This is a genomic window from Nocardioides alcanivorans, from assembly GCF_021555175.1.
Classification (GTDB): domain Bacteria; phylum Actinomycetota; class Actinomycetes; order Propionibacteriales; family Nocardioidaceae; genus Nocardioides; species Nocardioides alcanivorans.
Genome location: NZ_JAKGRW010000029.1, coordinates 1 through 88,708, shown reverse-complemented (window position 1 = coordinate 88,708; position 88,708 = coordinate 1). Strand labels below are relative to the sequence as shown.

At 68.4% G+C, this 88,708-nt stretch carries 91 protein-coding genes and 11 pseudogenes; 66 read left to right on the top strand and 36 right to left on the bottom strand.

Annotated features, from left to right (window positions below):
- The 11 genes and pseudogenes from L1066_RS15850 to L1066_RS15805 all read left to right on the top strand — a co-directional run.
- Positions 1-643: pseudogene (locus L1066_RS15850) on the top strand (NADH-quinone oxidoreductase subunit G); the annotation flags it as partial.
- Between the two features lie 4 nt (positions 644-647).
- The gene (gene nuoH, locus L1066_RS15845; RefSeq protein ID WP_235737249.1) at positions 648-1,928 is read left to right on the top strand and encodes an NADH-quinone oxidoreductase subunit NuoH; all 1,281 of its coding nucleotides are present in this window, start codon (positions 648-650) and stop codon (positions 1,926-1,928) included.
- Positions 1,928-2,515: an NADH-quinone oxidoreductase subunit NuoI gene (nuoI, locus tag L1066_RS15840; RefSeq protein WP_235737248.1), complete on the top strand. Its 588-nt coding sequence runs from the start codon at positions 1,928-1,930 to the stop codon at positions 2,513-2,515. Before nuoH ends, nuoI begins: the two co-directional genes overlap by 1 nt.
- Positions 2,512-3,414, top strand: a complete 903-nt coding sequence (locus L1066_RS15835) for an NADH-quinone oxidoreductase subunit J (RefSeq protein WP_312007954.1) — start codon at positions 2,512-2,514, stop codon at positions 3,412-3,414. Before nuoI ends, L1066_RS15835 begins: the two co-directional genes overlap by 4 nt.
- Positions 3,414-3,713: an NADH-quinone oxidoreductase subunit NuoK gene (gene nuoK, locus L1066_RS15830; RefSeq protein ID WP_235737247.1), complete on the top strand. Its 300-nt coding sequence runs from the start codon at positions 3,414-3,416 to the stop codon at positions 3,711-3,713. The genes L1066_RS15835 and nuoK overlap by 1 nt, the downstream gene beginning before the upstream one ends.
- An 82-nt stretch (positions 3,714-3,795) precedes the next feature.
- A pseudogene (nuoL, locus tag L1066_RS15825) lies at positions 3,796-5,681 on the top strand (NADH-quinone oxidoreductase subunit L).
- A complete protein-coding gene (locus L1066_RS15820) occupies positions 5,678-7,255 on the top strand; it encodes an NADH-quinone oxidoreductase subunit M (protein WP_235737246.1) in 1,578 nt (525 codons plus the stop codon). The pseudogene nuoL and the gene L1066_RS15820 overlap by 4 nt, the downstream one beginning before the upstream one ends.
- The gene (locus L1066_RS27890; RefSeq protein WP_312007949.1) at positions 7,252-7,713 is read left to right on the top strand and encodes a hypothetical protein; all 462 of its coding nucleotides are present in this window, start codon (positions 7,252-7,254) and stop codon (positions 7,711-7,713) included. The genes L1066_RS15820 and L1066_RS27890 overlap by 4 nt, the downstream gene beginning before the upstream one ends.
- The gene (gene nuoN / locus L1066_RS15815) at positions 7,692-8,837 is read left to right on the top strand and encodes an NADH-quinone oxidoreductase subunit NuoN (protein ID WP_312007947.1); all 1,146 of its coding nucleotides are present in this window, start codon (positions 7,692-7,694) and stop codon (positions 8,835-8,837) included. The genes L1066_RS27890 and nuoN overlap by 22 nt, the downstream gene beginning before the upstream one ends.
- A complete protein-coding gene (locus L1066_RS15810) occupies positions 8,834-9,844 on the top strand; it encodes a polyprenyl synthetase family protein (RefSeq protein WP_235737245.1) in 1,011 nt (336 codons plus the stop codon). Before nuoN ends, L1066_RS15810 begins: the two co-directional genes overlap by 4 nt.
- Positions 9,845-10,053: 209 nt before the next feature.
- Entirely contained in the window at positions 10,054-11,229 is a 1,176-nt protein-coding gene (locus tag L1066_RS15805) for a thiolase family protein (protein ID WP_235737244.1), read from the top strand.
- An 81-nt stretch (positions 11,230-11,310) separates the two neighbouring features.
- Here the strand turns inward: L1066_RS15805 and mftF are convergent, their stop codons facing one another.
- The 7 genes and pseudogenes from mftF to mftA all read right to left on the bottom strand — a co-directional run bounded on the left by mftF (position 11,311) and on the right by mftA (position 16,385).
- Positions 11,311-12,729 (bottom strand): mycofactocin biosynthesis glycosyltransferase MftF, encoded by a 1,419-nt coding sequence (gene mftF / locus L1066_RS15800; RefSeq protein WP_235737243.1) that lies wholly within the window; start codon positions 12,727-12,729, stop codon positions 11,311-11,313.
- Positions 12,726-13,445 carry a mycofactocin biosynthesis peptidyl-dipeptidase MftE gene (mftE, locus tag L1066_RS15795; RefSeq protein WP_235737242.1) on the bottom strand — a complete coding sequence of 240 codons (720 nt, stop codon included), beginning with the start codon at positions 13,443-13,445 and terminating at the stop codon, positions 12,726-12,728. Before mftE ends, mftF begins: the two co-directional genes overlap by 4 nt.
- Before the next feature lies 1 nt (position 13,446).
- Entirely contained in the window at positions 13,447-14,658 is a 1,212-nt protein-coding gene (gene mftD, locus L1066_RS15790; RefSeq protein ID WP_235737241.1) for a pre-mycofactocin synthase MftD, read from the bottom strand.
- A gap of 298 nt (positions 14,659-14,956) precedes the next feature.
- Positions 14,957-15,574, bottom strand: a pseudogene (mftC, locus tag L1066_RS15785) (mycofactocin radical SAM maturase); the annotation flags it as partial.
- Between the two features lie 86 nt (positions 15,575-15,660).
- Positions 15,661-15,972, bottom strand: a pseudogene (locus L1066_RS27885) (radical SAM protein); the annotation flags it as partial.
- Entirely contained in the window at positions 15,969-16,190 is a 222-nt protein-coding gene (gene mftB, locus L1066_RS15775) for a mycofactocin biosynthesis chaperone MftB (protein WP_235737239.1), read from the bottom strand. The gene mftB and the pseudogene L1066_RS27885, both read right to left, overlap by 4 nt.
- Before the next feature lie 102 nt (positions 16,191-16,292).
- Complete coding sequence (gene mftA / locus L1066_RS15770; RefSeq protein WP_235737238.1) at positions 16,293-16,385, bottom strand: mycofactocin precursor MftA; 93 nt, start codon at positions 16,383-16,385, stop codon at positions 16,293-16,295.
- Between the two features lie 109 nt (positions 16,386-16,494).
- Here mftA and mftR point away from each other — a divergent pair, with 109 nt between their 5' ends.
- The 4 genes from mftR to L1066_RS15750 all read left to right on the top strand — a co-directional run bounded on the left by mftR (position 16,495) and on the right by L1066_RS15750 (position 18,777).
- Positions 16,495-17,088: a mycofactocin system transcriptional regulator MftR gene (gene mftR, locus L1066_RS15765; protein WP_235737237.1), complete on the top strand. Its 594-nt coding sequence runs from the start codon at positions 16,495-16,497 to the stop codon at positions 17,086-17,088.
- Between the two features lie 132 nt (positions 17,089-17,220).
- Entirely contained in the window at positions 17,221-17,892 is a 672-nt protein-coding gene (gene npdG / locus L1066_RS15760; protein ID WP_235737236.1) for an NADPH-dependent F420 reductase, read from the top strand.
- Between the two features lie 49 nt (positions 17,893-17,941).
- Complete coding sequence (locus L1066_RS15755; protein ID WP_235737235.1) at positions 17,942-18,622, top strand: GNAT family N-acetyltransferase; 681 nt, start codon at positions 17,942-17,944, stop codon at positions 18,620-18,622.
- Positions 18,517-18,777, top strand: a complete 261-nt coding sequence (locus L1066_RS15750) for a GNAT family N-acetyltransferase (RefSeq protein ID WP_235737252.1) — start codon at positions 18,517-18,519, stop codon at positions 18,775-18,777. The genes L1066_RS15755 and L1066_RS15750 overlap by 106 nt, the downstream gene beginning before the upstream one ends.
- Positions 18,778-18,859: 82 nt before the next feature.
- On the opposite strand, the gene L1066_RS15745 is transcribed toward L1066_RS15750, so the two are convergent.
- Positions 18,860-19,591, bottom strand: coding sequence for a winged helix-turn-helix domain-containing protein (locus L1066_RS15745; RefSeq protein WP_235737234.1), 732 nt, complete (start codon positions 19,589-19,591; stop codon positions 18,860-18,862).
- A 46-nt stretch (positions 19,592-19,637) separates the two neighbouring features.
- Between L1066_RS15745 and L1066_RS15740 the strand changes: the two genes are divergently transcribed.
- On the top strand, positions 19,638-19,907 hold the full coding sequence (locus L1066_RS15740; protein ID WP_235737233.1) for a MoaD/ThiS family protein: 270 nt from the start codon (positions 19,638-19,640) through the stop codon (positions 19,905-19,907).
- On the opposite strand, the gene L1066_RS15735 is transcribed toward L1066_RS15740, so the two are convergent.
- Positions 19,816-20,268: a TlpA family protein disulfide reductase gene (locus L1066_RS15735; protein WP_235737232.1), complete on the bottom strand. Its 453-nt coding sequence runs from the start codon at positions 20,266-20,268 to the stop codon at positions 19,816-19,818. The two genes, L1066_RS15740 and L1066_RS15735, sit on opposite strands and share 92 nt — an antisense overlap.
- 207 nt (positions 20,269-20,475) lie before the next feature.
- Here L1066_RS15735 and L1066_RS15730 point away from each other — a divergent pair, with 207 nt between their 5' ends.
- The 7 genes from L1066_RS15730 to L1066_RS15705 are packed head-to-tail and all read left to right on the top strand — an operon-like array spanning position 20,476 to position 25,780.
- The gene (locus tag L1066_RS15730; RefSeq protein WP_235737231.1) at positions 20,476-21,288 is read left to right on the top strand and encodes an FkbM family methyltransferase; all 813 of its coding nucleotides are present in this window, start codon (positions 20,476-20,478) and stop codon (positions 21,286-21,288) included.
- Entirely contained in the window at positions 21,281-22,222 is a 942-nt protein-coding gene (locus L1066_RS15725; protein ID WP_235737230.1) for a hypothetical protein, read from the top strand. The genes L1066_RS15730 and L1066_RS15725 overlap by 8 nt, the downstream gene beginning before the upstream one ends.
- Complete coding sequence (locus L1066_RS15720) at positions 22,219-23,418, top strand: lipopolysaccharide biosynthesis protein (RefSeq protein ID WP_235737229.1); 1,200 nt, start codon at positions 22,219-22,221, stop codon at positions 23,416-23,418. The genes L1066_RS15725 and L1066_RS15720 overlap by 4 nt, the downstream gene beginning before the upstream one ends.
- Positions 23,418-23,549 carry a hypothetical protein gene (locus L1066_RS26880; RefSeq protein ID WP_283095458.1) on the top strand — a complete coding sequence of 44 codons (132 nt, stop codon included), beginning with the start codon at positions 23,418-23,420 and terminating at the stop codon, positions 23,547-23,549. The genes L1066_RS15720 and L1066_RS26880 overlap by 1 nt, the downstream gene beginning before the upstream one ends.
- Positions 23,546-24,667: a glycosyltransferase family 4 protein gene (locus tag L1066_RS27880; RefSeq protein ID WP_235737228.1), complete on the top strand. Its 1,122-nt coding sequence runs from the start codon at positions 23,546-23,548 to the stop codon at positions 24,665-24,667. The genes L1066_RS26880 and L1066_RS27880 overlap by 4 nt, the downstream gene beginning before the upstream one ends.
- 4 nt (positions 24,668-24,671) lie before the next feature.
- Complete coding sequence (locus tag L1066_RS15710; RefSeq protein WP_235737227.1) at positions 24,672-25,175, top strand: hypothetical protein; 504 nt, start codon at positions 24,672-24,674, stop codon at positions 25,173-25,175.
- On the top strand, positions 25,079-25,780 hold the full coding sequence (locus L1066_RS15705; RefSeq protein ID WP_235737226.1) for a glycosyltransferase family protein: 702 nt from the start codon (positions 25,079-25,081) through the stop codon (positions 25,778-25,780). The genes L1066_RS15710 and L1066_RS15705 overlap by 97 nt, the downstream gene beginning before the upstream one ends.
- Positions 25,781-25,802: 22 nt before the next feature.
- Here L1066_RS15705 and L1066_RS15700 read toward each other — a convergent pair whose 3' ends face one another.
- Positions 25,803-26,510, bottom strand: a complete 708-nt coding sequence (locus L1066_RS15700) for an FkbM family methyltransferase (protein ID WP_235737225.1) — start codon at positions 26,508-26,510, stop codon at positions 25,803-25,805.
- 79 nt (positions 26,511-26,589) lie between these two features.
- Between L1066_RS15700 and L1066_RS15695 the strand changes: the two genes are divergently transcribed.
- Both L1066_RS15695 and L1066_RS15690 read left to right on the top strand, forming a co-directional pair.
- Positions 26,590-27,243 carry a class I SAM-dependent methyltransferase gene (locus L1066_RS15695; RefSeq protein ID WP_235737224.1) on the top strand — a complete coding sequence of 218 codons (654 nt, stop codon included), beginning with the start codon at positions 26,590-26,592 and terminating at the stop codon, positions 27,241-27,243.
- Between the two features lie 28 nt (positions 27,244-27,271).
- Positions 27,272-27,877, top strand: a complete 606-nt coding sequence (locus L1066_RS15690; RefSeq protein ID WP_235737223.1) for a serine O-acetyltransferase — start codon at positions 27,272-27,274, stop codon at positions 27,875-27,877.
- A 39-nt stretch (positions 27,878-27,916) separates the two neighbouring features.
- Here the strand turns inward: L1066_RS15690 and L1066_RS26875 are convergent, their stop codons facing one another.
- The gene (locus tag L1066_RS26875) at positions 27,917-28,594 is read right to left on the bottom strand and encodes an LbetaH domain-containing protein (protein WP_283095457.1); all 678 of its coding nucleotides are present in this window, start codon (positions 28,592-28,594) and stop codon (positions 27,917-27,919) included.
- Positions 28,595-28,740: 146 nt separating this feature from the next.
- Here L1066_RS26875 and L1066_RS15680 point away from each other — a divergent pair, with 146 nt between their 5' ends.
- The 6 genes and pseudogenes from L1066_RS15680 to L1066_RS15655 all read left to right on the top strand — a co-directional run bounded on the left by L1066_RS15680 (position 28,741) and on the right by L1066_RS15655 (position 32,984).
- Positions 28,741-28,980: a phosphopantetheine-binding protein gene (locus tag L1066_RS15680; protein ID WP_235737222.1), complete on the top strand. Its 240-nt coding sequence runs from the start codon at positions 28,741-28,743 to the stop codon at positions 28,978-28,980.
- Positions 28,981-29,030: 50 nt separating this feature from the next.
- Positions 29,031-30,263: pseudogene (locus L1066_RS15675) on the top strand (ANL family adenylate-forming protein); the annotation flags it as partial.
- Between the two features lie 94 nt (positions 30,264-30,357).
- The gene (gene fabG / locus L1066_RS15670; protein ID WP_235737221.1) at positions 30,358-31,089 is read left to right on the top strand and encodes a 3-oxoacyl-ACP reductase FabG; all 732 of its coding nucleotides are present in this window, start codon (positions 30,358-30,360) and stop codon (positions 31,087-31,089) included.
- Positions 31,086-31,916, top strand: a complete 831-nt coding sequence (locus L1066_RS15665) for an SGNH/GDSL hydrolase family protein (RefSeq protein ID WP_235737220.1) — start codon at positions 31,086-31,088, stop codon at positions 31,914-31,916. Before fabG ends, L1066_RS15665 begins: the two co-directional genes overlap by 4 nt.
- Complete coding sequence (locus L1066_RS15660; RefSeq protein WP_235737219.1) at positions 31,913-32,458, top strand: hypothetical protein; 546 nt, start codon at positions 31,913-31,915, stop codon at positions 32,456-32,458. Before L1066_RS15665 ends, L1066_RS15660 begins: the two co-directional genes overlap by 4 nt.
- The gene (locus tag L1066_RS15655; protein ID WP_235737251.1) at positions 32,346-32,984 is read left to right on the top strand and encodes a class I SAM-dependent methyltransferase; all 639 of its coding nucleotides are present in this window, start codon (positions 32,346-32,348) and stop codon (positions 32,982-32,984) included. The genes L1066_RS15660 and L1066_RS15655 overlap by 113 nt, the downstream gene beginning before the upstream one ends.
- Here the strand turns inward: L1066_RS15655 and gmd are convergent.
- On the bottom strand, positions 32,935-33,909 hold the full coding sequence (gene gmd, locus L1066_RS15650; protein WP_235737218.1) for a GDP-mannose 4,6-dehydratase: 975 nt from the start codon (positions 33,907-33,909) through the stop codon (positions 32,935-32,937). The genes L1066_RS15655 and gmd overlap by 50 nt on opposite strands.
- A gap of 59 nt (positions 33,910-33,968) precedes the next feature.
- On the opposite strand from gmd, the gene L1066_RS26870 reads away from it, so the two are divergent.
- The 8 genes from L1066_RS26870 to L1066_RS15615 all read left to right on the top strand — a co-directional run bounded on the left by L1066_RS26870 (position 33,969) and on the right by L1066_RS15615 (position 39,981).
- Positions 33,969-34,889, top strand: coding sequence for an NAD-dependent epimerase/dehydratase family protein (locus L1066_RS26870; protein WP_512699723.1), 921 nt, complete (start codon positions 33,969-33,971; stop codon positions 34,887-34,889).
- Positions 34,781-35,158, top strand: coding sequence for an NAD-dependent epimerase/dehydratase family protein (locus L1066_RS26865; protein ID WP_312007962.1), 378 nt, complete (start codon positions 34,781-34,783; stop codon positions 35,156-35,158). Before L1066_RS26870 ends, L1066_RS26865 begins: the two co-directional genes overlap by 109 nt.
- 27 nt (positions 35,159-35,185) lie before the next feature.
- The gene (locus L1066_RS15640; protein WP_235737217.1) at positions 35,186-36,376 is read left to right on the top strand and encodes a glycosyltransferase family 4 protein; all 1,191 of its coding nucleotides are present in this window, start codon (positions 35,186-35,188) and stop codon (positions 36,374-36,376) included.
- Positions 36,377-36,458: 82 nt separating this feature from the next.
- Positions 36,459-37,043: a hypothetical protein gene (locus L1066_RS15635; protein WP_235737216.1), complete on the top strand. Its 585-nt coding sequence runs from the start codon at positions 36,459-36,461 to the stop codon at positions 37,041-37,043.
- 16 nt (positions 37,044-37,059) lie between these two features.
- Positions 37,060-38,052, top strand: coding sequence for a sugar transferase (locus L1066_RS15630; protein WP_235737215.1), 993 nt, complete (start codon positions 37,060-37,062; stop codon positions 38,050-38,052).
- A 296-nt stretch (positions 38,053-38,348) separates the two neighbouring features.
- A complete protein-coding gene (locus tag L1066_RS15625; protein ID WP_235737213.1) occupies positions 38,349-38,795 on the top strand; it encodes a DUF4395 domain-containing protein in 447 nt (148 codons plus the stop codon).
- A 38-nt stretch (positions 38,796-38,833) separates the two neighbouring features.
- Positions 38,834-39,682: a sulfurtransferase gene (locus L1066_RS15620; protein WP_235737211.1), complete on the top strand. Its 849-nt coding sequence runs from the start codon at positions 38,834-38,836 to the stop codon at positions 39,680-39,682.
- 2 nt (positions 39,683-39,684) lie between these two features.
- Positions 39,685-39,981: a DUF1416 domain-containing protein gene (locus L1066_RS15615; RefSeq protein ID WP_235737210.1), complete on the top strand. Its 297-nt coding sequence runs from the start codon at positions 39,685-39,687 to the stop codon at positions 39,979-39,981.
- A gap of 229 nt (positions 39,982-40,210) precedes the next feature.
- On the opposite strand, the gene L1066_RS26085 is transcribed toward L1066_RS15615, so the two are convergent.
- The 9 genes from L1066_RS26085 to L1066_RS15570 form a co-directional block, all read right to left on the bottom strand.
- Positions 40,211-41,383 (bottom strand): glycosyltransferase family 61 protein, encoded by a 1,173-nt coding sequence (locus L1066_RS26085; protein WP_235737208.1) that lies wholly within the window; start codon positions 41,381-41,383, stop codon positions 40,211-40,213.
- A 1-nt stretch (position 41,384) separates the two neighbouring features.
- Positions 41,385-42,842 carry an O-antigen ligase family protein gene (locus L1066_RS15605; protein ID WP_235737207.1) on the bottom strand — a complete coding sequence of 486 codons (1,458 nt, stop codon included), beginning with the start codon at positions 42,840-42,842 and terminating at the stop codon, positions 41,385-41,387.
- 49 nt (positions 42,843-42,891) lie between these two features.
- Positions 42,892-43,746 carry a CpsD/CapB family tyrosine-protein kinase gene (locus tag L1066_RS15600; protein ID WP_235737206.1) on the bottom strand — a complete coding sequence of 285 codons (855 nt, stop codon included), beginning with the start codon at positions 43,744-43,746 and terminating at the stop codon, positions 42,892-42,894.
- Positions 43,659-44,267, bottom strand: a complete 609-nt coding sequence (locus L1066_RS15595) for a YveK family protein (protein WP_235737205.1) — start codon at positions 44,265-44,267, stop codon at positions 43,659-43,661. The genes L1066_RS15600 and L1066_RS15595 overlap by 88 nt, the downstream gene beginning before the upstream one ends.
- Before the next feature lie 84 nt (positions 44,268-44,351).
- Positions 44,352-44,795, bottom strand: coding sequence for a D-aminoacyl-tRNA deacylase (dtd, locus tag L1066_RS15590; RefSeq protein WP_235737203.1), 444 nt, complete (start codon positions 44,793-44,795; stop codon positions 44,352-44,354).
- A 54-nt stretch (positions 44,796-44,849) separates the two neighbouring features.
- A complete protein-coding gene (locus L1066_RS15585) occupies positions 44,850-46,442 on the bottom strand; it encodes a GMC family oxidoreductase (protein ID WP_235737202.1) in 1,593 nt (530 codons plus the stop codon).
- Positions 46,443-46,599: 157 nt separating this feature from the next.
- The gene (locus L1066_RS15580; RefSeq protein WP_235737200.1) at positions 46,600-46,845 is read right to left on the bottom strand and encodes a hypothetical protein; all 246 of its coding nucleotides are present in this window, start codon (positions 46,843-46,845) and stop codon (positions 46,600-46,602) included.
- Positions 46,846-46,862: 17 nt separating this feature from the next.
- Positions 46,863-47,036 (bottom strand): hypothetical protein, encoded by a 174-nt coding sequence (locus tag L1066_RS15575; protein WP_235737199.1) that lies wholly within the window; start codon positions 47,034-47,036, stop codon positions 46,863-46,865.
- A gap of 156 nt (positions 47,037-47,192) precedes the next feature.
- Positions 47,193-47,726, bottom strand: a complete 534-nt coding sequence (locus L1066_RS15570; protein WP_235737198.1) for a DUF2231 domain-containing protein — start codon at positions 47,724-47,726, stop codon at positions 47,193-47,195.
- A 93-nt stretch (positions 47,727-47,819) separates the two neighbouring features.
- Between L1066_RS15570 and L1066_RS15565 the strand changes: the two genes are divergently transcribed.
- A complete protein-coding gene (locus L1066_RS15565) occupies positions 47,820-48,257 on the top strand; it encodes a VOC family protein (RefSeq protein ID WP_235737197.1) in 438 nt (145 codons plus the stop codon).
- A gap of 100 nt (positions 48,258-48,357) precedes the next feature.
- Here L1066_RS15565 and L1066_RS15560 read toward each other — a convergent pair whose 3' ends face one another.
- Positions 48,358-49,881 carry a DUF222 domain-containing protein gene (locus L1066_RS15560; protein WP_235737195.1) on the bottom strand — a complete coding sequence of 508 codons (1,524 nt, stop codon included), beginning with the start codon at positions 49,879-49,881 and terminating at the stop codon, positions 48,358-48,360.
- Positions 49,882-50,286: 405 nt separating this feature from the next.
- Positions 50,287-50,565, bottom strand: a complete 279-nt coding sequence (locus L1066_RS15555; RefSeq protein WP_235737194.1) for an excalibur calcium-binding domain-containing protein — start codon at positions 50,563-50,565, stop codon at positions 50,287-50,289.
- 127 nt (positions 50,566-50,692) lie between these two features.
- Here L1066_RS15555 and L1066_RS15550 point away from each other — a divergent pair, with 127 nt between their 5' ends.
- A complete protein-coding gene (locus tag L1066_RS15550) occupies positions 50,693-51,541 on the top strand; it encodes a beta-keto acid cleavage family enzyme (protein ID WP_235737192.1) in 849 nt (282 codons plus the stop codon).
- Positions 51,542-51,562: 21 nt separating this feature from the next.
- On the top strand, positions 51,563-52,126 hold the full coding sequence (locus tag L1066_RS15545; RefSeq protein WP_235737191.1) for an arsenate reductase/protein-tyrosine-phosphatase family protein: 564 nt from the start codon (positions 51,563-51,565) through the stop codon (positions 52,124-52,126).
- Positions 52,127-52,238: 112 nt separating this feature from the next.
- On the opposite strand, the gene L1066_RS15540 is transcribed toward L1066_RS15545, so the two are convergent.
- The 3 genes from L1066_RS15540 to L1066_RS15530 form a co-directional block, all read right to left on the bottom strand.
- Positions 52,239-53,030 (bottom strand): ATP-binding cassette domain-containing protein, encoded by a 792-nt coding sequence (locus L1066_RS15540; protein WP_235737189.1) that lies wholly within the window; start codon positions 53,028-53,030, stop codon positions 52,239-52,241.
- 510 nt (positions 53,031-53,540) lie between these two features.
- Complete coding sequence (locus L1066_RS15535; RefSeq protein ID WP_235737188.1) at positions 53,541-53,966, bottom strand: universal stress protein; 426 nt, start codon at positions 53,964-53,966, stop codon at positions 53,541-53,543.
- A 56-nt stretch (positions 53,967-54,022) separates the two neighbouring features.
- On the bottom strand, positions 54,023-54,877 hold the full coding sequence (locus L1066_RS15530) for an enoyl-CoA hydratase (protein ID WP_235737186.1): 855 nt from the start codon (positions 54,875-54,877) through the stop codon (positions 54,023-54,025).
- An 89-nt stretch (positions 54,878-54,966) separates the two neighbouring features.
- Here L1066_RS15530 and L1066_RS15525 point away from each other — a divergent pair, with 89 nt between their 5' ends.
- Positions 54,967-56,781, top strand: coding sequence for an FAD-dependent oxidoreductase (locus L1066_RS15525; RefSeq protein WP_235737185.1), 1,815 nt, complete (start codon positions 54,967-54,969; stop codon positions 56,779-56,781).
- Positions 56,778-57,951, top strand: a pseudogene (locus tag L1066_RS28760) (alpha-hydroxy acid oxidase). The gene L1066_RS15525 and the pseudogene L1066_RS28760 overlap by 4 nt, the downstream one beginning before the upstream one ends.
- Positions 57,952-58,172: 221 nt before the next feature.
- Here L1066_RS28760 and L1066_RS15510 read toward each other — a convergent pair.
- Positions 58,173-59,150 carry an NAD(P)H-quinone oxidoreductase gene (locus tag L1066_RS15510; protein ID WP_235737182.1) on the bottom strand — a complete coding sequence of 326 codons (978 nt, stop codon included), beginning with the start codon at positions 59,148-59,150 and terminating at the stop codon, positions 58,173-58,175.
- 122 nt (positions 59,151-59,272) lie between these two features.
- On the opposite strand from L1066_RS15510, the gene L1066_RS15505 reads away from it, so the two are divergent.
- From L1066_RS15505 to L1066_RS15400, 22 genes and pseudogenes are all read left to right on the top strand, one after another.
- Positions 59,273-59,719 (top strand): TRAP transporter small permease, encoded by a 447-nt coding sequence (locus L1066_RS15505; RefSeq protein WP_235737180.1) that lies wholly within the window; start codon positions 59,273-59,275, stop codon positions 59,717-59,719.
- A complete protein-coding gene (locus tag L1066_RS26860) occupies positions 59,716-59,850 on the top strand; it encodes a hypothetical protein (RefSeq protein ID WP_283095455.1) in 135 nt (44 codons plus the stop codon). The genes L1066_RS15505 and L1066_RS26860 overlap by 4 nt, the downstream gene beginning before the upstream one ends.
- Entirely contained in the window at positions 59,847-61,346 is a 1,500-nt protein-coding gene (locus tag L1066_RS15500) for a TRAP transporter large permease (protein ID WP_235737179.1), read from the top strand. The genes L1066_RS26860 and L1066_RS15500 overlap by 4 nt, the downstream gene beginning before the upstream one ends.
- 77 nt (positions 61,347-61,423) lie before the next feature.
- Entirely contained in the window at positions 61,424-62,695 is a 1,272-nt protein-coding gene (gene dctP, locus L1066_RS15495) for a TRAP transporter substrate-binding protein DctP (RefSeq protein WP_235737178.1), read from the top strand.
- Between the two features lie 33 nt (positions 62,696-62,728).
- Positions 62,729-64,231, top strand: a complete 1,503-nt coding sequence (locus tag L1066_RS15490; RefSeq protein WP_235737177.1) for an aldehyde dehydrogenase family protein — start codon at positions 62,729-62,731, stop codon at positions 64,229-64,231.
- Between the two features lie 138 nt (positions 64,232-64,369).
- Positions 64,370-65,278, top strand: coding sequence for an alpha/beta fold hydrolase (locus L1066_RS15485; RefSeq protein WP_235737176.1), 909 nt, complete (start codon positions 64,370-64,372; stop codon positions 65,276-65,278).
- Positions 65,181-66,136: pseudogene (locus L1066_RS15480) on the top strand (TIGR03619 family F420-dependent LLM class oxidoreductase). The gene L1066_RS15485 and the pseudogene L1066_RS15480 overlap by 98 nt, the downstream one beginning before the upstream one ends.
- A 24-nt stretch (positions 66,137-66,160) precedes the next feature.
- Entirely contained in the window at positions 66,161-66,847 is a 687-nt protein-coding gene (locus L1066_RS15475; protein ID WP_235737174.1) for an enoyl-CoA hydratase/isomerase family protein, read from the top strand.
- Positions 66,847-68,442 (top strand): AMP-binding protein, encoded by a 1,596-nt coding sequence (locus L1066_RS15470; protein ID WP_235737173.1) that lies wholly within the window; start codon positions 66,847-66,849, stop codon positions 68,440-68,442. Before L1066_RS15475 ends, L1066_RS15470 begins: the two co-directional genes overlap by 1 nt.
- 111 nt (positions 68,443-68,553) lie before the next feature.
- Positions 68,554-69,783, top strand: coding sequence for a TRAP transporter substrate-binding protein DctP (gene dctP / locus L1066_RS15465; protein ID WP_235737172.1), 1,230 nt, complete (start codon positions 68,554-68,556; stop codon positions 69,781-69,783).
- A gap of 158 nt (positions 69,784-69,941) precedes the next feature.
- The gene (locus tag L1066_RS15460; protein ID WP_235737171.1) at positions 69,942-70,430 is read left to right on the top strand and encodes a nuclear transport factor 2 family protein; all 489 of its coding nucleotides are present in this window, start codon (positions 69,942-69,944) and stop codon (positions 70,428-70,430) included.
- 40 nt (positions 70,431-70,470) lie between these two features.
- Positions 70,471-71,727: a cytochrome P450 gene (locus L1066_RS15455; RefSeq protein WP_235737169.1), complete on the top strand. Its 1,257-nt coding sequence runs from the start codon at positions 70,471-70,473 to the stop codon at positions 71,725-71,727.
- A gap of 26 nt (positions 71,728-71,753) precedes the next feature.
- The gene (locus tag L1066_RS15450; RefSeq protein ID WP_235737168.1) at positions 71,754-71,951 is read left to right on the top strand and encodes a ferredoxin; all 198 of its coding nucleotides are present in this window, start codon (positions 71,754-71,756) and stop codon (positions 71,949-71,951) included.
- Positions 71,899-72,597 (top strand): annotated as a pseudogene (locus L1066_RS28755) (acyl-CoA dehydrogenase family protein); the annotation flags it as partial. The gene L1066_RS15450 and the pseudogene L1066_RS28755, both read left to right, overlap by 53 nt.
- Positions 72,501-73,184: an acyl-CoA dehydrogenase family protein gene (locus tag L1066_RS28750; RefSeq protein WP_376707688.1), complete on the top strand. Its 684-nt coding sequence runs from the start codon at positions 72,501-72,503 to the stop codon at positions 73,182-73,184. The pseudogene L1066_RS28755 and the gene L1066_RS28750, both read left to right, overlap by 97 nt.
- On the top strand, positions 73,181-73,936 hold the full coding sequence (locus L1066_RS15435; RefSeq protein ID WP_235737159.1) for an SDR family NAD(P)-dependent oxidoreductase: 756 nt from the start codon (positions 73,181-73,183) through the stop codon (positions 73,934-73,936). Before L1066_RS28750 ends, L1066_RS15435 begins: the two co-directional genes overlap by 4 nt.
- Positions 73,937-74,046: 110 nt before the next feature.
- Positions 74,047-75,300, top strand: coding sequence for a CaiB/BaiF CoA transferase family protein (locus L1066_RS15430; RefSeq protein ID WP_235737160.1), 1,254 nt, complete (start codon positions 74,047-74,049; stop codon positions 75,298-75,300).
- Position 75,301: 1 nt separating this feature from the next.
- A pseudogene (locus tag L1066_RS15420) lies at positions 75,302-76,497 on the top strand (CaiB/BaiF CoA transferase family protein).
- Positions 76,490-77,686 (top strand): thiolase C-terminal domain-containing protein, encoded by a 1,197-nt coding sequence (locus L1066_RS15415; protein ID WP_235737161.1) that lies wholly within the window; start codon positions 76,490-76,492, stop codon positions 77,684-77,686. The pseudogene L1066_RS15420 and the gene L1066_RS15415 overlap by 8 nt, the downstream one beginning before the upstream one ends.
- Positions 77,683-78,108 (top strand): Zn-ribbon domain-containing OB-fold protein, encoded by a 426-nt coding sequence (locus L1066_RS15410; RefSeq protein WP_235737162.1) that lies wholly within the window; start codon positions 77,683-77,685, stop codon positions 78,106-78,108. Before L1066_RS15415 ends, L1066_RS15410 begins: the two co-directional genes overlap by 4 nt.
- A 100-nt stretch (positions 78,109-78,208) precedes the next feature.
- On the top strand, positions 78,209-79,513 hold the full coding sequence (locus L1066_RS15405; protein ID WP_235737164.1) for an acyl-CoA dehydrogenase family protein: 1,305 nt from the start codon (positions 78,209-78,211) through the stop codon (positions 79,511-79,513).
- Positions 79,510-80,385 (top strand): acyl-CoA dehydrogenase family protein, encoded by an 876-nt coding sequence (locus L1066_RS15400; protein ID WP_235737167.1) that lies wholly within the window; start codon positions 79,510-79,512, stop codon positions 80,383-80,385. The genes L1066_RS15405 and L1066_RS15400 overlap by 4 nt, the downstream gene beginning before the upstream one ends.
- On the opposite strand, the gene L1066_RS15395 is transcribed toward L1066_RS15400, so the two are convergent.
- The 9 genes and pseudogenes from L1066_RS15395 to L1066_RS28740 form a co-directional block, all read right to left on the bottom strand.
- Positions 80,297-81,172: an acyl-CoA dehydrogenase family protein gene (locus L1066_RS15395; RefSeq protein ID WP_235737166.1), complete on the bottom strand. Its 876-nt coding sequence runs from the start codon at positions 81,170-81,172 to the stop codon at positions 80,297-80,299. The genes L1066_RS15400 and L1066_RS15395 overlap by 89 nt on opposite strands.
- Complete coding sequence (locus L1066_RS15390; RefSeq protein ID WP_235737164.1) at positions 81,169-82,473, bottom strand: acyl-CoA dehydrogenase family protein; 1,305 nt, start codon at positions 82,471-82,473, stop codon at positions 81,169-81,171. The genes L1066_RS15395 and L1066_RS15390 overlap by 4 nt, the downstream gene beginning before the upstream one ends.
- Before the next feature lie 100 nt (positions 82,474-82,573).
- Positions 82,574-82,999: a Zn-ribbon domain-containing OB-fold protein gene (locus tag L1066_RS15385; RefSeq protein WP_235737162.1), complete on the bottom strand. Its 426-nt coding sequence runs from the start codon at positions 82,997-82,999 to the stop codon at positions 82,574-82,576.
- Positions 82,996-84,192, bottom strand: coding sequence for a thiolase C-terminal domain-containing protein (locus L1066_RS15380; RefSeq protein WP_235737161.1), 1,197 nt, complete (start codon positions 84,190-84,192; stop codon positions 82,996-82,998). The genes L1066_RS15385 and L1066_RS15380 overlap by 4 nt, the downstream gene beginning before the upstream one ends.
- Positions 84,185-85,380, bottom strand: a pseudogene (locus tag L1066_RS15375) (CaiB/BaiF CoA transferase family protein). Before L1066_RS15375 ends, L1066_RS15380 begins: the two are co-directional and overlap by 8 nt.
- Position 85,381: 1 nt before the next feature.
- Positions 85,382-86,635 carry a CaiB/BaiF CoA transferase family protein gene (locus tag L1066_RS15370; protein ID WP_235737160.1) on the bottom strand — a complete coding sequence of 418 codons (1,254 nt, stop codon included), beginning with the start codon at positions 86,633-86,635 and terminating at the stop codon, positions 85,382-85,384.
- Between the two features lie 110 nt (positions 86,636-86,745).
- Positions 86,746-87,501, bottom strand: coding sequence for an SDR family NAD(P)-dependent oxidoreductase (locus L1066_RS15365; RefSeq protein WP_235737159.1), 756 nt, complete (start codon positions 87,499-87,501; stop codon positions 86,746-86,748).
- Positions 87,498-87,983, bottom strand: a complete 486-nt coding sequence (locus tag L1066_RS28745) for an acyl-CoA dehydrogenase family protein (RefSeq protein WP_376707687.1) — start codon at positions 87,981-87,983, stop codon at positions 87,498-87,500. Before L1066_RS28745 ends, L1066_RS15365 begins: the two co-directional genes overlap by 4 nt.
- 101 nt (positions 87,984-88,084) lie before the next feature.
- Positions 88,085-88,612, bottom strand: a pseudogene (locus L1066_RS28740) (acyl-CoA dehydrogenase family protein); the annotation flags it as partial.
- Between the last annotated feature and the right edge of the window lie 96 nt (positions 88,613-88,708).

The following is an 88,708-nucleotide window of genomic DNA, read 5'->3' as shown; positions in this document are numbered from 1 at the left end:
GCAAGCCGTGGAGGCTGCTGGCTTCGTGGTCGCCTGCGAACTGCGGGCCACCGAGATCACCCGTGCCGCCGACGTGGTCTTCCCGGTCTCCCCGGTCACCAGCAAGGCCGGTATGTATGTCACCTGGGAGGGACGCCCGCGTCCCTTCGAAGCCGCCTTCGAGGTGCCCGGTGCACTGCCCGACCTGCGCGTGTTGGCCGGCATCGCCGAGGAGGCTGGTCGCCCGTTCGGTTTCCGCACCGTCACCGAGGCGCGCCGCGAGATGATGGAGATCGGCCCGTGGGACGGTGCGCGTGCTGCTGCCGCCCCCGCGCCCGAGGTGAAGCCGCGGCGGCTCCCCACCAACCGTTTCTGGTTGGCGCACTGGAAGCTCATGCTCGACAACGGCGCGATGCAGGTCGGTGACAAGGCGCTCGCCGCCACTGCCCGGCTGGCCGTCGCCCGGGTCTCCGACGCGACCGCAGCCGCCCTGCGCGGTGCCACCTCGGTCACCCTCGCCGGCGACCGAGGCGAGCTGACGCTCCCGGTGGAGGTGGCCGACGTACCCGACGACACGGTGTGGGTGCCCAGCAACAGCTTCGGGCCAGGGGTGTTGGCAGGTCTCGCCTCACCGGGCTCCTCCGTCACCGTGAAGGGAGCGTGATCCGATGGCCGCGATGACCGTGATGGCTGCCAGCGACAGCAGCCTGGCCTCCTTCGGCAACGACCCGGTCTGGCTCATCATCGTCAAGGCGGCGATGATCTTCGTCGTCCTCGTGGTGCTGACCCTCTTCAACATCTGGTTCGAGCGGCGCGTCGTCGCCCGGATGCAGCACCGCGTCGGCCCCAACGTGCACGGACCCTTCGGCCTGTTGCAGTCGCTGGCCGACGGCGTGAAGCTCGCGCTCAAGCAGGACCTCATCCCCCGGAACGCCGACAAGGTCGTCTTCGTGCTGGCTCCGGTGCTGGCCACGATCCCGGCCTTCGTCACCTTCGCGGTGATCCCCTTCGGTCCCGAGGTCAACCTCTTCGGGGAACGGACGCCGTTGCAGCTGACCGACATGCCGGTGGCGGTCCTCTTCGTGCTCGCGATCGCATCGATCGGCATCTACGGCATCGTCCTCGGCGGCTGGTCCTCCGGGTCGACGTACTCCCTCCTGGGCGGTCTGCGCTCGAGTGCGCAGATGATCTCCTACGAGGTCGCGATGGGCCTGGCGCTCATCGGCGTGTTCCTCTATGCCGGGTCGATGTCGACCTCGGAGATCGTGGCCGCTCAGGACGACGTGTGGTTCGCCTTCGTGCTGGTTCCCTCCTTCGTGATCTACGTGATCGCCATGGTCGGGGAGACCAACCGGGCACCGTTCGATCTGCCCGAGGCCGAGGGAGAGCTCGTCGGTGGCTTCCACACCGAGTACTCGTCGCTCAAGTTCGCACTCTTCTTCCTCGCCGAATACATCAACATGGCGACGGTCTCCGCCCTGGCCACCACCCTCTTCCTGGGCGGCTGGCACGCGCCGTGGCCGATCTCGCAGCTGTGGGAGGGCAGCAACGCCGGCTACTGGCCGCTGCTCTGGTTCTTCGCCAAGATGTATCTCTTCATCTTCGTGTTCATCTGGCTGCGCGGGTCGTTGCCGCGACTGCGCTACGACCAGTTCATGGCCTTCGGCTGGAAGCGGCTCATCCCGATCTCGTTGGTCTGGATCGTTGCCGTCGCCACGATCCGGATGGCCACCAACGAGGGCGGATTCAACCGGGAACAGCTGCTCATCGTGGTCGGCGTGCTGGCCGTCATCTGTCTGGTGCTCTTCCTGATCCCGGAGAAGAAGCCCGTCGCGGAGGAGCCAGAGGTCGCCGAGCCGGTGGCCGGCGGCTACCCGACGCCCCCGATGCCTGCAGGTGGTGCCGTGCGCGGTGCCGCTGCCCCGCTCACCTTCCGTGAGGAGAAGTGATGGCCGACCAGCCGAGTCTCAAGGAACAGTTCTGGGACCCGATCGCCGGGTTCGGGGTGACCTTCCGGACGATGTTTCGCAAGGTCGTCACCGTGGAGTACCCGTTCGACAAGCAGCCCACGGCACCGCGCTTCCACGGACGCCACCAGCTCAACCGGTGGCCGGACGGCTTGGAGAAGTGCATCGGTTGCGAGTTGTGCGCGTGGGCCTGCCCGGCCGATGCGATCTACGTCGAGGGCGCGTCCAACAGCGACCAAGCAAGCGTGGACGCCGACGGCAACCCGGTCGACTCCGGGCGTTTCAGCCCCGGTGAGCGTTACGGCCGCGTCTACCAGATCAACTACCTGCGCTGCATCCTGTGTGGTCTCTGCATCGAGGCCTGTCCCACTCGAGCGCTCACGATGACCAACGAGTACGAGTTGGCCGACACCTCCCGCGAGTCGCTGATCTACGAGAAGTCCGACCTGCTCGCCCCGCTGTTGCCCGGGATGGAGCAGCCGCCGCACCCGATGCAGCTGGGGGACGACGAGGGTGACTACTACCGAGGCACCCAGCGTGCGCCGGAAGGTCAGGAGGAGCAGTCGTGACCGCCTTCTGGATCCTTGCGCCGCTCATGACGCTCGCCGCCCTCGGGCTGCTCTTCGTGCGCAAGGCCGTGCACGCCGCGCTGCTGCTTGCGTTCGTCATGGTGTCGCTGGCGGTGCTCTACGCCGGACTGGAGGCGCCGTTCCTCTTCGTGGTGCAGATCATCGTCTACACCGGCGCCATCTTGATGCTCTTCCTCTTCGTGCTGATGCTGGTCGGTGTCGATGCCTCCGACTCGGTCGTCGAGACCATCAAGGGGCAACGGTTCCTCGCTGGGGTCCTGGGAGCGCTCACGGTGGTGACCCTCGTCGTGGGCCTCTCCCAGGTCACCTTCGGCACCGTCGTCGGCCTCGAGGCCGCCAACGAGGGAGGCAACGTCGAGGCACTCGCCAACCTGCTCTTCCACAAGTACGTCTTCGCCTTCGAGGTGACGGCGGCGCTCCTGATCACCGCGGCCCTGGGCGCCATGCTCCTGGCGCACCCGGAACGGCTCACCCCCAGGCCCGGGCAGCGTGAGCAGGCCGACCAGCGGATGCGTGACTACGCCGAGACCGGCAAGCACCCGGGGCCGCTCCCGGCTCCGGGAGTCTTCGCCCGCCACAATGCGGTCGACACTCCTGCATTGCTCCCCGATGGGAGCCCGTCGGATGCGTCGATCAACCGGGTCCTGGCCGCCCGCGGCGCGGTGCGCACCACGAAGGCCGACGACGTCGACGACGTGGTGCGCCAGCTGGCCGCGCCGGGCTCGGAGACCGTGGTTGCCGACGTACCGGATCGAGAAGGTGACGACGTGACGAGTGCCAGTGACGTCTCGGTGGGGGAGAGCGATGCCTCGGAACCGGGAAGTGACTCCTCGACGCAGGAGGGTGACGCTTCGGCGACCGAGGAGGGGGATGCCTGATGGAGACCGAGCCCTACATCCTGCTGTCGGCGATCCTCTTCACCATCGGCGCTGTCGGCGTGCTGGTGCGGCGCAACGCGATCGTGGTCTTCATGTGCGTGGAGCTGATGCTCAACGCCTCCAACCTCGCGCTCGTCACCTTCGCCAAGGCCCACGGCAACCTCGAGGGGCAGGTGGTCGCCTTCTTCGTGATGGTGGTCGCGGCCGCCGAGGTCGTGGTTGGTCTGGCGATCATCATGACCATCTTCCGCACCCGCCGCTCGGCCTCGGTCGACGACGCCAGTCTGTTGAGGTTCTGACGTGACCGACCTGCAACCTGCTGTCAGCTCCTTGATCACCTCCGCACACGGGGAGAACGTCGTCGCCACCGCCGCTGAGGGGATCTACTCCCTCGGGTGGTTGGTGATCGCACTGCCGCTGGCCGGCGCCGCCGTCCTGCTGCTGGGCGGACGGTTCACCGACAGGTGGGGCCACCTGCTCGGCACCGCAACGGCGGTCGGCTCCTTCGGTGTCGGGGTGGCGATGTTCGTCAGCCTGCTGGGGAGGACGACCACGCGCGGGCGCACTCGCAGCACCTGTGGACGTGGTTCCAGACCGACTCGCTGACCGTCGGCTTCGACCTGCTCTACGACCCCTTGTCGTCGCTGTTCGTGCTGCTGATCACCGGCGTCGGATCGTTGATCCACATCTATTCGATCGGCTACATGGCGCACGACGAGCGGCGGCGCCGGTTCTTCGCCTACCTCAACCTCTTCATCGCCGCGATGCTGATGCTGGTGCTGGCCGGCAACTACGTGGGCATCTTCCTCGGCTGGGAGGGCGTCGGCCTGGCGTCCTACCTGTTGATCGGCTTCTGGCAGCACAAGCCCTCCGCGGCCGCCGCCGCGAAGAAGGCGTTCGTGATGAACCGTGTCGGTGACGTCGGCATGTCGCTGGCGATCATGCTGATGGTGGTGACCTTCGGCAGCACTGCCTTCACGGTCATCTCGGCCAACAACCACGGCGCCAGCGAGGCCACGATGAACGCCATCGGTCTGCTGCTCCTCCTGGGCGCGTGCGGCAAGAGCGCCCAGGTGCCGCTGCAGGGCTGGCTCCTGGACGCCATGGAGGGCCCGACTCCGGTGTCGGCGCTCATCCACGCCGCCACGATGGTGACCGCCGGTGTCTACCTGATCGTCCGCTCCAACTTCATCTTCGAGAACGCGCCGGCCGCGCAGACCGCCGTCGTTGTCGTCGCCGTGGTCACCCTCCTGTGGGGCGCGATCCTCGCGTGCGCGAAGGACGACATCAAGAAGGCGCTGGCCGGCTCGACGATGAGCCAGATCGGCTACATGATGCTCGGTGCCGGGCTCGGCGTGGCCGGCTACGCCTTCGCGATCTTCCACCTGATCACGCACGGCTTCTTCAAGGCCAACATGTTCCTCGGCGCCGGCTCCGTCATGCACGGCATGGACGACGACGTCAACATGCGGCACTACGGAGCGCTGCGCAAGATGATGCCGGTGACGTTCTTGACCTTCACGATGGGCTATCTGGCAATCATCGGGTTCCCGGGCTTCTCGGGCTTCTGGTCGAAGGACAAGCTGATCGAGACCGCGTTCGTCGAGAACGTGTGGATCGGTGGAGCGGCGCTGCTGGGCGCGGGGATCACCGCGTTCTACATGACCCGCCTGATGCTGCTGACCTTCTTCGGGGAGAAGCGCTGGCGTGACCCGGCGACCGGCGACGAGCCGCATCCGCATGAGTCGCCCTCCGTGATGACGGTGCCGCTGATCGTGCTGGCGGCGCTCTCCGTGCTCGGTGGCATCCTGCTGGCCGGCGACTGGATCACCGATTGGCTGGCACCCGTGGTCGGCCATGCCGAGCACCACGACCCGCCGATCCCCGCACTGGCACTGACCTGCGTGATCGTCGGCGTGGTCGCCGTGGGCGTGGTCATCGCCTGGCTGACCGTGGGCCGCAAGGAGGTGCCGCGTGAGGCACCGCAGGACGTCTCGCCGATCACCCGAGCAGCTCGGGCCGATCTCTACGGAGATGCCATCAACGACACCCTCGTGGTCGCTCCGACCATGGGCCTGGCCCGCAGCCTCGACACCTTCGACCGCGCCGTGATCGACGGCGCAGTCGAGGGGCAGGGCAGCGCGACGAGCGGATTGGCTGAGTTGTTGCGGAGGTTCCAGAACGGCTACGTCCGCTCCTATGCCCTCTCCGTGCTGGCAGGCGCACTGCTGCTCGCCCTGGCTCTTCTGGCGGTGAACTGGTCGTGAATGACTTCCCTGTGTTGACCGTCCTCGCACTGCTGCCGCTCGTCGGCGCGCTCGTGACGGCGTTCTTGCCCTCCACACCCGGTTCGGCGCTGCCCAAGCAGGTGGCGTTGGGATTCTCCGGCGTTGCGCTGGTGCTGGCCGTGGTGCTGGCCTTCGACTACGAGCCGCGCGGTGGAATGCAGTTCACCGAGACCCACACGTGGATCGAGGCGTTCGGAGCCCACTATGCGTTGGGTGTCGACGGCCTCGGGCTGGCGCTGGTGCTGCTGACCGCGCTGCTGGTGCCCGTGGTCGTGCTGGCCTCGTGGCATGACGCCGACGAGCGCAACACGTCTGCGTTCTTCGCCTGGATCCTCGCCCTCGAGGGACTGGCGCTCTATGTCTTCATGGCGCAGGACGTCTTCCTCTTCTACATGGCGTTCGAGGCGACGCTGATCCCGGCGTACTTCCTCATCGGGTCGTTCGGCCACGGTGCGGAGCGGGCACACGCTGCGATGAAGTTCCTGCTCTACATGCTGGCCGGTGGCCTGATCATGCTGGCCTCGGTGGTCGGGCTCTATGCGGTTTCGGCGGCCAACGGCAACCCGACGTACCTCATCTCCGAGCTCGCTGCGATGGGCTTCGACAAGGAGACGGGGCGCTGGCTGTTCCTCGGTTTCTTCATCGCCTTCGCGATCAAGGCGCCGCTCTTCCCGGTGCACACCTGGCTGCCCGACACCACGGCGAACGCCACCCCGGGCACATCGGTGCTGTTGATCTGCGTGCTCGACAAGATCGGCACCTACGGCATGATCCGCTTCTGCCTCGAGCTCTTCCCCGAGGCCTCGAAGTGGGCGACGCCGGTGGTCATCGTGCTGGCGGTCATCTCGATCATCTACGGCGCGCTGCTGGCGATCGTCCAGGACGACATGCTGAAGCTGATCGGTCTGACCTCGCTGTCGCACTTCGGCCTCATCACCTTGGGCATCTTCGTGATGAACTCCAACGGCATGTCGGGCGCGGTGTTCTACATGTTCAACCACGGGCTCGCGACCGCGGTGATGTTCCTCGTCGCCGGCTACCTGATCAAGCGGTCCGGGTCGCAGTGGATCCCCGACTTCGGAGGGGTCGAGAAGAAGGCGCCGCTGCTCGCGGGGCTCTTCCTCGTCGGTGGTCTCGGTACCTTGGGCCTGCCGGGCCTGTCGCCGTTCGTGTCGGAGTTCTTGGTGATCCTGGGCGGCTTCGACCACCACTGGGTCGTCGGTGCCTTCGCGGTGACGGCGATCGTGCTGGCCGCGGTCTACGTGCTGCGCATGTATCAGCGGGTGATGACCGGGCCGGCGTACGACGGTGAGTTGCATGACCTGAAGACGCGCGAGGTCGCGGCCGTCGCTCCGCTGGTGCTGGTGATGGTCGGGTTCGGCTTCTATCCGCAACCGATCATGGACATCGTGAATCCTGCGGTGCGGACGGTGATGGTGGGCGTCGAACAGACCGACGACCCTCCGACGGTGCCGCGCGACTGGGCGCTGCAGAACGAGCACGGTGATGCCGACGACCACAGTGACGACGAGCACGGAGGTGACCACGAATGAACGAGTTCGTGAAGCCCGTCATCGAGTATGCCGAGCTCTGGCCGCTGCTGGTGATCTTCGGGGTCGCCCTGGTCGGGGTCGCCGTGGAGGCCTTTGCGCCGCGGCGGCTGCGCTACCCGCTGCAGCTCGGCCTGGCGCTCGCTGGACCGATCGCCGCCTTCGGCGGCGTGGTGCTGATCGGGGTCGACCTCTCGTCTCGAGGCACCGTGAAGGGCGAGATCGTGATGGCGGGTGCGCTGGCCGTCGACGGTCCGACGCTCTTCGCCTGGGGCCTGCTGCTGATCGTGGCCGTCGCCGGTGCACTTCTCTTCGGTGAGCGTCGGCTCGAGGGCGGGGTCAGCGCGTTCGCCGGCCAGGCCGCGGCGTTGCCGGGTTCCGAGCCGGAGCGTGACGCCGACCAGGTGCGTCTCGACCACACGGAGGTCTTCCCCTCCTCATGTTCGCGGTCGCGGGCATGATGGTCTTCGCGGCTGCCAACGACCTGCTGACGTTGTTCGTCGGCCTCGAGGTGCTGTCGCTGCCGCTCTACCTGCTCACCGGACTGGCACGTCGCCGCCGACTGCTGAGCCAGGAAGCGGCGATGAAGTACTTCCTGCTCGGTGCCTTCTCGTCGGGTTTCGTGATCTATGGCATCGCGCTGATCTACGGATACGCGGGAACGATGTCGTTCGCCGGCATCCACGAGGCGATCGCCAACAACATCGGCAACCGGACATTGCTGCTCTTCGGCCTGGCGATGGTGCTCGTGGGCATCCTCTTCAAGGTGGGTGCCGCGCCGTTCCAGGCGTGGACGCCTGACGTCTACCAGGGTGCGCCGACGCAGGTGACCGCGTTCATGGGTGCGGCCACCAAGGTCGCCGCGTTCTTCGCGATGATGCGCTTCCTCTACGTCGCCTTCGACGGAGAGCGCTGGAGCTGGGTGCCGGTGCTGTCGGTGATCGCGGTGTTGACGATGGTCGTCGGTGCGATCCTCGCGGTGGCGCAGACCGACGTGAAGCGGATGCTGGCCTACTCGTCGATCACGCACACCGGCTTCCTGATCACCGGCCTGGTCGGCGCCCAGTCGGCGGGGGTGCTGTCCAGCGGTGCGATCAGCTCCACCCAGGCTGTCCTCTTCTACCTGGTGACCTACTCCTTCATGACACTCGGTGCCTTCGCGGTCGTCTCGCTGGTCCGGGACGCTGCTGGGGAGACCACCGAGATGGCCCGCTGGGCCGGCCTGGGCAAGGAGTCACCGCTCGTCGCGGGCGTCTTCGCGCTCTTCCTGCTCGGCTTCGCCGGCATCCCGCTGACGGCGGGGTTCGCGGGCAAGTGGGCGGTCTTCGCATCGGCGATGTCCGCAGGGTTGTGGCCGGTGGTGGTCGCCGCCGTACTCACCTCGGCCCTGGCCGTCTTCTTCTACGTCCGGCTGATCGTGGTGATGTACTTCCACGAGGCGCAGGGTGAAGGTCCGTCGGTGACACTGCCGAGTGCGATGACATCGGTGACCATCGGGGTGGCCGCTCTCGTGACCGTCGCGTTGGGCGTTCTGCCCGGCCCGGTTCTCGATCTTGCGGCCCATGCGGGAGACTTCATCAGGTGAGCACCAGCAACACCGCCCCCGCCCTCGCCCTGCCGATCCTCGACGAGGCGCTCGCCGAGCGTCTGCGCACCCGCATGGCAGCTGTCGAGGTGGCCCTGACCGGTCACGCCCGGAGCGAGGCCGACTTCGTCACCGAGGCCGCCCGACACCTGATGGAGGCCGGCGGCAAGCGGTTCCGGCCGCTGCTGGTGCTGCTGGCCGCTGAAACCGGTGACCGTGCCGACTCCGATGACGTCGTGACCGCGGCCTGTGTCGTCGAGTTGACCCACCTGGCGTCGCTCTACCACGACGACGTGATGGACGAGGCCGACCTGCGTCGTGGCGCCGACTCGGCCAACGCGCGCTGGGACAACCACGTCGCGATCCTCACCGGCGACTGGCTCTTCTCGAAGTCGTCCGAGCTGACCGCAGATCTCGGCCCCGATGCCGTGCGGATCCAGGCGCAGACCTTCTCCCGGTTGGTGGAGGGGCAGATCCTCGAGACCGTGAAGCCCGGTCCGGGCGTCGCGCCCATCGACCACTACCTGCGGGTCGTCGCCGGCAAGACGGGTTCGCTGATCGCCACGTCCGCTCGCTACGGCGCCCGCTTCGGTGGGGCGACGGACGAGGTCGAGGAGGCACTCGCCGAATACGGTGAGATGGTCGGCTCGGCCTTCCAGCTCTCCGACGACATCCTCGACATCGCCTCGGAGACCGACGAGTCGGGCAAGACTCCGGGGACTGACCTGCGCGAGGGCGTGATGACGCTGCCGGTGCTGATGGCACTGGAGTCCTCCGATGACTCCGACGCGCGTCTGCACGAGTTGCTGCGTGGCGACCTGGCCGATGACGCCCTCTTGGCCGAGACCCTCGAGCTGCTCCGGACCCATCCCGCCATGGACCGGGCTCGCCGCTACGTGATCGATCGCGCCACCGAGGCCAAGGCCCGCCTCGCCGCCCTCCCCGCCGGCCCGGTCCGCGATGCCCTCGAGGCCTTCGCTGACGCTGTCGCCGTCCGCTCTGCCTGACCGCACCCGCCCCAGCAACCTCAAAATTCCCCGCCCGGGCGGGGAATTGTGGGGCGGCAGGGGACCGCGGGACGGGAGGGAGAGGGGGCAGTGGCGGACGTCACGTGGGACCACGTCCCCGTGATGGGGTGAAACATGTTCCACTGCACCGTGGGCTGGGGCGTGTCCTGCTCCACCCGACGAACTGAACAGCTCACCAGGAGACAACGATGACCGAAGCAGTGATCGTCAGCGCCGTGCGCACCCCGATCGGCACCTCGTACAAGGGGACGCTGCGCGAGATGCTTTCCGAGGAGCTCGCCACCCTCGTCGTGGGGGAGGCAGTGAAGCGCTCGGGCCTCAACCCTGAGGACTTCGGCGACATCATCCTTGCGGAGTCGACCGCTGGCGGCGGTGACATCGCCCGCTACGCCGCGGTCGCCAACGGCATGATCCAGGTGCCCGGCCAGGCCGTGCAGCGCTGGTGCGCCGGCTCGCTGACCTCGATCGGCAACGCCGCGGCGCAGATCCGCTCCGGCATGGAGACCGCTGTCATCGCCGGTGGCACGCACTCCTACTCGACCAACCCGACCATCACCTCCCGTTTCCCGAACGGCGAGGAGAAGACGGGCATGCGTCCGTCCTTCCCCTACTACGAGACCGATGAGTTCGGGAAGGCCACCGACGACGTGATCGTCAACGTGGGCTTCAACATCGCCAAGGACCGCGGGATCACCCGCGAGGAGCAGGACGCCTGGGCGTTCCGCTCCCACCAGCGTGCGATCGCCGCGATCGACGCCGGCCAGTTCGACGACGAGATCGTCGCTGTCCAGGCCCGTCTCGAGGGTGAGATCGTCAACTTCGCCGTCGACGAGCACCCGCGCCGCGGCGGCTCGCTCGAGAAGCTGGGTACCCTCAAGCCGATCCGCGAGATCGACGGCTTCACCGTGACCGCGGGCAACTCCTCCGGCGTCAATGACGCCGCGTCGGCCCTCGCGATCGTCTCCGACGAGCTCGCTGCCCAGCGCGGCCTCACCCCGCTCGCTCGCATCCGCGCCTGGGGCGCGGTCGGCGTGCAGCCGCACCTCACCGGGGTCGGCGGCGTCGACGCCATCCCGCTCGTTCTCAAGCGCGCCGGTCTCAGCGTCTCCGACGTCGACCTGTGGGAGATCAACGAGGCCTTCGCCTCCGTGCCGATCGCTGCCGTCAAGGAGCTCGGCATCGATGAGGACAAGGTCAACCCGTGGGGCTCCGGCTGCTCCCTCGGCCACCCGATCTCCGCTTCCGGTGGCCGCATGGTCGCCACCCTCGCCCACGAGCTCAAGCGTCGTGGCGGCGGCATCGCGGTCGCGTCGATGTGCGCCGCGGGCGGCCAGGGCGGCGCCGTGGTCATCGAGGCCGTCTGATCCACCTCAGCACATCCCCGTGTCCGGTTCGCCGGACACGGGGATGTCTGCATTCACCCACGACGCAGCGTGCGTTCCACTTCAGTGTTGCGGGAAGCGCGGCACCAGGCAGCCCAGCGCGGCCCGTGACCGGGCCCGCAACACGCCCCACCAGAGACCGGAGCCGTAGGCCAGATCGGTGAGGCGTCTCCCCGCGAGGCGTTCGGGGTACGTCGTGGGCTTGCGGCCTTCGCGCAGCGCGCTGGCCGCGTCGATCACCAAGGCGGTGGCGACGGTGCGGCGGCCGGTTCGGGTGAGCAGGCCGAGTGCTGCCAGCGGCCACCAGTGCCGCAACGTCAGGGCAGTGGCCTGGGTGGTGGCCGACGTCAACCCGAGGGCGGTCAGCCGTGCTGCTTCGCGGTGTCCGACCCTGCCGGCGGGCAGGGAGGGCCGGATCCGCCGGAAGGTGACGACCGAAGCCGTTGCCAGAAGGGGGATCGCGGTCCATGAACGTGCCAGCACGGCGAACCCGGTGATGCCTTGGAGGGGCGTGAACGCGGCAGGGGCGACGGTGTCGCCGTGTCGTTCGGCGAGTACCGCGCCACTGGTGCCGTAGGTGGCGATCCGGCGCAGCCAGGCCAGCGGATCGTCGCGTACGTCGTGGGTGACCTCTGCCTCCGGCGCGTAGCGGACGCGCTTGCCGGCGTCGAGCAGGCGCCAGACGAGGTCGACGTCCTCGCCGACCCGCAGGTCGGTGTCGAAGCCGTCGACAAGTGCCTCGGTGCGCGCGAGGAGGCAGGCGCTCGGGAGCCAGGCCACGGTGGCGCCCCGGGTGACGGCGGCCGGGACCGGTCCTTGGTCGAGTGACGAGAAGGCCGTGTCGTAGCGCCGGAACCACCGAGCCCGCCCGGACCGGACGACGCCGATCACCCGGGGACCGACCAGGGCGACGGACGGGTCGGCGAAGTGCCGGCACAGGGCGAGGAGGTCGTCGGCCCGCGCCACGACGTCGGAGTCGACCAGTGCCACGAACGGGGTCCGCACCGCAGCCAGACCGGTGTTGCGGGCGGCGGCAGGTCCACCGTTGAGCGGCAGGGCGACCAGGTCTGCGCCGTGCCGAGCGACGACGCGAGCCACTGGTGCAGGGTCTCGGGAACCGTCGTCGACCACCAGGCACCTCAACGGTGCGAGCGCTGCCAGGCACCGGTCGAGTTGCTCGGGGCGGTCCCGGACGGGGATCACCACCGCCACGTCAGCCGCCGAGACGTCGGGCAGTCCGGAGAGGTCGGGATGGGCGAGGTTGCGTGCCAGCAGCCGGTCGGCGACCGCTGCGCTACCGGCGTCGTGCACGTCGAGATGGGTCCCGTGTGCCTCGGTGACCAGTGACGCGGCGGCTCTCTCCGCCAGCTTCACCAGGCCGACCGGCGATCCGCCGAGCAGGACGCGGCCACCTTCGAGGCGGCGTACGTCGGCGGCCAGGTTCACTCGGAACCCGACCGGCAACCCCAGCGCCGTCCTCATCGAGGGGCCAGTTGCCGGTCCGTGCCGTTGAGTCGCTGGAGCACGTCGACCACCATCCGTTCCAGCACCACGGAGCCGTGGCGGGCGTTGGCACGGGTCGGATCGCCGAGCACGCCGTTGGCCGAGACCGCCGCGACACCGCCGGCGATCATGGCGGGCAGGATCTCCTTGAGGGGTTGGGTGTTGCCGCTCTCGGCGAGGTCCATCCGCACCGACCACGGCGCCAGGTGCAGCATCAGCGAGGTCTCGGTGTGGCCCGCGTGGAGGTCGAACTCCTCGGTGGCGCAGGGGAACCAGGCGACGTCGTGTCCCTCGGCGCGCAGTTGGTCGACGGCTGGGTCGAGCGCGGCGAGGTTGCCGCCGTGGGCATTCACGAAGACCACTTCCGTGGCCCAGGTGCGCAGGGACCGGACCAGTTCGACCAGCACCACCTGGAGTGCCGGCGTACCGATGGAGCAGGTGCCCGGGAACGCTTGGTGCTCGCCGCTGGACCCGTAGGACAGGGGTGGGGCCACCCAGGCGCCGGGCGTGCGCGCCGCGACGGCCTCGGCGACGGCGACGGCGATGGTGGTGTCGGTGTCGAGCGGCAGGTGTGGCCCGTGCTGCTCGATGGAGCCGACCGGCACCAGCACCAGTCCGGCCGCCGCGGTCTGGGGCGAGGTCGCCTCGGCCAGGGAGGCTCGGGATCGGCGCGGCGCGCCCGGACGCACGGTCATCTCATGCGCCGAGTGAGAGGTGGAATCCGTCGGGGACGACGAAGTGCTCCGGCGTGACCTCGTGGATCGAGGAGACACCCATGCCGAGCAGGGCGGAGTCGACGCCGCCGCGCAGGATGTCGAGCACGTTCTCCACACCGGCTTGACCGTTGGCGGCGAGGCCCCACAGGTAGGCGCGGCCGATCATGACGGCCCTCGCGCCCATGGCGACGGCCTTCACGACGTCGGAGCCACGGCGTACGCCGCCGTCCATGACGACCTCGATCTGGCTGCCCACGGCGTCGGCGATCGGCTTGACGAGGCGGATCGCTGCGGGGGTGCCGTCGAGGTTGTTGCCACCGTGGTTGGAGATCGAGATGCCCGCGACGCCGGCGTCGACCGCGCGGCGGGCGTCGTCGATGCGGGAGACGCCCTTGAGGATGAACGGCTTGCCACCGGAGATCTGGTGCCACTGCTCGCGCATCCAGGCGACGTCGTCCCACGACGGCGGCGGGGTGGTCATCCACTCGTAGTAGGCACCGAAGAACGTGGGACCCTTGTCGGCGCCCGGAGCGGCGAGGTTCGGGGCGGTCAGGTCGGGGATCTGCCCGGTGCGGCCATAGGTGTAGAGCCAGCGCGGCTTCGTGGCGACCTTCGGCGCCATCCGCACCATCGTCTTGAAGTCGACCTTCTCCGGGATCTCGGGGCTGCCCCAGTCACGGCCCATCGAGAAGGACCAGTCGAGGGTGGCGATCAGGCCCTGCGAACCGGCATCGGAAGCGCGCTGCATCCGCTGCTGCATGAGGGTGCGGTCGCCGGTCCAGTACATCTGGAAGAAGGTGGTGGCGCCCGTGGCGGTGACCTCCTCGACCGACTTCGACGCGAAGTTCGACAGCCCCATGATCGTGCCCCGTGCGGCGGCCGCCCGGGCCACCGCAACCTCTCCCTCGGGGTGCACGGCTTGTACGCCGGTGGGGGAGATGAGCACGGGCAGGGAGATGTCGTGACCGAACACCGAGGTGTCCTGGTCACGCTTCTCCTGGTTGCCGGCAACGTGCGGGGCGAAGCCGAGTTGGGCGAAGCCGTGCTGGTTGTCCGCGATGCTCTGGCCGCGCTCGGAGCCGGCGACGAGGGCGCCGTACACGGGCGCGGGAAGACGCTTCTTCGCGCGCTGCTGGGCGACCGCGACGGACTCGAACCATGGGTTCTGCTTCCAAGGGTTCTCGAACTTCATCAGCAGGTTGCCTTTCCGGAGCCGTCGGCACTGCAACCGCAGCCGCCTGAGGGGTGTCGATGCCTTCGAAGCCCGCCAGCGGGCTCTCCGCGCAGGCGGAGACGGGGCGTGAGGTCGGTGGGGTCATGTCGTCGGTGGGGCGCCGACCGAGGGTGAGCATCACCGGCTGGTTGCGGGTGGGGTTGGCCTTGGAGTGGTCCTGGCTGGCGGCGGGGACGGTGCGGTCCCCGGCCAGGGCGGTCTCGCCGTAGCCCTGCACGCACTCGGGATCCGGCCCGTCCAGCGGCAGGCCGGTGAAGAACTTCGCCGCCATGCAGCCGCCGCGACACGAGTCGAAGAACGAGCACTTCGAGCAGGCGCCACCGGTCTGCGGCCGACGCAGGTCGGTGAAGAGCTCGGAGGTCTGCCACACCTTCTGGAAGCCGCCGTCGGCGAGCAGGTTGCCGGCCAGGAAGTTGTCGTGGATGGCGAACGGGCAGGCATAGACGTCGCCGATCGGGTCGATCAGGCAGACCACGCGGCCCGCGCCGCACAGGTTGAGGCCGGGCAGTGCCTCGCCGAAGGCGGAGAGGTGGAAGAAGGAGTCGCCGGTGAGCACGTTGTCGCCGTTGGCCATCAACCAGTCGTAGAGCTCACGCTGCTGCTCGGGCAGCGGGTGCAGCTCGTCCCACACGTCGGCACCACGGCCGGACGGGCGCAGCCGGGTGAGTCGCAACGTGGCGCCGTACTTGTCGGCCAGGGCCTTGAACTCGTCGAGCTGGCCGATGTTCTGCCGGGTGCAGACCACCGAGATCTTGGCGTCGGAGAAGCCGGCATCCTGGAGGTTCTGCAGGGCGAGGATCGCGGTGTCGAAGGAACCGGGCCCCCGCACGTAGTCGTTGACCTCGGCGGTCGCACCGTCGAGGGAGATCTGCACGTCGACGTAGCCGTTGCAGGCGGGGAGGCCAGGAACGCGGCGCGCTCGGGGTTGAGTCGGACGCCGTTGGTGGAGAACTTCACGCCGACCTGGTGGTCGACGGCGTACTGCAGCAGGTGCCAGAAGTCCGGGCGGATCGTGGGTTCGCCACCACCGATGTTGACGTAGAAGACCTGCATCCGCTGCAGCTCGTCGATGACGGCTTCGCACTGCTCGGTGGTCAGCTCGCGCGGGTCACGGCGGCCTGACGACGAGAGGCAGTGGGCGCACTCGAGGTTGCAGGCATAGGTCAGCTCCCAGGTGAGGCAGATCGGTGCGTCGAGACCGAACTCGAACTGCTGCACCAGCGATCCGCCGACGGGGCGGGCGGCCTTCGGGCGTTGGGGGGCGATGGTCATCGGACGGCTCCAGCGATCTCGGGTGCGCGCAGCTGGAGCATGTCGGCAGCGACCAGCCCCTCGAGTGCCCGCAGGTAGGTCGGGTAGTCGGTCTCGGGCACACCGGCCTCAATCAGCGCGGCGCGGGCAGAGGGGTGCTCGCCGAGTCGGGTCACGACCTCCACCAGCAACGGGTGCTTGAGGAAGGTCAGTCGGCGATTGCCGAAGTGATAGGCCAACGCCCCGAACGGCTCCGGGCGCAGGGCGACGGAGGGGACAGGGTCCAGGCCTGGTCCAACGTGGACGTCATCTCGTGGTCCGACACGGCGAGCACCTCGGCGTCAGTAGACGCCGCACATCCCGTCGATGGAGACCTCTTCGATGAGTTCTTCGGTGACGGGTGCGGTGTCGTCGAGCTCCGGGTTGTGGGTCATGTCAACTCCTCTGATCGGTTGGGTGGTGGTCTACGACACAATAAGTGCACTGAGGGCAGAAATGGAAGTGGTGGGGTCGCAACGGCGACTCCTGCGTAGGCTGCGACCCGTGGAGCGCGCCCAGAGATCCTTCGCCGGACGTCCCGAGGCGACCTCCCACGCCGAGATCGAGCAGGTCGCCTTCCGACTCTTCGCCGAGCGCGGTTTCGAGAGGACCACTCTCGACGCGATCGCCGAGGCGGTGGGCGTGAGTCGGCGTACTCTCTTCCGCTACTTCGCCTCCAAGAACGACATCCCGTGGGGACAGTTCGACCGCACCCTGGAGCACTTCCGCGAGCTGCTGGATGCGATGCCGCAGGAACTGCCGATCGGCGAGGCGGTGCATCGCGGGGTGATGGCCTTCAACGAGTTCCCCGCCGATGCCGACCCGAGTCACCGCGAACGGATGCGGCTGATCCTCGGCACTCCCACCCTGCAAGCGCACTCGGTGTTGCGCTACCGCGAGTGGCGTCAGGTGATCGAGGAGTACGTCGCCGCCCGTCGCGGGGAGCCCGTAGACGCCCTGGTGCCGCGGATGGTCGGTCAGGTCTCGCTCGCACTCGCCGTGACGGCGTACGACATCTGGTTGGAGTCGGACCAAGCCGACCTCCAGGGGTTGTTGGCCCGATTGGGCGAGGAGCTGCGCGACCTCCTCGCGGATTGAGCCCGGTCGGGAGGCCGTCCGGTGGGTGTGACCCCGATCTCGCCGGTCCAATGACTGGAAAGTAGCCGGGTCACGGGGTGGGGTGCTGGGATGCTGGCCTGAAGACGCATTCCGAGAGAAGAGGCAGCACCCGTGAGCGAGATCGACCTGTCGACCAAGACCATCGCCGTGCTCGGCGGTACCGGACCCCAGGGCCGCGGCCTCGCCCGCCGCTTCGCGCAGGCCGGGCTCCGCGTGGTCATCGGCTCGCGTGGTGCCGAGAAGGCCCAGGCTGCCGCTGCCGACCTGGTCGAGGCGACCGGCGGCAAGGTGAGTGGGGCGGACAACGCCGGTGCTGCGGCGCAGGGTGACATCGTGCTCGTCGTGGTGCCGTGGGACGGCCACGGTGAGCTCGTGAAGAGCCTTGCCACCGAACTCGCCGGCAAGATCGTCGTCGACTGCGTCAACCCGCTGGGCTTCGACAAGCAGGGCGCCTACGCGTTGCAGGTCGAGGAGGGTTCGGCCACGCAGCAGGCCGCCGGGTTGCTCCCGGAGAGCCGCGTCGTGGGCGCTTTCCACAACGTCAGTGCGGTGCTCCTGGAAGACCCCGAGGTCACCGATCTGGGCACCGACGTGCTCGTTCTGGGCGACGACCGTGAGGCAACCGACACCGTTCAGGCACTGGCCGATGTCATTCCGGGCGCCCGCGGCATCTACGCTGGGCGCATCCGCAATGCGCATCAGGTGGAGGCTCTGACCGCCAACCTGATCAGCATGAACCGGCGTTACAAGGCACACGCCGGCGTGCGAGTCACCGACGTCTGAGTTCCTTGAGCCGGCCGACCGCAGCCGGCCGGATCCAGGAGGCAGTCGCATGGTCGAGGAAGTCAAGGCGTGGGACATCGATGTCCGCGACACGATGATCCGCATCGCACGGGAGTGCGCAGAAGCCGATGGCCAGGCACCTCTTGACGAAGCTGCGCGGATGCGGATGCGCAACAACGGCCTCACCGGCTCGCAACTGTGGCTCGACGACAACGCGGGCTTCGCGCTGCGGCACGAGGCGGCGCTGGACCTGGCGGTCGTGCCGGAGAAGCGGGGCCAGGGCATCGGTTCGGCCCTGGCCGAGGCGGCGCTCGACGGCGTGACCTCGGCGTGGTCGCACGGCGACCACCCGGCGGCCAGGGCGCTCGCCGCGAAGCACGGCTTCACTCGGGCCCGTGAGATGTGGGTGATGCGCCGCCCGCTGGCCGACCTGCCCGAGCTCGTCGCGGAGGTGGCGATCCGCAGCTGGACCGATGCCGACCGCGACGAGGTGCTGCGGGTCAACGCCGAGGCGTTCCGCACCCACCCCGAGCAGGGCGACATGGATGCGCAGAACCTTGCCGATCGCATGGCGGAGCCGTGGTTCGATCCCACCGGTCTGCTGATCGTCCCCGAGGAGACCGGATCCTCGGCTTCCACTGGACCAAGAAGCACACGCCGGAGCTGGGTGAGGTCTACGTCGTCGCGACCGACCCCAGCGCCCAGGGCCGCGGTCTGGGGCGCGCCCTGACGATCGCTGGGCTCCATCACCTGGCGCGAGTGCTGGACTCGGACGGGGAGATCATCCTCTACGTCGAGTCCGACAACATTCCCGCCGTCGCGCTCTACGAGGGTCTCGGCTTCACCCACGCCCCGGCGGACACCCACGTCCAGTACCGACGCTGACTGGTCGAGGTCGCCCGGATCGCAGCCGAGATGGCACTTCACGTGGCTACGTACTGCCACGCAGGAGGTGTGACCTCGTGGGTCAGGCGTTGGCGTCGGATCCGTTGCTGGCGTCGCTGTCGGACTCGTCGTCCTCGGCGGTGGTGCTGGGGATGACGAAGCGGTAGCCGACGTTGCGGACGGTGCCGATCAGCGTCTCGTGCTCGGGGCCGAGCTTGGCGCGCAACCGTCGCACGTGGACGTCGACGGTGCGGGTGCCCCCGAAGTAGTCATAGCCCCAGACCTCCTGCAGCAGTTGCTGGCGGGAGAAGACACGACCGGGATGTTGGGCGAGATACTTGAGGAGCTCGAACTCCTTGAAGGTGAGGTCGAGCGGGCGGCCGCCGAGACGCGCGGAGTAGGTCGCCTCGTCGACCGTGACGTCGCCGCTGCGGATGACCGCTGACTCAGCATCGTCGTGCTGGGAGAGTCTGGCGACGGCGATCCGGATGCGGGCGTCGAGCTCGGCAGGACCACAGGTGTGCAGCACGACGTCGTCCATGCCCCAGTCGAGGGCGACGACCGGGAGCCCACCCTCGCCGAGCACGAGGATGACCGGCACGTCGGACCCGGTGGTACGGATCAACTTGCACAGGTCCCGGGCCGGCGCGAGGTCACGACGGCCGTCGACGAGCACGAGGTCACAGTCGGGCGCGTTGACCAATGCAGCGCCCTCAGCGGGGAGGATCTTCACCTGGTGACCGAGCAGTCCGAGGGCTGGCAGCACTTCTGCGGAAGGCTGCAGGGCGCTGGTGAGCAACAAGAGTGTCGCCACGGGCCCCTCCTTCCAGCTGGGAGCTTTGTGGGCAAGGATATCGCCCATGGGTGGTCGCAAGTTCGTCACGGTTCGTTTTTGGGCAGCAGCGAAAGCGGCCGCGGGTGTCGGGGAGGAAGTCGTGGAGCTCTCGGCAGAGGCCACGCTCGGCGACCTGAGTGACGACGTACGCCGCCGTCACGGTCCTGATCTCGACCGCGTCATCGGTGTCTGCTCGGTGCTCGTCAACGGCTCCCAGGCCGGCCCCGACCCCGCCTCGGTCCTGCTGCCCGCGGACGCCACCGTCGAGTACCTCCCTCCCTTCGCCGGCGGCTGACCCGGCGTGACCAGCGGCCTCGCTGGTCAGGGAGGGCGTGACCGAGAGCCTGGAGCACCTGGGGCTTGGTGGGGGCGCCGGAGGCGCGGGAGACCTCGGCGCCGGCGGCGTCGATGACGATGGTGGTGGGTGTGCGCAGGATGTTGAGGCGGCGGACCAGCTCGAGCTGGGACTCGGCATCGATCTCGACGTGGGCGACACCCGGGACCACGTCGCTGACCTCCGCGAGGGTACGTCGGGTGGCCCGGCAGGGTGCGCAGAAGGCGCTGGAGAACTGCACGAGCGTGGCCCGCTCACCCACGGCGTACTCGGCAAGCGCCGGTGCCTCGACCTCCTGGACCTCCGTGCCGCTGGGCGCCATGTCCTCGCCGGTTCGCGTGGGGCCGGGGAGGAGAAGCGGCCGTTGCGCGCGCGCAGCACGAGTGCGATCACGACGAAGAGCGCGAGCGCGCCGAGCAGGACGACCATGCACGGTTCAACCTCGATCGAGGCGTGACCTATTCCCCGCAGCGCGGTTGGATGGGTTGACGGCTCGGGGACGAGCTGGCCCGGCACTTCGGAGGAACCCTTGATCCTGGACACCCGCAACTTCAGCCACTTCTCGAAGCGCCTCGCGCAGACCCCGCGGCTGTTCAAGAACTACCCGCACGTCTTCTACGACCTCGTGGCCTCGCTGACCCCGATGCGCGACGACGAGATGAGCTTCCGGCTGCGCAACGGCTACACGATCGTCAGTCCCAACGTCGACGGAGCCCGCTTTCCCCTCTACGAGATCTTCGCTGACGACGCCTACCACCTCGACTCGATGCTGGCGGGCCTGCCCGACGACGTGCACGTGATGGACCTCGGCGGCCAGATCGGGTGTTTCTCGTTGGCCGTCGCGCTCCACCGCCCGCGGGCGCGTGTCCATGTCTATGAGGCCAGCCCGACCAGCGCCTCCTACGTGCGGCGCAACGTCGGCGCCAACGACCTGGCCGACCGCATCACCGTGCACGCCAAGGCGATGTCGGGTGAAGAAGGTTCCTTCACGTTCGTCGACAGCGGCACCGCCAGCGGTCACAACGGTCTCACCGCCCCCGAGGGCCTGGGCCGCGAGGTCACCGTCCCCGCCACCACCTTCGACGCTGCGGTGAAGGAGATGGATGGCCGGGTCGAGGTGGTGAAGGCCGACGTCGAGGGTGCCGAGTACGACATCATCCTCAGGTCCGACCCGGCCTCGTGGGCCACCGTGCGGCGGGTCGTCATGGAGTACCACCCGGTCGAGGGTCACTCGCTGGACGAGCTCCTCGACTTCTTCGCAGGCGTCGGCCTCGAGCCGGGCGAGCACGACCGTGGCACCCGTGCTGGCCTGGGGGTCATCTGGCTCTCGCGCGATGCCTGAGTTCGGACCCGGCCGACCGCTCGTCTTCAGCCACATCCCGAAGACGGCCGGAACCTCCCTGCGTGCAGCACTCACCGAGGCCCTCGGTCCGCAGCAGGTCGTCGACGCCCTCGACCTGAGCCTGGTCGGCGGCTATGACAACGTCGACGGCACCGGTGAGCAGGTGCAGGCCATGTTTCACCTCACCCCTGACACGCTGCCGGCCGACGCGGATCTCGTGCTCGGCCACCTCGCCCCGGGCACCACGCTGGCACGCTATCCCGAGGGTCGCTTCCTCACCCTGCTCCGGGATCCACGGCTCCGCCTCCTCTCCCAGTGGATCCACAGCCGCTCGCTGAGCGACTTCGACCTGCGGCACTACCGCCGCGAGGGCACCGCCTTCCGCATCGCCCGCCTCCCGCTGCTCGACTACCTCGACCACGCCAATGTCGCACCCAACGTCGACAACACGATCACCCGTTTTCTCACCTGGCCGCACCCGCTCCTCCGCCAGGACGCCTTCATCGACCCCGAGCACGATGCCGAGCTGCTCGCCGCCGCTCGCGCCACGATCGACCGCTTCGACCACATCGGTCTGGTCGAGGACCCCACCGCCATGACCCGTCTCGCGCAGTGGCTCGGCGTGGAGCTCCCAGTGGTCCGCGAGAACGAGCGCACCAGCGTGCCCAAGCGGCGCCGTACCGATCTCGAGCGCGAACTCGACGCTGCGACCCTCGCCCGGCTCGACCACCGCACCCGCCTCGACCGGCAACTCTGGTGGTACGTCGCCGAGCGGCTGCTCGACGATCCTCAGCGCGTGTGGGACGAGGGTTGGGCGCGTGCGATCGCGCGCTATGAGAAGGCGATGGCGCAGCCGGTGACGGGCCGGCCGGTGCGCCGCGCGGTCGCGTCGGTCTATGACGCTGCCTACCAGCTGCTGCGGAGGGGCGGATGAACTCTCCCGACCCCGGTCCGGCGACAGCAGCGCCGGCCACCGCGAACAAGCCGGCCGCCTGGTGGATGATCGCGCTGGCTGGCGTGGCGACGCAGTTCCTGATCATGGTCAACGGCGTGATCGCGGCGAGGATGCTGGGTGTCGAGGGCCGCGGGCAGGTGGTGATGGTGGCGATCCTCGCCGGCGCCGCCTCCCAACTGACGCTCGGCGGGAGCCTGCCCAACGCGATCACGCACAAGTTGGCTGCGACCGGCCGCAACACCCGCGACGGGCTGCGCGGGTTCGTCGGCCGTTGGCTGCTCTGGGGGAGCTTGGCCGGCGCCGTCGCTGCGCTCTATCTCGTCTTCCTCGAGCGCGCCGACCTCGACTCGGACGTGGCGCTGCTGGCGGTCGCGGTGGTGTTGATGGCGCTGCAGGCGATGGCATCGCGGATCCTGGTCGCGGCCATGCTCGGGGAGGAGACGCCGCCACTGACCGTGGCGCTGACGAGCCTCCTGCCGCAGCTGGTGCTGGTGGTGGTCGTCGGCACCGCTCTCGCGCTCGGGGTGCGGTGGAACGCGGTGGAACTGCTCGGCGTGACGATCCTGTGCACCGGTCTCGTCCTCCTCGCCCGGATCCGAGCCCTCGCACCGGGCCGCGGGGACCAGCCCCTCGACCGAGTCGAGCTCAATGCGGTCGCCCGCAGGACCCACATCGGTTCCGTCGGCCCGATCGACGGTCTCGGCCTCGACCGGATCCTCGTCGGCTCGACGCTCGGCAGCGCCGCACTCGGTCTCTACTCAGCCGCCTTTGCACTCGGCGGCCTCACCAACATCCTCGCCATCTGTCTGGCGATGATTGCGCTCCCGCAGATCACCAAGCTGCAGACCGCGCCCGACCAGGAACGGGCCTTCGTACGCGGTTGGCTCGTCATGTCGGCCCTGTTGATGGGTGTGGTGGCGCTCGGTCTGGTGCTGCTGACGGAACCGGTGATCCGACTGACCTTCGGCCGGGAGTTCCTCGACGCCGTTCCAGTTGCACGTTGGCTCGTGGTCGGCTGCGGCCTGCTCGGTTTCCGGCGGGTGCTGACCGCGGTGCTGCAGGGCCGCAGCAGAGGCGGCGTACCCTCCTGGTCGAGCTCGCTCTCACCCCCGTCATGGTTGTCGGAATCGTGTGGTGTGCTGTCGTCGACTCGCTGGTGGGCGTGGGAGTGGTGATGACGGTCGTGGGCGCGGCGTCGGTGGCAGTGCTGGGGTGGTTCGTCCTGCGTACGTCGGCAGTCGGCTCGTCGGCGGTGCTCGAGGGATCACCGGTGGTCGAGCCTGTCGAGACCAAGGAGCGTCAGTGAGGATCGCCTTCCTCGGCAACGGGATGACCGGCTACCTGCACGCGCAGTACCGCGAGCTCGCCGCGCTCGGGCACGACCTGCTCGTGGTGCAGCCGGGGCGCCCCGATCTGGCCGTCGGGGCGATGCGCGACACCGCCTTCTCGGGCCTCGGCACGGAGGAGTTCGCCACCTACGTCGGTTGGGAGTCGCTGACGCCTGAGCGGCTGTGGGGGATCGTCGACGGCTTCGTCCCCGACGCGGTGGTGATGACGTCGTGGAACTTCTCCGACGCCTACCGCGCCGTGATGAAACGACTGCGCCGACCGGTGGTGCGGATCCTCGTGATGGACAACCTCTGGCGTGCGGCGCCCAAGCAGTGGGCCGGGCGGCTGGGCCACCGGCTCTACCTCGACCCGTTGGTCGACGCGGTGATGGTGCCGAGCGAGCGCACCGAGTTCTACGCGCAGCGCCTGGGGTTCGCCCCTGCCGACGTCATCCGTGGCTCGTTGTCGGCCGACACCACCTTGTTCGCCTCCCCACCTCGCGACGGCGCGGAGCTGTCGCGACGACGTACCTTTCTGTACGTCGGCAGGCTGGTCGACCACAAGGGTGCTGACCTGCTGGCAGCGGCCTACGCGCGCTACCGGTCGTTGGTGGCCGAGCCGTGGGGGTTGAAGGTCGTCGGGATGGGGCCGCTGGAACCGGTGTTGGCCGCGGTGCCCGGGGTGGAGCTGCTCGGCTTCCGGCAGCCGTCGGAGGTGGCGGAGCTGATGCGCGAGGTCTCCTGCTACGTCCTGCCCTCCCACATCGAGCCCTACGGGGTGGTCGTGCACGAGGCGGCGGCTTCGGCGTTGCCGGTGCTGTGTTCGGAGTTCGCAGGTGCCGCGGCGGGGATGGTGCAGGACGGCCAGAACGGCTGGGTCGTGCCGGCCTCCGACGAGGTCGCGTGGGCCGAGACGATGGCGCGGATGAGCGCGCTGCCCCCGGAGCGGCTCGCGGACATGTCGCGGGTGTCGGTGGCGCTGTCGCAGCGGATCAGCCCGAAGGGCTGGGCCGTCAACCTGTCCGAGGAGATCGAACGACGTCACGCCGCGGGTGGCGGGCGGATCGGGCGCCGGGTGCGTCCGTGGAAGGGATGAGTCAGTGGCTGCAACCGTGATCGTCGAGCCCGACCCGGGCGGGCACCGATTCCAGGCGGTCGCCAACGTGGCGCGTGTGGCTGCACGCGGGGGTGAGGTGGTGCTGCTGACCTCCCGCGTCGGCGCGCGTGATGACGCCTTCACGACCCTGCTCGGCGACCTCGACGTCGAGCTGCGAGTCGAGCAACCCTTTGACGCCATTCGGCCACCGACGCGGGAGATGGCCCGGGCCATCGCCGCGGTGGCCCGGCAGTGTGAGGTGGAGCGGGCCATCATCATGGACGCCGACCAGGCGCTGAAGCGCTGGTGGTGGGTCGCGCGCCAGGAGTTCCGCCGCCTCGCACCACGGCCGTTCATGATCTTCATGCTCACCCGCTACCCGGCGAAGCTGACCTGGCGTGACACCACCGGATGGAAGCTGCGTATCTCCAAGGGGGCCTGGCCCTGCTCGCCCGGGCACTCGGCACGCTCGACTACGTCGTGGGCTTCGCCGGCCGCGACGACATGACGGAGGGCTGGGTCGTCAAGCGAGCGCGGGACCCGGAGGTGTGCTTGGCGCATTCGCGCGACCGGGTCGCCATCCGTGAGAGGTTCGGCCTGCCCCAGGACCGCAGGTTGGTCGGGATCTTCGGCGTCATCGAGGAGCGCAAGAACGCGCCGATGGTGCTCGATGCCCTGGACGCCGCGAGCCTCGACGACGTCGATCTCGTGCTGGGCGGCGGCATCTGGGACGAGGTGTGGGCATGGATCAATGCCTTGCCTCCCGAGCGGCGCAAGCGGGTGATCACCCACGACGGGTTCTTGACCGACCTCGAGATGGACCAGCTCGTCGCGGCCGTCGACTGTTGCCCGATCGCCCTCACCAACAACGGGCCGTCGGGGATCATGGGCAAGGCGTTGGCCGCCGAGGTCCCCGTCGTGACCGCCGGCTCCACGGTGCGGGCGCGCGAGGTCGCCGCCACCGACGGTGGGCTGGCCTGCGAGCTGACGGTGCGCGGGCTCGGCGCCGCGATCCGCGAGGTGCTCTCCTGGCCGGCAGACCGGCCGCGCCGCAACACGGTGCCGCCGGCCACCCCGGAGTCCTTCGCCGAGCGCCTGCTCGCGCTGCGCTGATCTTCGGATCTGGCGCCGCTGGTCAGCGCCAGAAGACGCCGTCGACCTGGAGTATCTCGCCGGTCGGCGCGGCATAGCCCTGTTCGATTCCGACCAGGTGGAAACCCTGCCGGTAGGCCCACGACACGGCCTCGTCGACGGTCATCCCGCCGTCGTAGAGCGGTACGAACGACAGCTCCAGTTGCAGTCCGACCACCTGCGCCAGCGTTGCGGGAGCACCGGCCAACACCTCCCGCTCGAAGCCTTGCGTGTCCACCTTCAGGTACGTCGCTGCGCTGGTTGCGAGCGCCTGCTCGGCCAGGTCGTCGAGGCGGGAGACGCGCACGTCCTGCGTGTCGACGTACCCGACCTCCGGTGCTGCCGAGCGGTGCGCGTCGAGCATGGGGAGCAGTGAGCTGGAGTCGGAGTTGGAGGCGACGTTGATGGTCGCCGTGCCCGGTTCGGCGCCGAGGGCGGTGTGGTGTGCCGTCCAGGCCGGGTCGGAGGAGATGTGTCCGGAGAGGTCCGCGTACGCGGAGGCGAGGGGCTCGAACGAGACGATCCGTCCGTGGTAGCCGAAGTCGCGGAGCTGCTGACCGAATCCGCCGCGGGCGGCACCGACGTCGAGGACAAGGTCGACACCGCGGTCCGCGAGGATGCGCTGACGGCGGGCAGCGGGGTGGCGGCGCACCTCGAATCCGCGGCTCGCCAGCAGTCTGTAGGCAGCCGTCAGCAGCTTGTCGCGGGCCAACGTGCCTCCTTCGGATCGGGCCACTCGTGAGGTCAACGGCCCCTGTCGGTCAAGGCTACGGCCGGGTACGGTTCCGCTCGTGAACCCGCGTCTGCGTGCCGTGCTCCGCACCACTGTCCTCACCGTCAACACTCCGATTGCGAAACGTCGCGCCACCAAGGCGTTCGCTGACGCACCGCGCCCGATGAAGCTTGAGATCGGTGGCCTGACGAAGCGGCCGGGATGGGTGGTGACCAACGTCGGCGCGCTGACGCGCAACTACCTTGACGCCACGCGGCGCTGGCCGCTCGAGGACGCGTCGGTCTCGCACGTCTACTCCGACAACGTCGTCGAACACCTGCCGTTGGAGGCGGGGCGTGCGATGTTTGCCGAGACCTTCCGTTGTCTTCAGCACGGCGGCGTCGTACGCATGGTGACGCCCGATCTGCGAGCCCACGTGGAGAACTACCTCGCCGGCAAGGTGCCCGCGGGCGACCCGGAGGCGAAGGTCTACCAGGAGATGGGCCTGACGGTGGACCACCCGCTCGACTGGGTGCGGATCCCGATCGCGTCGTTCGGCCACCACGAGGGCTATGTCTACGACTTCGAGACGCTCAAGCTCGAGTTGGAGCGCGTGGGTTTCCGTGACGTGGTCCGCTGTGACCTCGGAGAGAGCACGCACGCTGCCCTCCACGGGCTCGACCAGCGCGCCGACGAGGGCGGCGCGCAGATGGCCGTCGAAGCAACTCGCTGATCCCACCTCTCCCGAAGGAGCACGACTGATGGCGCTGACCACCTCCGAGGGTCACACCTTCACCCAGCTGGTCTTCTCCGACCTCGAGCGCTACCGCCCGGGCCAGACCCCGAGCTGGCCGCGGGTGCTGATGCGCTGCGCGTCGAACCCGGGCATGGTCGCGTCGATCGTGCTGCGTGCGCAGCAGAAGGCGTACGCCGCGGGGCGGGTGCGGCTGGCATTCCTGCTGCGCTCGCTGGGCATGTTCTTGGTGAGTGCTGACTTCGTGCCCGGCATGGACGTCGGTCCCGGGCTCCTGATGCCGCATCCCAACGGTGTCGTCATCGGCAACGGGCTACGCGTGGGCGCCAACGTGACGTTCGGTGGCGGCATCACGGCCGGTGTCAAGCAGCCCGATGTCGATCCCGATGAGGAGGGCCAGGGGTTTCCGACCATCTGCGACGGGGCGATCATCCTCGCCAACGCCGTCCTCGCCGGGCCGGTCACCATCGGTTCCTACGCCCAGGTCGGTGCGAACTCCGTGGTGCTCTCCGACGTCGCCGAGTGCGCTGTCGTCTTCGGTGTTCCGGCGCGGAAGATCGCCGAGCGCAAGCCGGTGCTGCCGGGGTCCTACGAGGAGGTCGACCGCGCCTGATCCGCGACTTCGGCCGCCCAACTCGTGTGACCTGGCTGGTCAGCAGTCGGGACAGTGCACGCGTGACTCGGCGTCGAGCGCAGGGTCGTGTCGGGCCACGAAGGCATCGACCTCAGGTGAGTGGATCTGCAACGTGTGCGCGCTGACCTTCTCGACCGGCCAGTCCCACCAGCAGATCCGCAGCAGCGCCTCACGTACCGGCTCCTCGAAGCGGTAGCGGATCACCTTGGCCGGGTTGCCGCCGACGATCGCGAACGGGGGCACGTCCTTGACCACGACGGCGCGCGCGGCGACGACCGCGCCGGCGCCGATCGTGACGCCGGAGTTGATCATCGCCTGGAACGCGACGAACGAGTTGGGCTCGAGCACCACGGGCCCGCTGCTGTAGAGGGAGTTGGGCACGTCGACCCACTCGCCGCGCTCGTTGATCTCGGTGTTGATGGTGCTGACCCAGTCCATGTGGTGCTGGCCGCCAGGGATGATGACCGTCGAGTAGTGGACACCGGCGTAGCGGCCCACCTTCACCTGCGGGTTCTCGCCCGGATAGGTCTCGAGCACCCGCATCGTCGGGTAGGACGGGTAGGCCGCGTCCAACCCGGGGATCCCCTCCGGCGTGTCGAAGTAGGTGTATTGCTGCCCCTCGATCCAGTAGCGGACCTTCCGGCGCAACTTCTCACGCAGTTTGGCGCGGAAACCTTGGGGCTGGGGCCATTCCATCTCGACCTTCACAGGAGCGGACACTAGCCCGACTTCGCATGCTCTGTCTGCCGTCACTTCGACAGGACTCCCTCGTTGCTAGGGCGAGACAGGGTCGTTGCTGCCACGATGGGCACCACGACCACGAGATTGAGGAGTCGCCCCCGATGAGCACCACACCCGCGGACGTCGAGCGCACCGTCATCGACTTCCTGACGCGCCTGGAGAAGCTCCCGGAGGGGTTCGACCCCACCACGCCGCTCTATGCAGAGGGCGTGGGCCTCGACTCACTGGAGACCGCCGAACTCTCGGCCCTGCTCGAGGACGAGCTCGGCTCCGACCCGTTCAGCACCGGCGACCTGCCGCAGACACTGGCCGAGATCCAGACGTTCTACGTCGGGGTCTGACTTTGATCGAACTCCTCCGCCGCGGTGCTGCCGACCCTGCCCGGATCGCGGTGGTCACCGACAAAGGCGCGTGGACCTATGCCGAGCTGGTCCGTCGCGCCGAGGACCTCGCCGCGAACCTTCAGCGAGATCACGCGAACCTTCAGTTGCGTTTCGCGATCGACTCCGCAGACGCCGATGTCGTCGTCCCGGCGCTCGCTGCGGCTGCCCTGGTCGGCGCCGAGGCGTGCGTCTTCCCGCCGGATGGGCCGGAGACGGCTGCCGAACTCCTGAGCCGATTCGGCCAGCACGTCGTGGTCCGACGCGGCGGGGAGTCCTGGGCCGAAGTCTCGGCAGGCTCACTCGAGATCGCTGCGGGTGCAGAGGGTCTCGACAAGCTCGACCAGCGGGGGTCGGGTGAGATCGCTGCGGGTACGGCGAGGCCGCACCTCGTGCTCACCACCGGGACCACGGGCCAGCCCCGCGGCGTCCGGCACGACTGGTCGCGACTGCTCCGCGCCACCGAGCGGGTCCAACCTGCCGAGGACGAGCGCTGGCTGCTGGCCTACGGGCTGCACCAGTTCGCCGGTCTCCAGGTGTTGCTCCACGTCTTTGCGGCAGGCGCGACCCTCGTCGCGCCCACCCAGCGCCGCCCCCGTGAAGGCTTGGTGGCGATGCGCGAGCACGATGTCACCCATGCCAGCGCAACCCCGACGTACTGGCGGTTCCTGCTCGCCGAGTTGCGCAGCGTCGGCGGCCCGGTACCCGCGCTGCGGCAGATCACGCTCGGAGGCGAGGCAGCGCCCGGTCCGGTGCTCGAACAGATCCGTCGACGGTTCCCGACGGCCAACCTCTCCCACATCTATGCGGCGAGCGAGTTCGGTGCGACGAGCTCGACGAAGGACGGGCTGCCCGGGCTGCCTGCCGACGTACTCGCGCGCGGCGACGAGGCCGACATCGCAATGAAGATCGTCGATGGTGAGTTGTGGGTGCGCTCGCGGGTCGGCATGCTCGGCTATCACGGCGAAGAGCCCGTCGCCGCCGACGAGTGGCGAGCCACCGGGGACCTCGTCGAGTTGCAGGGCGACCGGATCCTCTTCAAGGGACGCGTCAGCGAGATCATCAACGTGGGTGGGGTGAAGGTGCATCCGTTGCCGATCGAAGAGGCCGTCGCCGCGGTGCCCGGGGTGCAGGTTGCTCGCGTCTTCGGTCGCCCCAATGCGATGACTGGCGCGATCGTCGCGGTCGAGGTCGTCACCGCATCCGGTGCCGACCCCGACGCGGTGAAGGCTGCGGTGCGGGCCGCCTGCGCGGACCTGCCGGCTGCAGCCCGCCCGCGGAGCGTGAAGGTCGTCGACGAGGTCGACGTCGCCGGGGAAAGATCATCAGGAGGAGCACATGAGTCGGGTCGTCGTCGTCACCGGAGGCAGCCGCGGTCTGGGGGCAGGGATCGTCGAGTCCTACCTCGAGTCGGGCGATCTCGTGGCCACCTGCGCACGCAGCATCACTCCCGAGGTCGAAGCGTGGTTGGCCGATCCTGCGTTGGCGGGGAGGGTGATCTTCGAGCCCGCCGACCTGGCGAAGCGTGAGGATGCAGACCGGTTCATCAAGAGCGTCGTCGAGCAGTGGGGCCGCGTCGACGTGCTGATCAACAACGCCGGCGTCGCGCGTGACGGCATCCTCGGCATGTTCTCCGACGACGACATCGACACCGTGATCGACCTCAACGTCAAGGGCACGCTCTACGTCACGCGTGCAGTCAGCCGGCGGATGCTGGCCCGACGCAGCGGCACGATCGTCAACATCTCGTCGGTCGTCGGGCGATCCGGCTACCGTGGTCTCGCTGCCTACTCCGCCTCCAAGGCCGCGCTCGACGGCATGACCCGTGCGCTGGCCCGCGAACTGGGTTCTCGCGGCATCACCGTCAACGCCATTGCTTCCGGATACCTGCGCACCGAGATGAGTCACGGCCTCGACGAGGAGCAGTTGCAGCAGATCGTGCGACGTACGCCGGCGGGCAGGTTGGGCGAGCCCGACGACATCGCGCGGGCATGCCAGTTCCTCACGGATCCGAGGAACAACTACGTCACCGGGACGGTGATGGTCGTGGACGGAGGACTCACCGGATGAGCCAGCTCCCGCTCCGGGTGCTCGTCAAGGGCGCGTCGACAGTCAACTGGACGTCCTGGATGAGTGGCCCGCGGACCGACTTCATCTTCCCGCGTGTCATCGAGGAGCAGTTGCTCGCCGACGATCGTCCCTGCCACGTGCAGACGATCTCGATGACGTCCGAGAAGACGTCGACGATCCTCAGCACCTGGCAGCGCGAGGTCCTCAACTTCTCACCTGACGTGATCGTGCTTCTCTACGGCCACTACGAAACGATTCACCTCTTCCTACCGCGTTGGTTGGAGCGCCACGCCAACAGCCTCAAGGCCAGGCCCCGCTGGTGGTCCCACCTCTATCGCCAGAAGGTGCTCAGGCCACTGTGGATGGTGCTCGCGAAGCTACAGGCGAGGGCCGACAGACTCCTCGACCCGACGATCCGGCGCAATCGACCCAAGCACGTCGCGGCCGACCTGCGTGCTTACATCGACCACGTGCAGCAGGTCGGCTCCCCTCTGGTCTTCTGCCTCGAACTGCTCCCGCCGACCGAGCGTTACCAGGGCTGGTTCCCCGGCATGGAGGCGCGGATGCGGGTGATGAACCAGTCGATCCGCGCCATGGTCGCGCAGGTGGGCAGGTCCAACGTGCGCTATCTCGAGGTCAGGCCGTTCATCGATGCCGTGGCCGGCGGCGACCCCGAGGTCGCAACCCCCGACGGGTTCCACTACTCGCCGGCCATGCACCGGGCGGTTGGTGAGGCACTGGCCGCCGAGATCAAGGCCTGGGCCGAAACGCAGCCCCACCTGCGGCGCTGTGACCACCTCAGCCACGTCGACGAAGGGTCCCGATGAGCGCCAAGCAGATCGCTGCCAGATTCCTCCCCGGCGCGCTCGTCGAGTTCCTCGACCGTCTCGTCTTCAACTTCCGCCGTAGCCGGATCAGGTTGGCCCGCCGTGTCGCAGGCGTGTTCGGCTACAACATCGTCAAGCGCGACGACTACTACTCCACGCTGCCGGTGCTCGAGGAGATCGAGGCGACCCGGGCGAGATGGGACAAGCCGAGCGAACTCGCGGGGCTGAGCGTCGACGTACCGGCCCTCAAGGAGCGACTCGCCAGCCTCGCTGACAGCTGGGAGGAGGAGTTCAGCCGTACGACGGGGAACTACCTGGCCAACACGCGCAAGGGGTTCGGCCCCGGCTACCCGGCCTTCGACGCACGCACGCTCTACTACACGCTGCGCGAGGAGAAAGCCGCGGCGCTATCTCGAGGTGGGGTCGGGGCTGTCGACCTACTACGCGTCGCTGGCGGCAGGGAAGAACGCGGCCGAGGGTTCACCGCTGACGATCACCTGCATCGAGCCCTACCCGTTCGCGGCGCTGCGGACGCTGCCTGACTTCGAACTCGTCGAGGGTTTCGTGCAGGACGTGCCGCTGGCGCGCTTCGAGGAGCTCGAGGCCGGCGACGTGCTCTTCATCGACTCCTCACACGCACTCAAGATCGACTCCGACGTGGCGTTCCTCTTCCTCGAGGTGCTGCCCCGGGTGAAGCCAGGGGTGATCGTGCATATCCACGACGTGCACTTCCCGTGGAACGGTCCCTACCCGGCCGACACCTGGCTCTTCGGCGAACGCTGGCCGGTCTACTGGAACGAGGCGATGGTCGTGCAGACCTTCCTTGCCTTCAACGATCGGTTCCGCATCGAACTGTCCACACCGATGCTCCGCCACCACGACGAGACCTTCTTGACCTCACGCTTCCCCGACTACGTCGCCGTCGCCCACGACCCCAATCCGCCGTCGTCCCTCTGGCTTCGCCGCCTCCCTGACCCGTCGAGGGTGCGCGAGAAGCAGCCGAGGGCGCGCAAATGGGTCAGTCCCGCAGGAGCCGGTCGAGGTCCTCGCGGTCTGCATCGACCATGACCTTGGCGAGGTCGAGGGCGGTGGTCTGGGCCTTCCAGCCGAGCGCCTCGCGGGCCTTCGACGCGTCACCGATCAGCGCGTCGACCTCAGAGGGACGCTCGAACGACTCGTTGTAGCGCACGTGGTCGTGCCAGTTGAGTCCCGCATGGGCGAACGCCGCCTCGCAGAACTCACGCACGGTGTGGCCGACTCCGGTCGCCAGCACGTAGTCGTCGGGTTCGTCGGCCTGGAGCATCCGCCACATGCCCTCGACGTACTCCGGCGCGTAGCCCCAATCGCGTACGGCGTCGAGGTTGCCGAGCTCGACGTGGTCCCAGATCCCACGCTCGATGGCGGCGACTGCCTTGGTGATCTTGCGCGTCACGAAGTTCTCACCGCGTCGCGGTGACTCGTGGTTGAAGAGGATTCCGGAAACGGCGAACAGCCCGTAGGCCTCGCGATAGTTCACCGTGGTCCAGTGCGCCTGGAGCTTGGAGGCGCCGTAGGGCGAGCGGGGGTGGAACTTGGAGTCCTCGTTCTGCGGCGGTGGCGTCTTGCCGAACATCTCGGACGTCGAGGCCTGGTAGAAGCGGCACTGCAGCCCGGCCGCGCGAATCGCGGAGAGCAGGTGCAAGGTCCCGATCGCGTTGGTCGAGGTGGTGTAGTCGGGCATGTCGAACGAGACCTTCACGTGGCTCATCGCGCCGAGGTTGTAGACCTCCTCCGGCTCGATCTCCCGCACCAGGTTGACCAACGACACACCGTCGGTGAGATCGCCGTAGTGCAGCGTCAGCCGTGGGTTGTCGTGGAGGTGGTCGATACGGGTGCGGTTGAGCAACGAGGCGCGCCGGACCAGGCCGTGCACCTCGTAGCCCTTCTCCAGGAGGAGCTCGGCGAGGTAGGAACCATCCTGGCCCGTGATGCCGGTGATGAACGCGCGCTTCATGAGGGCAAACCCTAGCCGGGTGGGCGCGGCGTTGGTCACTGCGTCCGCTCCACGTGGACATGTGTCCAACTCCGGGTGGGTGCGCCACCCGACCCGCGGCGTACGTCGTGGACTCCGTTTCGCTGCAACTGTGCGTCCTCGGCACTGATCGGGGCGCTCTCGACAGTTGTGGGTCAAACGTCCCATACGTGACCCCCGGGAGCTCCTTTCGTTCTCACAGGCAGGACCGTTGCTGTGGGGCAACGGCCAGCGACACGGAGGAGCACACACGGATGTCTGACGTCGACGTTCTCGTGGCCGGTGGTGGCGGATTCATCGGGGGCCACCTGGTGGCCGACCTGCTGAACCAAGGGTTGACCGTGCGTTCGGTCGACGTGAAGCCGACCGACGAGTGGTACCAGGTGCACCCCGACGCGGAGAACCAGGTCGCCGACCTCTCGCTCCTCGACAACGCCCTCGAGCACACGGCGGGCGCCAAGCAGGTCTACATGCTCGCCGCTGACATGGGCGGCATGGGCTTCATCGAGAACAACAAGGCTCTGTGCATGTTGACCGTGCTCACCAGCACCCACATGCTCCAGGCGGCCAAGCAGCACGACGTCGAGCGCTACTTCTACTCCTCCAGTGCCTGCGTCTACGCCGCCGACAAGCAGACCGACACCGACATCACCGCTCTCAAGGAGTCCGACGCCTACCCCGCCATGCCGGAGGACGGCTACGGCTGGGAGAAGCTCTTCACCGAGCGGATGTGTCGTCACTTCGAGGAGGACTTCGGCCTCACCACCCGCATCGCCCGCTATCACAACGTCTACGGGCCCAACGGCACCTGGACGGGGGCCGCGAGAAGGCCCCCGCCGCCGTCTGCCGCAAGATCGCCACCGCCGTCATCACCGGCGAGCACAAGCTCGACATCTGGGGAGACGGGGAGCAGACCCGCTCGTTCATGTACATCGATGACTGCCTCAAGGGCTCCCAGATGATCTTGGGCGGTGACGCAGCCGAGCCGGTCAACCTGGGCAGCGACGAGCTGGTCAGCATCAACCAGCTCTATTCGATCGTCGAGGAGATCGCCGGGATCCGCTGCGAGCGCAGCTATCAGCTCGATGCGCCCCAGGGCGTGCGCGGCCGCAACTCCGACAACACCCAGATCAAGGCCACCTACGGCTGGGCGCCGTCGATCACGCTCGCCGACGGCCTCGCCAAGACCTACGAGTGGGTCTACGACGAGGTCAAGCGCTCGCTCGGCTGAGCGACCAGCGACCGGCGGGCCACGACCTTGCGCATCCTCGTCCACGACTACTCGGGCCACCCGTTCCAGGTCGAGCTCTCACGCGAGCTCGCCCAGCGGGGGCACGACGTCACGCACTCCTACTGTCCTGGCTGGCTCTCGGGCAAGGGCAGGCTGGAGACCGAGCCCGGCGAGCGGCTGACGATCGATCCGGTCGGCCCGACCGAGCCGATCGAGAAGGATCGCTTCCTCAAACGGCTGCTCGTCGAACTCCGCGTGGGCTTCGCGCTGCTGCGTCAGGTGCGGCGTACGGATGCCGAGGTCGCGCTGCTCTCCAACGCGCAGATCCCCTCGCTCGTGGTCTTCGCACTCGGCATGGTGCTGATGCGCAGGAAGTGGGTGCTCTGGCACCAAGACGTCTATGCCGTCGCGATCCGCTCCTTCGCCGGTGCGAAGTTGGGCCGCGGCTTCCGGGTGGTCGCCTCGGTCTTCGACGTCACCGAGCGGTGGACCTCGCAGCGGGCAGCAGCGATCGTGGCGATCGCGGACTCGCTTGTCGACGTGCACGAGGAATGGGGCACCGCCGGCAAGGTCACGGTCATCCCCAACTGGGCGCCCGTCGACGAGATCGTCCCGGTCGAGCGCAAGAACGACTGGGCTGTGGAACATCACCTCACGGACACCTTCACCCTCCTCTATTCGGGGACCCTCGGCCTCAAGCACAACCCCGAACTCCTCGTGCAACTCGCCCGCGGCGTGCAGGATGCCGGCGCAGACTGCCGATTGGTCGTGGTCAACACCGGGCCCGCCACTGACATCTTGCAGAAGGAGGCCGACAGGCTCGGGATCGAGATCACCCTCCTGCCGTTCCAGCGCTACGAGCGGCTCTCCGAGGTGCTCGGCGCCGGCGATGCCCTCGTGGTCCTCCTCGAGCAGGACGCAGGTGCGTTCTCGGTGCCCTCCAAGACGCTCTCCTATCTCTGCGCAGGGCGTCCGGTCCTGGGCCTGATGCCCGCCGAGAACCTCGCCTCCGGCCTCGTCGAGAAGGCCGGTGGTCTCGTGCTGCCGCCGCACCCGGACTCCGTTCCGGCTGCGGCCGACTGGCTCGCCGACCTCGCCCACGACCCGATCGGCCGCGACGAGCTGGGCGATCGGGCTCGTCGGCTGGCCGAGGAGGAGTTCGCGCTCCCCGGTATCGCCGACCGCTTCGAGCAGATCCTCGAGGGCGTACGTCGATGACTGCGGTCGTGGTCGTCGGCCCTCGGACCCGACTGGGGCGAGAGCTCGTCGCCCGGACGCGGGGAGGGGAGACCGGGTCTGGGTGGTCGCCCGCCACCAGCGTGACGCCGACGACCTCGCCGCCTCCTGGGGTGCGGACCCCGGCGTCGAGATCATCCGCGCCGACTCGAGCATCGACGTCCCCGAGGGAGCTCGGATCCACGTCTGTGCGCTGGGCCCGGTGCAGTCCGGGGACCGGGTCGAGGACCCGACCGTGGTGGAGCGAGAACTGCAGGCCCTCGGTGACCTCGTCACTTCCGGCAGCAGCGTCGTGCTCGTCTCGAGCGTGCTCGCCCTCGCTCCGACGCGCGAGCGCGCCCACTATGCCGGTTGGAAGAACCTGGTCGAGGACCGGCTCGGCAGGCTCACCACGGCACGCGGTGCCCGGCTCTCGGTGCTCCACCCGGGCCGACTCGTGGAACCCGGACAGAAATTTTTCCGTGATTTCGTGCACACGCCGTACCCAAAGATGGCGGCCCTCGTTGAGCAGACCAGCAACAGAGGACCGCACACCAGGGCAGTAGGGCTGGACGCGCGGCTGTGGTTGCTGGCTCGGGGTGCACGTGTCGCCTCGAGCGCGCTGGTCGGCTCGGCGACCCAGCGCGACGGGGGTTCCGAGCAACCTTGAGGAGTGTGCAGGGCCGGTGGGCAAGAAGCGTTTCTTTGACCTGTTCGTGACTCTGGCCGCAGCCGTGGTCTGGCTACCAGCGGTGCTGATGGCGGCGCTGGCCGTGCTGGTCCTCGAGGGTCGGCCTGTCTTCTACAAGTCCACCCGCCGCGTCAGCGCGGGCCCGCCGATCAAGGTGGTCAAGTTCCGCACGATGGTGCGCAACGCCGCCGAGATCGCCAACCGCGAGACGGTGCCGGTCGACGGCTCGACACGCTTCCTCAACATCCCGAGCTCCTCGCCGCTCTACACCCGCATCGGTCGACTCCTCGAGAAGGTCGCGCTCACCGAGCTTCCGCAGTTTCGTCACGTGCTCCGCGGTGAGATGAGCATCGTCGGCAACCGACCGCTTCCGCAGAACGTCGTCGACTGTCTGCTCGAGGAGTTCCCCGACGCCGAGGACCGCTTCGCGACCCCCGCAGGCCTTACCGGGCCCTCCCAGTTGGTCGGCCGCGACTACCTCTGCGACGAGGACCGGCTCGCGCTCGAGGGCGCCTACTGCCGCGGCGCGCTGCGCAACTACTCGTTCCGCCTCGACTTCCTGATCCTGCTCTACACGGTCCTCGTGGTGCTCCGCCTGCGTCGCGGCTTCGCGCCCGATGAGGTCATCGCCCTGGTCGAGCGCTACACCGGCGCCTCCGCTCCGGTCTCGGTGCCCGCGGCTCCCGTCGGTACGTCGCCCGCCCGGGTCAACGCGCCGACGCCGGCCTTCGCCCCCGCTGTCACGGTGCCGTCCCCGGCATCTGCCGGTGTCTTCGGCGCGGCACCTGCGGCTGCCGGTGCGCTCGCCGCGCAGGTGTCACTGCCCGGCCTGGTGGCCAGCGTCGCTCCCGACCAGGAGCCGGCGCTGGCCGATGTGCTCCCGCACATGACGACGGCGGTGCCGTCGATCATCCGAGACGTCCCGGCCCGGGTGCCGACGCCCCGCGAACCCGCTCGCGGACGGGTCGCTCCGGTCGCCCAGGGCTGAGTCAATCTCACGAAGTGGTCACTTGTCTCATACTTCGGGATGACGATTTCGGGGCCTGCAACCCCCTCGGGTAGCGTTCCCTCCATGTTCACGACCATGCTCACGAAGCGCCGCGCGGTGGATCACTGCCGCGTGCGCTCTGCGCTGTGTCGAATGTCCTGACGGGACGTCCCCCGCATTTCCGGACCCGCTGAAGAAGCTGGGTCCACCGACCTTCTCGGTCGGTCAGCGCTGGACGCCCGTGCCCCTGGGAGGGCAGCGAGGAGACCATCTGGCCAGGACATCCGGAGAAGGACATGGGCAACCAAGGCATCGACCCACGTGGGCCGCGCTTCACCGCAACGGTGACCGCGGTGGTGCTTGCCGTCGTACTCCTGCTTCCCGAGAAGCAGGCGACGGTGCTGTTGGCCGTCCAGACGGTGCTCTTCGCGTGGGGTGCACTCACCGGTGTGCAGCGCACCCCGCTGTCCTGGATCTTCCGCACGACGATCCGCCCGCGGCTCGCCGCTCCGGCCGAACTCGAGGACCCGCGCCCGCCGCGGTTCGCGCAGTCGGTGGGGCTGGTCTTCGCGGTCGTCGGCCTCATCGGCTTCCTGGCCGGGGCGACCCTGCTCGGCCAGGTCGCGGTCGGACTGGCGCTCGTCGCCGCCCTCCTCAACGCAGTCACCGGCTTCTGCCTGGGCTGCGAGATGTATCTGATCGGCAAGCGGCTCACCGCCCGCCGCCCGATCGCCGCCAGCTGAACCCAACACACGTCATCAGTAACAAGGAAAGAGGAACCATGAGCCGCGAGAACGTGCTCGTCAGCGCCCAGTGGGTCGAGGACAACCTGAACACCCCCGGCATCGTCGTCATCGAGGTCGACGAGGACACCACCGCCTACGACAAGGGCCACATCCGTGGCTCGATCAAGCTCGACTGGACCACCGACCTGCAGGACCAGGTCCGTCGTGACTTCGTCAACAAGGCCGGCTTCGAGGCACTGCTCTCCGAGCGTGGCGTCAGCAACGACGACACCGTGATCCTCTACGGCGGCAACAACAACTGGTTCGCTGCCTACGCCTACTGGTACTTCAAGCTCTACGGCCACCAGGACGTCAAGCTGCTCGACGGCGGCCGCAAGAAGTGGGAGCTCGACTCCCGCGAGCTGACCGACGAACTCCCGACGCGCGCGGCGACCTCCTACACCGCACAGGAGCCGGACCTCTCGATCCGCGCGTTCCGTGACGAGGTCGTCGACGCGATCGGCGTCAAGAACATCGTCGACGTGCGCAGCCCCGACGAGTTCGCGGGTCGTCTGCTCGCCCCGGCCCACCTCCCGCAGGAGCAGGCCCAGCGTGCCGGTCACGTCCCGACCTCGGTCAACGTTCCGTGGAGCAAGAACGCCAACGACGACGGCACCTTCAAGTCGGACGAGGACCTCAAGGCGCTGTACGCCGAGGTCGGCTTCGACGACTCCAAGGACACCATCGCCCTGTGCCGCATCGGTGAGCGCTCCTCGCTCACCTGGTTCGTGCTCCAGGAGCTCCTGGGCCACGAGAACGTGAAGAACTACGACGGTTCCTGGACCGAGTACGGCAGCCTCGTCGGCGTGCCGGTCGTCCTGGGCGACGAGCCCGGGGAGGCCTGAGCATGTGCGGTGCCACTGAGGGCGGTCTGTCGCTCGACGGAGTCAATGTCGCCAAGGAGGCCGTCGTCCAGGGTCAGGTGACCCGCGACGGTGAGCCGGTCGGCAACGCCTACGTGCGGCTGCTCGACAAGACCGGCGAGTTCACCGCCGAGGTCCCCACCTCGGCGACCGGTCACTTCCGGTTCTTCGCCGGCAACGGTGAGTGGACGCTGCGCACCCTGGCCCCCAAGGCCGACCCGGTCGACCGTCAGGTCGTTGCCACGGTCGGCGAGGTGGCCGAGGTCGCCATCGCGATCTGATCCGCCGCAGCTCGAGCTGATCCCCGGCGTACTCCTTCGGGAGGCGCCGGGGATCGCTCATTTGCGACGACTCCGCATCCGCTGCGGCGTGACGGCTCTCCGTCGACGCAACGAGCGTGACTTCGGGGCGCAAGACGCGCTGCTTCGCGGCGTCAGGAGAGGAGTGCGTCCAACGACTCCTGGAGCTCCTCCAGATCGACCTGGATGTCCTCGTAGACCTGGTTCATCTTCACCTCCGAGGTGTTCGCCCTGAGCCGTGCGACCCGGCTCCGGCTCCGGCTCCGGGGCGACCCGTGCGGCGTACCGACGAGGTAGCGATAGCGTGCATCGGGGATGTTGGAGAGGATCGACCACATCCCTTCGTTGAGGTAGCGCGGCGCGAAGAGCTCGAGCACCCGCACCCCGGGGAGCAGAAGTTGAGATTGGTCAATGCGGCGCCGTGCGGAGCGACGATCACGGAGGCACCGGCGAAGACGTCGATCTGGCGCTGCACCGGGTGGGCGCCCGGATCGAACACCTCGAACCCGAGCGGCTCCAGCACCGACAGCACCTCGGCCTCGTTGGCCACTCGCCGCGAGTTGCGGCGCGAACCGCGTGTCACATAGATCCACGGCGCTCCGCGGCCCCGGGCCGGCAGCCGCGTCCGCAGCCAGTCGGTGTGGGCAGGCGGCGCCTTGAGGCCCGCGTTCGCCAGCGAGGGAACAAGCAGGCGGTCGGCGCGGACACTCGCGTGCTTCGTCGCCTCGATCACCGGTACGTCGCCGAGCCCGGCAAGTTCCAGCAGCTCGCGGGCGAAACGGGTGGACGTGTTGGCATAGATCGCGTCGACCTGCACTCCCGGCAGGCATTCCTGCAGCGTCGCCCAACGGGTCAGCAGGTCCATCACGAAGTGGTAGTAGTTCACCCCGGTCGCGCGCGTCGCCAGCGACACCAGCGTGCCGGGGAAGTGCGTCGCCTCGGGGAGCCGCGGCCGCAGGAAGATCGGGTGCTCGCGCCACCCGTGGATGTCGAAGTAGTGGCTCGTCTCGAAGTCGAGGTTGCCTGCCGAGGTGAGGTGCGCGGCGTAGTTGCCGACGACGGTACCCCCGCTCAGCTCCAGGGTGTAGCGCTCGGGCAGGTCCGCGCGGAGCACGCCGTCCCACCAGGGCAGTCCTTCGGGGATACCGGCCGGTCGCGGTCGGCTCACCACCTCGGACGGCATCCCCGGATGCAGCCGTGCGTGCTCCGGCTCGGCAGCGGCGGTCTCCCGCGAGGTCTCGTAACCACGGGTCGGCACGGTCCGTGCGCCCGTCCGCACCCCGGCCACTGCCCGAGTCACGCCACCGACACGCCGGGTCGCGAACCGGTGCGTCCGCTTCACGAGCGGAAACGCCGGTTCGAGCGCTGCGGGGAGTCGGGGCACGTCAGTCGTCCGTCCGTGAAGGGGCGTCGACTGGTACGTCGGCACGTCGCTTCCCGCCTGCGGGCGCGGCAGCGGCGGCAAGGGCGCCGATCCGGGTCGGTCCGGTCCAGGCGCCCCGCACGAACGCCACCGGGTGCGGCCGGGCCGCAACCCGTGGCCCATCCGGTTCGACGACGGTGTCCGGCGGGATCAGGTCGCCGGGCAGTCCGGCCCGTACCCGTGCGACGTCCGCGGCAACGACGAAGGCAAGGGCCGCAGGCACCCAGATGTAGCGGTCCCACACCACGCTCGTGAGCGGCGCGATCAGCGCATAGCTGAGGAGGGGATAGGCCAGTCGGTTCCACGGCTTCGGGGCCACCAACAGCTGCAGGGCACCCACGGCGATCAGGCCGATGAACGCCATTGCACCGAAGACGCCCATCGAGTAGGCCATCTGCAGGTAGACGTTGTGACCGAGCACGGACTCCTCGAAGCCGTGTCCCAGCAAGGGCTGGTCGAGGAAACCCTGCCAGTAGCGGTGGAAGAGCTGCTCGCGCTCGGCGTCCGAGTACGACGCCGAGCCGCCACCGGTGAGGCGGTCCAGGGCCGAGTCGCCGCCCAACCGGATCTGTGACGCGGCGACCAGCGCGACGGTGATCGACCCGAGCAGCCATCCGGCCGCCTTGGCCGACCTCTCGACGACGGGGAAGAGCAGCGCGATCACCGCGGCGACCACCAGAGCGGCCCGCGACCCGGAGAACCAGACGACGCCCAGGCCCATCGCACCCGCTCCGAGCCACACCCATGCCAGCGACCTGCGCGTCTGGCTGATGAGGAAGACGCAGAGTCCGGTCGCGAAGAGGCCGGTCAGCCCCAACACGTTGGGGTGCTCGGTGAAGCCGATGAAGCGTCCGCCGGGCCGGTCGCCCCGGGCGATGCCGCCCAGGAAGCTCACGGCGGTGCCCACGACGTAGGCGCCAGCCAGCACCTGCACCACGGGGAGGGAGGGCCGCCAGGCGAGGAAGACCAGGGGCACGATCAGCACGCCGGCCACGAAGCGCAGCTGGAAGTTGAGGCTTCCCATCACGTCGGGGGCAGCCAGCGAGGCGATGACTCCGATGAAGAGGCACGCCATCGCAAAGAAGGAGAAGCCCGCAGGCACTCCCACGTGCCGCCCCAGGATGGTGGGCAGCAGCAGCACGAATCCGATGGCGTAGAGCAGGTCGGTCGCGGTCACGAAGGTGGCGCCCGGAACGACGAGCGCGCTCATCGGTGCGGCAAACGTGCCCAGCACGACGAACGACGTACCGGCCTTCTCGGGACCCAGTGCCACGATCACCGCGATGACCAACGCGGTGATCACGCCGAGCGCGATGTAGACGACCTCGTCGCGGGCCACCACCAGCAGTGCGGCGCACAACAGCACGGCCAGGCCCCACAGGGACACCTCGCCCAGACCGCGACGTAGGAGGGGCGTCACGTCAAACGCCCCGCCAACACGTGCCACATCAGCGCTGTCATCGATGAGCTCAGGACTTCTTCAGGTCCAGCAGCTGCTCGTCCTCGTAGTAGTAATAGGAGTACCCCTCGCGAGCTCGGCGCGGGACCATGTTGACCACGACGCCGAACAGGCGGGCGCCGACGGACTCGAGGCGCGCTGCGGCGCCGCCGAGCTCCTCCTCGGTGGTCTTGCCGTGACGACAGATGAGCAGGGCGCCGTCGGCGGCGTGCGCCAGGATCGCGGCGTCGGCGACCGGCAACAGCGGCGGCGCGTCGATGATGACGATGTCATACATGTCGCGCACCTTGGCGATCAGCGCGCGCGTCGCCGCGGCCTGCAGGACTTCGGTGGGGTTGGGCGGGATGGGCCCGCCGGCGAGGAACGACAGGCCGGAGGGCTGGTGCACCTGGATGCTCTCGGCCAACGACGACTTGCCGACCAGCACGGTGGTCAGGCCGACCTTCGACTCGAGGTCGAGCAGCGCCGCGATGCGCGGACGGCGCAGGTCGCCGTCGAGCAGCAGCACCCGGCGCCCGGCCTGGGCCAGCGCGACCGCAAGGTTGGTCGCCGTACTCGTCTTGCCCTCGCCCGGCAGTGGGCTGGTGATCACGAGGCTCTTCGGCTGCTCGTCGAGATCGAGGTACTGCAGATTGGTGCGCAGCAGGCGGAAGGCCTCGGCGCGGGGCGAGAAGCCGTGCACGTCGCTCAGCAGCGGCTGTTTGGCGACGGCCTTGTCGAGTGCGACCGAGGCCATGACCGGAGCGCCCGCCACCCGCTCGACGTCCTCGAAGCTCTTCATCGTGTGGTCGAGGATGTCGCGGATGACGGCGAGCGAGATGCCGAGCAGGAGGCCGATGACGGCGGCGGCGCCGAAGTTGAGCACCAGCTTGGGACTGGCCTGCTTGGAGTCGTAGTCGGCCGGGTTGGTGATGGTGGTGGTGATCTGCGAGCGCTGCTGACCACGGGGGTCTCGATCTCGCGGATGTATTCGGCGAGCACCTCCGACTCCGCGGTGGCGATCGTCTGCGCGGTCTCCGGGTCGTCGGCGCGGGCCTTCACGGTCAAGATCACCGACGTGGCCTCGGCCTCGGCGCTGACCGCGGAGGCGAGCTCGGACGCGGACATGCCCAGCTCGGGGACCTTCTCGGCCACCCGGCGGATGACCTCCTCGTGGTCGGCCAGGTCGGCGTACGACGTGATCCGGGTGGTGACGAGATAGGAGGCGACCGTGCTCTCCTGCAGCGACTGGGCATCTGCAGAGAGGAAGATCTTCGCCTCGGACTCGTATTCCTTGTCCATGAGGACCCACGAGATGACGCTGGCAACGCCGAGAGCGACCACGAGCATCGCGACGATGGTGACCCATCGACGCTGGAGTGTCCGTGTCAGTTGCTTGAAGTCCACGCTTGACCTTCGCTAGTTGCGCTGAATTGCTTGCTGCGCTTGGTTTTTGGTGACCGCGAAGTCAACGAGTCGGGCACCCGATGGTTATCCGGATGCCGCCGTCTCGCCCACCTCCAGCAGGAGCGTAGTGGGCCCGTCGTTCACGAGGGCGACAGACATGTCGGCGCCGAAGACTCCCTTCTCGACGTGTACGCCCAGCGAAGCGAGTTCGGCGCAGAACGCCTCGTAGAGCGGTTCGGAGACGGGGCCCGGCGCTGCAGCCTGCCAGGTCGGCCGGCGGCCCTTGCGTGCGTCGCCGTACAGGGTGAACTGGCTGATCACGAGCACGGACGCCGCGACGTCACCGACGGACTTCTCGTCACGCAGGATCCGTACGTCACGCACCTTGCGGGCCATCCACCCGACCTCGTCGGGACCGTCACCGTGGGTCACCCCGAGCAGCACCACCAGACCGGTGCCGATCTCGCCGACGACCTCGTTGTCGACGGTGACGGATGCCTGGCTGACCCTCTGGAGTACGGCGCGCACGGGCGTGATCCTCCCACGGCGCGGTCCGGGCGAGGCGCAGGAGCGTCTCCTTGGTCAGCGATCCGCGAGGATGTGATCCGCGGCGATCCAACCGATCGCCATCGCCGGGGCGGCGGTGTTGCCGGAGACCTGGACAGGGAGGACGGAGGCATCGGCGATACGCAGGCCTTCGACTCCTCTGACCCGCAACTGGGGATCGACGACGTCATCGTCCTCGGGCCCCATGGCGGCCGAGCCGACAGCGTGGAAGATGCCGGCGCCGGTGTCGAGGGAGTACCTGAGAACCTCGTCGGGTGTGGACACGCCCGGGCCGGGATACTCCTCGTCGAGGATGTAGTCCGCGATCGGGCCCTGGGCCAGCACCGTGCGGGCGGTGTCCAGGATGGTCGACGTCACCGAGCGGTCGTTCTCGTCCTCCAGGAATCGGGCGTCGATGATCGGCGCGTTCTCCGGGAGCTTGCCTGACAGGTGGATCGAGCCGGCAGTGGTCGGGCGGATCTGGTAGCCCAGGAACATGATTCCCGAGTGCTTCGCCAACTTCATGGTCGCAGCGGTGGTGTCCAGGGCCATGGGCACGAAGAGCCCCTGGATGTCGGGTCGCTCCAGCGATGGGTCGGACTTGAACTGCATCATCAGGTCGTAGCCGCCGGTCGCGATCGGCCCCTTGCGATTGAACAGGTACTTGAGGCCTTCCCACCCCTGCTTCGGGACGGTGTTGAGCGCCTGGGTCGGCCCGATCTGCTGTTTCAGCCGCACCTGGGTCGCGACGCCTCGCTGCTCGATGACGCGTTCTCCCACGTTGGGGCTCTCTGCGACCGTGTCGATGCCCGCACCGCGCAGGATGTCGCCGCGGCCGATGCCGGAACGCTCGAGCAGCAGTGGCGTCTCGACGGTGCCGGTCGAGAGGATGACTTCCCGGCGTGCCTTGTAGTCGTGCCTCTGATCACCCGTGCGGGCACGGACACCAACCACGCGCTTGCCCTCGAACAGCAGGTGCCCCACCCGGGTGCGGGTCTGGACGGTCAGGTTGGGGCGCTTGCGCACGGGGCGGACGAAGGCGCTGTAGGCGCTGGTGCGGCGGCCGTCCTTGACAGTGGCCGGTGTGAAGCCGACGCGCTCGTCGTCGTGGGCGTTGATGTCGTCGACGCGGTTCCACCCATGGGTCTGCGCCGATCCGAGGATCGCCTCGACCACCTCGTCGTGGTTCTCGATCACCGACACACCCAATGGGCCTCCGGCTCCGCGCAGGTCCGAGACCCCGAGGTTGTGGTCTTCCATCGACCTGTAGGCCGGCAGGACCTGCTCCCAGCCCCACCCCGGATTGCCCCGCTCGGCCAGGCCGTCGAAGTCGGCCTTCGCCCCGCGGGTCCACATCATGCCGTTGACCGCTGTCGAGCCGCCCAGCAGCTTGCCACGGGTCCAGTCCTCGACCTGTCCGCTCGGCCCGACCGGTTGCGTCTTGTAGTGGTAGGTGTATCGGTCACCCTTGAGCGTGAAGAAGAATCCCTTGGGGATGTAGATCATCGGGTTCCTGTCGCTGCCGCCGTACTCGAGCAGCAGGACCTCGTTCCGGGGATCCTCCGACAGGCGATGGGCAAGGACCGAACCTGCCGCTCCGGCACCGACGATGATGTAGTCGTAGTCCATTCGCGCAGCTCTCGAGACGTGGTTGGTGCTCCTGCGCTCGAGGATAGGCCCAAGTGGTTGTTGGCCGAGCAGCTCCGACAGTGCCGCCCACATGACGGCACTGCGCGCCGTCCCCGCCGGGCCGGATGCGGGAATCGACGCTGGACTGAAGGTCGTCTCAGCGGTTCCGGCGCGACTGCCGACGGGAGGTGACCGCGTTCGTGAGGGCCAGGAGGAGCGTGAGTCCGAGTCCGCCACCGGCCAGCAGGAGCAGGAGACCGACCACAAACATGCCGCTCTCATCGGTCGCGGCCGCGTCCCTGGTCCACGGCACCGCGAACCCGATGATCCCGGCACCCGCCAGTACGAAGACTGCCCACGCGCCCCGCGTCCAATGGAAGGCGACGACCGCGGCGACCGCCACGGACAGACCGCATCCGATCACCTGCCAGGCCCGGTAGGGCCCTGCGGGACGCCGTCGACCTCGTAGTAGTCGTGGTCCCATCCCAACCAGGCGAACCACATGGCTGCCGCGAAGAGTGCGAGTACGACGGCGGCGGCTCCCAGCCGAAGGACCTGCTGCGGGGGAGGGCGTGAAGGCTCGGGAGCGATCATGACCTGAGTCTGCCTGCGAAGTCGCCGCCGCGCGGCCAACCCGCCCGTCCGGGAGTCCCCGTTCTGCGGCGTGGTCGAACTGCTTCGAGCAACGAGTCGGACGGCGCCGGAGTCGTCGCTGGCGGTGCGGAGGCGTTGAAGTAGCCGGCCGGGGTCTCAGGCGCGTGGGGTCCGATCCGCGGTTCCCCGGGTGAGAGCCAGGTGTCCGCCGAGGAGTCCTGCGCCCGCCAGCACCAGGTTTCCGGCGAGGGCGAACCGGGAGCCCGCCGCGTGGTGGCCCCGCATCCGTGCGGCCAGGGAGCCGAGGAAGAGGAACGTGGCCACGTCCGTGCTCAGCGAGTGGATGGCGCCGATTCGGCGCTCCTCACCTGACATCTCCGCCCAGTCCGCGGCGCCTGCCAGCGCGGTGGGCACGGAGGCGACCAGGCCGAGTCCCACCAACAGCTTTGCGCTGCGGTGGGAGTCCGGGCCAGCCAGGTCGAGCGCGGACGCGCTGAGCCAGCACCCGAGCGTGACGTCGGTGAGCACGGGGTGCAGTGAATGACCGAGGGCGTCGGTGTGGATGGGGCTGCGTCTGGCCCACTTGAGCAATGGTCCGTAGAGCTTCGTCTGGGCGTTGGCCACCTGCTCCGATACGGGACTCTCGCCCACGCTCCGGAACACCCGTTGTGCCAAGGACACCGAGGACACGACCTGAGCATACGCCGCCTCGGCGGCCGTGAGCCAGGAGACAACAGGCCGTTTCCGTCGACTCGGCACAGGTCATGGGCGCAGGATGGTCGCATGACGCACGTACGACGTTTCGACCACATCGGCATCACCGTCGCTGACCTGGAGGTGGCAACGGCATTCTTCGTCGGACTGGGCCTAGAGGTCGAGGGCACCGGCTCAGTGGAGGGCGAGTTCGTGGAGACCGTCTGCGGCATACCCGGTGCGCACTGTGAGCTCGTGATGCTGGCTTCGCCCGGTGGGGGCCGACTCGAGCTCGCAAGGTTCGTGACGCCCGACCACCTGCCCGGGTCGCCGGGCGCGATGGCCAACGAACTCGGCCTGCGCAACGTGTCCTTCGAGGTCGAGAACCTTCAGGCGGCCGTCGACGCGGTCGCGGCAGACGGCTATGGGCTCGTCGGCGGCATCGGTGAATACCAGGGCAGTGTGCGGATGGCCTACGTCCGAGGTCCCGAAGGGATCGTCGTGTCCTTGTTCGAGCAACTCACCTGAAGCCCCAGAGGTCGAGCCCGCTGTCGTTGGTCGAGCTTGTCGAGACCAGGTCGCCCTGCCGTTGGTCGAGCTTGTCGAGACCAGCCTCCGGTGGCCCTTGTCAGGCTGCGTGGTTGAAGGGGTTGAGGGGGTCGGGTGGTGCGTTGTCGGGTGGCGGTGCGTGGGCTGGCGGTCGGGGTGCCTGCTCGTGCCATCGGGGTCGGTTGATGAGTGCTTCGGCGACCTCGGGGTCGATCTGCCGTGATCCGGTGTGGTCGACGAGAAATGCCTGTTGGTGGGGTGTGGTCCATACGTATTCCCCAGGTCCGGTTTGTGTGGCCCGGTAGCCGGCGTGGGTTTTGTAGCGGTGGTGGCGCCTGCCGAGGGGTCCCGAGTTGTCGGTCCCGGTCTGCCCGTCACCCCCTTCGGGTTGGTAGGGGTGGACGTGGTCGTAGTCGAGGCGTCTGTTGGTGGAGTTGGCCCAGGGCCAGTAGTCGCCGCCGGTGGTGAGGTGCACCCGCTCCTTCAACGACTCGGGGTGTTCGTAGGCGGTGGCGCGGATCTGGTCGTGGAGGTCGATGACCGGTTTGACCACCACGGTTGCTCCGGCGAGGAGCACGTGGAGTTGGGCCAGGGTCATCGCGCCCAGCCCTTCGACCCTCGCGACGCCGACGGTGCCGTGCAGGGCTGTTTCGTGGAGGTGGACGTAGAGGCTGTGCTTGGGCCGCAGGATGCTCCAGTCGACCTCGGTGAGTCGGTCGAGGAGGTCGGTGGGGAACGCGATCGCCTTGTTCAACGGCGGCTGGTCTGCGTCCTCGTTGTCGGTTCCGGTGGGTTCGGGTCCGGTGGGTGGGGTGGGGTTCCAGGGGTCGTGGGGGAGGTGGGGGTCGAGTCGGCTGTGGGGGTCGGTGTTCGCTGTCAACAACGCCAATAGTTCGGCGGGGCGGGCGAGGTAGCCGAGTGCTTTGGCTCGTAGCTCTCCGGGGGTGTGGTCGTCATGACGTGCCTTGAGGATCTCGGCGACCCGGGCCACGGTGGCCTCCACATAGGTGGCGTCCCCGGCCTCTAACCGGGCGATCAGCGTGCGTAGGCCGTGTTCGTCGGTTTGGCCGAGGTTGACGTAGCGGCGTTGCTTCTCGGTTTCGACGCGGGTGTTGTGGAGGTCGGGGTCGGCTTCGATGATCTTGGCGGCGGTGATGTCGAGGATCCGTCCGGTGCCTTCGCGCTCCAGGATCGGGGCGATGGCGGTGTCGACCAGCCCGACTGCTGCGTGGGGGAGGTGGCGGGTGAGGCGGGCGATCTTGCGGACCACCCACACGTCGACGACACCAGCCTTGGTTTTGGCCCAGGTCGACGGGAGGCGGTGGCGTAGGTCGAGGACGTCGGCGGTGGCGTTGATGGTGGCCATCACGCCGGTGTGGCGGGCCAGGGCGATCTCGCCCATGGCGTGGTCTTGCACCCCGGGTGTTCCTTGTCCGCCGGGGTGGATCAACGGGCCGGATCCCGGGCCGTCGGCGGAGTGGACGTCAGCCCAGGCTGCGAGCACTTCGAGTTCGGTGACTTCTTCGAGCCGGCGTCGGTGCAGTGTCTCGGCGGCAGCCTGCAGCAGGTCGACTGCGCTGCTGTCCGCCCAGAGTTGGGTCATGGACTCATTTTAATCGAACATATGTTCGAGCGCAAGAAGATATCAGGAACTCCTCGGCAGAGATCCCTGCCGAATCGCGGCGTTTCCCATTCGGGTGCTCTCGTCGACCGCTTTGCGCGACTTCAGGGTGAGTGGCCGCGGTACTGGCCAGCCGCTCTCGGACGCGCAGCTCTGACGTCGGGAGCGCCAGCACGAGCCCTCGTGGACTCGGACTCGTGTTGCGGAAGCCGAATGCGCGTGTGGTCGTTGCCTCTGCCCCGGCATCCGCGCAGTTCTGGGCCGGCACGCCCCTTCTGGGACCCCTGCGGGAGTGGGGCACTTCGTGTGGTGCCGTCGCACTGCTGAGTTGGTCGGCGCCTTCTGCGCACCGTGGGTCACCGGCCCCTCGCCCCGCGGCCGAGGTGATCAGCGACGCTCGCAGGCAGTCCCGTCCTTGTCGCGGTCCAGACGCTTGTAGTTCTGCCAATAGACCTTCTGGGCGCGCTTTCCGGATGCCGGTCGCCGGTTGCCCTGCCTCACCTGCTTGTTCGCAGCCTGCTTCGACTTCGCCACCCCATTGGGGAACGCCTTCGAGAGCTTGGCGCACGACGAGTACGTCATCGCGGCGTCGGCGGGCGACGCCACCACCAGGAGGGGTGCCAGCGACAGTGCCCCGGCCACGAACAATCCAGTCATTCTGCTCATGCGCGTCACCGTAGGTCTGCAGGTTGCCGGGCGCAGCCGAACGCCGAATCTGCGGCGTGCTCGTCTGGACCACCTCTGCGTCCCCGAATCGCGTGACTCCACCCCACCCCCGTGGCAGGATCCATGGATGGCTGACCTCCTCATCACCGTGGCACCGACCGGAGCTGAGACAACGAAGGAAGCCTGTCCACAGTTGCCGACCACGTTGGCAGAGCTGGTGTCCACGGCGCAGGAGTGCGAGCTCGTCGGGGCAGCGATGGTGCACGTGCACATCCGCGACGGGGAGCACCGGCCCACGCTCGACCTCGGCCGGCTCAAGGAGACGGTCCAGGCGTTGCGGCAGGAGACCGACCTGGTGGTGCAGTTGTCGACCGGTGGCTCGGTGCACGACCCGTTGGAGTCGCGGCTGCGGGTGTTGGAGGCCGAGCCGGACTCCTGTTCGCTCACGATGGGCACCACCAACTTCGGCGACGACGTCTTCCTCAATCCTTGGCCCTTCGTCGTCGACCTCTATCAGCAGAGCATCGAGCGTCAGGTGGTACCGGAGTTCGAACTCTTCGATCTCGGCCACGTCGCCTCGCTCAACCGGTTGCTCGACCAGGAGGGCCCACCCTTCGGCGGTCGCGTCCATATCGATCTCGTGATGGGAGTGCCGGGTGGGATGCCCGGTACGCCGGACGCTTTGGTCGCCGCTGTTGCCGCACTTCCCGCCGGGGTCACCTCGTGGTCGGCCACGGGCATCGGCCGCAGCGCGCTGCCCGTGGCGTTCGCGTCCCTCTCCAAGGGCGGGCACCTGAGAGTGGGCATGGAGGACGTGCTCACCCTGGCCAAGGGTGTGCCGGTGGAACGCAATGCACAACTCGTCGAGCGTGCTGCTGCGCTGGGCCGGCTCGCCCAGCGTCAGCCGATGACCCCGGCCCAGGCGCACGCGTTGCTCAACACCGCGCGACATCAGTCCGGTGGGAGCGCCGCCTGAGTGCACCCCTAGGCTTTGCTGGTGCCAAGTTCCGTCCTCTTCGTCTGCATCGGCAACGTCTGCCGCTCCCCGCTGGGTGAGCGATTGCTGCGCCAGCAGCTCGATGAGCTCGGCGTCGGCAAGGAGTTCGAGGTGACGTCGGCCGGCGTACGCGCGATGGCCGGTCATCCGATGCATCCGGAGGCTGCGCGCACGCTCGCCGACCGGGGTGGGGAGGCGCAGGACTTCGTGGCGCGCCAAGCGGTCTCCCAGATCGCGATGGAGGCCGACGTCGTGCTCGCTGCGACCAAGTCGATCCGCTCCACTCTCCTCGAGGAGACACCGCGGGTGATGGCGCGCAGCTTCACGATCACCGAGTTCGCGGCCCTGGCCGAAGCCGCCGTGGGAGACCTCGCCCCCGGGCACCGCAACCTGCCGTCGCTGGTCAGGGCAGCCGGCCAGTTGCGGGGCACGATTCCGGTCGAGCAGTTCAACATCGTCGACCCGATCGGACGCACGGCCGACGTCTTCGACGCGGTCGCCGTCCAGATCGACGAGGCCACCCGGCGGATTGCCGACGTACTGGCCACGCTCGACGCCGGCTAGCTGCAGGGCTACCTCCGGGTGCTGCAGCGAGGGTTGCCGCCAGTGCCAACCGCCGGCGCGACTCCTCGTCGGGCCCCTTGCAGCGGCCCGACCGGAACCGTCGGAGACACGATCAGTGCACGGCGGCGAACATGATGTTCTCCTCGTTGGCCTCCTCCGCGCTGAACTCCGCGACGACGCGGCCTCCGCGGGCGACCAGCACCCGGTCGGCGAGCGAGAGCACCTCCGGCAGGTACGACGAGATGACGATCACCGCCACGCCTTGCTCGGCGTACTCGCGGATGGCTGCGTGGATGTCCTCGATGGCGCCGACGTCGACACCGCGGGTGGGCTCGTCGAAGATGACCACCTTCGGCAGCTTGGTCAGGCCCTTGGCGAGCAGCACCTTCTGCTGGTTTCCACCCGAGAGCTCGACCAGTTTCGCCTTGTCGGGGTTCAGCGTGCGCACCTGGAACCGTTCGACGAGCTTCTCCGCGATCGATCGCTTACGCCGCTTCGACATGGTGAGCGGAACCGGGTGCGAGACGCCCATGTGGCCGATCGCGATGTTGTCGTAGATCGACTGGTCGGCGAAGATGCCCAGGTTCTTGCGATCCTCGGTGATGTAGACGATTCCGGCGCGGATGGCCTGACGCGGGTTGCCGAACCGCACCGGCTTCCCCTCGAGGCGGATCTCGCCGCCACCGATCCTCCGACGCTTCATCGCACCGACCGCCACCATCGCGGTCTCCGTCCGGCCTGCACCGACCAGGCCGGCGAGGACGAGCACCTGCCCGGGGTAGGCGGAGAACGACATGTTCTGCACGACGGTTCCCATCGTGACGTTGTCCACCTCCAGGGTCGGGGTGGACCCGGCTTCGACGGTGCCGCCGTGACGGGCGTAGACCACGTCGCGCCCGACCATTCCGTGGACGATCGCGTCGCGATCCAACTCCGAGGTCGGCGCAGTCCTCTGGACGACACCTCGCGCATGATCGTCACCCGGTCGGAGTAGGCCAGCGTCTCCTCAAGGTTGTGCGTGATGAACCCGAGGCCGACGCCGCGCTTCTTGAGCTCTCGCATGGAGAGGAAGAGCTGCTGGGCCTCTTCGGGCGTCACCGATGCGGTCGGTTCGTCGAAGATGATCAGCTTCGCCTCCTGGTGGACGGCACGAGCGATCTCGGCCATCTGCTTCTGTGCCGCTCCGAGGTTGGCCACCTGTGCGGCCGGCTCGATGTGGAGTTGTGTGACTGCAGGAGGTGGCGTGCTCGCACGTTCAAGCGTCCGAGCACGTTGAAGTGGCTGGCCTGGCTCAGGAACAGGTTCTGGGTCACCGACATGTTGTCGACCAGCGAGTTCTCCTGGTAGACCATCGCGATGCCGGCTGACCTCCCCGGCCGGAAACTACAAATCTGTTAGGGACAATCGGGGTGGCTCAGTTGGTGTGGGCGATGTAGACGTCGCAGGGCGCGTGATGGGTCACTGCTGCGGCGATGCTGCCGAGCAGGCGGCCGGGCCCCTGGGCGCGCTTGTTGCCGGTGACGATCAAGGTGGCCTCGAGGCGCTCGGCCTCGGCGACGAGGACCTCGGCGGGACGGCCCTGGATGGCTGCGCTGGTGACGTGCTCGATGCCTTCGCCGAGGGTTGAGGCGGTGCGGGCGGCGATGTCGGCCGACTCCTCCGCGATGGAGACGCGGGCGGTGCCGGGGCCGTCGAGCTCGATCTCGGCCACCTCCTCACGGCCGTAGGCGCAGACGACATGGAGGCCTGAGCTGGTGGCACGGGCGAGGTCGGCCGCGATCCTTGCGGCTTGCTCGGCCGGAGCATTCCCGTCGACTCCGACGATGATGAGCTTCGGCATGCTTGGGTCCTCCTAGGCTGGTCGGGTGCTCAAGAATTTAGCATGATAAATAGCGGTCAGGACAGGTTTGGCCGGGCCGAACGTATGGCTGCCACGTCCATGCCGGCCAGCGAATCGGTGCCCATCTCCACGTTGTGGGCATGCGCCACGTGGTGCAGCCCGAAGGCTGCATCCATGCCCAGTCGCATGCCTTGGGCGTCCTCGGCCTGATTGACCGCGCGCTTGGCCAGGCTGAGCCCGAAGCTGGGCATGGCCGCGATGCGATGGGCGATCCGGGTGGTGGTGGAGTGCAGGGCGGCGCGCGGTACGACGTGGTTCACCATCCCGAGCGCCTCGGCTCGGGCTGCGCTGATCGGGTCGCCGGTGAACAGGAGCTCCTTGGCGGCGCGGGGATTGGTCACCCAGGGGTGGGCGAAGTACTCCACGCCTGGGATCCCCATCCGCACCACGGGATCCGCGAAGTGGGCGTCGTCGCTCGCGATCACGAAGTCGCAGGTCCAGGCGAGCATCAGCCCGCCGGCGATACAGGCGCCTTGCACCTTGGCGATCATCGGCTTGGGAATGTCACGCCAGCGGCGGCACATCCCCAGGTAGACCTCCGACTCCCGAGCCAGTCGGGCGTCCGCGCCGCTGCGCCCCACGTGGTCCCACTGCATGGAGGCACGCCGCGGGAAGGACTGGTCGATGTCGCGCTGCGGCGTCCCGATGTCGTGCCCGGCACTGAAGTGGTCGCCGGCGCCCTCGAGCACGATCACCTTGACCTCGTCGTCGTTGACGGCGCGAGTGAAGGCATCGTCGAGGGCATAGGTCATGGCCGAATTCTGGGCGTTGCGGTAGTGCGGCCGGTTCATCTGCACGTGAGTGACCGCGCCGTCGGTGCGGTAGGTGACCACGGGTTCGGTGGCGGACATCGGGCTTCCTTTCAAGGCTAATTCATCATGATGAACTGTGGTACCTTGTGGCTCAGAACACAACTTGGACTACTCAGGGTGAGGTTGCGATGAAAACTGTGAGGTCGTTTGCCGGGTCGGTCGGGAGTGCTGCGGAGCTGGGCCTTCCGACCGAGGTCGACGTCGTCGTGGTCGGCTCCGGAGCCTCCGGAATGGCAGCCGCCCTGAGCGCAGCGGTCGATGGCGCCTCCGTGCTCGTTCTGGAGTCCGAGAGCCTGATCGGCGGCACCACCGCGATCTCCGGCGGCGCGGTCTGGGTGCCGAACCACCGCTTCTCCTACGGCGCGCTGGGCACGGAGGACTCGGCCGAGGAGGCGCGCACCTACCTGTTGGGCCAGGGCCGTGACCAGACCCTCGACCACGACATCATCGACACCTTTATCGACCAGGCGCCCAAGGTCGCGCGCTTCGTGGAGGAGCACACCTATCTGAGCTGGATCCCGGTCGCCTGGCCTGACTACACCTCTGACATCCAGGGCGCCTCGAGCTTCCGCTCGCTGTTCCCCGGGCCGTTCGCGCCCTCAGTCCTCGGCGATGCGGCTGCCCTCGTGCGGCCGCCCAAGAAGTCCGGCATGGCGCGCAACCCGCTTCCGCTGTGGCTGATCAACGGGATCCAGGGCGTCTGGATGGCCGGCTACGCGATGATCGGCTCCTTCCTCGAGGCCTGTCTGGTCAAGGGCGTCGACGTGCGCACGGAGGCCCGCGTTGTCCGGCTCGGCCGCAGCGATGCATGTGTCGACGCCGTCGACGTCCAGGTCGCCGGCGGCACCTGGACCGTCGCGGTGCGCAAGGGCGTGGTGATCGCGACCGGCGGCTTCGAGGACTCCGACGAGCTGACCGCTCGCCACCTCGGCAAGCCGTTCCCGATTCAGGTGAGCCCTCGCGGCCATCGCGGTGACGCGCTGGCGCTCGTCGAGGAGGTGGGCGCCGACCTTGTGTCGATCGATCAAGCTTGGTGGCAGCCGGGCATCCAGGTTCCTGGCGAGGAACTCGACGGCCGCCCGATCAGCAGGTTGGTGCAGGGCGAGCGGGCGCTGCCGCACACGATCATGGTCAACGACTCGGGAGAGCGCTTCGCCAACGAGGCCGTGTCCTACAACGACCTCGGCGCGGTGATGCGGACCCCCGACGAGAACGGGGACATGCCGAACTCCAGCGCCTGGATGATCTTCGACGAGTACTACCACCGCCGTTACAGCTTCCTCGGCGTCGAGCCGGGTGGCGAGTATCCTCCTAACGTCCACCAGGCCCCGACGCTTGAGGAGCTAGCCGCGAAGATCGGCGTCGATCCCGAGGGCTTGGTACGCACCGTCAAGGTCTACAACCCCGAGGCCGCCAAGGGCCGTGACCCCTGGTTCGGGCGTGGCACCTCCACCTTCGAGCGCTTCTTCGGCGATCACAACCCGTTCTTGGGCAGACTCTCGCTGAACTCGTGGGCGCCCACCTTCGCGGAGCGGATGCGCAAGCGGATCGCCAAGCTGATCGGCCCCGCCGCCGGTCTGGTGCTCGGGCGCGTGGCCCGTGCCCGTCGGCCTGACCGGATGCGCAAGCAGCTGGTTCGCCCCCTTGCCACGTTGATGCGGCCTGCGCTGAAGAACCCGGCCACTGGCGCGCTCGGCCCGATCGACAGGCCGCCCTACTTCGCGGTGCGCATCGAGACCAGTGCGATCGGGACGATTGGCGGCCCCCGCACGGACCACCACGCGCGCGTTCTCGACGCCAGCGGCGCGGTGATCCCCGGGCTCTACGCGGCCGGCAATGCGGGCGGTGCGACCACGCAGGGCTTCTATGGTGGTGCCGGAGGCACGATCACGCTCGGCATGACCTTCGGCTACATCGCCGGGCGCGATGCCGCGTCCCGATGAGAGTCGGCCCCTTCCAAGTCCAGGTGCGCTCCGATCGCGCACCGCTGACGGTGGAGGACTGGCGACGGCGCGCGCATCGTCGTGTGCCGCGGATGGTGTGGGAGTACGTCGAGAACGGCGCCGACGACGAGTCTGCGCTGCGTGGCAACCGGCAGGCGTTCGCCGCCTGGTCGTTGCGGCAGCGGGCGCTCGCCGGGATAGCTGAGGTCGACCTCACTGCGAAGATCGCGGGGAGGAGCTGAGCCTCCCTGTCGTGCTGGCTCCGACCGGCTTGATCGGCGCCGTGCACTGGCAGGGTGACCTCGCCGCGGCGCGTGCCGCCGAGAGGGCGGGCACCCGGCTGGTATTGAGCACCGGCTCCAGCTACTCCATCGAGGAGGTCGCCGAAGCAACGTCGGCCGACCACTGGTTCCAGCTCTACCCGTGGGGTGATCGCGAGCTGACCGGCGCGCTGCTGGCTCGTGCGAGGCGATCCGGCTACACCGCGCTCTTCGTGACCGTCGACGTGCCGGTCGTCGGCAACCGGCTGGGGAGCGCCGTCACGGGATGGGTATCCCGCCGGTTCTCACCCCGGGGCGGATACTCTCCGCAGGCATGCGACCGGCATGGGCAGCGCGGTATCTGCGCCACCGCCGGGTGGCTCTGCGCAATCTGGTCGCGCCCGGCCAGAGTGCTCGGATGCTGGAGACGGCCCAGCGCCAGGCGGTCAACCTGCGGCCGGACCTCGACTGGTCCGACCTCGCTTGGATGCGGGATCAGTGGGCCGGCCCAATGTTCGTCAAGGGCGTCCTCGACGCCGAGGACGCCGTGCGTGCTGCGGAGATCGGTGCGGACGGCGTCGTCGTCTCCAATCACGGCGGACGGCAGCTCGGCTCCGCGCCCGCCACTCTCGATGTGCTGCGGGAGGTGGCCGCTGCGGTGGGCGATCGGGTGGAGGTGCTCATGGACGGCGGCGTCCGCTCCGGCACCGATGTCGTCAAGGCCCTCGCGCTTGGTGCGCGAGGCGTCCTGGCAGGGCGGCCCTACGTGTACGGACTCGCAGGAGCGGGAGAGGCCGGGGTCACGGACGTGCTTGCCATCTTCGAGGCGGAGCTGCGGCGCACCCTGCATCTGATGGGCGTGCGCGCAGTGGCCGACCTTGGCCACGAGCACCTGCTGCCGGCTCACTGAGGACGCTTGGCGGCTGAGACATGAACTGGGCCGCCGGCCGGGAGCGGAGACGCCGCCCCGGCCGGTACGGCTCAGTTGGTGTGCGCGATGTAGACGTCGCAGGGCGCGTGCTGGGCGACCGCCGATACGACGCTGCCGAGGATCCAAGCCAGCTTGACTCGATCACGAATCTAGCAGGATGAATGGCCTAGTTGTGGGGTCACAGCGGCGACCTCGACGAATCAAGCGGTGAGCAGGATCTTCCCGGCATGGTCGCTGGCCTCGAGCATCCGGTGCGCCTCCGCAGCCTCGGCGAGTGGCAGGCTGGCGTGGATGATCGGCTGGATCCGGCCCGCGGCGACCAGTGGCCAGGCCTGCTTCTCGACCTCGCGGCAGATGGCGGACTTCTCCTCGATCGGCCGCGGCCGCAGCGAGGTCGCCAGCACGGTGCCTCGCTTGGTGAGCAACTTACCGATGTTGAGCTCGCCGCGCGTTCCGCCCTGCATGCCGATGATCGCGAGTCGCCCGCCCATGGCCAGTGCGTCGACGTTGCGGCCCAGGTAGGAGCCGCCCATGTTGTCCAAGATGACGTCGGCGCCGTGGCCGTCGGTCGCTGCGCGCAGGATCTCGACGAAGTCGTCCTCGCGGTAGTTGATCACGCCCTCCGCTCCGAGTCGGAGGCAGAGATCGGTCTTGCGGGAGCTGCCTGCGGTGGCGAAGACCCGTGCGCCGAGAGCGCTGGCGGCCTGGATCGCGAACGTGCCGATCCCGCCCGCGCCGCCGTGCGCCAGGAAGATCTCGCCGCTGCGCAGGCCGGCACCCATGAAGACGTTGGACCACACGGTCGCGGCGACCTCTGGAAGGGCGGCCGCCGAGGCAACGTCCACGCCGTCTGGCACGGCCATCACCTGACCTTCCGGTGCGATCACGCGGGTGGCGTAGCCACCGCCGGCGAGCAGGGCGCACACCTCGTCGCCGGGTGCCCAGCGGGTGACGCCGTCGCCGACGGCAGCGACCACGCCGCTGCATTCGAGCCCGATGATGTCGGAGGCCCCGGCTGGGGGTGGATAGTAGCCCTGGCGCTGCAGGGTGTCGGCCCGGTTGACGGCGGTTGCGACTACGTCGATGGCCACCTCTCCGGGGCCGGGCTCGGGGGTGGGCAGATCCTGCAGAGCGAGGACGTCGGGCGTGCCTGGTTCAGATGCGATGACTGCTTTCACGAGTCGAGCATAGGTCGAATAATTCGTCATGAGAAATCTTGACGGCGGGCGATTCTCTTGCCAGACTCTGTGGTCGGCGTCACGCAGGGCGACGTCATCTGCAACGGAGTGGATCTTCGAAAATGCCCCCAAGTCACAGCCATCGTTCGCGCTGGTCTCAGGCCGGCGATCTCGCCATCGAGGTGCCCGCGGTCATCGTCACGTTCGTGATGATGGTGCACGTCACGCTCAACGCGGTTCTTCGCAGGTACTTCGGCAGCCCGATCGACTACACGCTGGAGATCACGCAGTACTGGTACATGCCGATCCTCGCCTTCCTCGGCTTCATGGCCGCGCAGCGCCGGGGCCAGCACATCGCCGCCGACCTGATCTTCCAGATGCTGCCCACGGTGAGCCGCCGATTCGTGCTCGCCTCCTTCTATCTGGTCGCCGCGGTGCTGGTCGCTGCGCTGGCCAAGTTCGGCTTGGGGAGGCACAGTTCGCCCGAGAGATCGGTAAGCACGCGGGGATCACCCCGGTGCCTGCCTGGCAGCCCTACTACCTCGCGCCCCTCGCCTTCGGCGTCATGACGCTGCAGTTCCTGCACGCCGCCTACAGCACGATCCGCTTCGGGGTCGCCGAGGAGTCGATCGAGGAGGCCGAGTTCAACGAGTTCATCGGCACCGACGAGCCGACCGAAGCCAAGGAGGCGGTCCGATGACCACCGAAGTGTCCGAGCGTCCCGCACCCTCCGCCGCCGGCGGCGGGCCCGCTCCGTCGATGGTGACAGGCCTGCGCTCCTGGACGATCTTCAGCATCGGCCTCGGTACGGTCGCTGCCTGCACGATCGGCATGTTCCTGCCGCTCGTCCCCGAGGCGATCGGCGTGCTCGGCTGCGTCATGATGCTGGCGCTGATCTTCCTGCGGATGCCCGTCGCGCTGGCGATGATGATTCCGTCGCTGCTCGGTCTCTACGCACTGCGCGGGACCATGCTGGTCGAGTCGACGATGGCGACCATGCCCTACGGGGAGACGGCGACTTGGTCGCTCAGCGTGATCCCGATGTTTGTGCTGATGGGCCTGCTGCTCTGGAAGGCCGGTCTCACTGACTCCATCTACTCCGCCGCTCAGCGGTGGCTCGGCTGGGTGCCGGGTGGACTGGCGGTGGGCACCAACCTCGCTGGCGCCGGCCTCGCCTCGGTCAGCGGATCCTCGGTCGGGATGACCTACACCCTGGCTCGGATCGGCATCCCCGAGATGCTGAAGGCGGGCTACGACAAGCGGATGGCGATCGGGGCAGTGATCGTGGCCGGCCTGCCCGGTCAGCTGATCCCGCCGAGCATCATGCTGGTCATCTACGCCGGCATCGCCGAGGTCCCGGTCGGACCCCAGCTGATGGCGGGCGTCGGCCCGGGCGTGCTGGTGGCCGTCATGTTCACGATAATGATCGTGGCGATGGCGATTATGCGCCCCGCTTGGTCCGGTGCCGACACCCGGCTCGCCGTGCGCAGCGAGACCACTTGGCCCGACCGGTTCCGCTCGCTGTTGCCGATCTGGCCGCTCCCGGTGTTGGTCGCCCTGATCATCTGGGGGACCCTGTCGGGCACCTTCACCGCCACCGAGTCCGGAGCCTCCGCCGCGCTGCTCTCCTTGCTGATCACCCTGTGGTGGCGCCGCAAGGACGGTCCGTTCCGGGCCGTCGCAGACGCTGCCGTGGCGACCATCAGCAGTGTCGGCGCCATCTTCTTCATGCTCATCGGGGTCGAGATGCTCTCCCGCATGATGGTCCTGACCGGGATCACCAACGGGTTCTCCGAGTGGGTCGAGTCGATGGACCTCAATCGCACCACCTTCCTGCTGATGATGCTGGTGGTCTACATCGTGCTCGGCACCTTCCTCGAGCCGCTGCCGATGCTTGTGCTCACCGTTCCGATCCTGATCCCGACGCTGGAGAACCTGGAGATCTCGCTGCTCTGGTTCGGAGTGTTCGCGGTCTTCATGGGCGAGCTCGCGGTGGTCTCGCCACCGGTCGGCATCTTGTCGTTCATCATCTACAGCATCGTCAAGGACCCCGAGGTCAACGGCGGTCAGCGGATCACGCTCGGCGACGTCTTCGTCGCCGCGGCCTGGTTCCTGCCAATGGCCATCATCGTCAGCCTGCTGCTCATCTTCTTCCCCGAGATAGCCACGACGATCCCCGATCTGACCAGCGGGTGAGGCGGAGTCGCCGTGACTCGGCCCGGCGGCCCCTTCCCGCACGCAACCACGCATCCCTGTCATCTGGAGGAAACATCATGAGCAACCCCCGCCGTCGCAGTTTCGCCGTGCTCGGCGCCCTCGGCCTCGTCGGCGCCCTCGCGCTCTCGGCCTGCGCCGAGGACGCCGCCGGTGACCAGTCCGGAGGCGAGGGCGTCTCCTTCGGCGCGACCAAGGAGGAGTACCAGGAGGCGTTCGCCGACGTCGAGCCGATCTCGCTGTTCACCCAGTCGCCGGCACCCAAGGGATCGCCGGTCGGCAAGAACTTCGAGGACTACTTCAGCGCCATCGAGGAGTGGTCGGACGGCAAGATCACCTTCGACATCTCGTGGTCCAACGCGACCGCCGCACCTACCGAGGTCGACGACGCGCTCGCCGACGGGCGCCTCGACGTCGGCAGTGTGATGGCGGGCTACGAACCCGACCTCTACCCGACCTACGCCGCGCTCTCCGACACCAGCTACATGGGCAACGGCAACCCGTTGGAGATGGTGATGGCGCCACACGGCTACATCACCGACATCGTCAACAGCGACGGCGCGGTCGACGACGAGTTCGCCGCCCGCGGAATGAAGGTGCTCGCCCCCGCCTTCACCGGTGGCATCAACGGCATCTTCTGCAGCGACGCCCGACGCGACCTCGACTCCCTTGCGGGTGCGCAGGTTCGGATCTCCGGAAGCGCCCACGCCGCCGAGGCCAAGGCGCTCGGGATGAGCCCGGTCTCGCTCGACTACGCCGAGGTCTACGAGGCGCTGCAGCGCGGTGTCCTCGATTGTGCTTACGCCGGTGCGACGGTCGTCCTGCTCGGCGACCTGCTCTCGGTGGCACCTCACGTCATCTTGGACTCTAAGACTTCCTTTGGGCAGGTGCCCTCCGCGCTGGCGATCAGCCAGGCCAAGTGGGACGAGTTGCCGCTGGTGGCCCAGCAGTTGATGTACGACCGCGCCGACGTGTTCGTGCTGTCGAACATGGAGGGCCTGCTCGACATGTACCGCCAGGTGTTGGAGCTCGTACCTGAGAAGAACGGCACCATCGCTGGTCTCGACGAGGCCGCCCAGAGCGAGCTCGACAAGGGCAACGAGGAGTTCCTCAACGCCGTGGCCGACAACAAGGCGATCCAGGACGGCAGCGCCCTGGTGGAGGCGATCCGCTCGGGCTCCGAGACCTGGAAGGGCAAGGTCGGCGAACTCGGCTACGACACCGAGGTCGACTACGCGGACCTGCCCGCGTACCTCGCGGAGAACGAGGTCGATTTCACCGCCTTCATGGACGCCTGGCGTGAGGTCGCCAAGACCTCGCGTCCGTCCTGAATCCTGCCTGAATCCTGAGGAGCGAGTTCGCACATGAACGATCAGATCCCTACGGGGAGCATCGACGAGGTCGCGGTGGCGACCGAGGCAGCCCGCTTCATCGAGCGGGGCGTGGTGCCGCACGTGATCGGCGGCAAGGAGGTCGGGTCGCTCGACGGTCGCAGTCGCGAGATGGTCAATCCGTCGACCGGGCGTGCCTTCGGCAACGTCGCGCGGGGTGGCGCGAGTGACCTCGACGCAGCGGTCTCGGCCGCTCGTGCCGCCTACGAGGACGGTCGGTGGCGGCGGCTGACGCCGCGCGCACAGGAGGCGATCCTGATCCGGCTCGCCGGGCTGCTGGAGGAGCACGCCGAGATCATCGGCGACCTCGACGCATTGGACGCGGGCATCCTGCGCAGGTACGCAGGGTTCATTGCGAATTACTCGGCCAACGCGCTGCGCTACTTCGCCGGCTGGCCCACCAAGCTGGCCGGATCGCTCCCGCCGGCGGGTCCGGACTACGTCGTGCAGGAGCGGATCGAGCCGGTCGGAGTGATGGGGGTGATCAAGCCGTGGAACGGCCCGGGTGCGATCTTCGCCCAGGTCGCACCGGCTCTCGCGGCCGGCAACTCGGTCGTGCTGAAGCCGGCCGAGCACACCCCGCTCAGCGCCACCTACATGGCGCGCCTCGCGTTGGAGGCAGGAGTGCCCGAGGGCGTCTTCAACGTCGTTCACGGCGATGGCGAGGTCGGTGCCGCGATGGTGGCGCATCCCGGCATCAACCGGATCTCCTTCACCGGCTCGGTTCGGACCGGTCAGGCGCTTGCCGCAGCGGCCGCTCAGACCTTCAAGCGGGTGAACCTCGAACTGGGCGGCAAGTCGCCCGTGCTCGTCTTCGCCGACGCCGATCTCGAGGTGGCTGCTGCCGCGGCGGCAGGATCGGTGTGGAACAACTCCGGCCAGGTCTGCACGGCCGGCACCCGGACGCTCGTGCACGCCAACGTCTACGACGATTTCCTCGAGGCAGCGATTGCCTTTTCTGCCGACCTGCGGGTGGGCCATGCCTTCGACGAGGCCACCACCATGGGCCCGTTGATTACGCCCGACCAGCGCGCCAAGGTCGAGCGGTACGTCGAGATCGGGCAGCAGGAGGGAGCCTCGGTGGCCTGGCGTGGCAGCGTCGGGGATTCCGAGGGCGGCAACTACGTGGCGCCGGTGATCTTCGCCGGCGTCCGCAACGACATGACGATCGCCCGCGAAGAGATCTTCGGTCCGGTCATGTCGGTCATGCCGTTCACCGACGAGGCGGAGGCCTACCGGTTGGCGAACCAGACCGAGTTCGGGCTCGCAGCAGGCGTCTTCACCCGCGACATCGCTCGGGCCAACCGGGCGGCCGATGCGCTCGACGTTGGCACGGTGTGGACCAACTGCTACCAGGTGACTGACGCGGCGGTCTCCTACGGCGGTGCGAAGGCGTCGGGATACGGGCGAAGCCTCGGCGCGCCCGCCCTCGACGAGTACACCCGGCGTAAGAGCGTCTGGTCGAAGAACTACTGAGGATCACTACCCGACGATCTGCCCAGCACGTGCGACGAATCCCCTTGCCTGCAAGGGGATTCGTTCATTTCGGGGCGTGCGCCCATTCCTCCTGAGAATTGCTTGACAGTCAAAGATCATGAGGAATAGCATCATGTGATGCGGGGCACACTATCAGCCTCCGCTCGCAGACGGGAGACACTGGGTGAGCATGAGCCGGCCGACGCTGGACGCGGCCCCGACGACATGGCGGGCGCCCGATGGACTGCGCATCGCGGGGAGAGGTTCGGATCCGGCGAGCGCGGCACGGTGATCTTCGCCCATGGCATCGCGCAGAGCCGGCACTCCTGGCGCAAGGCAGCCGCCGAAGCTGCTGAGGCAGGCTTCGCCTCCGTCATCTTCGACTCGCGCGGGCATGGCGACTCCGACCATGCACCGGGCGGCGAGTACTCCTCTGCCGGCAACGCGCAGGATCTTGCTCCACTGCTGGTCTCGGCCACCGCGCCGGTTTACCTGGTCGGCTACTCGCAGGGCGGGGACGCCGCGATCGAGGCGCTCGACCTCGACACCACGGTCAGCGGCCTGGTGCTCGTCGACGTCGCCCCGTGGGTGGAGCCCGCAGGCGTGGGCGACGTGCAGCGGTTCCTGGAGGCCAGCCTCTCCGGCTTCGACGTCGCCGACCAGGCGGCAGCCGCGCTCGGCCTGCTCAATCCCGACCAACCCGCGCCGCCGGCCGCGGCGGTGTCGCGCAGCCTCGTCGAGCGCGACGGACGCCGCTACTGGCGCTGGGACCCGCGGGTGTTCGACACCGACCCCGACCTCGATGCTCGCGGGCGCCGCCTCGATGCCGTGCTGACCCGCTTCGAGGTGCCGGTCCTACTGCTGCGTGCGCGTGAGTCGCAGATGCTGAGCGACCGCTCGGTCGCCCGGTTACGGGAGGTCCGACCCGGCGCCGAGGTGCGGGTGCTGGATGGCGTCGCGCACGGCGTCAGCGGCTCGACCAACCACGTCTACTGGCAGCACATCCACGACTTCATCACCTCGCTCGAAGGAGCCCGCAATGACTGAGTTCGAGCTCGGCGCCTTCCTGCCGCAGGACGAGATGTGCACGCCCGACAACGTGTTCTCCTGGGCCGAGGGCATCGAGCGCCTCGGCTACCGCTATGTGGTGATGGCCGACCACGTGGTCGGCCTCGACCCGATCGCGCATCCCCAGACCGCGCCCTTCGGGCGTCCTGAGCCGTACACGACCAAGAACCACTTCCTGGACCCGCTGGTTCTGATCCCCGCCCTGGCCGCGCGCACCGGGCTGCGGTTCATGACCGCGGTTATGCCCCTCCCGCAGCGTCAGGCCGTGCTGGTCGCCAAGCAGGCCGCCACTCTCGCCTGGCTCTCGGGGAGCGGCTCACCCTCGGCATCGGTCTCGGCTACCTCGAGCCGGAGTTCCAGGCGCTCGGCGTGCCGTTCGCCGCTCGTGCTCGCCGGGTGGAGGAGCAGATCGAGGTGATGCGGCGGCTCTGGCGTGACGAGGTCGTGGGCATCGATGGCGAATACCACTCCTTCGCCGGAGTGGGGCTCAACCCGCGTCCCGCCAGCGGCGCCGTGCCGATCTGGATCGGTGCCAGCACGCATGCCGCGCCCCTGGCCCGAGTCGGGCGACTGGCCGACGGTTGGCTTCCGCTGCGGGTGCCAAAGCACGGCTTCGAGGAGGACCTCGCCGTCGTCGGGGCTGCTGCACAGGAGGCCGGGCGAGGCGGCCTGCGGCTCGGCATCGAGGGCCGCGTGCAGCTCGTCTCAGGCGGCCCAGACGTCGCCGCGAAGCGTGCCGTCTCGTGGTTCGCAGCGGGCGCGACCCAGGTGTCGGTGGATGCCGAGCATGCGGGTCTGCGAGGGTGGACGGTCACCTGGAAGCGCTGGCCGCGGTGATCCGCCAGGTTCGGGAGGCGCGGCATGCCTGAGGCGGAGGCCAGCATCAAGCGGGTTCCGTTGATCGCCTCGGGAAGCCGGATGCTCGGGGCCGACTTCGACCGGATCGCGGCTGCTGCTGCCGCGTGCGCCGATGACGGCAGCCGCGTGCTGGTGCTGGGCTCGAGCACGCCCGGCATGTTCACCACCGGTGCCGACCTCGACGAGGCACGAGCCGCACTCGATGACCCGGCCGCATATGTGCGCCGGGTGAGCGCAGCGGTGCGCGCAATCGCCGAGTGCCCGGTTCCCACCATCGCCGCGGTCGAGGGCCCGTGCGTGGGCATCGGCTTCGAGATCTGCCTCAACACCGACTTCACCCTCGCTGCCGAAGACGCCTGGTTCTGGTTCCCGGAGATGGGCTTCGGCCTGCCTCCGGTCGCGGCGGCCAGCACCCTGGCGCGGCTGGTCGGGCCGCGCCGGGCTCTGGCCCTGATGGTGCGGGCCGAGCGGATCCCGGCCGGTCGGGCGAGGGCAGACGGGCTGATCGACGACGTCGTCGCCGCGGAGCAGCTCGCTGCCGCGGTCACCGACCTAGCGGCTCTGCTTGCCGGACGGAGTGCGGATGCCCTACGCGATCTGCGCGCCGCCGTCCGCACCGGGCCGACTGCTGACGAGCTCGACGAGCAGGCCACCGGCTGGCTGGTCCGCGCCCTGGCGAGAGGCGCCTGATGATCGAGCACACCATGCAGGACGTCCAGCTGACCCTGGACTCGCTGATCCGGCACGGCCGATCGGTGCACGCGGCGAAGCGGGTCGTGAGCGTCACCGACGACGGCCTCCGCACCGACACGTTCGCCGAGGTCGCGGAGCTGGCCGATCGCCTGGCCAGCTGGCTGTGGGCCGAGGCCTGCCCAGCAGGCGGGGTGGTCGCCACGATGATGTGGAACCAGCTCGAGCACCTCGTCACCTACCTGGCCACCACCTCCACGGGCCTGGTGCTGAACCCGATGAACCCGCGCCTGGACGCCGCGCAGAACGCACATGTGCTCAGCCAGGTGCGTCCCGACGTGCTCATCGTGGATGCGAGCATGCTCGAGCAGTGCCAGCAGGCGCTGACCGAGGCCGACCTCACGCCGGTCCTCGTCGTCGTGGGCGAGCCGGGAGCGGGCCTGTCTGCCTCCGGAGCCGCGCGCTTCGCGGAGGTGGTGGCCCAGGAGGCCTCCGCGGAGCTGCCGCGCCCCGCCTCGGAGCAGCAGGCGGCGGTGATCGCCTACACCAGCGGCACGACCGGGCCGCCCAAGGGCGTCGTCTACTCCCACCGCAGCATCTGGCTGCACGCGCAGATCATCTGCACCCCGAACGTCTACGGCATCGGCGAGGGCGACCGGATCCTCGCCTCGGTGCCGATCTACCACACCAACGCGGCGAGCCTGCCGCTCGGAGGGTGGATCTCGGGTGCCGACCTCGTGCTGCCGGGCAGCTCGCTGGCCCCGGCCAATCTCGGCGGCCTGATCGAGAAGAGCGCGGTGACCCATGCGGTCGGGGTGGCCACCCTGTGGAACGACCTGCTGAGCTGGTGGGAGGAGGGCGGCGTCGACCTCTCCAGTCTGAAGCTGGTGGTGTCCGGCGGCAGCGCGCCCCCGGCCCACCTGATCAAGGGATTCCGGGCCCGCGGCGTGCCGATCATCCAGGGCTGGGGGATGACCGAGTCGATCGGCATCAACTCGATGGGCCATCCGCCTGCAGTCGCCGACGCGCAGACCAGTCTGGAGTACCTGCGCACCTACGCCGGCCGGATCGTGCCTGGCGTCGAACTGCGGGTGCGCAGCGACGAGCACGCCGAGCAGCCCGGCGAGCGGACGGTGGGGGAGTTCGAGGTCCGCGGGCCCTGGGTGACGGCCGGCTACCTCGGGACCGTCGATCGCGCGGACTGGTTCGCCACCGGCGACGTCGGCTACGTGACCGACGACGGCTACGTCGCGATCACCGATCGGCTCAAGGACGTGATCAAGTCCGGCGGCGAGTGGATCTCCTCGCTCGAGCTGGAGAAGGCGCTCGAGACGCACCCCGAGGTGGTGAGCGTGAGCGTGGTGGCGATCCCCGATGAACGATGGCAGGAGCGCCCGCTGGCCCTGGTGGTCGCCCGGGCGGGTGCGGTCGACGTGCCGGAGCTCAAGCAGTGGCTCCAGAGCCGCGTTCCGCGCTGGTGGACCCCGGAGCGTTGGGTCGCGATCGAGGAGATCCCGCTGACCTCGATGGGCAAGCCGGACAAAGCACGGATGCGCCGCGCCTACGCGGACGGCGCCTACAAGGTCTTGACGTGACATCTGCCGCAGGGGCGGGGCGTCGAGTTCTCGGACGAGTTATCCCAACAGTGAACGAGAGAACGGTGAAGGCAAGTGCGTAGAACAAGAAGTGTCGCCCTAGCGGCGGTCATGGGTGTGGTGCTGTCCGGCGCGCTTGCTGCATGCGCCGAGGACGGTGGAGGCTCGCAGTCGGGTGGCGACGGCGTCGCCGCCGGTGCGACGCAGGACGACTATGTCAAGGCTTTCGAGGACGTCGACCCGATCACGCTGGTCGCGCAGACCCCCGCTCCCAAGGGGTCGGTCACCGGTCTCCTCTACGAGGACTACTTCAAGGAGATCGAGGAGTGGAGCGGCGGCAAGCTGAAGTTCGACGTCAACTACGCCTACGCGATCGCTCCGGTCACCGAGCAGGACGACGCTCTGCGTGACGGCCGTTTGGACATCACCTTCATCAGTCCGATGCTCGAGCCCGACCAATACCCGGCCAACGCCGCGCTGGTCGACATGACCTTCGTCGGCAACCAATCGCCGACCGTCGGCCCGCTGCAGGGTCACGGCACCTGGAACTCGGTCGCCTTCGAGCACCCGCAGGTGCTCAAGGAACTGGAGGACCAGGGCATGCATGTGCTGATGCCGGCCTTCGCGGGTGGACCGAACGGCATCTTCTGCACCGAGCAGCGGGCCACCGCCGCCGAGATCGACGGCACCTCGATCATCGCCAGCGGCACTCTGCAGGGCAAGCAGCTGCAGGCCTTGGGTGCCAGCCCGGTCTCGATCGACTTCACCGAGGTCTTCGAGGCGCTGCAGCGCGGCACCGCCGACTGTGCAGCGAACAGCCTGCGGGTGACCGAGCTCAACGGCCTGGCCGAGGTGGTCCCGTACGCGGTCTTCGACGAGAGCCTCGCTCTCGGTCAGAGCCCCGGCGCCTTCGCCGTCAGCAAGGCGCGCTGGGACGACCTGCCCCTCGTCGCGCAGCAGTTGCTCCACGACAAGATGGACATGTTTCTCAAGTCCAACATCTCCGGCGCCAACGCGATGGCGGTCACCGCGCTGAAGTCGCTCGACGCCGCCGGCGGCTCGGTGAGCGGCTACGACGACGCTGCACGCACCAAGCTCGAGGAGTTCAACTCCTCGGCGCTGGACGGCATCGCCGGCAACGACAAGCTGGACGACGGCCAGGCGCTGGTGGACGCGGTGAAGACGGCCTCCGAGGAGTGGGCCGGCATCGTCGAGGAGATGGGTGTCGAGAGCGTGGCCTGGCCCGAGTACGTCGCCTGGTCCGGCTCGAACGAGGTCGACCTGGACGCGTTCGTGGCAACCTTCATGGAGAAGGTCATGTCGCCGCACCGCCCCAGCTGATCCACCGCACCGCAGGACAGCAAGTCCGGGGGCGTCGCAGAGCCGCGACGTTCCCCGGATCTCATCCTGGGCGGAACTGGAGCGCAGGTTTCACTTGCTTCAATTCTCATGATGAATTAGATTTCGTGGTGAGGGTCACGGCCCACGAGGAGGAACCCATGGATCAGTCGGATCTCACCGCTCGACTTCAGAGCCTGATCGACGACCTCGAGATCCGGCGCGTCATGCACGAGTACGCCGCTCGGGTCGACCAGCGCGACTGGGACGCTCTGCGCCTGGTCTTGGCGGACGACCTCGAGGTGAACTATCACAACGGTCGGACCATCGTGACCGGAGGCGACGAGGTCGTCGACTACATCCGCAGCAACACCGCCCACCTCGCCTGGCAGCACCACAACGTGTCGCCGTACGCCGTCGACGTCGATGGCGATCGCGCGAGTGGCCGGACCTACCTGATCTCGCACCAGGTCGTCGCCGAGGACCCGACCAACGTGCTGATGATGGTCGCGACCTATGACTGCGAATTCGCTCGGGTCGACGACACCTGGCGCCTCCGGCGCATGGTGCACACGATCAAGGTGGCCAACTTCCAACCGATCGGCACCCAGCCTGCCTCGGTGACCATTCCGCCGGCCGTGTCGCACTGACCGCGGTCGCACACTCGAATCACTCTGCAAGGAGATCAGGATGAACAACAGCACTGCTGGCCTCGACGAGGCCGCCGCACTCGAGGCGTCCGAGCGTCGTGAGCGGGCGAAGGCCGCCGGCTGCCCGGTGGTGCACTTCGACTACACCACGCCCAAGCCCGCCGGGACCTACTTCCAGGCGTTCGACGAGCTCCGTGCCGAGACGCCGGTCGCCTACAGCGACTACGGCCCGGGTTTCTGGATGCTGCTGACCGCCGACCTCGTGCGGGACGCCTACCAGACCCCTGAGGTCTTCAGCTCGAGTGCGACCATCCCGTCGGTCCCGCACCCGGACTGGACCTGGATCCCGACCATGATCGACCCGCCGGAGCACGCCGACTTCCGTCGCGTCCTCAACGTGGCCTTCTCGCCCCGGTTCGTGCGTGATCTTGAGCCCACCATCCGTCAGGACTGCATCGACACCATCGAGTCGTTCGTCGCCGACGGCAAGGTCGACTTCCTCGAGGACTTCGCCAAGATCTTCCCCACCCAGGTCTTCCTGCGGATCCTCGGGCTCCCGATGGAGCACACCGACATGTTCATGGGATGGGTCGAAACGGTCTTCGAGGGCCTGGGCCACTTCGGCGACTTCGCCGAGGACCAGCTGGTGGCCCAGCGCGAGATCCATGCCTACTTCGCGGAGGTGTTGAAGGACCGCCGGGCCAACCCGCACCCCGAGGAGGAGGGCGACTTCTTCACGATCCTCGCCAGCAGCAAGGTGGGCGACCGGCTGATGACCGAGGAGGAGTTCCTGAACATGTCCGAGGTGCTGCTGCTCGCCGGCCTCGACACCGTCAAGAGCCAGCTCAGCTACATGTTCCACCACCTCGCGAACAACCAGGCCGACCGGGAGTGGATCACCCGTGAGCCGGAGATCATCCCCAACGCGGTCGAGGAGTTCCTGCGTGCACACACCATCGTGATGGGTGCCCGCCAGGTCGCGAAGGACACCGACTATGCCGGTTGCCCGATGAAGAAGGGCGACATGGTGATGGTCGCTGGTCCCTCCGCCTCCCGCGACGAAGCGGAATACGACAACCCCGCCGAGATCCAGTTGGACCGCAAGGTCAACCGCCACTTCTCGTTCGCGGCCGGTCCGCACCGGTGCGTCGGCGCCCACCTCGCCCGCACCGAGCTCGCGATCGTCCTCGAGGAGTGGCACAAGCGCATCCCCCACTACCGCGTGACCAACACCGAAGGCCTGGTCGAGAGCGGTCCGCAGGTCGGCATCGAGGAACTCCACCTCGCGTGGGACTGACCCCTGTGGCGACGAAGGAGATCACCATGAGACTGACGATCGACACGGACAAGTGCAGCGGCCACGGCCGTTGCTACAGCCTGGCGCCGGACTTCTTCGACTGCGATGACGAGGGGTTCCCGGTCATCTTGAAGAGCGAGCTCGACGCGACTGACGTCGCGGCCGTCAAGGATGCGGTCGCCAACTGCCCCGAGCGGGCCATCGCGCTCGTCGAAGGAGCCTGAGGTGGCTGTGGTCCACGACGCGGACACCGACCTCACGGTCTGGCTCGCCGACGTCCGCACCTGGTTGGCCGGGCATGCCCCTGCCGACCAAGCGGTGCGCGACCCTCACGACGTGTCGGTGTTCCACAACCTCGACCACGAGGAGGAGCGACAGATCCTCGAGCGGTTGCGGGACTGGCAGCGGCTCAAGTTCGAGGCGGGCTACGGCGCCATCTCCTGGCCGACCGAGTTGCACGGCGCCGGTCTGAGCACCGGCCATGCCGACGCGTTCAAGGCAGCCGAGTCGGAGGCGGTCGCGCTGACGCGTCACGAGCTGTTCTCGGTGACCATCAACCTCATCGCACCGACGATCCGACTCTTCGGCAGCGACGAGCTCAAGGCCCGGGTCTTCCCCGGGCTGCACGACGGGTCGCAGCTTGCGTGCCAGCTCTTCTCCGAGCCGGCTGCGGGTTCGGACCTTGCCGCGGTGGCGACCCGAGCCGTGCGCGACGGGGACGACTGGGTGCTCAACGGCCAGAAGGTCTGGACCTCAGGCGCGCAGTTCGCCGAGTGGGGCCAGGCGCTGGTGCGCACCGACGCGAGCGTGGCCAAGCACGCGGGCCTCTCCGCCTTCCTGGTGCCGATGGATGCACCGGGGGTGGAGGTGCGTCAGATCAAGCAGATGTCCGGCGGCACCAGCTTCAACGAGGTGTTCCTCACCGACGTGCGGGTCCCGGACGCCTACCGCCTGGGGGAGCCGGGCGACGGGTGGAAGGTCACCCGTGCCACGCTCGGCTTCGAGCGCGCCAATGCGTCCAACAAGTCCGGCGTGGGTGGCGGCTTCGAGCAGCTCCTCGAGCTGGCGCGTCGTACCGGCAAGGTCGACGATCCTGCCGTCCGCGCCCAGCTGGCGCAGATCCGTGCGCGAGAGGTCGCAGCCGAGGTCAGCCTGCACCGCGAACAGCGTGCCCGCGACAGTGGCGAGCCCCCGGCGCCAGCGGATCGATGCGCAAGCTGCAGTGGGTGCGCAAGCTCAAGCTGGTGTCCGAGCTGGCTCGTGAGCTCAACGGACCGGCGCTCATCGCCGACGCCGGCGAGCCCGGCACCTTCAGCTGGAACGCCCATGTCCTGGGCGCCCCGGGCTACCAGATCGCCGGAGGCTCCGACCAGATCCAGCGCAACATCGTCGCCGAGCGTCACCTCGGCCTTCCCGCGGAGCCCAAGCCCGCCGCCAGCAAGGAGAACGACCGATGAGCACCACCCTCGACCTCAGCGGCAAGGTCGCGGTGATCACGGGAGGCAGCCGAGGTCTCGGCCTCGAGATGGCCCACGGCTATGCCGCTGCCGGCGCCAGCGTCGTGATCGCCAGCCGCAAGCAGGAGGCCTGCGTCGAGATCGCGGAGAAGCTGACCGCGCAGTACGGCGTCAAGGCGCTCGGCATCGGTGCGCACGTCGGCGACTGGGACGGTTGCCAGGCGCTGGTGGATGCCACGATCAACGAGTTCGGGCGTCTCGACGTGCTCATCAACAACGCCGGGATCGCACCGACCTACGAGAGCCTCGAGACGGTGAGCGAAGCGCTCTTCGACAAGACGTTCGACGTCAACCTCAAGGGCCCGTTCCGCCTGACGACGCTGGCTGCCCCGCGGATGAGCGAGGGCGGCTCCGTGATCAACGTGAGCAGCATCGCCTCCGTGCGGCCCAAGGTCAGCGATCTCGTGTACGCCGCCGCGAAGGCCGGTCTCAACACCCTCACCAAGGGCCTCGCCCAGGCCTACGGGCCGAAGGTCCGGGTCAACACGATCATGGCCGGGCCGTTCCTGACCGAGATCAGCGAGGCCTGGTACACCGAGGAGTGGCGCGCCCGCGCCCAGTCCTTCCCGATGCAGCGCGCCGGACGTCCCGACGAGGTCGTCGGCACCGCGCTCTACTTCGGCAGCGACCTCTCCAGCTTCACGACCGGAACCGTCCTTCCGGTCGACGGCGGCCGCACGGCGATGTCGTGACTCCGCTCCTTCCCTGACTACTTCCCCCGAATGGAGGAACCCATGGCTGCCGCTCCGCATGGCGCCCCGCCCCCGTTGTCTCCGAGACCGATCGTCGTCCGGTGCCCCGAGTGGGCCCCCTTGCTGGCATCCGCGTTGCCGACTTCTGCTGGATGGGCGTCGGTTCCGTCGCGACCCGCATGCTCGGCGACTTCGGTGCCGAGGTCATCAAGATCGAGAACCGGCGTCGCATCGACCGGCCGCGACTGCTCCCCATCTACAAGGGAGAAGTGCGCAACTACGGCGAGGAGGTCGCGGATGCCGACCCGAACCGCGGCGGGTTGCACAACAACTACAGCCGCAACAAGCTCGGCATCACGGTCGACATGAAGACCAAGAAGGGTCGCGAGCTGGTGGACCGCCTCATCGCGGCATCCAGCGTGGTCACCGAGAACTTCGCGCCCGGCGTGATGGAGCGGTGGGGCCTCACCCACGAGGCCCTCGAGGAGCTGTCGCCCGGCGTCATCTATGGCCGGATGAGCGGCTTCGGCCACTCCGGCCCGCATGCCCACTACAAGAGCTACGGCCCGATCGTCCAGGCCGTCAGTGGACTGTCGTTCATCTCCGGCCTGCCCGGGGAGGAGCCGTCCGGCTGGGGCTTGTCCTACATGGACAACCAAGCCGCCTACTACAACTCTGCCGCGCTGATGATGGCGATCCTGCGTCGCAACAAGACCGGCAAGGGCGCCGAGGTCGACGTGTCCGCCGTCGAGGTGGGGATCTCGATGATCGGTCCCGACATGCTTGACGTGACCGTGAACAAGAACGTCACCCGACGTCCCGACTTCCCACGAGGCAACCGGCTCGATGACCCGGCAGCCGCGCCGCACGGGGTCTATCCCTGCGTCGCTGAGGACAGCTGGATTGCGATCGCCGTCTTCGACCAGCCCGAGTGGGAGCGCTTCGTCCGCGCCATCGGTGACCCCGCGTGGGCGCGGGACCAGCGGTTCACGACGCAGACTGCCCGCCACGCCAACCAGGACGCCCTCGACAGCCTCGTCGCGGAGTGGACGAAGCAACGGACGGCGCGCGAGGCGATGGAGCTGCTCCAGGCGGCCGAGGTGACCGCTGGCGCGGTGCAGAACGCCGAGGACCTGAACGAGTGGGATCCCCAGCTGGCGGCGCGCGGCACCTTCTTCGAGCTCGACCACCCGGTGATCGGCGAGGCCCGCTTCGAGGGCACCCCGATCACCTTCTCCCGCACCGTGCAGCAGACCTGGCGCTCGGCTCCGCTGCTCGGCGAGGACAACCACTACGTGTTCGGCGAGGTACTCGGGCTGACGTCCGACGAGATCGCCGAGCTCGAGGACGAGGGAGTGATCTGACATGTGGGACGGACCTACGGGCGAACTGACCTACAGCGGTCTGCGCGTCATCGAGCTGGCCGATCAGCCGTCGGGTGAGATCGTCGGCAAGCTGCTGGCCGACGAGGGCGCGGACGTCATCAAGGTGGAGCCGCCGGAGGGCAGCCCCGGACGACGCATCGGCCCGTTCGCTGCCGGTGCCAGCGACGACCTCGACGCCAGCTTGCACTTCTGGACCTACAACACCGGAAAGAGCAGCGTCACGGTCGAGCCCGCCGACGTGGCGGCCCGTGACGCGCTGATCGCTTCTGCGGACGTCCTGATCACGTCGGACGGACCGGCAGCCCTTGCGGCGAAGGGCATCGACCTCGATGACCTGGTCGAACGGAACCCGGGCCTGATCGCCGTCTCCGTGTCGCCGTACGGACTGACCGGTCCCTGGGCGGATCGTCGTACCAGCGACCTCGTCGCGCTCGCGGTCGGCGGGCCGCTGATGAGCTGTGGCTACGACGACCACACGATCCCGCCCATCCGGCCGGGGGCAACCAGGCCTTCCAGACCGCGGCCAGCTTCGGTCACTCCGGTCTGCTGCTCGCGCTGCTGGAGCGGCAGGCGACCGGCCTCGGACAGATCGTCGACGTGTCGATGCACGAGGCGGTTGCGGTGAGTGGCGAGCTCGCCAACCCCTACTGGTTCTATCCGCGGGTGCACCTGCACCGCCAGACCTGCCGGCACGCACAGCCGTCTCCGACCCAGCCCGCACTCTTCGAGTGCGCTGACGGGGTCAGCGTCTACTTTGCGCTCATCCTCAGCGACGTGAAGACGTGGCAGAACCTGGTGGCCTGGCTCGACACGATGGGCCTGTCGCTCGACCTCGCGGACGAGGCCTATCTTGCGCTCAGCCATCGGCAGGAGCACTTCTCGCACATCCAGACCATCATGGAGTCGTTCTTCATGATGAAGGACTCCGCGGACGTCTACCGTGAGGCACAGGAGCGCGGCCTGCCCCTGGGGCCGGTCCTTGCGCCTGAGCAGCTCCTTGAGGATCCCCACCTCCAGGAGCGGGAGTTCTTCGTCCCGGTCGAGCTCCCGACCACCGGTGAGGCGCTCTTCCCGTCCAGCCCCTACCGGTTCTCCTACGGCAACGGAGTCCCCGGCAGCCCACCGCGGCTCGGCGAGCACACCGCCGAAGTCCTGGCAGGACTGAACAATGGCTGACGAATCGAGTTATGACTGGGTCCCAGATGCCTGCGCCATCGCGGGCATCGGCACCACCGAGTTCACCAAGGCATCCGGGGTGTCGGTGACCGCTCTCGCGGCCGAGGCCTCGCTCGCGGCGATCCGCGACGCCGGTCTCGAACCGAGTGACATCGACGGATTCGTCCGCAGTGACTACGACGAGACCTCGCCTGCAGCCCTGGCCGACTCCCTCGGAATCACCGATGTCGGCTACTGGGGTCAGGCCGGTGCAGGTGGTGCCGCGCCAGCCGCCATGGTCGGCCAGGCAGTCGCTGCCGTCCGCAGCGGACTGGCCAAGAACGTCGTCGTCTATCGCGCCCTCAACGGCAGGTCGGGGCGCCGGCTGGGCAAGGGCGTTGCGGCGACCGGCGCGGTGGGTGGCAACTCGTCGTACCTCGAGCTGTTCTCCCCGTGGGGAATGACCTCTCCGGGTCAGTTCTTCGCGATGGTCACGCGCCAGCACATGCAGAAGTTCGGGCTCACCGAACGCACGTTGGCGGAGATCGCGATGGTGTGCCGGCGTCGAGCCAATGCCAACCCCGCCGCCATGATGCACGACCGCACCATGGAGCTCGACGACTACTTCGCGGCCCGGATGATCTCCTCCCCGCTCCGACTCTTCGACTTCTGCCTCGAGAACGACGGCGCTGCCGCGGTGGTGGTCACCTCCGCCCCTCGGGCCCGTGACTTGGCGCAGAAGCCGGTGCTGATCCGTTCGGTCGCCCAGTCCACCGGCACCACGAGGATCGGGCCCGGACAGATGTATCCGGTCCTGATGAGTGATTCGCTCACCGACCTGCCGTCCCGGCGCACCGCCGAGCGGCTCTACGAGCGCGCGGGTCTGTCAGCGTCCGACGTCGATGTCGCGCAGCTCTATGACTGCTTCACGATCACGCTCTTCCTGCAGCTGGCCGACTACGGCTTCTGCAACCAGTCGGAGGCCGCCGAGTTCGTCGAGAGCGGGGCTCTCGACCTGGGCGGCGCAATCCCGGTCAACACAGCAGGAGGCCAGTTGTCCGAGTCCTACATCCACGGGATGAACCACGTCCTCGAGGGCGTGCGTCAGATCCGCGGCACCTCGACCGGTCAGGTCGAGGGCGCCGAGGTCTCGCTGGTGACGTCTGCCCCGCCGCCGGGGACCAGCGCGTTGTTGCTGGTGGCACCGTGAGTGCGGGTGAGGTCGGCCTCGGCATCGTGCCGCTGACGGACGACCCTGACACCGGCGGCTTCTTCGCCGCCGCCCGGGAGGGGCGACTGGTGGTGCAGGAGTGTGTTTCCTGCGGCAACCTCCAGCAGCCGCCGCGGCACCGTTGCATCACCTGCCTGGCAACCGACCTGACGTGGCACGACCTCCCCAAGCGCGGCACCATCCACTCCTGGACGGTCGTCGAGCACCAGATCAACCCGAACTTCCCGGCGCCCTACACGGTCCTGCTGGTCGATGTCGAGGACGAGGCAAGCACCGTGCCGCTCCGCTTCCTCGGACGCATCGTCGGCCGGGAGGAACCTGAGCTCGGCGCCGCGGTGGAACTCGTCTTCGAGACCGTCGGGGACGCCGTACTACCGAACTGGCGACTCGTCGAAGGCTGAGAGCGCGTTCGGACTCGCAGCACGATCCGCCGGGACCCCGGCACCACCACACGTTTCGCCGGCCAGCCGGCACCGCAGACAGATGCAAGGGAGCAGCCCCATGGGATGGGACTTCGAGACCGACGCCGATTACCAGGAGAAGCTGGACTGGGTCGAGCGGTTCGTCCGTGAGGAGATCGAACCCGCGGACCGGATGTATGAACACCCGCTGGACATGAAGAACCCGGTCCGCAACGCGTTGATCAAGCCGCTGCAGGCCGAGGTCCGTGCGCGCGGTCTGTGGGCGTGCCACCTCGGCCCGGAGCTCGGGGGACAGGGCTACGGTCAGCTCAAGTTGGCCCTTCTCAACGAGCGCATCGGTACGACGCTCTCCGGACCGGTCGTCTTTGGCACGCAGGCACCAGACTCCGGCAACGCCGAGGTGCTGGCCCACTTCGGCTCCGAGGAGCTGAAGGACCGCTACCTGAAGCCGCTGCTGGAGGGCGAGATCGCCTCCTGCTTCTCGATGACCGAGCCGGCCGGTGGTTCCGACCCGACAGGTTTCACGACGCTTGCGGTCCGCGACGGCGACGACTATGTCGTCAACGGCGAGAAGTGGTTCTCCTCCAATGCCAGGTTCGCGGAGTTCCTGGTGCTCATGGCGGCCACCAACCCTGACGCCGAACGCCACAAGCGCGCCTCGATGTTCATCGTCCCCGCCGACACCCCGGGCATCGAGATCATCCGCAACGTCGGCGTCACCGGCCACGCGGGCCACGAGGGCACCCACGCCTATGTGCGCTACAACGACGTCCGGATCCCGGCCGACCACATGCTCGGCAGCGAGGGTGAGGGCTTCGCGGTCGCCCAGGTCCGTCTCGGTGGCGGTCGTATCCACCACGCGATGCGCACTGTCGCGCTGGTCCGCCGCGCCCTCGAGATGATGATGGAGCGCGCGGTCTCCCGCGAGACCCGCGGCAAGCGCCTTGCAGACATGCAGCTGGTCCAGGAGATGATCGCCGAGTCGTGGGTGCAGCTCGAGCAGTTCCGCCTGCTGGTGCTCCAGACCGCGTGGAAGATCGACCACCACAAGGACTACAAGCTGGTCATCAAGGACATCGCCGCGGTCAAGATGGCGATGCCGAAGGTGCTGCAGGACGTCGCTGGCCGTGCCCTGCAGATCCACGGCTCGCTGGGCATCTCGACCGAGATGCCGTTGGGCAAGTGGGTGCTGGAGAGCTTCCACATGGCCATCGCCGATGGCGCCACCGAGTTGCACAAGCAGCAGGTCGCGCGTCAGCTGCTCCGCGACGTCGAGCCGGCGCCGGACCTGTTCCCCTCTCAGCACGTGTTGCGCCTGGAGGCTGCCGCACAGGAGAAGTACGCGCCGGTGCTCGCCAAGCTGGCCGCAGAGGGCGCGCAGTGATCCTCACGGATGCCGAGCAGGCTGAGACCCGGGGCGAGCTGGCGCAGGTCGTCGACGCGATGCTCGACCGGGTCTCCCCGCGTGCCGACGCGGTGCTGCGGGCCGACCGGGCTGCCGAAGGCATCATCGACGAGGCGTTGTGGACGCGGTTGAACGCCGAGGTCGGCGTCGCCGGTCTCGCCGTACCCGAGGCCTGGGGCGGGAGCGGCGCCTCGATCGCCGAGCTCGCTGTGGTCTCCGAAGCCCTCGGTCGACAGGTGGCGACGGTTCCACTGTTGGGGACCTGGCTCGCGCTCGAGGTGTTGGTGCGCAGCGGTGACCGCAACCACGCGGACACCGTCTCCGAAGCACTCGGCAAGGGACTCGCGCTCGCCGTGGTGCTCGAGGAGAGCTCGGTGCGGGCGACGCAGGTGGACGGGCAGTGGCTGCTCGACGGTGAGGTCGACCGCGTCGTCGACGTGGCTGCCGCGACCACGTTGGTCATCCCGGCTCGCGCTGGCGATGAGCTGCGTTGGTTCGTGGTGCCGACCGACAACGTGGCGGTGGTCCGGCGCGAGGCGCTCGACCTCACCCGTTCGCTCTCGTTGGTGACCTGCTCGGCCGCTCCGGCCCGCGCCGTCGTCACCACCAGCGCAGCCGATCTGCTCGAGAACGTGCGTGATCTTGCAGCGGTGCTCACCGCGGCCGAGCAACTTGGTGTCGCCGAGCAGGCAGTGGCGGACGCAGTCGCCTTCGCGAAGGAACGCGAGCAGTTCGGGCGTGCGATCGGCTCCTTCCAAGCGATCAAGCACCACGGCCGCCCACGCCGACATGCTCCACCAGCGACCGGGCCAGATCGGCGTCGGTCGCCATGTCGGCGGCCAGGTGCTTGATCGCTTGGAAGGAGCCGATCGCACGCCCGAACTGCTCGCGTTCCTTCGCGAAGGCGACTGCGTCCGCCACTGCCTGCTCGGCGACACCAAGTTGCTCGGCCGCGGTGAGCACCGCTGCAAGATCACGCACGTTCTCGAGCAGATCGGCTGCGCTGGTGGTGACGACGGCGCGGGCCGGAGCGGCCGAGCAGGTCACCAACGAGAGCGAACGGGTGAGGTCGAGCGCCTCGCGCCGGACCACCGCCACGTTGTCGGTCGGCACCACGAACCAACGCAGCTCATCGCCAGCGCGAGCCGGGATGACCAACGTGGTCGCGGCAGCCACGTCGACGACGCGGTCGACCTCACCGTCGAGCAGCCACTGCCCGTCCACCTGCGTCGCCCGCACCGAGCTCTCCTCGAGCACCACGGCGAGCGCGAGTCCCTTGCCGAGTGCTTCGGAGACGGTGTCCGCGTGGTTGCGGTCACCGCTGCGCACCAACACCTCGAGCGCGAGCCAGGTCCCCAACAGTGGAACCGTCGCCACCTGTCGACCGAGGGCTTCGGAGACCACAGCGAGCTCGGCGATCGAGGCGCCGCTCCCGCCCCAGGCCTCGGGTACGGCGAGACCGGCGACGCCGACCTCGGCGTTCAACCGCGTCCACAACGCCTCGTCGATGATGCCTTCGGCAGCCCGGTCGGCCCGCAGCACCGCGTCGGCACGCGGGGAGACCCGGTCGAGCATCGCGTCGACGACCTGCGCCAGCTCGCCCCGGGTCTCAGCCTGCTCGGCATCCGTGAGGATCACTGCGCGCCCTCTGCGGCCAGCTTGGCGAGCACCGGCGCGTACTTCTCCTGTGCGGCAGCCTCCAGGCGCAACACGTGCTGAGAGGGGAACAGGTCCGGCGCCGGCTCGACGTCGCGGAGCAGCTGACGCGCGACCTGCTGCTTGTGCAACTCGGTGGCGCCATCGGCGATGGCCATGTGGAAGCTCTCCAGCACCCACTTGCCCAACGGCATCTCGGTCGAGATGCCCAGCGAGCCGTGGATCTGCAGGGCACGGCCAGCGACGTCCTGCAGCACCTTCGGCATCGCCATCTTGACCGCGGCGATGTCCTTGATGACCAGCTTGTAGTCCTTGTGGTGGTCGATCTTCCACGCGGTCTGGAGCACCAGCAGGCGGAACTGCTCGAGCTGCACCCACGACTCGGCGATCATCTCCTGGACCAGCTGCATGTCTGCAAGGCGCTTGCCGCGGGTCTCGCGGGAGACCGCGCGCTCCATCATCATCTCGAGGGCGCGGCGGACCAGCGCGACAGTGCGCATCGCGTGGTGGATACGACCGCCACCGAGACGGACCTGGGCGACCGCGAAGCCCTCACCCTCGCTGCCGAGCATGTGGTCGGCCGGGATCCGGACGTCGTTGTAGCGCACATAGGCGTGGGTGCCCTCGTGGCCCGCGTGGCCGGTGACGCCGACGTTGCGGATGATCTCGATGCCCGGGGTGTCGGCGGGGACGATGAACATCGAGGCGCGCTTGTGGCGTTCGGCGTCAGGGTTGGTGGCCGCCATGAGCACCAGGAACTCCGCGAACCTGGCATTGGAGGAGAACCACTTCTCGCCGTTGACGACATAGTCGTCGCCGTCGCGGACCGCAAGCGTCGTGAAACCTGTCGGGTCGGAACCACCGGCCGGCTCGGTCATCGAGAAGCAGGAGGCGATCTCGCCCTCCAGCAGCGGCTTCAGGTAGCGGTCCTTCAGCTCCTCGGAGCCGAAGTGGGCCAGCACCTCGGCGTTGCCGGAGTCTGGTGCCTGCGTGCCAAAGACGACCGGTCCGGAGAGCGTCGTACCGATGCGCTCGTTGAGAAGGGCCAACTTGAGCTGACCGTAGCCCTGTCCCCCGAGCTCCGGGCCGAGGTGGCACGCCCACAGACCGCGCGCACGGACCTCGGCCTGCAGCGGCTTGATCAACGCGTTGCGGACCGGGTTCTTCATGTCCAGCGGGTGTTCATACATCCGGTCCGCGGGTTCGATCTCCTCACGGACGAACCGCTCGACCCAGTCCAGCTTCTCCTGGTAATCGGCGTCGGTCTCGAAGTCCCATCCCATGGGGCTGCTCCCTTGCATCTGTCTGCGGTGCCGGCTGGCCGGCGAAACGTGTGGTGGTGCCGGGGTCCCGGCGGATCGTGCTGCGAGTCCGAACGCGCTCTCAGCCTTCGACGAGTCGCCAGTTCGGTAGTACGGCGTCCCCGACGGTCTCGAAGACGAGTTCCACCGCGGCGCCGAGCTCAGGTTCCTCCCGGCCGACGATGCGTCCGAGGAAGCGGAGCGGCACGGTGCTTGCCTCGTCCTCGACATCGACCAGCAGGACCGTGTAGGGCGCCGGGAAGTTCGGGTTGATCTGGTGCTCGACGACCGTCCAGGAGTGGATGGTGCCGCGCTTGGGGAGGTCGTGCCACGTCAGGTCGGTTGCCAGGCAGGTGATGCAACGGTGCCGCGGCGGCTGCTGGAGGTTGCCGCAGGAAACACACTCCTGCACCACCAGTCGCCCCTCCCGGGCGGCGGCGAAGAAGCCGCCGGTGTCAGGGTCGTCCGTCAGCGGCACGATGCCGAGGCCGACCTCACCCGCACTCACGGTGCCACCAGCAACAACGCGCTGGTCCCCGGCGGCGGGGCAGACGTCACCAGCGAGACCTCGGCGCCCTCGACCTGACCGGTCGAGGTGCCGCGGATCTGACGCACGCCCTCGAGGACGTGGTTCATCCCGTGGATGTAGGACTCGGACAACTGGCCTCCTGCTGTGTTGACCGGGATTGCGCCGCCCAGGTCGAGAGCCCCGCTCTCGACGAACTCGGCGGCCTCCGACTGGTTGCAGAAGCCGTAGTCGGCCAGCTGCAGGAAGAGCGTGATCGTGAAGCAGTCATAGAGCTGCGCGACATCGACGTCGGACGCTGACAGACCCGCGCGCTCGTAGAGCCGCTCGGCGGTGCGCCGGGACGGCAGGTCGGTGAGCGAATCACTCATCAGGACCGGATACATCTGTCCGGGCCCGATCCTCGTGGTGCCGGTGGACTGGGCGACCGAACGGATCAGCACCGGCTTCTGCGCCAAGTCACGGGCCCGAGGGGCGGAGGTGACCACCACCGCGGCAGCGCCGTCGTTCTCGAGGCAGAAGTCGAAGAGTCGGAGCGGGGAGGAGATCATCCGGGCCGCGAAGTAGTCGTCGAGCTCCATGGTGCGGTCGTGCATCATGGCGGCGGGGTTGGCATTGGCTCGACGCCGGCACACCATCGCGATCTCCGCCAACGTGCGTTCGGTGAGCCCGAACTTCTGCATGTGCTGGCGCGTGACCATCGCGAAGAACTGACCCGGAGAGGTCATTCCCCACGGGGAGAACAGCTCGAGGTACGACGAGTTGCCACCCACCGCGCCGGTCGCCGCAACGCCCTTGCCCAGCCGGCGCCCCGACCTGCCGTTGAGGGCGCGATAGACGACGACGTTCTTGGCCAGTCCGCTGCGGACGGCAGCGACTGCCTGGCCGACCATGGCGGCTGGCGCGGCACCACCTGCACCGGCCTGACCCCAGTAGCCGACATCGGTGATTCCGAGGGAGTCGGCCAGGGCTGCAGGCGAGGTCTCGTCGTAGTCACTGCGGACGAATCCGTCGATGTCACTCGGTTCGAGACCGGCGTCGCGGATCGCCGCGAGCGAGGCCTCGGCCGCGAGAGCGGTCACCGACACCCCGGATGCCTTGGTGAACTCGGTGGTGCCGATGCCCGCGATGGCGCAGGCATCTGGGACCCAGTCATAACTCGATTCGTCAGCCATTGTTCAGTCCTGCCAGGACTTCGGCGGTGTGCTCGCCGAGCCGCGGTGGGCTGCCGGGGACTCCGTTGCCGTAGGAGAACCGGTAGGGGCTGGACGGGAAGAGCGCCTCACCGGTGGTCGGGAGCTCGACCGGGACGAAGAACTCCCGCTCCTGGAGGTGGGGATCCTCAAGGAGCTGCTCAGGCGCAAGGACCGGCCCCAGGGGCAGGCCGCGCTCCTGTGCCTCACGGTAGACGTCCGCGGAGTCCTTCATCATGAAGAACGACTCCATGATGGTCTGGATGTGCGAGAAGTGCTCCTGCCGATGGCTGAGCGCAAGATAGGCCTCGTCCGCGAGGTCGAGCGACAGGCCCATCGTGTCGAGCCAGGCCACCAGGTTCTGCCACGTCTTCACGTCGCTGAGGATGAGCGCAAAGTAGACGCTGACCCCGTCAGCGCACTCGAAGAGTGCGGGCTGGGTCGGAGACGGCTGTGCGTGCCGGCAGGTCTGGCGGTGCAGGTGCACCCGCGGATAGAACCAGTAGGGGTTGGCGAGCTCGCCACTCACCGCAACCGCCTCGTGCATCGACACGTCGACGATCTGTCCGAGGCCGGTCGCCTGCCGCTCCAGCAGCGCGAGCAGCAGACCGGAGTGACCGAAGCTGGCCGCGGTCTGGAAGGCCTGGTTGCCCCCGGCCGGATGGGCGGGATCGTGTGGTCGTCGTAGCCACAGCTCATCAGCGGCCCGCCGACCGCGAGCGCGACGAGGTCGCTGGTACGACGATCCGCCCAGGGACCGGTCAGTCCGTACGGCGACACGGAGACGGCGATCAGGCCCGGGTTCCGTTCGACCAGGTCATCGAGGTCGATGCCCTTCGCCGCAAGGGCTGCCGGTCCGTCCGACGTGATCAGGACGTCCGCAGAAGCGATCAGCGCGTCACGGGCCGCCACGTCGGCGGGCTCGACCGTGACGCTGCTCTTTCCGGTGTTGTAGGTCCAGAAGTGCAAGCTGGCGTCGAGGTCGTCGCTGGCACCGGCAGCGAACGGGCCGATGCGTCGTCCGGGGCTGCCCTCCGGCGGCTCCACCTTGATGACGTCCGCGCCCTCGTCGGCCAGCAGCTTGCCGACGATCTCACCCGACGGCTGATCGGCCAGCTCGATGACGCGCAGACCGCTGTAGGTCAGTTCGCCCGTAGGTCCGTCCCACATGTCAGATCACTCCCTCGTCCTCGAGCTCGGCGATCTCGTCGGACGTCAGCCCGAGTACCTCGCCGAACACGTAGTGGTTGTCCTCGCCGAGCAGCGGAGCCGAGCGCCAGGTCTGCTGCACGGTGCGGGAGAAGGTGATCGGGGTGCCCTCGAAGCGGGCCTCGCCGATCACCGGGTGGTCGAGCTCGAAGAAGGTGCCGCGCGCCGCCAGCTGGGGATCCCACTCGTTCAGGTCCTCGGCGTTCTGCACCGCGCCAGCGGTCACCTCGGCCGCCTGGAGCAGCTCCATCGCCTCGCGCGCCGTCCGTTGCTTCGTCCACTCCGCGACGAGGCTGTCGAGGGCGTCCTGGTTGGCGTGGCGGGCAGTCTGCGTCGTGAACCGCTGGTCCCGCGCCCACGCGGGGTCACCGATGGCGCGGACGAAGCGCTCCCACTCGGGCTGGTCGAAGACGGCGATCGCAATCCAGCTGTCCTCAGCGACGCAGGGATAGACCCCGTGCGGCGCGGCTGCCGGGTCATCGAGCCGGTTGCCTCGTGGGAAGTCGGGACGTCGGGTGACGTTCTTGTTCACGGTCACGTCAAGCATGTCGGGACCGATCATCGAGATCCCCACCTCGACGGCGGACACGTCGACCTCGGCGCCCTTGCCGGTCTTGTTGCGACGCAGGATCGCCATCATCAGCGCGGCAGAGTTGTAGTAGGCGGCTTGGTTGTCCATGTAGGACAAGCCCCAGCCGGACGGCTCCTCCCCGGGCAGGCCGGAGATGAACGACAGTCCACTGACGGCCTGGACGATCGGGCCGTAGCTCTTGTAGTGGGCATGCGGGCCGGAGTGGCCGAAGCCGCTCATCCGGCCATAGATGACGCCGGGCGACAGCTCCTCGAGGGCCTCGTGGGTGAGGCCCCACCGCTCCATCACGCCGGGCGCGAAGTTCTCGGTGACCACGCTGGATGCCGCGATGAGGCGGTCCACCAGCTCGCGACCCTTCTTGGTCTTCATGTCGACCGTGATGCCGAGCTTGTTGCGGCTGTAGTTGTTGTGCAACCCGCCGCGGTTCGGGTCGGCATCCGCGACCTCCTCGCCGTAGTTGCGCACTTCTCCCTTGTAGATGGGGAGCAGTCGCGGCCGGTCGATGCGACGCCGGTTCTCGATCTTGATGACCTCGGCACCGAAGTCGCCGAGCATGCGGGTCGCGACGGAACCGACGCCCATCCAGCAGAAGTCGGCAACGCGGATGCCAGCAAGGGGGCCCACTCGGGGCACCGGACGACGATCGGTCTCGGAGACAACGGGGGCGGGGCGCCATGCGGAGCGGCAGCCATGGGTTCCTCCATTCGGGGGAAGTAGTCAGGGAAGGAGCGGAGTCACGACATCGCCGTGCGGCCGCCGTCGACCGGAAGGACGGTTCCGGTCGTGAAGCTGGAGAGGTCGCTGCCGAAGTAGAGCGCGGTGCCGACGACCTCGTCGGGACGTCCGGCGCGCTGCATCGGGAAGGACTGGGCGCGGGCGCGCCACTCCTCGGTGTACCAGGCCTCGCTGATCTCGGTCAGGAACGGCCCGGCCATGATCGTGTTGACCCGGACCTTCGGCCCGTAGGCCTGGGCGAGGCCCTTGGTGAGGGTGTTGAGACCGGCCTTCGCGGCGGCGTACACGAGATCGCTGACCTTGGGCCGCACGGAGGCGATGCTGCTCACGTTGATCACGGAGCCGCCCTCGCTCATCCGCGGGGCAGCCAGCGTCGTCAGGCGGAACGGGCCCTTGAGGTTGACGTCGAACGTCTTGTCGAAGAGCGCTTCGCTCACCGTCTCGAGGCTCTCGTAGGTCGGTGCGATCCCGGCGTTGTTGATGAGCACGTCGAGACGCCCGAACTCGTTGATCGTGGCATCCACCAGCGCCTGGCAACCGTCCCAGTCGCCGACGTGCGCACCGATGCCGAGCGCCTTGACGCCGTACTGCGCGGTCAGCTTCTCCGCGATCTCGACGCAGGCCTCCTGCTTGCGGCTGGCGATCACGACGCTGGCGCCGGCAGCGGCATAGCCGTGGGCCATCTCGAGGCCGAGACCTCGGCTGCCTCCCGTGATCACCGCGACCTTGCCGCTGAGGTCGAGGGTGGTGCTCATCGGTCGTTCTCCTTGCTGGCGGCGGGCTTGGGCTCCGCGGGAAGGCCGAGGTGACGCTCGGCGACGATGTTGCGCTGGATCTGGTCGGAGCCTCCGGCGATCTGGTAGCCCGGGGCGCCCAGGACATGGGCGTTCCAGCTGAAGGTGCCGGGCTCGCCGGCGTCGGCGATGAGCGCCGGTCCGTTGAGCTCACGAGCCAGCTCGGACACCAGCTTGAGCTTGCGCACCCACTGCAGCTTGCGCATCGATCCGCTGGCGCCGGGGGCTCGCCACTGTCGCGGGCACGCTGTTCGCGGTGCAGGCTGACCTCGGCTGCGACCTCTCGCGCACGGATCTGCGCCAGCTGGGCGCGGACGGCAGGATCGTCGACCTTGCCGGTACGACGCGCCAGCTCGAGGAGCTGCTCGAAGCCGCCACCCACGCCGGACTTGTTGGACGCATTGGCGCGCTCGAAGCCGAGCGTGGCACGGGTGACCTTCCACCCGTCGCCCGGCTCCCCCAGGCGGTAGGCGTCCGGGACCCGCACGTCGGTGAGGAACACCTCGTTGAAGCTGGTGCCGCCGGACATCTGCTTGATCTGACGCACCTCCACCCCCGGTGCATCCATCGGCACCAGGAAGGCGGAGAGGCCCGCGTGCTTGGCCACGCTCGCGTCGGTGCGCACCAGCGCCTGGCCCCACTCGGCGAACTGCGCGCCTGAGGTCCAGACCTTCTGGCCGTTGAGCACCCAGTCGTCCCCGTCGCGCACGGCTCGGGTCGCCACCGCGGCAAGGTCCGAACCCGCAGCCGGCTCGGAGAAGAGCTGGCACGCAAGCTGCGACCCGTCGTGCAGCCCGGGGAAGACCCGGGCCTTGAGCTCGTCGCTGCCGAAGAGTCGGATCGTCGGTGCGATGAGGTTGATGGTCACCGAGAACAGCTCGTGACGCGTCAGCGCGACCGCCTCCGACTCGGCTGCCTTGAACGCGTCGGCATGGCCGGTGCTCAGACCGGCGCCGTGCAACTCGGTCGGCCAGGAGATGGCGCCGTAGCCCGCCTCGAACTTGAGCCGCTGCCAGTCCCGCAACCGCTCGAGGATCTGTCGCTCCTCCTCGTGGTCGAGGTTGTGGAACACCGACACGTCGTGAGGGTCGCGCACCGCTTGGTCGGCAGGGGCATGCCCGGCCAACCAGGTGCGGACGTCGGCGAGCCAGACCGTGAGGTCGGTGTC

Excerpts from the sequence above, each read along its gene's own strand:
- nuoH (WP_235737249.1), top strand. The coding sequence starts at position 648 with ATGGCCGCGATGACCGTGATGGCTGCCAGCGACAGCAGCCTGGCCTCC.
- nuoI (WP_235737248.1), top strand. The coding sequence starts at position 1,928 with ATGGCCGACCAGCCGAGTCTCAAGGAACAGTTCTGGGACCCGATCGCC.
- nuoK (WP_235737247.1), top strand. The coding sequence starts at position 3,414 with ATGGAGACCGAGCCCTACATCCTGCTGTCGGCGATCCTCTTCACCATC.
- L1066_RS27890 (WP_312007949.1), top strand. The coding sequence starts at position 7,252 with ATGAACGAGTTCGTGAAGCCCGTCATCGAGTATGCCGAGCTCTGGCCG.
- nuoN (WP_312007947.1), top strand. The coding sequence starts at position 7,692 with ATGTTCGCGGTCGCGGGCATGATGGTCTTCGCGGCTGCCAACGACCTG.
- L1066_RS15805 (WP_235737244.1), top strand. The coding sequence starts at position 10,054 with ATGACCGAAGCAGTGATCGTCAGCGCCGTGCGCACCCCGATCGGCACC.
- mftF (WP_235737243.1), bottom strand. The coding sequence starts at position 12,729 with ATGAGGACGGCGCTGGGGTTGCCGGTCGGGTTCCGAGTGAACCTGGCC.
- mftE (WP_235737242.1), bottom strand. The coding sequence starts at position 13,445 with ATGACCGTGCGTCCGGGCGCGCCGCGCCGATCCCGAGCCTCCCTGGCC.
- mftD (WP_235737241.1), bottom strand. The coding sequence starts at position 14,658 with ATGAAGTTCGAGAACCCTTGGAAGCAGAACCCATGGTTCGAGTCCGTC.
- mftA (WP_235737238.1), bottom strand. The coding sequence starts at position 16,385 with ATGACCCACAACCCGGAGCTCGACGACACCGCACCCGTCACCGAAGAA.
- L1066_RS15755 (WP_235737235.1), top strand. The coding sequence starts at position 17,942 with ATGGTCGAGGAAGTCAAGGCGTGGGACATCGATGTCCGCGACACGATG.
- L1066_RS15740 (WP_235737233.1), top strand. The coding sequence starts at position 19,638 with ATGGGTGGTCGCAAGTTCGTCACGGTTCGTTTTTGGGCAGCAGCGAAA.
- L1066_RS15735 (WP_235737232.1), bottom strand. The coding sequence starts at position 20,268 with ATGGCGCCCAGCGGCACGGAGGTCCAGGAGGTCGAGGCACCGGCGCTT.
- L1066_RS15725 (WP_235737230.1), top strand. The coding sequence starts at position 21,281 with ATGCCTGAGTTCGGACCCGGCCGACCGCTCGTCTTCAGCCACATCCCG.
- L1066_RS15720 (WP_235737229.1), top strand. The coding sequence starts at position 22,219 with ATGAACTCTCCCGACCCCGGTCCGGCGACAGCAGCGCCGGCCACCGCG.
- L1066_RS26880 (WP_283095458.1), top strand. The coding sequence starts at position 23,418 with ATGACGGTCGTGGGCGCGGCGTCGGTGGCAGTGCTGGGGTGGTTCGTC.
- L1066_RS15705 (WP_235737226.1), top strand. The coding sequence starts at position 25,079 with ATGGAAGCTGCGTATCTCCAAGGGGGCCTGGCCCTGCTCGCCCGGGCA.
- L1066_RS15690 (WP_235737223.1), top strand. The coding sequence starts at position 27,272 with ATGGCGCTGACCACCTCCGAGGGTCACACCTTCACCCAGCTGGTCTTC.
- L1066_RS26875 (WP_283095457.1), bottom strand. The coding sequence starts at position 28,594 with ATGGAATGGCCCCAGCCCCAAGGTTTCCGCGCCAAACTGCGTGAGAAG.
- L1066_RS15680 (WP_235737222.1), top strand. The coding sequence starts at position 28,741 with ATGAGCACCACACCCGCGGACGTCGAGCGCACCGTCATCGACTTCCTG.
- fabG (WP_235737221.1), top strand. The coding sequence starts at position 30,358 with ATGAGTCGGGTCGTCGTCGTCACCGGAGGCAGCCGCGGTCTGGGGGCA.
- L1066_RS15665 (WP_235737220.1), top strand. The coding sequence starts at position 31,086 with ATGAGCCAGCTCCCGCTCCGGGTGCTCGTCAAGGGCGCGTCGACAGTC.
- L1066_RS15660 (WP_235737219.1), top strand. The coding sequence starts at position 31,913 with ATGAGCGCCAAGCAGATCGCTGCCAGATTCCTCCCCGGCGCGCTCGTC.
- gmd (WP_235737218.1), bottom strand. The coding sequence starts at position 33,909 with ATGAAGCGCGCGTTCATCACCGGCATCACGGGCCAGGATGGTTCCTAC.
- L1066_RS26870 (WP_512699723.1), top strand. The coding sequence starts at position 33,969 with ATGTGTCCAACTCCGGGTGGGTGCGCCACCCGACCCGCGGCGTACGTC.
- L1066_RS15625 (WP_235737213.1), top strand. The coding sequence starts at position 38,349 with ATGGGCAACCAAGGCATCGACCCACGTGGGCCGCGCTTCACCGCAACG.
- L1066_RS15620 (WP_235737211.1), top strand. The coding sequence starts at position 38,834 with ATGAGCCGCGAGAACGTGCTCGTCAGCGCCCAGTGGGTCGAGGACAAC.
- L1066_RS15615 (WP_235737210.1), top strand. The coding sequence starts at position 39,685 with ATGTGCGGTGCCACTGAGGGCGGTCTGTCGCTCGACGGAGTCAATGTC.
- L1066_RS15585 (WP_235737202.1), bottom strand. The coding sequence starts at position 46,442 with ATGGACTACGACTACATCATCGTCGGTGCCGGAGCGGCAGGTTCGGTC.
- L1066_RS15575 (WP_235737199.1), bottom strand. The coding sequence starts at position 47,036 with ATGATCGCTCCCGAGCCTTCACGCCCTCCCCCGCAGCAGGTCCTTCGG.
- L1066_RS15565 (WP_235737197.1), top strand. The coding sequence starts at position 47,820 with ATGACGCACGTACGACGTTTCGACCACATCGGCATCACCGTCGCTGAC.
- L1066_RS15560 (WP_235737195.1), bottom strand. The coding sequence starts at position 49,881 with ATGACCCAACTCTGGGCGGACAGCAGCGCAGTCGACCTGCTGCAGGCT.
- L1066_RS15555 (WP_235737194.1), bottom strand. The coding sequence starts at position 50,565 with ATGAGCAGAATGACTGGATTGTTCGTGGCCGGGGCACTGTCGCTGGCA.
- L1066_RS15550 (WP_235737192.1), top strand. The coding sequence starts at position 50,693 with ATGGCTGACCTCCTCATCACCGTGGCACCGACCGGAGCTGAGACAACG.
- L1066_RS15540 (WP_235737189.1), bottom strand. The coding sequence starts at position 53,030 with ATGGTCGGGCGCGACGTGGTCTACGCCCGTCACGGCGGCACCGTCGAA.
- L1066_RS15535 (WP_235737188.1), bottom strand. The coding sequence starts at position 53,966 with ATGCCGAAGCTCATCATCGTCGGAGTCGACGGGAATGCTCCGGCCGAG.
- L1066_RS15530 (WP_235737186.1), bottom strand. The coding sequence starts at position 54,877 with ATGTCCGCCACCGAACCCGTGGTCACCTACCGCACCGACGGCGCGGTC.
- L1066_RS15525 (WP_235737185.1), top strand. The coding sequence starts at position 54,967 with ATGAAAACTGTGAGGTCGTTTGCCGGGTCGGTCGGGAGTGCTGCGGAG.
- L1066_RS15505 (WP_235737180.1), top strand. The coding sequence starts at position 59,273 with ATGCCCCCAAGTCACAGCCATCGTTCGCGCTGGTCTCAGGCCGGCGAT.
- L1066_RS26860 (WP_283095455.1), top strand. The coding sequence starts at position 59,716 with ATGACGCTGCAGTTCCTGCACGCCGCCTACAGCACGATCCGCTTCGGG.
- L1066_RS15500 (WP_235737179.1), top strand. The coding sequence starts at position 59,847 with ATGACCACCGAAGTGTCCGAGCGTCCCGCACCCTCCGCCGCCGGCGGC.
- dctP (WP_235737178.1), top strand. The coding sequence starts at position 61,424 with ATGAGCAACCCCCGCCGTCGCAGTTTCGCCGTGCTCGGCGCCCTCGGC.
- L1066_RS15490 (WP_235737177.1), top strand. The coding sequence starts at position 62,729 with ATGAACGATCAGATCCCTACGGGGAGCATCGACGAGGTCGCGGTGGCG.
- L1066_RS15485 (WP_235737176.1), top strand. The coding sequence starts at position 64,370 with ATGCGGGGCACACTATCAGCCTCCGCTCGCAGACGGGAGACACTGGGT.
- L1066_RS15475 (WP_235737174.1), top strand. The coding sequence starts at position 66,161 with ATGCCTGAGGCGGAGGCCAGCATCAAGCGGGTTCCGTTGATCGCCTCG.
- L1066_RS15470 (WP_235737173.1), top strand. The coding sequence starts at position 66,847 with ATGATCGAGCACACCATGCAGGACGTCCAGCTGACCCTGGACTCGCTG.
- dctP (WP_235737172.1), top strand. The coding sequence starts at position 68,554 with ATGGGTGTGGTGCTGTCCGGCGCGCTTGCTGCATGCGCCGAGGACGGT.
- L1066_RS15460 (WP_235737171.1), top strand. The coding sequence starts at position 69,942 with ATGGATCAGTCGGATCTCACCGCTCGACTTCAGAGCCTGATCGACGAC.
- L1066_RS15455 (WP_235737169.1), top strand. The coding sequence starts at position 70,471 with ATGAACAACAGCACTGCTGGCCTCGACGAGGCCGCCGCACTCGAGGCG.
- L1066_RS15450 (WP_235737168.1), top strand. The coding sequence starts at position 71,754 with ATGAGACTGACGATCGACACGGACAAGTGCAGCGGCCACGGCCGTTGC.
- L1066_RS15435 (WP_235737159.1), top strand. The coding sequence starts at position 73,181 with ATGAGCACCACCCTCGACCTCAGCGGCAAGGTCGCGGTGATCACGGGA.
- L1066_RS15415 (WP_235737161.1), top strand. The coding sequence starts at position 76,490 with ATGGCTGACGAATCGAGTTATGACTGGGTCCCAGATGCCTGCGCCATC.
- L1066_RS15405 (WP_235737164.1), top strand. The coding sequence starts at position 78,209 with ATGGGATGGGACTTCGAGACCGACGCCGATTACCAGGAGAAGCTGGAC.
- L1066_RS15390 (WP_235737164.1), bottom strand. The coding sequence starts at position 82,473 with ATGGGATGGGACTTCGAGACCGACGCCGATTACCAGGAGAAGCTGGAC.
- L1066_RS15380 (WP_235737161.1), bottom strand. The coding sequence starts at position 84,192 with ATGGCTGACGAATCGAGTTATGACTGGGTCCCAGATGCCTGCGCCATC.
- L1066_RS15365 (WP_235737159.1), bottom strand. The coding sequence starts at position 87,501 with ATGAGCACCACCCTCGACCTCAGCGGCAAGGTCGCGGTGATCACGGGA.